This is a genomic window from Leisingera coralii, from assembly GCF_049056525.1.
Classification (GTDB): Bacteria; Pseudomonadota; Alphaproteobacteria; order Rhodobacterales; family Rhodobacteraceae; genus Leisingera; species Leisingera coralii.
On record NZ_JBHUPT010000002.1, the window covers coordinates 55,682 to 164,610 of the forward strand.

Here is a 108,929-nt window from a genome sequence, read left to right on the forward strand (position 1 = left end):
CCCTACCCCGCCTTTCTGATTTGCGACCGCGATAATACGAGGCCCCTCAGGGCGGGAATAATCAGACACGTGCCACTCCCCTTATTTTCAGGATTACTGCTTCTTGTTCTGTCAAACTTCTAACCGGTTCCGCATCGAACCGCCATCGCTGCCGCGCGTTATCCACTTCTTTTTTCCAGCTTTCCCCCTTGGGAAAGAGCGCTGTCCCGCCGACAGCCAGGTGCCGCTCGGCGAATTCCAACAGAAGGGACAGATCCGCCAGCGCCCGCGCCGACAGAACCCCGGCATTCTGCGGATCGGCCTGCTCAATACGCTTGGAGATCACCGAAACACTGGCGCCGCACTCTCGTGCCGCGGTGCGCAGGAACGCAGATTTGCGCTGATCGCTTTCAATCAGGGTGATTTTCATGTCCGGGGCTTCGTCGGCCGCCAGGATCGCTATGATCAACCCAGGAAAGCCCCCGCCGCTGCCGATGTCCACCCAGTGATCAGGGATGTCGGTGCAGCGGAAAACCTGGACAGAATCCGCGATGTGCCGGGTCCAAAGCAGCGGCAGGCTAGACTTTGACACCAGGTTGATCTTGGGGTTCCACTTCAGAATGACCTGCTCGAAGATCTCCAGCCGCTTCAATGTTTCACGTGAAACATTGAGGTTTTCCAGAATATGCTTCTCGTTCATGCAAATTTGTCCTGCCGTGCCTGATCCCGGCGCAACCGTGCGAGCAGCAAAGCCAGCGCAGCCGGCGTCATGCCATCAATCCGAGCCGCCTGCGCCAGAGTTTCCGGACGCGCACGGGACAGCTTCTGCTGCAATTCCTTCGAAAGGCCTTCAATCCCATCGTAAGCAAAACCAGCAGGAATCACATATCCCTCATCCCGCTTCATTGCGGAGATTTCCCGCTCCTGCCGCGCAATGTAATTTGCATAAAGCGCATCGCGCTCAACCTGCCGACGGATGTCCGTTTCAACACCGGCCAGCTCCGGCATCAAGGGCACGACGTCCTCGAACACGACATCGGGGAAGGCAAGAATATCCAGTCCCGTCCGCCGGTTGCCATCCTGGTTCACCCGGATACCGGCTTCAGATACCTGTTTTGGGGTGAAACTCTGGGAGTCCAGCACAGACCGGGCTTGGTCCAAGCGTTCGCTTTTCGCCAGAAACGCCGCCTTCCGCTCCTCACCCGCGCAGCCGATTTCGATGGCCAGCGGCGTCAGGCGCTGGTCTGCGTTGTCGGCACGCAATGAAAGCCGGAATTCCGCTCGCGACGTAAACATCCGGTAAGGTTCCGCGACACCATTTGTCGTCAAGTCATCGATCATCACGCCGATGTAACTGTTAGAGCGACTGAAACTGACCGGCTCCTCCCCCAGACAAGCCCGCGCCGCGTTCAGGCCGGCAACCATTCCCTGGGCCGCTGCCTCCTCGTAGCCAGTAGTGCCATTGATCTGGCCGGCGAGATACAGGCCTGGAACGTCCTTGAGCTTCAGTTCAAGTGTCAGAGCCCTGGGGTCGACATAGTCGTACTCAATGGCATATCCCGGCTGCAGGATGACAGCCTGCTCAAGCCCGCGGATCGAATGCACATAGGCTTCCTGCACATCCTGCGGCAGGCTGGTGGAGATGCCATTAGGATAGACGGTGTGATCCGTTACGCCCTCAGGCTCCAGGAAGATCTGATGCGATTCCTTGTCGGCAAAACGGACGATCTTATCTTCGATCGACGGGCAGTAACGCGGCCCGACTCCTTCGATATGCCCGCCGTACATCGCTGACCGTTCCAGATTTTTCTGGATGATCTCATGGGTTTGTGCGTTGGTGTGGGTGATACCGCAGGACACCTGCTTTGCGCTTACAGATTTTGTCAGGAAGGAAAAGAAGACAGGATCTTCGTCGCCTGGCTGAGCATCCAGAATATCCCAGTTGATGGTCCGCCCATCCAGCCGCGGTGGCGTTCCGGTCTTCAGCCGGCCCAGCGGCAGTTCGAAACTATCGAGCCGCTCCGCCAGTTTGACCGACGGCTTGTCGCCCATTCGACCGCCGGGCTTGGAAACGTCGCCGATATGAATGACCCCGCGCAGGAAGGTTCCTGATGTCAGGATGACCGACTTGCTTGGGATTTCGCTGCCATCGGCCAGAATCACACCGGCAACGGCCTGCCCGTCCATGACAAAATCGGTGACCTCGCCTTCGACGATATCCAAATTTTCCTGGGCTTCCGTCAGCCGCAGCATCTCGCGCCGGTAGATTGCCCTATCCGATTGCGCCCGCGGGCCCTGCACTGCGGGGCCCTTGCGGCGGTTCAGCAAACGGAACTGAATGCCGGCGAGGTCAGCAACGCGGCCCATAACACCGTCGAGCGCGTCAATCTCCCGGACAAGGTGGCCCTTGCCAAGCCCGCCAATTGCCGGGTTGCAGGACATTACGCCAATGCCATTGCGGTCCAGCGTCACCAAAGCGGTCCGGACGCCCATCCGGGCCGCGGCATGGGCGGCCTCGGTGCCGGCGTGGCCGCCGCCGACAACAATCACATCATATGCTGAATGTTTCACGTGAAACACTCCTTCATTTCCCCAGGCAGAAACTTGAGAAAATCTCATCCAGGAGATTTTCCACTCCGATCCGCCCCACCAGCATTTCCAGTGCTCGAATGGCCGAGCGCATTTCCTCGGCCGCTATATCATAGAATTCCGGGCCGCGCTGCAGGATTTCCTGCGCATCAGCCAGACTGGCCAGCGCCGACAGCATTGCATCACGGTGCCGTGCGCGCGTTGCAATGCCCGCTTGAGCCGAGCGAGTCTGCAAGACCTTCGAGACATGATCAACCAGCCGGTCAATCCCCTGCCCCGACCGGCCGGAAATGGCATTTCCGGCATCATCGCGCAAATCCGCCTTGGGAAGCAGCCTGATATCACCCTGCTGCATCTCAACATCCAGGACATCACCCTCTTCCGCCAGGAAAACGCGCAGATCCGCATCTTCGGCCCGTTTCCGCGCCAAGGCAATTCCGATCCCTTCGACATGATCATCCGTATCGCGCAAGCCGGCGGTGTCGAGCAGCGTGACAGGCAAGCCGGCCAGATCCATGCGGACTTCGATGATGTCGCGGGTGGTGCCGGCGTACTCGGACGTGATCGCCGCTTCCCGGCCGGCCAGCGCGTTCAGCAGCGTAGACTTGCCGACATTCGGAGCACCGACAATTGCCACCTCAAACCCGCTGCGGATCCGTTCGGCTATCCTGACACCGGCGGTCTCTTTTTCAAGGCCGGCCTGAACATCCGCCAGCAAGGCTGAAACCTCTGGGGTAACGTCGACCGGCACTTCCTCGTCGGCGAAGTCGATGGTCACTTCGATCAGGGACGCTGCGCGGATCAGCTTCGCCCGCCAGGTTTCCGCCAATTGCCCCAGCCCGCCGGCGAGAATAACTTGTGCCTGCTTGCGCTGCGCTTCTGTCTCAGCATCGATCAGATCGGCAAGACCCTCGACCTGGGCCAAGTCCAGATTGCCGTTCTCCAGCGCCCGGCGGGTGAATTCACCGGGTTCAGCCATTCGCAGCCCGTCGATTCGGCCAAGCGAGTCAAGCACGGCAGCGACAACAGCCGTGCTGCCATGTGTTTGGAATTCAACGGTATTTTCGCCAGTAAAGCTGTTCGGCGCAGTAAAGGTCAGGACCAGCGCCTCATCCAGGCGTTCGCCTGATTCGTCCTGGAGGATTCGCAGGCTGGTGCCCCGCGCCGGCAAGTCCCCGCCGCAAAGCTGCGCGCCGGCGGCAAGTGCCAATGGGCCGGAGACGCGGATCACCGCAACCCCGGCCTTCCCTTGGGCGGAGGCCAGCGCAAAGATCGTGTCCATGGGGTGGCCTTTCTCTCTCGCCGGCCCGGGTCAGGTGTTCATCGAGTCGAAGAACTCGGAGTTGGTCTTGGTTTGCTTGAGCTTGGACAGCAGGAACTCGATCGCATCGGTGGTGCCCATCGGGTTCAGGATCCGGCGCAGCACAAAGGTCTTGGCCAGATCACCCTTATCGACCAGCAGGTCTTCTTTCCGGGTGCCGGACTTGAGGATGTCGATGGCGGGGAACACGCGCTTGTCGGCGATCTTGCGGTCCAGCACGATTTCCGAGTTACCGGTGCCTTTGAATTCTTCAAAGATCACCTCGTCCATCCGGCTGCCAGTGTCGATCAGCGCGGTGGCGATGATGGTGAGCGAGCCGCCTTCTTCGATGTTCCGGGCCGCACCAAAGAAGCGTTTCGGCCGCTGCAGGGCGTTTGCGTCGACACCGCCGGTCAGGACCTTGCCCGAGGACGGCACAACAGTGTTGAACGCCCTACCAAGTCTTGTGATCGAATCGAGAAGAATCACAACATCTCGTTTATGTTCCACCAGCCGCTTGGCTTTTTCGATGACCATTTCGGAAACTGCAACGTGGCGGGTCGCCGGCTCGTCGAAGGTGGAGGAGACAACCTCGCCCTTCACCGAGCGCTGCATGTCCGTCACCTCTTCCGGGCGTTCGTCGATCAGCAGAACGATCAGGTAGCATTCCGGATGGTTCTTCTCGATCGAATGCGCGATGTTCTGCAGGATCACCGTCTTACCAGTCCGCGGCGGCGCCACGATCAGCGAACGCTGGCCCTTGCCGATCGGGGCAACCAGGTCGATCACCCGGGCGGAACGGTCCTTGATGGTCGGATCCTCGATCTCCATCTTCAGGCGCTCATCCGGGTAGAGCGGCGTCAGGTTGTCAAAGGCAATCTTGTGGCGGGCCTTTTCCGGGTCTTCGAAGTTGATCATGGTGACGTTGGTCAGCGCAAAGTAGCGCTCCGTCTCCAGCGGCGCCTTGATCTGGCCTTCCACCGTGTCGCCGGTGCGCAGGGAGTACTGGCGGATCATGTCCGGCGAGACATAGATATCGTCCGGGCCGGGCAGATAGTTTGCCTCGGGCGAGCGCAGGAAGCCAAAGCCGTCCTGCAGCACTTCCAGCACCCCGTCACCGCCAATGTCCCAGCCTTCATCCGCACGTTCCCGCAGGATCTGGAACATCATCTCGCCCTTGCGCATGGTCGAGGCGTTTTCGATCTCCAGCTCCTCGGCCATCGCCAGCAGCGCTTTGGGGCTTTTCGCCTTGAGATCGGACAGGTTCAGGGATTGCACGGTCATATAGATACGGCCTCTACTCCCCGCTTCGCCGGGGGTCGGTCACACGACAGGTTTGGAAAACACGGAATGCCCGGACGGGCCCGTTGGAAGCCATACATAGGGACTCGTTTCAGGTGAGTCAAACGCCGGCTGCAAGCGTTCAGGCGCTGCCGGGCCTGTTTCTGCGCCTCTGCGCTAGAATTTGAAGATGACGGAAACCACAATCACCAGCATCAGCACCGTGGGCACCTCGTTCATCAGCCTGAACTGCCGGCCTGTCAGCCTGTTCCGCCCTTCTTTGAAATCGCGGTAGCGGAACAGCAGCCAATGATGGAACCAGGTCATGGCAATCACCGACACCCCCTTGGTCCAGGGCCAGACATAGCTCCAGTCGACGATTCCTGGCGTCAGCACGATAAACAGCCCTGCGGCCCAGGACACATACATGGCAGGCCGCATGATGATCCTCAGGAGCTTCTCTTCCATGGTGAGGAAGATCGGGATTGCTTCCTGTACATTCTCAGCGTGCTCCACGTGATACACGAACAGACGGGGGAGATAGAAAAGACCGGCCATCCAGCTGAGCACCGCCATGATGTGCAGCGACTTGGCATATGGGTAGAGCGTGAACATCACGTCGCTCAGGTCCATGGGCAGTTCTCCCGGGTCAGATCTGATCACCCTAATAATTAAATGAATATTAGAAGGATGATGTTTTTGTAGTGTGCGTGGATTCCGGTGGATAAGTGAATCCTCCCCCGCTTATCCCCAGCAGGGATAAGATTCCAGCTTGGATGGGACAGGAGTCCTGGTTTCCTCGCCGGCGCCAGAAAAATAAGGCGTGTTAAGGATCTCTTTACTTTCCCGTGCTTGGGGATAACAGCGGGATGATCCGGGGAGAGCCGGCATATCCACGGATTCAAAGTTATCCTGACTCACAAAGGACGACTCAGCGGGCTGAATCCCGGGATTTGCGTCAACCCCTGGAGTCTTTACTTGAGCGCGGAAAACCATACAAAACGTCCTGAAACCGTCTGCTTCTTTCCCACGGGGTTTTCCACATGACTGCCCACATAGTGCTGGCTTCTGGTTCCGAAATCCGGGCGCATCTGCTGCGCCAGGCCGGGATCGAATTCGAAACGGATGTGCCGCGTCTGGATGAGCAGGCGATCAAGGCCGCGCTGCTGGCAGAGGAAGCGCCGCCGCGGGACATCGCCGATGCGCTGGCAGAGGCCAAGGCGCGCAAGATCAGCAGCAAACATCCGGGACGTCTGGTGATAGGATGTGATCAGGTACTTGATTTTGAAGGAAAAATTCTTTCCAAGCCGGCAAGTGAAGAGGTCGCGCTGGCCCAGCTGAAGGAGATGCGGGGCAAGCGGCATATGCTGTTGTCGGCAGCCGTGATCTATCGGGATGGTGAGCCGGTCTGGCGTCATGTCGGGCAGGTCAGGCTGGTGATGCGCAAATGCTCTGACGCCTATCTGGAGGACTATGTTGCACGGAATTGGGACAGCATCCGCCATGCTGTGGGAGCGTACAAGCTGGAAGAAGAAGGCGTGCGGCTGTTCGCCTCCATCGAGGGCAGTTACTTTAATGTCTTGGGATTGCCGCTGATGGAGCTTATCAGTTACCTGGGACTGCAAGGGGTAATCGAGCAATGACAGAAGCAAAAATCCCGCTCGCCGGCGTGATCGGCTGTCCGGTTGCGCATTCCAAATCCCCGCAACTGCATGGCCACTGGCTGAAATCGCACGGCATCGCCGGGCATTATGTCCCGATGCACGTGGAGCCCGAGGACCTGGCGGAGACCATCCGGACGATGCCGAAAATGGGGTTCGTCGGCGCCAATGTCACCATTCCGCACAAAGAGGCGGTGATGGAGATTGCCGACAAGGTCACCGACCGGGCCAAACTGATCGGCGCGGCAAACACCCTGATTTTCCGCCAGGACAGGACGATCCTGGCCGACAATACTGACGGCTACGGCTTTATCACCAATCTGCACCAGGGCGCACCTGACTGGGATCCGCAGTCCGGTCCGGCCGTTGTGCTTGGGGCCGGCGGCGCCTGCCGTGCAGTGGTTGCCTCGCTGATGGAGGCCGGCGTGCCGGAGATCCTGCTGAGCAACCGCACCCGTGAACGGGCAGATCAGCTGCAGAAGGATTTTGGCAGCCGGATCCGGGTTGTGGATTGGGTTCAGGCCGGCAACGCGATCGAGGAAGGCAAGCTGATCGTGAACACCACCTCGCTGGGCATGGTTGGCAAGCCGCGCCTGCGGGTGCCGCTGGACGGTCTGCAATCCAATGCCGTGGTGACCGACCTGATATATGCGCCCCTTAAGACGGATCTGCTGCAAACGGCGGAGGAAGCCGGCTGCACCGTGGTCGACGGGCTGGGCATGCTGCTGCATCAGGCGGTGCCCGGGTTCGAGCGCTGGTTCGGCCACCGGCCCGAGGTGGATGCCGCGACACGGGCGGCGGCGCTGAGATGAGCTTCAACCTCGGCCTCACCGGCTCCATCGGCATGGGCAAGAGCACGACGGCAAAGCTGTTTGCCGATCAGGGCTGCGCGGTTTGGGACGCGGATGCGGCCGTTCACCGGCTGTATGGCAGGGGTGGGGCCGCCGTTCAGCCGATGGCAGCCGCATTTCCGGATGCCATCGAGGACGGAGAAGTTTGCCGGGCTGCGCTGAAACGGATCATCGGTGCAAATCCGCAGGCCTTGAGGCAGATCGAAGCAATCGTGCATCCGCTTGTCGCCCTGGACCGGGCTGCGTTCCGGGCGCAAGAGCAGAGCGACATCCTGGTCTTTGACATCCCCCTCTTGTTTGAAACCGGCGGCAACGCGGAAATGGATGCCGTGGCCTGCGTCACGGTAGATGCAAAGACCCAGCAGGAGCGGGTTCTTGACCGCGGAACAATGACGCTTGAGCAGTTCCGGCATATCCTGCAAAAACAGATGCCGATTGAGGAGAAGATGGCCCGCGCCGATTATGTGATCGAGACGGACACGCTCGAACATGCCGAGGCGCAGGTGGCAGAGATCCTCGCAGATATCAGGAGCAAACTAAGCCATGCGTGAAATCGTTCTTGATACCGAAACCACCGGGTTTGATCCGTTCTCCGGCGACCGGATTGTCGAGATCGGTGCGGTGGAGCTGTATAATCACATGCCCACTGGCAAAACGTTCCACGAGTATATCAACCCGGAACGCTCGATGCCGGCTGAGGCGTTTTCGGTCCACGGCATCGGCCCCGACCTGCTGGAGCCGCCGCAAAACCCCGAACCCGGCGCGGTGACGCTGCGGGACAAACCGGTCTTTGCCAAGATCGGGCAGAAATTCCTCGATTTCGTGCAGGACTCCATTCTGGTCATCCACAACGCCAGCTTCGACATGAAGTTCCTGAATGCGGAACTGGACTGGATGGGCCTGCCGAAACTGCCAATGGACCAGGCGCTCGATACGCTGGCGATGGCCCGCAAGCGGTTCCCGGGCTCGCCGGCAACGCTGGATGCGCTGTGCCGCCGTTTCAGCATCGACAACACCAACCGGACCCTGCACGGCGCGCTGCTCGACTCCGAAATCCTGGCGGATGTCTATCTGGAGCTGATCGGCGGGCGGCAGCCGGACTTCGGCTTGTCTGCCCAATCTTCCTCCAGCTCGGCGCAGGTCGAGGATGACTGGCGCCCGCTGCCGCGCTCAACTCCCCTGCCCGCACGGATCACCGCAGAGGAATTGGCCGCGCATGAGGCGTTTGTGGCCAAGCTGGGTGATGAGGCCTTGTGGAAGGCGTCCTGATCGCGGGCAAGGCGCCAAAAGAATAACGCCGCTGAAACCCAGCGGCGTTTTTTTGTCTCGAAAGTTTGAACCTTACTGCGGCGTTGCAGCGGCCGCAGCCTCTTGCTGGCGGCGGGCCAGCTCGTTGCGGTAGATCGCGACAAAGTCGATGTTGTCCAGGTTCAGCGGCGGGAAGCCGCCGTCGCGGGTCACGTCGGACACGATACGGCGCAGGAACGGGAAGGTCATGCGCGGGCATTCGATCAGCAGGAACGGGTGCAGCTGGTCTTCCGGCACACCGACGATGTTGAACACGCCGACATATTCCAGCTCCAGCACGAACAGGACGTTGCCGCTTTCCTTGTTCTTGGACTCGACGGTCAGCTTGGTGACAACCTCGTACTGGTTCTCAGCCGAACGCTTTTTCGCATCCAGGTTCACCTGCACGCTGACGTCGGGCTGAACCTCGCCGCCGGTGCCTTTCTGCGCCATCACGTTTTCGAACGACATGTCGCGGATGAACTGGCCCAGAATGTTCATCTGGACTTGCGGCTGCTGCTGGGCTTCGCCGTTTTCGGCCATGTAGATACTCCTGAAAATATGCTTTGGACCGTGCTTACCAGCTTGGTCCGGGTTCCTCAACGGGGACCGTCAACCCAGCCGGAGGGACCGCCGCGCCGGTCTGCCGGTGTCACATCTTCGTAATCGCCATCGATGATGTCGTCGGGCCGGCCGGCCGCTCCGGGATAGTGGCGGCCCTGCATGCTGCCGGGGCCCATCTGGAACTGCGCCACTGTGACACGGGCGCGCAGGTAGCGGTAAACCGCCAGCCGCACCGGCGGCATCAGCAGCGCAAAGCCGACGGCATCGGTGAAGAAGCCCGGGGTTAAAAGCAGGGCGCCGGCCACCAGGATCATGGCGCCATGGGCCAAAGGCTCTGCCGGATCAGACAGTTGCTGGAACGAGGATCTCAGCTGCCCCATCGCCATGCGGCCCTGGGTTTTCACCAGCCAGGTGCCCAGCACCGCGGTCAGAACCACAATGGCCAGGGTCGGCCACAGGCCGATGGCGCCGCCAACTTGAATAAACAAAGCGATTTCAACGATGGGAACCATCAGAAAGGCCAGCAAGAGATACATCGGGGGTTTCCTTGAGATCATACACCCGGGCGGTAGACTTGCTCCCGCCCGTCACCTACATAAGACGTGACCGCTTTGGTTTCAAACAAAGCACGAACGCCTAGCATGAGGTATCCATGGAGTCGCCTGTGATTCAGCTTTTGGTTCTGGCCGGTATTGCTGTGTTTCTGATCCTGCGCTTGAAAAGCGTGCTCGGAACGCGCGAAGGCTTTGAAAAGCCGCCGCTGCCGCAATCCGAAGCCCGGGGCCGCCGCCCGGATCTGGAGGTGATCGAGGGCGGCCCGGACCGCGACATCACCGATTATGTGGCGGAAGGCAGCCAGCAGGCGCAGGCGCTGGCGGCAATGAAACGGGCCGAGCCCTCCTTCCAGGTGCAGGAATTCGTGCAGGGCGCGCGCGGTGCCTATGAGATGATCCTGATGGGCTTTGAGCATGGCAACCTGGACGATATCCAGCCGTTCCTGGCGGAGGATGTCTTTGACAGCTTCGTGGATGCCGTCGCGCAGCGCGAGGATAAGGGCTACAAGATTGAGGCCGACTTCATCGGCGTGCGGGAAACCACCCTGGTTGACGCGCAGTTCGAACCGCAGAGCGGCCGCGCCGAAATCACCATGCGCTTTGTCGCCGAGATGACCTCGGTGGTCCGCGACCGCGGCGGCGATATCGTCGAGGGCGACCCCAAGGCGATCAAACGTCAAAAAGACACTTGGGTCTTTGCCCGCAACATGGGCAGCGACGACCCCAACTGGCAGCTGGTTGCGACGGACGCATGATTGCGGCGCTTCGGGGGGCACTTGGGGCGGCTGCAATTGCAGGTGCCGCGATGACCGCCTCCGGGGCGCAATCAGAGACCGTGTCCAGTATCCTGGACTTTGAACAGCTCGATGGTTGGGCAGAGGATGACCACGCCCAGGCGCTGCAGGTGTTTCTGGGAACTTGCAAGGATCTGAAGGACCCCGACTGGGCCGCCCTGTGCAAGGCCGCCCAGTCGCAGCCGCCGGACGGGGCCCGGGCGTTTTTTGAGCTGTTTTTCCGCCCGGTGCTGATCGAGGACGGCAACCCTGCCCTGTTCACCGGCTATTTCGAGCCGGAACTGAACGGCTCCCGCTACCCGACCAGCCGCTTCCGCTATCCGGTTTACAAGATGCCGCCCGAGGCGCGCCGCACCGGTCTGTGGCTGCCGCGCCGCGATATCCTGACCGGCGATGTGATGCAGGGCCGCGGGCTGGAAATCGCTTGGGTGGATGACCCGGTGGAGCTGTTCTTTCTGCAGATCCAGGGTTCCGGCCGGATCCGCCTGCCGGATGGCTCCACGATCCGCGTCGGCTATGGCGGCGCCAACGGCCACCCCTATAAATCCATCGGCAAGGAACTGGTGCGCCGCGGCGTCTACAACGCCCATCAGGTCAGCGCCCAGGTGATCAAATCCTGGGTCCGGCGCAACCCCGTGGATGGCAAGGAACTGCTGTTTCACAACCCGTCTTATGTCTTCTTCCGAGAGGTGCGGAAGGTTGCGGCCTCCAAGGGCCCGCTTGGCGCCATGAACCGCTCGGTCACGCCAATGCGCACCATTGCCGCCGATCCCGCCTATACCCCGCTGGGGGCGCCGGTCTGGGTGGAAAAGGACGGCCATATGCCACTGCGCCGGCTGATGGTGGCGCAGGACACCGGCTCCGCCATCAAGGGCGCGCAGCGGGCCGACATCTTTGTCGGCACCGGCGACGAGGCCGGCGAGGCCGCCGGCACGATGAAAGACCCGGGCCGGATGGTGGTGCTGCTGCCGATCCAGCGGGCCTATGCGATGCTGCCGGAAGACCTTTGAATGACACGGCGGAAATTGACAGGCGACGAGATCGACCTCTGGCACAAGGTCGTAAAGCACACGGAGCGTTTGCACCCGGGTGCCCATTCGTCGCCGCCTGCCCCGCCGATGCCGAAACCCAAGCCGGTCAAGCAGCCAGAGCCGCGCCTGGACCCGTTTGAGGTCGGCAGCCGGGCCAAACCCAAGCCGGTGAAGCATGACCTGAAGCCTTCGATTGCCCGCAGCCTGGCCAGCGATCCGCTGCAGATGGACGAGAAGGCCTTCCGCCGTATGAAGCGCGGCAAGCTGAAGCCGGAAGGCAAGCTGGACCTGCACGGGATGCGCATCGACACCGCGCACCCTGCCCTCACCCGGTTCATCCTGTCGGCGCAGGCCTCCGGCAAACGGCTGGTGCTGGTGGTGACCGGCAAGGGCAAGGACCGCGACGAGCCGGGCCCGATGCCGGTGCCGCGCGGGGTGCTGCGCCACAAGGTGCCGCAATGGCTGGCGCTGCCTCCCCTGGCGCAGGCGGTACTGCAGATCACGCCGGCACACGTCAGCCACGGCGGCGCGGGCGCCTATTACGTTTACCTGCGGCGCAACCGCTGAGGGCTGGCCCGTTACCTGTTGTCCGCAGGCCTGCCCGACAGCGCGACCTTGATGGCATTCTCCCGAATGACGATCTGACCTGGCAGAATGCTCCGCAAACGCTCCGGGTCGTCGGCAAACGTGTCCGCGGTTTGCCGCGCACCGTTCAGCAGGGCCAGCAGCGCCGGCGAGGTGGCGGTTACAAAATGCTGTGACTCCGCCTCGTCGGCAAAGGCGGTGGTGTCGATGATTTCGACCGGCAGGCTGCTGAGCTCTTCGATGTTTTCAAGGTTGCCGAGCCGCTCGCGTCCTTCCAGCCCGCGCAGGCGCTGGGACAGCGTCAGGACGTTGTCCTTGCGCGAGACAAAGATCAGGAACGGTTGCGGCACCTGTTTGAACCGGCGCATCTGGGTCTTGAACACATCGATGTCCAGATCCGGCGACATCAGCACCACGCCGCCCAGGTTCCGGGATGTCCACCCAGGGGTCTGGATTTCGATCTGGCGCAGCGTCTCCATCGCGAGCAGCCCGCCCATCGAATGGGCCACCACAACCACCCGGCCAGCGCCGGACGCGCGCAGTCTGCGCAGCAGCTGCTCCAGCCCGTCGCGGGCGAACAGCACGCTGTCACCATCATAGGCATAGCCCAGCGGCCGCCCCTTGCTGGGCCAGGAATAGATGACCGTCGCGCCGGGGACGTCAATGTCATGGGTCAGCTGAGCCGCCCGGAATGCGGTCTCGGCCTGGGTGGAGTTGAAGCCGTGCACAAACACGGTGACATCGCGTTCCTTCGGCGGGAACTTTGCCAGCTCCTGACGCAATCGGGCGCCAAAGGCGGCTTCACTTTCGAATTTCTTCCGGCCCGCCATGGTAAATTCGGTGACGGGATCCGGGTTCCTGTAGCCGAATTTCAAGGACCCTGGCGTGTGTTCCGGCGGAATCGAAACGGTGAGTTCAAGCAGGCTGAATCCTTCCGCCCGCTCGCCGCCAAAGGTGCCATCCGGCAGCTGATCGCGGTTGGTGGCGGCGAACACGGTCTTGGGGGTGCCCACGTGCAGGGCTGCGGGAACAGTGGGAGAATAGGATCTGTCGGTACAGGCTGCCAGAATAACCAGCATCACACCGCAGATCAGGCGCAGCCCTTGCATCTCGTCCCACCTCAATGAACTGACGGCAGGCTACTGCACCTGCCGCCAATGTCCAGCGTCTGCAATCCGCACTGGCGGTTTACAGCACGTAACGGCTGAGATCGGATGAGCGGCCAAGCTCGCCCAGGTTCTTCGCGACAAAGGCTGCGTCCACGGTCACCGCCTCCCCCGAACGGTCCGGCGCGGTAAAGGACAGCTCCTCGAACACCCGCTCCATCACAGTGTAAAGCCGCCGGGCGCCGATGTTTTCCACAGTCTGGTTCACTTCGGCCGCAATCTTGGCCAGAGCCGCGATCCCGTCTTCGGTAAAGGTGACCTCAACCTCTTCGGTGCCCATCAGCGCAGTGTACTGCCGCGTCAGCGCGTTGTCGGTCTCGGTCAGGATGCGCACAAAGTCCTCTTCCGTCAGCGCCCGCAGGTTCACCCGGATCGGCAGACGGCCCTGAAGTTCAGGCAGCAGGTCCGACGGCTTGGCGATGTGGAAGGCGCCGGAGGCGATGAACAGGATATGGTCGGTCTTGACGGGCCCGTGCTTGGTGCTGACGGTGGTGCCTTCGATCAGCGGCAGCAGGTCGCGCTGCACACCCTCGCGGCTGACATCACCGCCGCGGGTTTCCTGCCGCGCACAAACCTTGTCGATCTCATCGAGGAAGACGATGCCGTTCTGCTCCACCGACTCCAGGGCGGTGCGGGTGACGGTTTCATCATCCAGCAGCTTGTCGGCCTCTTCGCCGATCAGCACCTCGTAGCTTTCGGCGACGGTCATCTTCTTGCGGGTGGTGCGCCCGCCCATCGCCTTGCCGAACAGATCGCCGAGGTTCAGCATGCCCATGTTGCCGCCGGGCTGGCCGGGGATCTCGAACATGCCCATCGGGCTGGAGGTGTCGGCCACGTCCAGCTCGATCACGGTATCGTCCAGCTCCCCCGCCTTCAGCTTCTTGCGGAACATCTCGCGGGTGGCTTCGCGGGCATCACTGCCGGCGATGGCTTCCACAACCCGGTTCTCCGCCGCCTTGTGGGCGTTGGCCTTCACGTCCTCGCGCATGTACTCGCGGGTCTGGGCAATGGCGCTGTCGACCAGATCGCGGATGATCTGCTCCACGTCCCGGCCGACATAGCCGACCTCGGTGAATTTGGTGGCTTCGACCTTGATGAAGGGCGCGCGCGCGAGCTTGGCCAGGCGGCGGGAGATCTCGGTCTTGCCGACGCCGGTGGGGCCGATCATCAGGATGTTCTTGGGATACACCTCATCGCGCAGATCGTCGTCCAGCTGCTTGCGCCGCCAGCGGCTGCGCAGGGCAACGGCCACGGCGCGCTTGGCCTCTTTCTGGCCGATGATGAAACGGTCCAGCTCCGAGACGATTTCGCGGGGGGTCAGATCGGTCATGTCAGTCCTTTCCCGGGGGCAAAACTTTTGAGAAAAGTTTTGCTAAGAATTTTGCTTAAAATTCTTAGCCGCCGATGGTTTCGACGGTCAGGTTTCCATTTGTGTAGACACAGATATCGGCGGCGATGGCCATGGCGTCCCGCGCCACGTCTTCAGCGGATCTGCCGCTGTCCATCATGCCGCGGGCGGCTGCCAGGGCGAAATTGCCGCCCGAGCCGATGGCCGCCACATCATGTTCCGGTTCCAGCACGTCGCCGGCGCCGGTGATCACGAACATGTCCCTGCCGTCGGTGACGATCAGCATCGCCTCCAGCTTCTGCAGGTATTTGTCGGTGCGCCAGTCCTTGGCCAGCTCGACACTGGCCCGCGCCAGCTGGCCGGGGGTGGCTTCCAGCTTGGCTTCCAGCCGTTCCAGCAGGGTAAAGGCGTCAGCGGTCGATCCGGCAAAGCCCGCCACCACGTCAAACCCGCCGGGCGACAGGCGGCGCACTTTGCGGGCGGTGCCCTTGATCACGGTCTGCCCCAGCGAAACCTGGCCGTCGCCGGCAATAACCACCTGGCCGCCCTTCTTGACACCGATGATAGTGGTGCCGTGCCAGCCAGGAAATTTATCGTCTGCCATGTAAGTCTCCGTTTGGTTGCCCCCTATATGGAACCATCCCCCCGCCGGCACAAGAGAGCGGTCGAGATCGGCGGTGCTCCCGGTCCTGTGCCGCTGTTCGCTGCTATGCAGAAATTGCAGATCGGGGCTGTCGAACCGGCAATTGCGGGACTCGGCACCGCATCCTAAATGAGGCTCACAACCGGCACAGGGTCGGCTGTTTCTCAGAAGGATATGCGCAAATGACGACCGCAAACATCCATGCGCCGCTCGGAGCAGTCACCGTTCTCCGTATGGTCGACGCAATGGCCAACGTCAAAAACACCATCGTGGAATGGTATGAAGCCCGCGAAACCCGCAAGGTTCTGGCGCAGCTGACCGATGCCCAGCTGGCAGATATCGGCCTGGACCGTTCCGACATCGCCAAGTTCTGATCCCCGATGACCAGAACCCTTGAATGAGCCGCCCTGTTACGGGCGGCTTTGTTCATTCCGGGGGGCTGGTTTTGTATTTGCCGGCCTGATCCGGCAGCCAGGCTTCGATTGCGGCTGTGGCCACCACATGGCGGGAGCCGGCGCCGTCATCTTCCACGTCCAAACCGCCCTTGACGGCGCGCACGCTGGCGCGGCCGCGCGGCAGGTCCCGTGCCACCAGATCGCAATCCACCGCCTCCGGCTGCTGCACGCCGATGGTCACCTCCACCCGCATTTCGCTGTGATCGATCCCCAGCTTGGAAAACAGCGTGATCGACGAATGATGCAGGGCGTCCTGCACCGCGCGGCGGGCGGCCTTGGTGTAGTCCTGGCCATAAAGGTCGTTGCCGGTGCCCATTTCCAGGATGATGCGCTTTTCGCTCATTTTATGGCCTCCATATCAAAGGACACGATCACCGCTGCATTGGCGATCACCGTGCGCCCGCCGTGGGGCTTTTCAATGTCGAGCCCGCCTTCAACGACGCGGATGCTGGGCCGGCCGTAGGGGAAAATCTCCAGCAGCGCGTCCTTGTCCACCGCCTCCGGTCTCTGAACCCCGATCTCGGCATCAATGATCATGTCTTCTTTTGAGAAATCAAACAGTTCCGCCATGTTGACGGAATTGTGCCACAGCGCGTCCCTGATCGCGCGGCGGGCGGCTTCGGTGTAGTCTTCGCGCCTGAGCGATGTGCCCATGCCGAATTCCACCAGGACCCGTGTCTTGGCCATGTCGCCTCCTGTACCTGTTCCGGGAGGGACCCTTGCAGGGCGGCCGGGCAAAGGAAAGAGCCAGTTTGGCGCCTGCCGCTACACCAGAGCCCGTTAAACAAAAAAAGGGCTGTCCCCGCGGGGACAGCCCTCTGAAATCCGGAAGCCGGATCAGGCTCAGATCGACTCTTCGATCCAGCTCTGCAGTGCGGCCTTGGGGGCAGCGCCGGCACGGTTCGAGACCACCTGGCCGTCCTTGAAGATGAACAGCGCCGGGATGCCGCGCACGCCCATGGCGGCGGCGGAGTTCGGGTTGCTGTCAACGTCGACCTTGGCAATTTTCACCTTGCCGCCGAGTTCCGCGGCCAGCTCTTCCAGAGCCGGGCCAATCTGTTTGCAGGGACCGCACCACTCTGCCCAGAAATCCACCACAACGGGGATATCGGAGTTCTTGACTTCGGCGTCAAAAGTGGCGTCGGTGACGGCTACGGTGGACATATGCATGTCTCCATGAGTGTGTGGCAACTGGAGTCGGAACCTAGGTACGGCTTAACCGATCGTCAAGGTTCCAACTGCCGCTTCAATGCCGCAGTCACGAGGTCGTGCGGCAGCGGCATCAGGGTGGCAGTACGGGTCCAGAGCAGCGCGGTTTCGATGGTGCGGCCCGGATAGATCAGAGCCAGCGCATGGGCATAGGCCCCCATCTGCCGCAGCAGGCCCTCGGGGCATTGTTCAGGCGCTGCCGGCACGGTGGCGTTGGATTTGAAATCCACCGCCAGGACCTTCTCCGGGGTGATGCTCAGCCGGTCGATGACGCCATGCAGGCGGGCGCCGTTCAGGTCAGCGGTGACAGGAACCTCGGCCAGCGTATCCGGATGAAACACATCCGCCAGGGCGGCATTTTGCAGAACCGCGGAGGCTTCACCCAGCAGTTCTGCACAATCGCCGCCCCCTTGCAGCAGGTTCTGTGCCAGCTGCGGCCAGTCTGATTCCGGCCGGCCCGGCAGGTGCTCCAGCAGCAGGTGCAGCCGGCTGCCCCGGGCCTTGGCGGCCTCTTCGTCGAGACCCTGATCGCCGGGCAATGCCTTCGCTCCACCCAGATCAGAAGGACTGAGCGCCGGCGCCGGCGCTTCATAGGGTTTGGCCGGGCGGGTGAAGACCTCCGGCAGTTCATGTTTCGCAACTTCATGTGCTTCAGGCACGACCAGCGGCAGGCCGTCCCAATCGCCATGCTGCAGCCTCAGGCCGGTGCCGCCCTCTGCGTCGAATTCCACTGCGCCGCCGTCGCGCATGGCGCGCTCCGCCAGCCGGTACCAGCTGTCGCCCTGCTCGCCCACCTCGCCGGCGGCAGCGACAATCAGCCATTTTTCCGCCCGGGTCAGAGCCACATACAACAGCCGCAGCCGTTCGTTCTGCAGTTTCTCCTGCGCGGCTTCACGGGCCGTCAGCATCGCGGGCGGCATCTGGTCCTTGGGCAGTTTCCAGACCGGAGTACCATCTGCCAGCATGATTTCCGCATCCCGCGGTGCCTGCCGTTTGGCAGTGTCCGGCAGGATCACGATCGGCGCTTCCAGCCCCTTGGAGCCATGCACCGACATCACCCGGATCATGTTGCCGGCCGCCCCCATCTGGCGTTTGATCTCCAGATCATCGGTCTGCATCCAGACTAGGAAACCGGTGAGGCTGGGCACATCGGTGCGCTCATAAGCTAGGGCCTGCGACAGCAGCGCGTTGATGCCGTCCTCTGCCTCCGGCCCCAGCCTGCCCAGCAGTTTCTGGCGGCCGCGGTGGCGGGTCAGGATGCGTTCGATCAGGTCATAGGGGCGAAGAAAATCGGCATTGGCGCGCAGGTCATCCAGCACCGCCATGGTTTCGGGAAATTCCCCTGCCCGCTCGCGCAAAGCCGACCACAGGTACATCGCCTCCCGCCGGTGCGCGAGGTCAAACAGAGCCTGCTCAGTCCAGCCGAACAGCGGCGATTTCAGCGCTTCCGCCAGTGACAGCGAGTCTTCCGGCAGCGCCAGGAACCGCAGCAGTGCCGCGATATCCTTGACCGCCAGTTCAGCGCCTACCTTGAGCCGGTCGGCGCCGGCGATGGGCAGCTCGGCCTTCTTGCAGGCGCGGATGATCTCCGAGAACAGATCGGAGCGGCGCTGCACCAGGATCAGGAAGTCGCCGGCCTGCACCGGGCGGCGCTGAAAGGTGCCGCGCTCCGGGCCGTCTTCGGGGATGGTGACGCCGGTTTCGATCATCTGCTTGATCGAACGCGCGATGCGTTCGGCCAGGATCACCGTGTGATGGCGGCTGCTGGGGCGGTCGACGGGGCTGGTCCAGTCCGGGTCCTCGTCATCCTCGACCTTGCCGACCACCGGCCACAGGTCCACCCGGCCCGGCAGGTCGGACTTGAAGGCTCGGTGCAGCGCCTCCTTGCGGAAACCTGCTCGCGGGCTGTCGCGGAACACCAGATCCACCAGTTTCAGAATCGCGGCGGAGGAACGGAAGGAGAAATCAAGCGAAGCATCCTGCAGCCCTGCCCCGGTTTCCGCCAGCCGGTTGCCGAACTCCTGCTGCATCCGGTCGAACGCATCCGGGTCGGCGCCCTGGAAGGAATAGATCGACTGCTTCTTGTCGCCGACCACAAAGATGGTGCGCTCCACGTCCGAGCGCGCGCCCTCGCCGGCGGTGAATTCCTGCGCCAGCTTCTCGATCACGTCCCATTGCACCGGGCTGGTGTCCTGCGCCTCGTCCACCAGAATGTGGTCGATGCCGCCGTCCAGCCGGTAGAGCACCCAAGAAGCAACGCTCGGATCGTTCAGCAGCTGGCGGGCCTTCAGGATCAGGTCGTCAAAGTCGAGCCAGCCGCGCAGCTGCTTGCGGCGCTCGTATTCCGGCAGGAAGGCGGCAGCAAAGCGGTGCAGGTCGTGGCTCTTGCGGGCGGCCGTGAGGGCGAGGCGTTTGGCGCGCGCATCCTCGACCCGCCGCATCAGCGGTTCCAGCTGATCCATCAGGGACAGGTGGGATTCGCGCAGTTTCTTGGTTGGGAACTTGTCTATTTTGGCGGTGAACGGTTCCTTGGCGCTGGCGCCGGTCAGAAAGACGCTTTCGAGTGTGTCCAGATCGGCGAGCGTGGGCTTGGTGATGCCGGCGAGCTTGGCCGCTGCCCTCTGATCGGTTGTACCGCCCTGCCCCAGCATGCCGCGGGTGCGCTGCAGCAGCTCTTCCTCGCCGCCCAGGAAAACCAACGCCTCCAGCGCGGCCTCGTCAAAGCCTTCGGGCAGGCCGAACAGGTCCAGCAGCCCGTTCCAGTCCAGCGGCTCGCCGAAATCGGCGCGGCGCTGGCAGATGGCAGACGTGAGCGTTTCGAAATCGCTGTCGCTGACATGGCGCGCCAGAGCATCGACCAGCGGCACCTCGGTGCCTTGGGCAAGATCCTCCATGATTTCCGCCCGCAGCAATTGGCCCGCGCGGTCGTCCATCTCGGAAAACTGCGGGCTGACGCCGGCCTCCAGCGGGAAGCGGCGCAGCAGCGAGGAACAGAAGGAGTGGATGGTCTGGATCTTCAGCCCGCCCGGCGTCTCGATCGCGCGGGCAAACAGGGTGCGCGCCTTGGCCAGATCGCCGGCTGCGGTGTTGACCTCCCCCAGCTCGGTCAGTGCTGCGATCAGCGCCGGATCGCCCAGCATCGCCCATTCGCCAAGCCGTTTGAACAGCCGGTTCTGCATCTCGCTGGCGGCGGCCTTGGTGTAGGTGAGGCACAGGATATGTTGTGGCTGCACGCCCTTCAGCAGCAGCCGCGCCACCCTGTCGGTCAGCACCTTGGTCTTGCCGGAGCCCGCGTTGGCCGCCAGCCATGTGGAGGCATCGGGACGGGCCGCGCGGAACTGCGCCTCGGAGGCGGCGTCGCGGATGGTCATGCCAGATCCTCCGGCTGCGGTTCGGCGCTGCGGTCCCATTCGCCGTAGCGCGCGAGGTGGTCATAATCGCCGGCGATGTCGTCGCGGTGCACCATGCGTCGGCTGGAATAGCCTTGGTTAGGCTCGAAATAGGCTCCGATCAGCGTGCGCAGCTCATCCCAGACCTTGGCGGGAGGCTCATCCTCCAGCGGTGCGCGCACTTCGTTCAGTTTACTGCCCAATCCTATGAACAGCGCACGCGCCACTTCCGCCGGACCGAGGTCGTCAAAGGCGCCTTCCTCGGCCATGGCGGCCTCTATCAGCAGCTGTTTTTCAAATTTCTTCTGCTGTGCCTCGCTGGGTGGTGTGCCGGTCTTGTAGTCGTAGAGATGCAGAAAGCCGCGGTCGTCCATGTCGATCCGGTCGGCGCGGCAGGCGATGGTGAAATCCAGCGGATCCAGCCGGGCGCTGCCCTTGGCCTCAAAAGCAACCGGCCTGGCGCGGGCTTGGCGCTCCTGCTCGGCCAGGATGAAATCGCCGGCAATCTTGCGGATGCGGCTGTGCCACAGGATGCGGGCGACGGGCCAAGGCACATGAGTCTCCAGTAGGTCTCGCGTCTTGCCGATCAGCTGCTCCGCCGTCAGCAGGGACGGGTCGGCCTGGGCGTCCTTGATGAAGTGCTCGAACACCTCATGCACAACAATGCCGCGCAGCAGGGCGTCGGGCTCTTGCACCAGCGGGTTGAGCGGTTTTAGCCGCAGCACATGTTTCGCGTAAATCGCATAAGGATCGCGGATCAGCCGCGGAATTTCGGTGATCGTAAGCCGCCGCGGGCGGGCCGCCACCGGCGGGCAGGGGGACGGGCGGGGATATTGCGAAATCGGCGTCGGCTCCTCCAGCGCCTCCGCCCAGCCGAGCCATTGGCGGCCTTTGGCCCGCATGGTGTCAAGTGCCGTGCGACCGCCCTGTTCCGGCAGGCCGGATAGCAGGTTGGTCAGCCGGTTCAGCCAGCGCGAGGGCACGGTGTCGGCCTCTTCCGAGCGTTCGGCGCGGGTCAGCCACACCTCGGGCGCAGCAATTGCCTGCTGGAAGTCATGTGCCGACAGGCCGATGCGGCGTTCAGGCAGCAAGAGCCCCGCCTGGTTGCGCAGCTGGCGGTTCAGCCAGGGATCGGGGCTGGCGGCCTCGGGCCAGCTTCCTTCGTTGAGGCCGCCAAGGATCACCAGATCGGCACCCTGCACACGCGCCTCCAGTGTGCCCCAGATCATGATCGAGCCATAAGGCGCATCGCGGTCACGGACCTCACCCTGGCTCAGCAGAGCGCCCAGCAGGTCGGCGAAGTCACGGGCGGTCATGTCGCCGCCATAAGGCGCCTCCTCCTCCAGGTTTTCGATGCAGGCGAGGGCGGCCTGGCCGGCCTTCTTGTCCCAAAGGGTACCTGAGCCATCGGCTTGGCTGCCCGCAGCAATGCGTTCGGCCAGGTCGCGCAGACGCTGGACCCAGTCCGTCAGGGGCAGGGTACCGGCAATCTCCTGGTCCGCGAAACAGGCTGATAGCCAGCCGGTCCAGCCCGGTGTCAGCTCACGGCCCTTTTCAAAGGCGGCAAAGGCGGCGGCATCCGGGAACGGGGGGCCGTTTCGGCGGAGCGACAATTCCAGCTCGCGGGTCTGGCGCAGGTGGTTGCCGCGGTCCGCGCCGTCATGGGTCAGCGGGTGTTTCAGCAAGGTCAGCAGTCTGTCGCAGGCCAGCGGTTTGCAGAACAGCCCCGCCACGTGCCGCAGAAACCGGCCCGGCGGCGACAGCTGCAACGGCTGGCCGGCCGAGTCATCTGGCAGGATGTCCCAGCGGTCCAGCGCGGCGGAGACCTGGCGGGTCAGCATCCGGTCCGGGGTGATCAGCGCCGCGGTCTGCCCGTCCTCTGCCGCCTGCCGCAGGCGCAGCGCGATGGCCAGCGCCTCGGCGCGGGGGCTCGGGGCCTCGACCAGGGTGACGTTTTCGGTGGCTTTGTCCAAACCGGTCAGCAGCGGGCCTTCGCTCATCCAGGCGTCGGTGACCGGGGCAGGGCGCAAGGCCAGCGAGACCAGCCGGTTGCGCTCGGGCGAGACCGGCGGGGTCTCTGTCCAGGGCTGCACGTCGCAAGGCGCAAGCTCCAGATCCTTCATCAGCTTGTAGAACCGGTACTGCGGGTGATCCTCCGAGATCAGCGGATCGTCCAGCCCAGCCCAGACATGCTCCGGCTGGTCAAAGTCGAACCCGGGCAGCACCACAGCCCCTTGCGGCAGCCGCGCGATGGCCTCCATCAGCATCAGCGTGGTCCCGCGTGAGCCGGTGGAGCCGGCCAGGATCACCGGATGCTGCGGGGGAGTGTGTTGCCATTGTTCAATCAGGTTCAGCACCACCTGCCGCTGCCTGGCCTGGGCATCCATCGCGCCCTCATGCAGGCCGGTGAACTCGTCCGCGATGCCGATGAAGGCCTGCGCCCGGGCCCAGTGGCCGGACATGTCGGAGACATCAAGCCCGCGGATCGTATCGGTGCTGACACCTTCGCCCTGCATCTCGTCGATCAGCGCCGCCAGGCTGTCGGACAGGTCATAGAGCGAGGCGCGCGAGGCGAGATCGGGCTGGGCGTCCAGCAGTTTCGCAATCAGCTGCGACAGCTCCAGCCGGCGCCGCAAAGGGGGCAGGGCGGGCGGCAGGCCGTCCAGCGTGGCGCGCTGGGCCAAGTCGGTCAGCAGCAGCATCCGCGGCAGCAGCATGGCCGGGCCGGCATCAAACAGGCTGCGCACCCGGCGCGCCATGCGGGAGGTGTTGACGATCAGCTCCGCCCTGGCCAGCGCCTCAGGCGGCAGGCCCTGGCTGCGGTTGCGCAGGCCCTCGACCAGCGCACGGGGGAAATCGGCGCCGCAGGGAACGGCAAACAGGCGCGGTTTGGCGGATGGTTCAAACATCATCTGCGGCAATCAGGTCCTCGGCCAATGTGATCCCCTCGGGATGGCCCACATCGCACCAGCGGCCGGGATATTCCAGCGCAAACAGCCGGTCCGCTGCGGCCATCTGGTTCCAAAGCACGTTCAGGGAGAAAACCTTGTCTTCAACCTGGTGCAGCCCCTCCGTTTTCAGGATTTGCACCCCGCCATAGACCAGATCGCCGCCGCGGCTGATGCGCCCTTCGGCGTCCATCGAGAAATCTCCGCCGCCGGTGCGGCCAACGGCCCGGTCCAGCGGCACACAAACCAGCAGCGCATCCATCCGCTCCGGATCCCAGGCTTCTTGCGCCAGCTGCAGCGGGTTCGGGCCTTTCCAGATGGCATCGGTGTTCATGGTGAAAACCGGGCTGTCCCCCAGCAGCGGCAGGGCATGGCGCAGCCCGCCGCCGGTGTCGAGAATGTCCGGCGTCTCAAGGCTCAGGAGCACGTTTTCAGGCTCTAATAAGGCCTTCAGCGGCTCTGGCTTGTAATGCAGGTTGGCCGCAATGCGGGCCGGGCCTGCTTCGCGCACGAGCTCCAGGGCATGGGCGATCAGCGGCCGGCCTGCCACCTCGATCATCGGTTTCGGCTTGTCGCGGGTCAGCTCCCGCATCCGGGTGCCAAAGCCGGCGGCAAACAGCATGACGGCATCGGGGGAGCGCTGCATCAGGGCCTCAGCTTGTCCAGATTTTCCGGGGTGGGGGCCGGCAGGCTCTCGTGCAGCAAAGCTGCCACCCGGGCGAGCGCCGGGTGCTCCAGCCCGCGGATGAAATGGTCCCAGACCCGCGGGATCAGATCCACGTAATGGGGTTTGCCGTAATCCATGCTGAGCCGGGCAAAGACGCCGAGAATACGCAGGTTCCGCTGCACGCCGAGCACGGTATAGGCGGTGCGGAAGCCGGACTCAGCGGTGCCGGAAGCCGCAATATAGCGGTCTATCATCTGCATTTCGATGCCGGCGGGCACGTCGCGGCGGGCGTCCTCCAGCAGCGACACCAGATCATAGGCCGGGTGGCCGGCGCGGGCGTCCTGGAAATCCAGCAGGCCAACGCGGGCGACGCCCTCGCGGTCCGGCAGCCACAGCAGGTTCTCGGCATGGTAGTCGCGCTGGACCAGCACCGGATCTCCCTTGACGGTTTCGCGCAGGATGTCCTCGAACATGTCCTCAAACCGGGCTTGCAGATCCGCATCCTGGCTGCCGAGGATGCCGGCGCGGTACTTTGACAGCGCCAGTCCGGACATCTCCGCCATCATCCGCGGGCCATAGGGCTCCAGATCCGGCATCGGCGCCTGGTGCAGCGTAACCAGCGCATCGGTCGCCGCTTCATAAAGCTCCTTTTCGAGTGCTGGTTCGCGCAGGATGACCCGCGCATAAAGATCGTCGCCCAGATCCTCAAGCAGCAGGAAGCCGTGTTCGATGTCCTGCGCCAGGATCTCCGGGGCGCTGAGGCCCTGGTCCCGCAAGTAGCCGGCGACGCGGATGAACGGGCGGACATCCTCGCCCTTCTCCGGCGGGGCGTCCATCAGCACCACGGTTTCGCCATCGGCCCCGGTCAGCCGCTCATAGCGGCGGTTGGAGGCGTCGCCGGCCAGCGGGCCGCGCTGCCAGCCGGCATAAGGTGTTGCGGACAGGAAGGTTTCGCAAAGTGTCTTGCGGTCGGTCATGCGCAGATGCGCTCCATCAGGGGCTGCCATTTCGGATCGCTCCAGCGGAGCGTCAGATGGCGGCGGTCTTCATGTTCGGGGTCCAGCGCCAGCGTCAGGTGCAGCGCGTGGGGAGGTGTCAGCTCAGCCAGCCGGTCGGGCCATTCAACCAGGCAGATCGCGGAGTCGAACGCTTCGGTCAGGCCCAGCTCCTCCAGTTCATCCAGCGAGGACAGCCGGTAGAGATCGGTGTGCCACAGCTCGCCGGCGGGCACATCATAGGTCTGCACCAGCGTGAACGTGGGGGAGGGTACATCCTCCGGCACCTCCATCAGCGACTGGATCAGGTGGCGGGCAAAATGAGTCTTGCCGGCACCGATCACCCCCTCCAGCAGCAGGCAATCGCCGGGGCGCAGGGCCCCGGCGATTTCTGCGGCCAAGCGGGCCGTTTCATCCGGTGAGTTCAGCGTGCAGGCCGCGGTATGCGTGGTCATGGCGGTACAATGCCGCCGCCGCCGGACTGCTGCAAGCGGGTTTCCCTGCTCAGCCCTGGGTGATGGCGGGGAAACGCTCCTGGCCTGCCGGCAGGGCGGCGGTTTCAGGCGGGCGGAAGCTGACCATGGTGGCGCCGTTCTGGATTGCGGACACCTTGCAGACCAGCGGGGTGCCATCGCGCAGCTGGACGCGGGACCACCAGGCCTCCCGCCCTTCGTAGCCGGCGACAAAGTCGCGGATCTCTCCCCAGACCGGGGTCGGGGCGCTGGTGTTCTGCCAGACCCGGCTGGCGTCCATGATCGAGACCTTGGCAAAGCTCGCCTCAGGATCCATCTGCCACAGGCTGCCATAGGCGGTGTTGGAGAAGGTCATGGTGCCGTCGCTGGCAAAGACCGCGATCGCCTCGTCCATCTGGTCCAGGATCGACTGGCCCATTTCCAGCTCCGAGCGGAACTGGCGGGTGAGAGTCACCTCGGCGGTGATGTCCTCGAACAGGAAGGCGATGGCGCCATCGGGATGCGGGCGCCCGGACACCTTGTAGACGGAACCCGATGGCAGCGACCAGGTTTCCTGGTACCGGCCTTCGGCGGCGGCTTCCAGCAGGTCGGCCATCTGGTGGCGCCAGCTGGAGTAGCTTTTGGGTTCCGGCATCATCCGCTGATCGCGCAGGCGGTCAAAGAAGGTTAGCAGGTTGGGCCGCGAGCTGAGGAAATTGGCGGGCAGGGCGGTGAGGTCGATCAGCACCGGGTTGAACAGCACCAGCTGGCGGTTGCGGTCAAAGATCGCGAGCCCGATCGACAGCTGGGCAAAGGTCTTGGCCAGGGTCTGGACAAAGTTGCGCTGCGCCACTTCCGCATCTACCACCGCGTTCACGTCGACCGCGTGGCACAGCCAGCCAGCCTCGGTTTCGGTGGTCGAGACGTTGTACCACAGCTTCTTGTTGCTTTCCGGCAGCGGGATGGAGATCCGCTCCGGCTTGCCGCTGGTCATCGGGTCGTGGAGATCGGTGAACAGTGGGTCGGCAAAATCCGCGTTCCGGCCGCGGATCTTCTGGCTGAGATTGTCATAGGCGAGGTTCGACCAGGTGACATTGCCCTCCTCCGATTGCAGCCAGACCGGGTACGGCGCCTGGTGCACGGCGGCGCGCAGGGTGGTCAGCTCCTGGTCGAGGGATTTGTTCTGCTCTTCCAGGGTGCTGCGGCGCAGCTGCACCCGGGTCACCCCGTCGATCCATTCGCAATGCGCCTCGCGGCTTTCGGCGGCGGCAGTGCCGGACAGGACCAGCGGGCCGACATCCTTGAGGAAGCCCGGCGATTGCGGCAGGCCCGGGTAGCTGCGGGCGAGCTGGTCGCGCAGCATGCTCCAGTCGAAATTCTCTGCCTGGTCGCCAATGAACTTGCGCGCGCCGGAGGACCAGCCGATCAGGCTGTTGTCGTCAAACAGGAACACCGCATCGGTGCGGCCGTCGGCGGCCAGCAGGTCGTGCTCCATGCCGCGGCGGCGGGGCGCGGGCGACAGCCACCAGACTGCGGCAGCAGCCGTTGCAGCGCACAGCGCCACCAGTACAAACCATTCGATCGAAGCGAAGTTCTGCATTTCGTCCTGCCCGTTCAGCTCTCGTTTACCCGCATGGTTCGTCAATAATGGTTAAATGAAGTTTAATTGGTTGCCCAAAAGTGAATAGTTAAATTTCTAAAGGTATATTTTTCCCGATGACAGGGCCGCCGTCCTCCATCGCGTCGATTTTTTCGCGTGGCCAGGCCACCTCGACAATGGCGCCGCGCCGTTCGCTGTAGGGGCTGAGGGTCTGGAACGGGTCCGACCCATTGGCGAATCTCAGCTGGGCGCCGGTGCGCTGCAGCAGGGTCTTGGCAATGAACAGGCCCAGCCCCATGCCCTCATACTCCGGCCGTTGCTTCAATTCGCTCTCGCCGCGGCGGCGGCGCACGAAGGGGTCGCCGATCCGGCCCAGCAGCTGCGGCGGGAAGCCCTGCCCGTCATCGCAGATCCGCAGGATGATCCGGTCGTCGTTCCAGGCGGCATCAATCCAGACGGTAGACTGGGCAAAATCGACGGCGTTCTGCACCAGGTTGCGCAGCCCGTGGATGATTTCAGGCTTGCGCAGCACGGTCGGTTGCTGGAAATCGCCGCCTTCCAGCGGTTCCTCATGATAGATGACCGTCTTGCCCCGGTTCATATGCGGCTCCGCGGCCTCGGTCACCAGGGTTGAGAACGGGGCCTGTCGCAGATGCAGGTCGTCCTTGCCGGCCCGGCCCATGCTGCGCAGAATGTCGCGGCAGCGGTCGGCCTGTTCACGGATCAGTGCGGCGTCCTCGCGCAGGTCGGGGCGGTCGTCCAGTTCCTCGATCAGCTCGGCACTGGCAAGCTTGATGGTGGCCAGGGGTGTGCCCAGCTCATGCGCGGCAGCGGCCACCACGCCGCCCAGGTCGGTCAGCTTCTGCTCGCGCGAGAGCGCCAGCTGGGTGGCGCTCAGCGCGTCGGACATCGAACGCATCTCGTTGCTGACGCGGAAGGAATAGGCGCCGATGAACAGGATGGCGATGACGATGGCGATCCAGTTGCCGAAGATGAACACGTCGGGGATGCGCAGGATAAAGCCCAGTTCGGTGCGCAGCGGCAGATGAAACTCCGCCATCAGGGTGACCAGGATGATGGCGGTGGCACCGATGATCAGGGTGGAGCGCAGCCCCATCACCGCGGCAGAAATCGTCACCGGCCCCAGCACCAGCAGCGCAAAGGGGTTGTTCAGCCCGCCGGTCAGATACAGCAGGAAGGACAGCTGCAGCAGGTCGAACAGCACCATCAGGAAGTTCTCGAACTCGGTCAGGCGCTTGTTTTCCGGGAAGGCGAAGATGGCGATCAGGTTGCCCGCCGCCGAAATGCCGATCGCCAGGTAGCACAGGCCCAGCTCCAGCTGCAGGTTGAAACGGTACTGCGCCACCGCAATGGCGGTGATCTGCCCGGCAATCGCCACCCAGCGCAGCAGGATCAGGGTCCGCAGCCGGATCCAGTGGCTGTGTTCATGGCTGCCCGCCAGCCTGAAGATGCGATCGCTCATTTGGTCCGCTGCTCCCGCAGATGTGACGCCGTGCGCCAGTTGCATCGGCTGTATTTCTTGATAGGTCTGGCGCCGCAAACGATCAACAACCCTTCCCTGACGAAAAGTGTGATCTCATGACCCGCGTTTATGCTCTTCTTGCTGCCGCTTTTGTTGCTGCCCTGGTGGGCAGCGCCTGGTTCCTGACGCGCGGGGGCAGCGGGGGCGACAAATTCGCACAGTGCCGCAGCAGCCAGATCGCCGGCGGGGCGGACACCATCGGCGGGGCATTTGAACTGGTCAACGCCAAGGGCGAAACCGTTACCGACAAGGACGTGATCACCGAGCCGTCGATCGTCTATTTCGGCTATACCTTCTGCCCCGATGTCTGCCCGATGGATTCGGCCCGCAACGCCGATGCCGTCGACGTTCTGGCCGAGCGCGGCATCAGCGTGACGCCGGTGTTCATTTCCATCGACCCGGACCGCGATACCCCTGAAGCGGTTGGCGATTTTGCCGCAAACCTGCATGAGAAGATGATCGGGCTGACCGGCTCTCTGGAGCAGGTGAAGGCCGCCAGCAAGGCCTACAAGACCTATTTCAAGAAGAACGAAGGCGATGAGGACTACTACCTGGTCGACCATTCCACCTTCTCCTACCTGGTGCTGCCTGAGGAAGGTTTCGTGGAATTCTTCCGGCGTGATGAAACCGCAGAGCAGATGGCCGACAAGGCCGCTTGTTTCATCGAAAAAATCTGAAGCAGGATAGCTGTTTGACCTTTCCCCTTGCCCGGACATATTCTTGCGTGAACTGAAATACTTCGCGGAGGACCGGGCATGGCCGAAACTGCTCTGCAGGACATTGGACCCGATAAATCGCTGCTGCTGGTCGATGACGACGAGCCGTTCCTGCGGCGTCTGGCCAAGGCAATGGAGAAACGCGGCTTCGAGGTGGAAACCGCAGGCTCCGTCGCCGCCGGCAGCGCCATCGCAACCGCCCGCCCGCCGGCCTATGCAGTGGTCGATCTGCGGCTGGAAGACGGCAATGGCCTGGATGTGGTCGAGGTGCTGCGCGAAAAACGCCCCGACAGCCGGGTGGTGGTGCTGACCGGCTATGGCGCCATTGCCACGGCGGTGGCCGCGGTCAAGATCGGTGCGACGGACTACCTTTCCAAGCCGGCCGATGCCACCGACATCATGAATGCGCTCCTGGCCACCGAGGATGAGCTGCCGCCGCCGCCGGACAACCCGATGAGCGCCGACCGGGTGCGCTGGGAGCATATCCAGCGGATCTACGAGCTGTGCGACCGCAACGTGTCGGAGACTGCCCGGCGGCTGAACATGCACCGCCGCACGCTGCAGCGGATTCTGGCCAAGCGCAGCCCGCGCTGAGCCTTACAGCTGCTCCATCAATTCCGCATGGCGGTGCAAAAACGCCATGCGGGTTTCCACCGGCGGCCGCAGCACGATGTGCAGGCCGTCCACAGTCTCCGGTTTCGGGCGGCCAAAGAACCGGCTGGCCTCCTGCTCAGAAAACCCTGCGATCTGCACCGCCTCCATCCAGGCGCTGACCCTGTCGGCGCGTTTGATCTGCGCCTTCACAGTCTTGGGCAGGGCTGCGGGCAGCCCGAACCGCAGATGAATGGCGGCCGTCAGCCGCTGGTCCAGATCGCCGTAACCCGGACCCACCGCGGCTTTGACCGGTGAGATCATGTCGCCGATCACATATTCCGGCGCATCGTGCAGCAGCGCTGCCAGCCGCCATTTGACCGGCGCCTTGGGGTTCATGCGGGCAAAGATGTCTTCGACCAGCAGTGAATGCTCCGCCACCGAATAGGCAAAATCCCCCCGCGTCTGACCGTTCCAGCGTGCCACAAAGGCCAGCCCGTGGGCGATGTCCTCGATTTCGATGTCCACCGGGGTCGGATCCAGCAGATCCAGGCGGCGGCCGGAGAGCATGCGCTGCCAGGCGCGGACGGGTTTGGCGGGCATGGAAGGTGTCCTGTCGCTGAATTCGCCCCTTTGACTACCTGTTGAGTGGCAATCGGGCAATGCTTTGAACTTGCTGATGTTCACGGTCCGGACACGGGCGAAAACCGGGTATTTACGGGCTGTGAATTTGAAACCGGCCCATTCAGACCCAATATTATAAGGGTATAAGGGGCACCGCCCCCTCACGCGGCAAACCCCTTTCGTGACGTGACACAGAATGGAAAGGAGTTTGTCATGTTCAAACGTCTGCTTGGTGTTTCTCTGCTTTTCGGCATGGCCGCGACTGCGCCGCCTGCCCTGGCTGCCAGCTGCGGCGACCGCGAGGCGATGACCGAGAAGCTGGCAAGCGGGTATTCCGAACGGCTGACCGCCGGCGGATTGCAGAAAGGCCGCACCGAGGCCACTGTGATCGAGGTCTGGGCGTCGGATGAAACCGGAACCTTCACTGTTCTGGTCACACATGCAAACGGGATCAGCTGCGTTGTCGCAACCGGGTCCTCGTTCTTCCATCTCCCGGAAAAAGCGCCGGATACGGGCACGCCAAGCTGAATTGGACAGCTTGACAGGCTACCCCCTACAGCCTGACCGACCACAAAATGCCAGAGCCTTTGGCTCCGGTTGCGGGTATCTTCGTTGAATATCAACAATTGCAGTGTTAGGCCCTGCAGCAAGTGTACACGTAACCGGAATGGAGCAGACTATGGCCGGGGATTATATCGTCAAAGACATCGCACTGGCCGGCTTTGGCCGCAAGGAGCTGGACATCGCCGAAACCGAAATGCCGGGGCTGATGGCCCTGCGCGAGGAATACGGCGAAAGCAAACCGCTGAAGGGCGCGCGCATTGTCGGCTCGCTGCACATGACCATCCAGACCGCGGTTCTGATCGAAACGCTGGTGGCGCTGGGCGCCGAGGTGCGCTGGGCGTCCTGCAACATCTTCTCGACCCAGGACCATGCCGCTGCAGCAATTGCCGAAGCCGGGATCCCGGTCTTTGCGATCAAGGGCCAGACGCTGGAAGAGCATTGGGACTACCTGGATAAATCCTTCCTGTTCGAAGAAGGCCCGAACCTGATTCTCGACGATGGCGGCGATGCCACCCTGTATGTGCTGCTGGGCGCGCGTGCCGAAGCGGGCGAGGACATCATCCCGGTGCCGCAGTCCGAGGAAGAGGCCGTCATCAAGGCCCAGATCATGAAGCGCATGGAGGCCTCCCCGGGCTGGTTCACCAAGACCCGCGAAGCGATCCTGGGCGTGTCCGAGGAAACCACCACCGGCGTCCACCGCCTGTACGATTTGCAGAAGAACGGCCAGCTGCCGTTCCCGGCGATCAACGTCAACGACTCGGTCACCAAGTCGAAGTTCGACAACAAGTACGGCTGCAAGGAATCGCTGGTCGACGGCATCCGCCGCGCCACCGACACCATGATGGCCGGCAAGGTTGCCGTGGTCTGCGGTTATGGCGATGTGGGCAAAGGTTCCGCTGCTTCCCTGCGCGGCGCTGGCGCCCGTGTGAAAGTCACCGAGGCCGACCCGATCTGCGCCCTGCAGGCCGCAATGGACGGTTTCGAAGTGGTGCTGCTGGAGGATGTCGTGTCTTCCGCCGATATCTTCATTACCACCACCGGCAACAAGGACGTGATCCGCATCGAGCACATGCGCGAGATGAAGGACATGGCGATTGTCGGCAACATCGGCCACTTCGACAACGAAATCCAGGTCGCCAGCCTGCGCAACCACAAGTGGACCAACATCAAGGAACAGGTGGACATGATCGAGATGCCCTCGGGCAACCGTATCATCCTGCTGTCCGAAGGCCGCCTGCTGAACCTCGGCAATGCCACCGGTCATCCGTCCTTTGTGATGTCGGCCTCCTTCACCAACCAGGTGCTGGCCCAGATCGAGCTGTGGACCCGCGGCGGCAACTACGAGAACCAGGTCTACATCCTGCCCAAGCATCTGGACGAGAAGGTTGCCCGCCTGCACCTCGGCCGTATCGGCGTCAAGCTGACCCAGCTCAGCGCCGAGCAGGCCGCCTATATCGGCGTCAAGCCGGAGGGCCCGTTCAAGCCGGAGCACTACCGCTACTAAGCTGGTAAGGTTCGAAAATCAGCGCCGCTGGAGTGATCCGGCGGCGCTTTTCTTTGCGGGCCAGCCAGTCAGCCCTGGCCCGGCATGTGGTCGCCTCGGCCTTCGGGCGTCAGGTCGAACAGGTTCCACATTGGCCACAACGCATCGATATGGCGCGGTTGCCAGGGGCTTGGCTCAAAGAACATCTCAGACCCCCAGAAATGCCGGATGCCATCCGCCGTCTTTCTGAAGACATGCAGCATCGGCAACTGCGCGCCTCTGTCGTTTTCAGCCAGATAGTCCCGCTGGTAACTGGTGCCCCCGGCAGAATAGAGCTGCAGTTCCTGCCAGCCTTTGGCAGCTTGAAGCGCGGCCAGCCGTTCTGGCGAGGATTGCGCGACAACGGCAAAGCCCATGCGCGCCTGCACATGGGAGACCTGGCCGCGCATGCCATCCAGAAAGGCGGAGCACATCGGACAGGCTGCTTTGGCGTCCGGTTCGTACATCAGCGAGTAGATGGCAAGGGTGCCGTGTCCGTTGAACAGCTCCTGCATGGAGACTGAAGAGCCGCTGGTGCTGCGAAACCCGTAATTCTCTGCAACCACCCCGCCTGCAGGCAGGGCCCGGCGCAGGGCGGCAACTTCTTCGGTCTGAGCCCGCAGCGCCAGTTCGGCTTGCAGCAGGTTATTGCGGGCCGCACGGTACGCGGGGTTTTCGTTGGGGAGGCTGACAGGCATAGCGAGCCTTTCCTGATTGGCGTGGGATTAACTTAACCATTTTGTTAAATACCGGGATCGTTTGTCAAGAGCGCCGATCCGCCGGCTGCCTGCCCACCCCAAAAGGGTTGGCGGTTCCCATTTTACTCGCATTTTCCGGGTTATTGTTTTGCGGAATCGTGAGGGCAGCCGTTATACAGGAGTCACCGGCCAGGACGGCCAGGAACCAGATTTTCATACGCGTGTGGTGGATTGGAGCACGCGGGGTGGAAGGGAAGGTCCTGTTTGTCCGCAGGTCCTTCCCTTTTTCATTTCAGACCCGTGTCAGCTCAAAACAGGGTCAGCACCAGACCGGCCGCCGCGCAGGCCAGCGTCGCATAGCCGCCATCGATCAGCGTCAGCTTCACCGGCCGCATTCCATACATGTTGTTCAGCGCAATCCAGGGGCTGATGAAGAACAGGCCGATGCCGGCGCCGCCGATCAGCCCGGCGCCCAGGGATTCGATCCCGGACAGGCTGAACACATGGCGCATCATGCCCGCCACGATCAGCTGCAGGACAAAGGCCATCGCAAAGATCATCGGGCTTTGGCCGCCTTTCGGCTTGCCGGTCTCGTCGCATTCAACACCGGAGGCCTCGACCCAGGGCTTGGCCAGGGCGCCGTAATAAGCTGCCCCCAGCACAAACGCTGCCGCTGCTGCCGCAATCACACTCAGAAATTCCATGATGCTTCCCTCAATGGTTTCAGCCACTTGAGAGCAGAGTGGCAGATCAGCTTGGATCTGTCTCCCCCAGCGCGCAGACGGCGGCCCATTCCGCATCGCTCACCGGCTGCACCGACAGGCGGGAGTTTTTCACCAGCACCATCTCTTCCAGCCGCGGATCGGCTTTGATCTGATCCAGGCTCACCGGCTTGGCAAAGGCGCGCACCGCCTTGATGTCGACGCACTCCCAGCGGTCGTCCTCGGTGGTGCTGTCGGGATGCGCCTCGGCGCAGACCTCGACGATGCCGACCACGGATTTTTCCTTCTGCGAGTGATAGAAGAAGCCGCGGTCGCCAATGCTCATTTCGCGCATGAAATTGCGCGCCTGGTAATTGCGCACGCCGTCCCACTCCTCGCCCGCGTCACCCTTGGAGACCTGGTCATCCCAGCTCCAGGTGGAGGGTTCGGATTTGAACAGCCAGTAGCGCATCAGCCGATGACTTTCTTCCAGGTGATCAGTTCGACAGCTTCAAAGAGGCCGGCCTTGTTGTAAGGATCGTTGGCCGCCCATGCCTCGCCGGCTGCCATGTCTTCGACGTCCAGAATAACCAGAGAGCCGGCCATATTGCCATCCTGATCCAGCAGCGGGCCCGCCTGCGCCACGGCGCCAGTGTCGTTGATATAGGCCAGATGGGCGTCGCGGTTGTCCAGACGGGTCTGCAAATGGCCGGGTTTGTCGCGGGCGATCAATGCGATGAGCATTTTATTCCTCTTTTAACGGTCTTTTAAGTAAAAGAGCCGCCGCCTCGGCAATGGTCAAGCGCTGATCGAGCAAATTGGTTACCGTCTGCGTGATCGGCATATCCAGCTGCATCTTCCGGGCTTGTTCCGCCACCGCATGCGCCGTTGCGGCGCCCTCGACCGTGATACTGGAATCAAAGGCTTCGCCGCGCCCGATCGACAGGCCCAGCCGGTAGTTGCGGGACAGGTCGGAGGTGCAGGTCAGCGCCAGATCGCCAAACCCCGACAGCCCCGCCATCGTCTCGGCCTTGGCGCCGCAGGCAAGCGCCATACGCTGCATCTCGGCATAGCCGCGGGTCATCAGCGCGGCGCGGGCGCTGTCGCCCAGCCCGGCGCCAATCACCGCACCGCAGGCAATCGCCATCACGTTCTTCAGCGCCCCGCCCAGCTCGGCGCCGATGGTGTCGGTGGTGCGGTAGAGGCGCAGGTTGGCGGTGGTCAGCTGCTGCTGCAGCGCCTTGCCCAGCTCCGCGTCGCCGCAGGCCAGCGTCAGCGCGGTCGGCAGGCCGCGGGCAATATCCGCCGCAAAGCTCGGGCCCGTCAGCAGCGCCGCCGGGGCGCCTGGGAGGACCTCCTGCATGACCGCGACCGGGCCAAGCCCGGTGTGCAGCTCAATACCCTTGCAGCAGGCGACCAGGGTTTTCCCGGCCAGATGCGCCTGGTGGTCCAGCAGGGCGCTGCGCAGCTTCTGCATGGGCACCGCCAGCAGCAGGACCTCAGAGCGGCAGGCCTGCGCAATATCAGCAGTGGCGGTGAGGGGTTCAGGCAGATCGACACCGGGCAGGCGGGCCTCGTTGCGGCGGCTGTCCTGCATCGCTTTGGCCTGCTCCGCATTACGCGCCCACAGTGTCACCGGCCCGTTGCCGGCCAGAGAAATCGCCAGGGCAGTGCCAAAGGCGCCGGATCCCAGAACCGAAACGCTCATGCCTTGGCTCCCTTGCGGCCCGATCCGATCAGCGCCGGGCTGCTTTGGTCCAGCGGCCAGCGGGGACGGGCGGTCAGGTCCAGACCATCGCGTGCACCCGCTTTGAAGCGCTCCAGCCCGGCATAGGCAATCATCGCGGCATTGTCGGTGCACAGGCGCAGCGGCGGTGCGGTAAAGGCGGCGCCGGCCTCGGCGCAAACAGTCTCTAATGCGGCACGAATGGCGGTATTTGCCGCGACGCCGCCGGCGACGGCGACGGTTGGCGCCGCGGGCTGTTCCTCCAGGTACAGGCGGATGGCGCGGCGAGTCTTTTCTGCCAGGGTATCCACGACGGCGGCCTGGAACCCGGCACACAGATCGGCCCGGTCCTGGCGGGTCAGGCCGCCTTTCTCCGCTGCGATTTGATCACGCATCCGCATCAGCGCGGTCTTCAGCCCGGAAAACGACAGGTTGCAGTCCGGCCGGTCCAGCAGGGGCCGCGGAAAGCGGAACCGCTTGGGATCGCCGTTTTCGGCCTCTGCCTGCACCGAGGGGCCGCCGGGCTGCGGCAGTCCCAGCAGGCGCGCGGTCTTGTCAAAGGCCTCGCCGGGGGCGTCGTCGATGGTGCCGCCCAGACGGGTGAAATCTTCCGTCCCGCGCACCAGCAGGTACTGGCAATGGCCGCCGGAGACCAGCAGCATCAGGTAGGGATAGGCAATCCCGTCGGTCAGCCGCGGGGTCAGCGCATGGCCTGCCAGATGGTTCACCCCAATCAGCGGCAGGCCTGTCGCGGCGGCGATCCCCTTGGCGCACATGACGCCCGACATCACCCCGCCGATCAGCCCCGGGCCGGCAGTCACGGCGACGGCATCCATGTCTTGCAGGGTCAGGTCGGCCTCTGCCAGCGCATCGCGCACGCAGATGTCAAGCTTCTCGGCATGGGCGCGCGCCGCGATCTCCGGCACCACGCCGCCAAAGGCGCTGTGCAGCTCGGTCTGGCCGAAGACGACCGAGGAGAGAACCTCGGGCTGCGCGCCCTCTGCCTGCCGCACCACCGCGGCGGCGGTGTCGTCACAGCTGCTTTCCAGCCCCAGAATGGTCAGGGTCTTTGTCATGGCCTTACCGTTGCATCGAATTGCCGCCGGGGCTACCACCTATGAGGCCTGCAAACAATCCCGGGAGCCCCGCGATGGTGCCTTTGCTGATGACACGCCCGCTGGCGGCGGCAGAGCGGTTCGTGGCCGGCCTGCCCGAAGCGGCGCGTGCCGGGTTGCGGGTGATCTATGCGCCGCTGATGGAAATCCGGCCTGCGCAGGCTCCGGTAGATCTGGACCATGTGAAAGCGGTAATCTTCACTTCCGCCAACGGGGTCGAGGCCGCTTCACGTGAAACCGCCGCGCGCCTCCCCGCCTATTGCGTGGGGGAACGCACCGCCCAAGCCGCGGCTGAGGCGGGCTGGCAGGCGTCCTGCCTGGGCCATTGCGCCGACGAACTGGTCGCGGCGCTGCTCAGCCAGCGTCCGGAGGCGCCGCTGCTGCATCTGCGCGGCGGCCATGCACGGGGTGAGATTGCAGAGCGGCTCACCAGCGGAGGTATCCCCTGCCAGGAGCAAATCCTGTATGATCAGGTGCTTCTGCCGCTGACCGATGAGGCCAAGATGGCGCTTGCTGCGCAAACTGATGTGATCGTGCCGCTTTTCTCTCCCAGAACTGCGCGTCATTTTGCCAATCTGTGCGGGGATGCCTCGCATTTGCATCTGATTGCCCTCAGCCCGGCGGTGGCAGAGCCGCTGAAAGGCTTGAATTGCAAGACGTTGCGGGTCAGTAAGACGCCGGACGCTGCGGCATTGGCAGCTGCTGTCCTTGATGCCGCAGCGCAGCTGTCGCCGCTTGAGGGGAACAGGCACGCAGAGTAGTGTCCAGCGTGTTCGCAGGAATGTATTTTAGGAATCGAGGGGGAGGCCGGCGTGGCTGACAAGAAAACTCCGGAAGACGTGACCGAGCCTGGCCCCGGTGAAATCAACCCGGCTGACGAAACCACGGAAGCGTCTGAGCAGGATGTGACCGCGGGTCGTACAGCGGATCGTACAGAAGAGGCGGTTGACACGCCGGCGGACGAAGATTCCCTGCTTTCCGAGACCGAGACCGAGACCGAGACCGAGACCGAGACCGAGACCGAGACCGAGACCGAGACCGAGACCGAGACCGAAATTGTGTCGCCCTTCGAACGGGAAACCTCGCAAGAAGACACTCCGGCTGAGCCTGCGGAACCTGCCACCACGGCTGAGGCGCCGCCGCGCGAAATCGAGCGGGTGGTGGAAAAACGCGGCGGCTTCGGCGCTGCCCTGCTGGGTGGTGTGGTGGCTGCCGGGATCGGCTTTGTGGCCGGACAGAGCGGCTGGCTCAACTCTGTACTGCCGCAATCGCTGAAAGGCAGCAGCGCGGATCTGACGGCGCTGGAAACCAGCCAGGCGGAGATGCAGGCGGCGCTTGCCGCGCTGAAGCAGCAGGTTGAGGACAACCGCGCCCCGGACCTTGCACCGCTCTCCGAACGCACCGACGCTCTGGCCGCAGACATCGAAACACTGAAACAGGCGCAGAACACCCAGGCCCCGGATGAGGCGCTGCGCGCGGACCTGGAGGCCCTAGCCGGCCGGGTGTCTGCCTTGGAAACCCGCCCGCTGGAAGGCGCCTCGCCCGAGGCGGTTGCGGCCTTCGAGGCGGAGCTGGGCAAGCTGCAGGAAAGCCTCGCGGCGCAGCGGGCTGAGATTGATCAGAAGCTGGCCGAGGCACAGGAAATGGAGACGGCCAGCGCCGAAGCCGCCCGCATCGCCAGCGCCCAGACCCAGCTGGCGCAGCTGCGGTCCGCCCTGGACAGCGGCAACAGCTATGCCTCCAACGTTGAGCAGCTTGAGCTGCTGGGTGTTGAGGTCCCGGCAGACCTCTCCGGGCCGGCGGAAACCGGCGTCGCCACGCTGACAGCTTTGCGCGACGGCTTTGCCCCGGCCGCCCGCGAGGCGTTGTCAGCTGCGCGGGAAGAAACAAAAGGCAGCGGCAGCCTGCTGGATTATGTGAACCGCCACCTTGGAGCCCGGTCCGTTGCGCCGCGCGACGGTGATGACCCGGATGCCATCCTGTCCCGGGCCGAGGCCGCCGTGGCCGCAGGCCGCATCGAGGAGGCGCTGGCCGAACTCTCCGCGCTGCCGGAAACTGCCCGCGCTGCCCTGACCGGCTGGGAAGCGGCGGCAAACGCGCGGGTGGCAGCGGTGAACGCTGCCGCTGATCTGGCCCAAAGCCTGCAAGCCAAATAAGGAAGCCGCCATGCTCTGGTCGTTGTTGAAGATCCTCGTATTTGTCGCGATTGTCGCGCTTCTGGCATTTGGCGCGGGCCTGTTGATGGAAACTGCAGGCGGGGTGCAGATCACCGTCGCCGGCACCGAATACACCCTCAGCGCGCTGCAATCGGTGATCGCGCTGGGCGTGCTTGTGGTTGCGGTCTGGCTGTTTCTCAAGCTGCTGTCGCTGCTGGTGGCCACCCTGCGCTTCCTGAACGGGGATGAAACCGCCCTGTCGCGCTATTGGGACAAGGGGCGCGAGCGCAAGGGCTACCGGGCGCTGTCGGAGGGCCTGATGGCGCTGGCCTCGGGCGAGGGGCGGCTGGCCCTGGCCAAGGCGGCGCGGGCGGAGAAATACCTGCAGAACCCCGAGCTGACCGACCTGCTGGTGGCGCAGGCCGCGGAAATGAGCGGCGACACCCACAAGGCCGCGGATGCCTACAAACGGCTGCTGTCGAACCAGCAGACCCGGTTTGTCGGCGTGCGCGGGATCATGAAGCAGAAGCTGTCCCAGGGCGACACCGACACCGCCCGCCAGCTGGCCGAGAAGGCGCTGGCGCTGCGTCCCAAGCATGAGGAGGTGCAGGACACTCTGTTGCGGCTGCAGGCCCAGGCCGAGGATTGGGCCGGTGCCCGCAAGACGCTGTCGACCAAGCTCAAGACCGGCACCCTGCCGCGCGATGTCTACAAACGCCGCGATGCGGTTCTGGCGCTGTCGGCCTCCAAGGGTGTCATCGACGAAAACGCCACGATCGAGCAGCGCGAGCAGGCGATCGAGGCGAACCGCCTGTCGCCCGACCTGGTGCCCGCAGCGGCGATGGCAGCCCGCGCTTATCTTGCCAAGGGCAAGAAGCGCCCGGCGGTCCGGCTGCTGAAAAAGACCTGGCAGAGCCAGCCGCACCCTGACCTGGCCCATGCCTTTGCCGAGGTCGAGCCGGACGAAAGCGCCGCCGAGCGCGTCGCGCGTTTCGACCAGCTGGCCCGGCTCAACCCGCATGACGATGAAACCCGCCTGGTAATGGCGGAGCTGAACATCGTTGCCGAGGACTTCCCCGAAGCCCGCCGCTGGCTGAGCGACCTGACGGAGCGGGCCCCGGATGCGCGGGCGCTGACGCTGATGGCGGCGATCGAGCGTGGCGAAGGCGCGGATGACAAGGTGGTGCAGGGCTGGCTGGCCAAGGCGCTGACGGCTCCGCGCGGGCCGCAGTGGGTCTGCACCAACTGCAACCATATCCATGCGGAATGGGAACCGGTCTGCGAGCATTGCACCAGCTTTGACACCCTGTCCTGGAAGCGTCCGGAAACGCCGGAAGTGGCCAGCCATGCTGCGGCCCACATGCTGCCGCTGATCACCGGCATGCTGGAAGACAAGAAAGCCGCAGCAGCAGAAGAGGCTGACTTCGAGGAAACCGGGCAGGATCCGGAACCGGAGCAGCAGGATGCGGTCAAAGAGCCGAACTGACATCCGGTGAAAGTTATGAACGGCGGGGGCCTCCCTGCCGTTCAGCACGCTTTGTGAAAAAGGCGAGGCTGCCTTTCGGACAGAATTCCGGGACAGGAAGGTGCCCGTTATCAGTGTCTATACAGGGGGAATGGTGCCCAGGAGAGGACTCGAACCTCCACGTCCATACGGACACTAGCACCTGAAGCTAGCGCGTCTACCAATTCCGCCACCTGGGCAGGTGTCGTAAGGAGGGCGTATAAGATGGTTCGCGGGGGCCGTCAAATGGAAAACGGCAGGACGGCTGGCAACGCTCTGGGGTGCTGCCTGGAGCCGGCTACCGCTGTACTGTAAAACTCATCTTGCCCGCGACATATGTCAGAAACCTGGTCCAGGCTTGATCCGCCTCCGCGCTCCAGTCCGGCCCGAGCGTGTCGGACAGGGCGCCGGTGAAACTGGCGATGAACCCCTTGAAATGGGCATCCGACACCTCCCGCTGGCGGTGCTTTTCGCCCTGCTTCTCCAGGATTTCGTCCAGCCGCGCGGAATCGTCCAGCGCTTCGGCAATATGGTCAGGGCGGCCAGAAGCTTCTCCTCCTGCTGGGCCATGTCCTTGGAAAACAGGGGCCGGACGTCAGGGCAGGCGGCAAAGAACTTGGCGTAGAAGGCGGCCGCAAAGGCATCCAGATCCATCCGCTCGCTTTCGAAACTTTGCCGGACCAGGGACTTTTCTTGCGCGCTGACCATTTGAACTGACCTCTTGAACAATTGCCGAAACCGGAGTTTCGGATACACCAATCTGCCTTAACCGGATTGGGTTGAAGGCGGAGTTAACCAAATAAGGCGATTCCGCGGAAGCTGTTAACACGGCTTGCGTATTCAGCCGTCAATGTGGCCGTAATCCCACGTTTTGCGCCTTGTTTGACGCCCCTTGCGGCGCTAAGGCATAGGGGCAGCTAAGTTCAGGAGCCAAAAGATGTCCAAACTGGTCACGATCTATGGCGGATCCGGTTTCGTGGGCCGCTACATTGCGCGGCGCATGGCCAAGGAAGGCTGGCGGGTGCGGGTGGCGGTGCGCCGTCCCAATGAAGCCATGCATGTGAAACCCTATGGTGTTCCGGGCCAGGTGGAGCCGGTATTCTGCAACATCCGCGATGACATGTCCGTGGCCGCGGTGATGCAGGGTGCGGATGCGGTGGTGAACTGCGTGGGCGTCCTGAACGAGCTGGGCAAGAACACGTTTGGCGCCGTTCACGCCGAAGGCGCGGGCCGCATCGCCCGCATCGCGTCGCAGGAGGGCGTTGCCAGCCTGGTGCATATCTCGGCGATTGGCGCTGATGCGGATGCCGCCAGCGAATACTCCCGCACCAAGGCCGCGGGCGAAGCCGCCGTGCTGCAGCATTTCCCGGGTGCCGTGATCCTGCGCCCCTCGGTGATCTTCGGGGCCGAGGACGGGTTCTTCAACCGCTTTGCCGGCATGACCCGCCTGTCGCCGGCGCTGGCGATTGCCAGCGGCGCCACCCGGTTCCAGCCGGTGTTTGTCGACGATGTGGCCAAGGCCGCCGTCAAGGGCGCAACCGGCGCGGCAGAGGGCGGCATCTATGAGCTGGGCGGCCCCGAGGCCAAGACATTCCGGGAACTGATGGAGCAGATGCTGGGGGTGATCCACCGCCGCCGCCTGATCCTGTCGCTGCCGCGCCCGGCTGCCTGGCTGGTGGCCTTTGGCTTTGACATGCTGCAGGCGGCCAGCTTCCAGCTGATCGAAAACAAGATGCTGACCCGCGACCAGCTGCGCAGCCTGAAATCGGACAACGTGGTGTCCGAGGGCGCCAAGGGCTTTGCCGATCTGGGTATCAGCCCGGTCAGCCTGGAGGCGGTTCTGCCGGACTACCTGTGGAAGTTCCGCCCCTCCGGCCAGTACGACGAGATGACCAACTCGGCCCGCAATCTGCGCAACGGCACCTGATTGTTGCTGCGGGCCAAGGATTTGAAAACGCGGGGATGTCCCCGCGTTTTTCGTTTCCGGCTCAGCTGCTGTAGGCGATGGCGAGCAGGATGCTCCCCAGGATCACCCGGTAGATCACGTAAGGCGTGAAGCTGACAGAGCGCAGCAGCCGCATCATCAGGCTGAGTGCGGCCAGCGCCGACAGCAGGGCAAGCACTGCGGCGATCCCCGCATCGCGTATCAGGGCGGTGTTTGCTTCCAGCGCCACCTCGGTGCCCAGGAGCACGCCCGAAGCGATGATGGTGGGGATCGACATCAGCATGGCGATGCGGGCGCCGTCCTCGCGGGTGTAGCCCAGATGGCGCGCACCGGTGATGGTGATGCCGGAGCGTGAGGTGCCCGGGATCAGCGCCAGCATCTGCCACAGCCCCATGATCAGCGCATCGCGCAGGCCCCAGTCGCCGGCCTGTTTCACCTCGGCGCCTTTCTGGTCGGCCCAGTACAGCACCAGCCCGAAGCCGAGCATGGTCCAGCCGATCACCGCCATCGACCGCAGCGCGTCGCTGAGGCCGGTGAAATGCAGCACTGCGCCGAACAGAACCGTGGGGATGGTGGCGATGATCAGCCCCATGGCGAGCTGGGATCCCGGCGTGTCCGTGCGGCCGGTGAGAGCGCGGGGCAGGCCGATGAGGCCCTCACGCACGTCGCTCCAGAAATAGATCATGACTGCGGCCAGGGTGCCCACGTGCACGGCGACGTCGATCACCTGTCCCTGATCATTCAGCCCGGTCAGCCCGGGCAGCAGAATCAGGTGGCCGGAGGAGGAGATGGGCAGGAATTCGGTAATGCCCTGGATCAGCGCAACCAGGATCAGCTGGAAAAGCGGCATGCTGAAAACGTCCTTTGCTGGCCGCGATCGGGCCGTAAACTGTCGTGACTCTGTATAAATCCCGCCTCCGGATTGGGAAGCGCATATTAAGGTCCGGTACGGACCTAAAATTTCTGTACATTTCCGACGAACACGGTATCAGAAGTTAAGAGCTGGCAAAATAGGTCAGCAAAGTTGACATAAAGCGTGCCAGTACCTGTAAAGGTGCCCTCGCAGCCAGACAAACGATGGAGTCCAGCCCGTGGCCAAGCAACCGATGCTGAAATTTGTGCAGATCGAACGCGACATGCCGGAAAAGCGTGCCGCCAGTGTACGCAAGGAAGACTTCAATGAGATTTACGCGGAGTACGCTGCGGCCAAGGCCGAGGAACAGGCCAGCCGTTGCAGCCAGTGCGGTGTGCCGTACTGCCAGAGCCACTGCCCGCTGCACAACAACATCCCCGACTGGCTGCGCCTGACCGCCACCGGCCGCCTGGAAGAGGCCTATGCCACCTCGCAGGCCACCAACACCTTCCCGGAGATCTGCGGCCGCATCTGCCCGCAGGACCGCCTGTGCGAAGGCAACTGCGTGATCGAGCAGTCGGGCCACGGCACCGTGACCATCGGCTCGGTCGAGAAATACATCACTGACACCGCCTGGGAAAAAGGCTGGGTGAAACCCGCGGCACCGCTGGCAGAGCGCAGCGAGAGCGTTGGCATCATCGGCGCCGGCCCCGGCGGCCTGGCGGCGGCGGACATGCTGCGCAAGGCCGGTATCCAGGTCACCGTTTACGACCGTTATGACCGCGCGGGCGGGCTGCTGATGTACGGCATCCCCAGCTTCAAGCTGGAAAAGGACGTGGTTGAGCGCCGCAACAAGCTGCTGGCCGACGGCGGTGTGACGTTCAAGCTGAACTGCAACGTGGGCGAGGACATCTCGTTCGAGGACATCCGCGCCAAACATGATGCAGTGATCATTGCCACCGGCGTCTATAAATCGCGCGATCTGGCGATGCCGGGCAGCGGTTCGGAAGGGATCGTCAAGGCGATCGACTTCCTGTGCGCCTCGAACAAGAAGAGCTTTGGCGATGCGGTTGAAGAGTTCGACAACGGCGACCTGAATGCCGAGGGCAAGAAGGTCGTCGTGATCGGCGGCGGTGATACTGCGATGGACTGCGTGCGGACCTCGATCCGCCAGGGGGCGACCTCGGTCAAATGCCTTTACCGCCGCGACCGCGCCAACATGCCGGGTTCGCAGCGTGAAACCCAGAACGCCGAGGAAGAAGGCGTGATCTTTGAATGGCTGTCGGCACCCAAGGGCTTCACCGATGACGGTGGCAAAGTTGCGGGAGTGATGGTGCAGAAGATGCGCCTGGGCCAGCCGGATGCTTCGGGCCGCCAGGCGCCGGAAGTGATCGAAGGCGCGGACTACGTCGAGGAGGCGGACTTGGTGATCAAGGCGCTGGGCTTTGAGCCGGAAGAGCTGCCCGCCCTGTGGAACCAGCCGGAGCTGCCGGTGACCCGCTGGGGCACCATCAAGGCCGCGTTCCAGACCGGCGCCACCGAGCTGGACGGCGTCTATGCGGTGGGCGACATCGTGCGCGGCGCGTCGCTGGTGGTTTGGGCGATCAAGGACGGCCGCGACTGCGCCGAAGCGATCATCGAGAAGTTCAACAGCAAGGCCGCGGTGGCCGCGGAATAACCCGGCACCCCCTGTACACCGCCTGTGCACCCCCTGTGCACCGGCGGGCATCAGCAGAGCAGCGCCAAGGTCAGCCTTGCTGACCCAGCCAGCAAAAGGACAATGGACATGAGCGAATTGCAGGGACAGTGCATGTGCGGCGCCGTGAGCGTCACCGCGACGCCGGTTCAGGCGTCCGTGACTGCCTGCCATTGCGACATGTGCCAGCGCTGGGCCAGCGGCCCCTACCTGAGCTTTCAGGCCGCCACTGGCTATGCCGCATTGGGTCCGGTTCAGACCTATCGGTCCTCGGACTGGGCGGAGCGGGCCTTCTGCAGCCAGTGCGGCTCGGCGCTGTGGTACCGGATGACCGCAGGAGAACATAAGGGCCAGACGCAAATGTCGGCTGGCCTGTTTGAAAACGCAGGCGGCAATGAACTGCGCCTGGAACTTTACATCGACAAGAAGCCAGCGGGCTACGCCTTCAGCAGCAGCTGCCGGAAACTGACCGGCGATGATGTGATCGAGATGTTTGCCCCCGCCGTAGAAGGAAACAGCCAATGACCAAATATGATGCCGATTGGGTGCGCGCCGAGGAAGCCAAGCGCAAGTGGATGGCTGAAAACGGTCTCTATTCCGAGGAGGAAGAGCATTCGTCCTGCGGTGTGGGGCTGGTGGTCTCAGTTGACGGCAAGAAGAGCCGCAAGGTGGTTGAGGCCGGCATCGACGCGCTGAAGGCGATCTGGCACCGCGGCGCGGTGGATGCCGACGGCAAGACCGGCGATGGCGCGGGCATCCATGTGCAGATCCCGGTGCCGTTCTTCTATGACCAGATCCGCCGCACCGGCCACGAGCCGCGCCAGGATGAGCTGATGGCGGTCGGCCAGGTGTTCCTGCCGCGCACCGATTTCGGCGCCCAGGAGCGCTGCCGGACCATCGTGGAAACCGAAGTGCTGCGAATGGGCTATTCCATCTATGGCTGGCGCCATGTGCCGGTGGATGTGTCCTGCCTGGGGGAAAAGGCCAATGCCACCCGCCCGGAGATCGAGCAGATCCTGATCTCCAACTCCAAGGGCGTGGATGAGGAAACCTTTGAGCGCGAGCTCTATGTGATCCGCCGCCGGATCGAGAAGGCGGCCAATGCGGCGGGGATCTCGGGCCTGTATATCGCGTCGCTGTCCTGCCGCTCGATCATCTACAAGGGCATGATGCTGGCGGAGCAGGTGGCGGTGTTCTACCCGGACCTGATGGATGAGCGGTTCGAGAGCGCATTCGCGATCTATCACCAGCGCTATTCCACCAACACCTTCCCGCAGTGGTGGCTGGCGCAGCCGTTCCGGATGCTGGCCCATAACGGCGAGATCAACACGCTGAAGGGCAACCTGAACTGGATGAAGAGCCATGAGATCCGCATGGCGTCTGCGACTTTTGGCGACTATGCCGAGGACATCAAGCCGATCGTGCCGGGCGGCGCCTCCGACTCCGCGGCACTGGACGGGGTGTTCGAGGTTCTGGTGCGCGCCGGCCGTTCGGCGCCGATGGCGAAAACCATGCTGGTGCCGGAAAGCTGGTCCAAGCAGGCGGTGGAGCTGCCGCAGGCCTGGCGCGACATGTATTCCTACTGCAACTCGGTGATGGAGCCCTGGGACGGCCCTGCCGCGCTGGCGATGACCGACGGCCGCTGGGTCTGCGCGGGCCTGGACCGCAACGGCCTGCGACCGATGCGCTATGTGGTGACCGGCGACGGGCTGGTGATCGCGGGCTCCGAGGCCGGCATGGTGCCGGTCGATGAGGCCACCGTGGTCGAGAAGGGCGCGCTGGGCCCGGGCCAGATGCTGGCCGTCGACATGGAAAAGGGCAAGCTGTTCCACGACACCGAGATCAAGGACAAGCTGGCCCGCGCGCTGCCGTTCGGCGACTGGGTCAAGCGGATCAACGATCTGGATGCCACCCTGGCCAGCGTCAGCGAGCAGCCGCTGTTCAGCGGCGAGGAGCTGCGCCGCCGTCAGGTTGCGGCCGGCTATTCGATCGAGGAGCTGGAGCAGATCCTGGCGCCGATGGCCGAGGACGCCAAGGAATCGCTGGCCTCGATGGGCGATGACACGCCCTCGGCGGTGCTGTCCAAGATGTACCGCCCGCTGAGCCACTTCTTCCGCCAGAACTTCAGCCAGGTGACCAACCCGCCGATCGACTCGCTTCGCGAATACCGGGTGATGTCGCTGAAGACCCGCTTCGGCAACCTCAAGAACGTGCTGGACGAGGACAGCTCCCAGACCGAGATCATCGTGCTGGAAAGCCCCTTTGTCGGCAACGCCCAGTGGGACAAGCTGGTGGAGCAGTTCAACGCGCCGCTGGCCGAGATCGACTGTACCTTTGCACCGGGCCGCGGTTCCCTGAGCGCGGCGCTGGAGCGGATCCGGGCCGAGGCCGAAGAGGCGGTGCGCTCGGGCGCGGGCCATATCGTGCTGACCGACCAGTATTCGGACGCCAGCAAGGTGGCGATGCCGATGATCCTGGCGACCTCTGCCGTGCACTCGCATCTGACCCGCAAGGGGCTGCGCACCTTCTGCTCGCTGAACGTGCGCTCTGCCGAATGTATTGACCCGCATTACTTCGCGGTGCTGATCGGCTGCGGCGCCACCGTGGTGAACGCCTATCTGGCCGAGGATTCGCTGGCCGACCGCATCGAGCGCGGCCTGCTGGACGGCACCCTGACCGAAAACGTCGCCCGCTACCGCGAGGCCATCGACCAGGGTCTGCTGAAGATCATGGCCAAGATGGGGATCTCGGTGGTGTCTTCCTACCGCGGCGGCCTGAACTTTGAGGCTGTGGGTCTGTCCCGTGCCATGTGCGCCGAGTATTTCCCGGGCATGACCTCGCGCATCTCCGGCATCGGTGTGACCGGCATCCAGACCAAGCTGGAGGAAATCCACGCCAAGGCCTGGAAAGCGCCCGAGGGCGTGCTGCCGATCGGCGGTTTCTACAAGGCGCGCAAGTCGGGCGAGACACACGCCTGGGAAGCGACCTCGATGCATATGATGCAGATGGCGTGCAACCGCGCCTCTTACGAGCTGTGGAAGCAGTATTCGGCGAAGATGCAGAGCAATCCGCCGATCCACCTGCGCGATCTGCTGCAGATCAAGCCGCTGGGCAAGCCGGTCCCGCTGGAGGAAGTGGAGAGCATCACCGCGATCCGCAAGCGGTTCGTGACCCCGGGCATGTCCCTGGGCGCGCTGAGCCCCGAGGCGCACAAGACCCTGAACGTGGCGATGAACCGCATCGGCGCCAAGTCCGACTCCGGCGAGGGCGGCGAGGATCCGGCACACTTCGTGCCGGAGCCGAACGGCGACAACCCGTCCGCCAAGATCAAGCAGGTGGCGTCGGGCCGCTTTGGCGTGACCGCGGAATACCTGAACCAGTGCGAAGAGCTGGAAATCAAGGTGGCCCAGGGCGCCAAGCCGGGTGAGGGCGGCCAGCTGCCGGGCATGAAGGTCACCGACCTGATCGCCCGCCTGCGCCACTCCACCAAGGGCGTGACCCTGATCTCGCCGCCGCCGCACCACGACATCTACTCGATCGAGGACCTGGCGCAGCTGATCTACGACCTCAAGCAAATCAACCCGCGCTGCAAGGTGACGGTGAAGCTGGTGGCGTCTTCGGGCGTTGGCACCATTGCGGCCGGCGTGGCCAAGGCAAAGGCCGACATCATCCTGATCTCGGGCCACAACGGCGGCACCGGGGCGTCTCCGGCGACCTCGATCAAATACGCGGGCCTGCCGTGGGAGATGGGCCTGACGGAAGCGCATCAGGTGCTGGCGATGAACAACCTGCGCGAGCGGGTGACGCTGCGCACCGACGGCGGTCTGCGGACCGGCCGGGATATCGTGATGGCAGCGATGCTGGGCGCCGAGGAATACGGCATCGGCACCGCGGCGCTGATCGCGATGGGCTGCATCATGGTGCGCCAGTGCCAGTCCAACACCTGCCCGGTGGGGGTCTGCACCCAGGACGAATCCTTGCGCGCCAAGTTCACCGGCAACGCCGACAAGGTGGTGAACCTGATCACCTTCTACGCCCAGGAAGTGCGGGAGATCCTCGCCTCCATCGGTGCCCGTTCGCTGGATGAGGTGATCGGCCGGGCCGACCTGCTGGCGCAGGTGTCCCGCGGCTCCGCGCATCTGGACGACCTGGACCTGAACCCGCTGCTGATCACCGTCGATGGCTCCGCCAGCATCGTCTACAACCGTGACAAGGAGCGCAACGCGGTGCCGGACACCTTGGATGCGGAGATCGTGCGCGACGCCGCCCGCTTCCTGCAGGACGGTGAGAAGATGCAGCTGTCCTATGCGATCCAGAACACCCACCGCACCGTGGGCACCCGCACCTCCAGCCACATCGTGCGCAACTTCGGCATGCGGAACTCGTTCCAGCCGGATCACCTGACGGTGAAGCTGCAGGGCTCTGCCGGCCAGGCGCTGGGCGCCTTTGCGGCCCCGGGGCTGAAGCTGGAAGTGTCGGGCGACGCCAACGACTATGTCGGCAAGGGCCTGTCGGGCGGCACCATCGTGGTGCGCCCGCCGCAGGTGAGCCCGCTGGTGGCCTCGGAAAACACCATCATCGGCAACACCGTCCTGTACGGCGCGACCGACGGCTACCTGTTTGCTGCGGGGCGCGCGGGCGAGCGCTTTGCGGTCCGCAACTCCGGCGCCAAGGTGGTGATCGAGGGCTGCGGCTCCAACGGCTGTGAATACATGACCGGCGGCGTTGCGGTGATCCTCGGCTCGATCGGCGCCAACTTCGGCGCCGGCATGACCGGCGGCATGGCCTATCTCTATGACCCTGAGGGCAAGGCCGCGACCCTGATGAACATGGAATCGCTGGTCACCTGCCCGGTCACCGTGGCGCATTGGGAAGCAGAGCTGAAAAGCCTGATCGAACGCCACCAGCAGGAAACCGGCAGCCGCAAGGCCGCGGAGATCCTGCAGCATTGGGATATCGAGAAGGCCAGCTTCCTGCAGGTCTGCCCGAAGGAGATGCTCGACAAGCTGGCGCATCCGGTGATGCAGGAGCAGGCTGCGGTTCCGGCGGAATAAGCCGGGCCAGAGACTGAGATCAAACCCCGCAGGCGCAGGCTTGCGGGGTTTTTCTTGCCCGCGGGCCGCGTCCTGCCGGGCCCGGGTCTTCTTCTGGCTGAAAATATCCCGGGGTGAATTGAGCCGCAGGCTCAAGAGGGGCAGCGCCCCTTCCCCTGTTCCCGGAAAATCCCAACCGGCGGATTACGGCAGCAGGGCAACTGACCCTTTGTGAATGCCCCTCTGCCGTCCTATAGAGGGACATGGCCAAGGCAGTTGCAAAGAAGAAGAAACCCAAGAGCAGCAAGAAGACGGCGAAGCGGCAGATTCAGCCGCTGCGCTGGCTGCGGCGCTGGATCTTGCGCGCGGTGCTTGCGGTTGCGGCGGTCTTTCTGTTCCTCATCCTGCTGTTTTCGGTGGTGAATCCGCCGGTCACCCATACCATCTGGGCCGAGCAGCGGCGGCTGGGCGAGGTCGACCGGATGTGGGTGCCGCTGGAGGAGATGGCGCCGGTGCTGGCGCGTTCCGTCGTGGCGGCGGAGGATGCGCAGTTCTGCCGTCATTGGGGCTTTGATGCCCGCGCCATTCAGGCCGCGATCGAGGCAGGCGGCAGCCGCGGCGGCTCGACCATCTCGCAGCAGGTGGTGAAGAACGTGTTCCTGTGGCAGGGCCGCAGCTGGCCGCGCAAGGTGCTGGAGACGCTGCTGACCCCGGTGGTGGAAATTGTCTGGAGCAAGCGGCGGATCCTGGAGGTCTATCTGAACGTCGCCGAGATGGACGAGGGCGTGTTCGGGGCCGAGGCCGCGGCGCGCAAGTATTTCGGCGTCGGCCCGGATGAGCTGAGCGCCCGCCAGGCGGCTTTGATCGCCGCGGTGCTGCCCAATCCCAAGGAGCGCTCCGCCCGCCGCCCCAGCGGTTTCGTGCAGCGCCGGGCGGGGCAGATCATGGACGGGGCGGCCACCATTCGCGCAGACGGGCGGGTGGATTGTTTCGAGGATTGAATCTTTCTCCCGGCCAAGGCATTGCTGGGTATCCGTAGTAACGTTTCTGGAGATCCCCTGTAGCCATGGCGCGCCTGTACCACGTTCCCCTGTCCCCCTTTTGCCGCAAGGTGCGGCTGTCGCTGGCGGAGAAGAAGATCGAGGTTGAGCTGGTCGAGGAGCGCTATTGGGAGCAGGATCCCGATTTCCTGCGCCGCAACCCGGCGGCCAAGGTGCCGGTGATCCGGCTGGATGGCCAGATGATGGCCGAAAGCGCGGCGATCTGCGAATACCTGGAGGACACCAGGCCGGAGCCGCCCTTGATGCCCAAAGACGCCGCGGGCCGCTATGAGGTGCGCCGGCTGGTGAGCTGGTTTGACGACAAGTTCCACCACGAGGTGACCTCCAAGCTGCTGTATGAGCGGGTGAACAAGAAAATCACCGGCGAGGGCTATCCGGACAGCCGCAACGTCAAGGCCGGCGCCAAGGCGATCAAATACCACCTGGATTACATGGCCTGGCTGCTGGACCACCGGCGCTGGCTGGCCGGAGACATGATGACGCTGGCGGATTTTGCCGCGGCCGCGCATCTGTCGTCGCTGGACTACATCTCGGATGTGGACTGGAACCGGTCGGCGGTGGTCAAGGACTGGTATGCCAAGATCAAGTCGCGGCCTGCGTTCCGCTCGATCCTGGCCGATCAGGTGCCGGGCTTCCGGCCGCCGCCGCATTACACTGACCTGGATTTCTGATATCAACGGGGTTAGGGGGCTGTCTGCCCCCTCTTGAGCCTGCGGCTCAATTCACCCCCGAGGATATTTTCAGCCAGATGAAAGACGGATCCGGCATCAAGCAAAGACTGGTCGCTCAGGCGCTGGCGGAGGGGTTTGTCTCCTGCCGGGTCTGCCGCCCGTGGGATGTGCCGGAGGTGCCTGGACGGCTGCAGGCCTTTCTGGATGCGGGTTATCACGGGCAGATGGGCTGGATGGCGGAGCGCACCCATTGGCGGGGGGATCCGGCGCAGCTGTGGCCCGAGGCGCGGTCGGTGATCATGCTGGCGGAGAGCTATACGCCTGATGAGGACCCGATGGCGGTGGTGGGGCAGGCGGACCGCGGCGCGGTCTCGGTCTATGCGCGCAACAAGGACTACCACGACCTGGTGAAGAAGCGGCTGAAACGGCTGGCGCGCTGGCTGATTGCGGAGGCCGGCGAGGGTTGCGAGGTGAAGGTCTTTGTCGACACCGCACCGGTGCCGGAGAAGGCTCTGGGGCAGGCGGCGGGGCTGGGCTGGCAGGGCAAGCACAGCAACCTGGTGAGCCGGGATTGGGGCAATTGGGCCTTTTTAGGCTCTGTTTTCACCACGCTGAACCTGCCTGCGGATGAGGCGGAGCGGGACCGCTGCGGGTCCTGCCGGGCCTGTCTGGACAGCTGCCCGACCGATGCCTTTCCAGCGCCCTACCAGGTCGATGCGCGGCGCTGCATCTCCTATCTGACCATCGAGCACAAAGGGCCGGTGGAGGAGGAACTGCGGGAGAAGATGGGCAACCGGATCTATGGCTGCGACGATTGCCTGGCGGCCTGCCCGTGGAACAAGTTTGCGGTAGCGGCCAGCGACATGCGCTATGCCGCGCGCGAGGAGCTGAAGGCGCCGCGGCTGGTAGAACTGGCGGCGCTGGATGATGCGGCGTTCCGGGCGATGTTCTCCGGCTCGCCGATCAAGCGGATCGGGCGGGACCGGTTTGTGCGCAATGTGCTCTATGCCATTGGCAATTCCGGCCTGGTGGACCTGCGGGAAGTGGCGCGCGGGCTGGCGGAGGATCCGGATCCGGCGGTGGCCGATGCGGCGCGCTGGGCGGTTCAAAGGCTTTCGTGACGCAAACAGGATGGACGGGCCGCAAATAGGCGTTACACCCGGTCCGGCGAACAGAATTTGAGAGGGCTGGGCATGGCGCTGTTGCTGGGAGTGGACACGGGCGGAACCTATACCGATGCGGTGCTGATCCGCGACGAGAAGGAGGTGATCGCCTCGGCCAAGTCGCTGACCACGAGGCAGGATCTGGCGATTGGCGTTGGCGGCGCGATCCGGGCGGTGCTGGAGCAGTCCGGAGTGAAGCCGGAGGACGTGTCGCTGGCCGCGTTGTCGACCACGCTGGCGACCAATGCGCTGGTCGAGGGACAGGGCGGCCGGGTGGCGCTGATCTACATCGGCTTTAAGGAGGACGATCTGGACCGGCACGGGCTGAAGGATGCGCTGAAGGGCGATCCGGCACTGGTGCTGGCGGGCGGCCATACCCATGCGGGCAGCGAGGCGGCGCCCCTGGATGTGGAGTCGCTGGAGATGTTTCTGCGCACCGAGGGGCAGGGGGTGACGGGTTTTGCCGTGGCCGGTGTCTTTGCCACCCGGAACCCGGCGCATGAGATGGAGGCCGCGCGGATCATTCATGAGCTGACCAGTGCGCCGGTGACCTGTTCGCACCAGCTGTCGGCCAAGCTGAACGGGCCCAAGCGGGCGGTGACGGCAGTGCTGAACGCGCGTCTGATCGGGATGATCGACCGGCTGATCGGCCGGGCGCAGGACACGCTGCGCGACCTTGGCATCGAGGCGCCGATGATGGTGGTGCGCGGCGACGGGGCGTTGATGAGCGGCGAACAGGCGCGTGAGCGGCCGATCGAAACCATTCTGTCGGGACCGGCGGCCTCGATCGTGGGGGCGCGCTGGATGACCGGTGTGGAGCATGCGCTGGTCAGTGATATCGGTGGCACCACCACCGATGTGGCGCTGATCCGGGACGGCAAGCCGGCGATTGACCCGGCCGGTGCCCGGGTCGGTGAGTTCCGCACCATGGTCGAGGCGGTGGCGATGCGCACCACCGGCCTGGGCGGCGACAGCCAGGTGCATCTGAACACCAGCGGCCTGGCCGGCGGGCTGACCCTGGGGCCGCGGCGGGTGGTGCCGGTCTCGCTGATTGCCACGGATGCGCCGGAGGTGGTGCACGCGGCGCTGGACGAACAGCTGCGCAATACAACGGTGGGCGAGTTTGACGGCCGGTTCGTCCGCGCGGTGCCGGGGGTGCCGGTGGCGGGGCTCAGCGAGCGCGAGGCCGGGCTGCTGGCGCGGATCGGGATGCAGGTGCACCCGCTGGGAAGCATTCTGCGGACCCGGATGGAGCACGGCTCGCTGAACCGGCTGGTCGACCGCGGGCTGGTGCAGGTGTCGGGGGTGACACCTTCGGATGCGAGTCATGTGCTGGGCCGGGTCGATGCCTGGGATGGGCAAGCGGCGGAGAAGGCGCTGACCCTCTTTGCCCGCCGCCGGGTGGGCAGCGGCGACATGGCGGCGAAGGATGCGGAAACGATGGCGCAGATGATCATCGATCAGCTGACCGAACAGACCGCTTTGACCCTCTTGGAGTCCGCGTTTGCGGAAGAGGCCGAGAGCTTTGGCCTGCCGGAAAGGGAACTGGCGCGGCATGTGCTGCTGCAGAAGGGGCTTGCCCGGCACCGCGGTCTGCTGGCGCTGGATGCCTCGATGAATGTGGATGTGGTGGGGCTGGGCGCCTCTGCCCCCGGCTATTATCCGGCGGTGGGGGAGCGGCTGCGCTGCAACATGATCCTGCCGGAACACGCAGGCGTGGCCAATGCCATTGGCGCGGTTGTGGGCCGGGTCACCATGCGGCGCAGCGGCACCGTGACGTCCCCGGCGGAGGGCAAGTACCGGGTGCATCTGGAGAGCGGCCCGGTGGATTTCCCGGCCTCCGATGCAGCGCTGGCGGCGCTGGAGACGGCCTTGGCCGAGGAGGCGCGCGGCGCGGCGGAGGATGCCGGTGCCGAGGATATTCACGTGCATGTGGAGCGGGATATCCGCACCGCGCAGGTGGAATCGCGGGAGGTGTTCGTCGAGGGCACGCTGACGGTGGAGGCCAGCGGCCGGCCGCGGGTGGCGCACGCCTAGGTGTCCTGGGCTGTAAAGCGGGTTTTCCGGGAAAACCCGCTGCCTCCGGCGGGGATATTTTTGGCCAGAAGAAGCACGGATGCTGGCTGCAGATCTGGCGTTTGAAAAGCCCCGCCGGTGTTCGGCGGGGCTGAAAGCGCTTTGTCAGAGCCTATTCTGCGGCGGCGCCGCGTTTGGGCAGCACCCAGTCGGGGCGCGGGAAATGGCAGGTGTAACCATTGGGCAGCCGCTGCAGATAGTCCTGATGCTCCGGCTCCGCTTCCCAGAAATCGCCCGCGGGCTCGACCTCGGTCACCACCTTGCCGGGCCAGATGCCGGAGGCATCGACGTCGGCGATGGTGTCCTCGGCCACCGCTTTCTGGGCGTCGTCCACGTAGTAGATCGCGGAGCGGTAGCTCATGCCGATGTCATTGCCCTGGCGGTTCAGGGTGGTCGGGTCATGGATCTGGAAGAAGAACTCCAAGAGCTCCCGGTAGGAGATGACGGCGGGGTCGAAGATGATCTCGATCCCTTCGGCATGGGTGCCGTGGTTCTTGTAGGTGGCGTTGGGCACGTCGCCGCCGGTATAGCCGACGCGGGTGCTGATGACGCCGGGGCGCTTGCGGATCAGTTCCTGCATGCCCCAGAAACAGCCGCCTGCCAGGACGGCGCGTTCGGTGGTGCTCATTTCACGACCTCCACTTGGTTGATGTAGGCGCCATAGCCCTCGGCCTCCATGTCGTCCAGGTGGACGAACCGCAGGGAGGCGGAGTTGATGCAGTAGCGCAGGCCGCCGCGGTCCATCGGGCCGTCCGGGAAGACATGGCCCAGGTGGCTGTCGCCATGGGTGGAGCGGACCTCGGTGCGGATCATGCCGAGGCTGCGGTCCTCCAGTTCCTGGATATGGGCGGATTCGATCGGCTTGGTGAAACTGGGCCAGCCGCAGCCCGACTCATACTTGTCGGAGGAGGCAAACAGCGGCTCGCCCGAGACGATGTCGACATAGATGCCCGGCTCCTTGTTATAAAGCAGCTTGCCGGTGCCGGGGCGTTCGGTGCCCGCGTTCTGGGTCACATAGAACTCTTCCTCGGAGAGGGCGGCAATGGCGTCCGGGTTCTTGAAGTATTTGGTCATGGTGTCCTCCCGCCTGTTCGCGTTTGGTGCAGAACATGGGGTCTGGATGGGCAAATGCAAAGCCCTGTTACAGGCGGCTCGCAAAGCCGTGTGCTGCAGAGGGCGGGTGCGGGGGCTGGCGCGGTCAGGCAGCGAAGGCGCCGGCCAGGTCGCCGGGCAGGTCGAACTCCCGCAGCACCCGGGCGCGGGCGTCTGCCGACATCTTGCGGGCGGTCTTCTCGACGATGCGCTGCACCTTGTCGGCCGGATGCTTGGCGGCGAAGGGGGCGAAATACCACTTGAGGAAGACAAAGCAGATGATGTCCTCCAGCGCCTGCACCTGATCGTCGCGCTTGATGCCCTCCTTGCGCAGCATCCTGGCGGCGGCCTCCGTATCTTCGGCGCCATAGCCTGCGTCCTGCATCAGGGAGGTGACCACATCGGCGTGATGCACAGCCTCGGCCTTGCGCCAGGCGAGATAGCCGGCCCGGCCTTCGGGGAAGGCATCGCGGGCGAGCTTCCAGCGTTCCACATGCTGGCCGCGGGCGGCGATCTGCAGCACCTCGGAGGCGTCCGGGAACAGGCGTTCCTGCTCCTGGCTCATCCGCTGGCCATAGAGCAGCGCGGCGGGCTGGCCGTCTTCCAGAGTGGGGTCCAAAGCGTTGGCGGCGTCGATCGCCTCCAGCACCTGGGTCAGTTGCGCGCTCATGCTGCGTCCTCCTGTTGGGGTCTTGAGGGTCAGGTTAAGCCGTAAGCGCGAGGGGTTGCAACGGGCCGCGGGTGCCGGGCCCAAGGGGCATGGACGGGCGTCAGCCCGGCTTTGCCGCGCGGGAGAGTTCCTTTTTGCGCCGGCCGGCCTGGCGGGCAAGCTGGACGGCCAGAATGCCGCCGGTGACGATGGCGACGCCCAGCAGGTCGAGCGGGCCCAGTTTTTCACCGAGCAGCACGCTGGCGATGGCCACGCCGAACACCGGGTTCAGGAAGTGGAAGGTGGCGGCGCGCACCGGGCCGATGCGGTTCAGCAGCAGCACCCAGATGAAGGTGGCCATCAGCCCCGGCACGATGGTGGTATAGGTGAAGGCCAGCGCCAGCGGCCAGGTGGGGTGCACGAAAATCTCCTCGGTCAGCGGCGCGGCCACGAACAGGATGGCGGAGCCGACCAGCATCTGCAGCCCCACAACCATCATGAAATTGCCGCCTGAGGTGGCGCCGCGCAGGGCGAGGGTGGCGGCGGTGAGGGCCAGCACGCCAATGACGCAGAGGCCAACGCCCAGGAGGTCGACGCCGGCGCTGAGGCGGGTGCCCATGATCAGCGCGACGCCCAGGATGCCCGCCGCCAGCCCGGCATAGCCCAGCGGCCGCAGCCGCTCGCCGAACAGGGCCCAGCCCGCCAGCGCCACCAGCAGCGGCATGGTGGAGGCGATGATGGCCGCCAAAGACGCCTCGATCCATTGCATGGCGACGAAGTTCAGGCCGAGGTAGAGCGCATTCTGGCAGATGCCGAAAATGACCGTGGCCCGCCACTGGCCCGGCGTCAGCCGCCAAGTCTGCCCCATGGCCCGGGCAATGGCCACACCGATCAGGCCGGAGATCAGGAAGCGGACCGCCAGCGAGAACAGCGGCGAGGCGTCCTGGACAATGATCCGGGCCGAGGTGAAGGCGGAGGACCACATCAGGGCAAAGGCCAGCCCCATGGCAATAGCGCGCGCATCCATCGTGAGTTCCTTTCTCCCGCGGCGGACCTTCGGGGAAATGCGGCAAGAGATCAAGCGGCGCGGCGCCGGGATCAGCTGAGCCGCGCCATCAGAAGCTGCCAGCTGGCAGCGCCGAAGGCGGCGGCAAACAGGGCTTCGAACCCGCGGCGCAGGCGGAGGTAGATGCGGCTGGCGGTGCTGCTGGAGAACAGCAGCGCGTAGCCGTGGAAGATCAGGGTGCTTTGCACCGCGATGGCGGCGATCACCACCAGCAAGGCCGAAGGTTCCGTGCCGGGCGGGATGCCGATGGCGTAGAGCGCGCCGAAGAACAGAATGGCCTTGGGGTTGGTCAGATGAAGCGCCAGCCCCTTGGCATAGGCGGCGCGCAGCGACGGTGCGGCCGAGGGGCGCAGTTCCGGGGCGCCGGAGCGCAGTGCGGAGCGGACCGAGCGCAGGGCCAGATACATCAGGTAGACCGCAGCGAGATAGCGGACCACTTCGAACATCCAGGCATTGGCCAGCATCACGGCCCCGAGGCCGAAGGCGGCGGAGACAGACCAGATCAGCGAGCCGCTGCTGACTCCGGCGGCCAGTGCCAGCCCGGCGGCGCGGCCGCGCTGCATGGAGGTGCCGGCAATGGTCAGCGTTGCAGGTCCGGGGCTGGCGCCGGCCAGCAGTGCAGCACCCAGGATCAGAAGCAGATTGACGTTTTCCATGCTGCGGCTCCCTTGCGGTTTGGTGGCAGGGTGCGCCTCTGGACGGGCGTTTGAAATCAGGAACACTGCGGCGGCGGACGAACCGTCAGCCGGAGCGGGCGGCCGATGCAAAAGAAAAGGGCCGCCCGCGGGGGCAGCCCTGAAACCGTCCGGAAGTTGTCCGGGATCAGCCGTTAACGCTGTCTTTCAGCGCTTTGGCGATGGTCATCTTGACCACCTTGTCGGCTTCCTTGGTGAATTTCTCACCGGTGGCCGGGTTGCGCACTTCGCGCTCGGGGCGCTCACGGCAGTAGATCTTGCCGACGCCCGGCAGGGTCACGGCACCGCCGCCCGACACTTCGCGGGTGATCAGCGAGCAGACCGCTTCCAGCGCAGAACCTGCAGTTTTCTTGTCACTGCCCATTTCCTCGGCCAGTGCGGCTACAAGCTGGGTTTTGGTCATCGGTTTGGACATTCTTCGTCTCCTTAAAGCTGCCCGAACTGTGGGGCCTCATCGCGAGACATTATCGTTATGTTGTATGGTAACACAACTTCTTGTGTGCCCGACATAAGGGAAAACAGGCATTTTTTCCCGGAAAACAGCGAAAATCAGCCTTACAGGAAGGCGGTTTCGTCGAACGAGCGCAATTTCCGGCTGTGCAACCGCTCCAGAGGCATGCCGCGCAAACGCTCCATTGCTCTTATGCCGATTTGCAGGTGGCGTGCAACCTGGGTCCGGTAAAAGTCCGACGCCATGCCCGGCAGCTTCAGCTCGCCGTGCAGCGGCTTGTCGGAGACGCAGAGCAGCGTGCCGTAGGGCACCCGGAAGCGGTAGCCGTTGGCGGCGATGGTGGCGCTTTCCATGTCCAGCGCGATGGCGCGGGACTGGGACAGGCGCTGCACCGGGCCGGACTGGTCCCTGAGTTCCCAGTTGCGGTTGTCGATGGTGGCGACAGTGCCGGTGCGCATGATCCGCTTGAGGTCGAAGCCCTCGTATTCGGTGATCTCCGCCACCGCTTCCTCCAGCGCGACCTGGATTTCCGCCAGCGCCGGGATCGGCGTCCAGATCGGGAGGTCGTCGTCCAGCACGTGATCCTCGCGCAGGTAGCCGTGGGCGAGGACGAAGTCCCCCAGCGCCTGGGTGTTCCGCAGCCCCGCGCAATGGCCGACCATCAGCCAGGCATGCGGGCGCAGCACCGCGATGTGGTCGGTGGCGGTCTTGGCGTTGGAGGGGCCGACACCGATGTTGACCAGGGTGACGCCGTTCCCGTCTTCCCGCTTCAGGTGGTAGGTGGGCATCTGCGGCAGCTTGGCGATTTCCGGGATTTCTCCCGAAGGATCGGTGATCTCGTGATCGCCGGTGCTGACAAAGCTGGTGTAGCCGGAGGCGGGGTCCGCCAGCTGGGCGCGGGCGTAGGCCTCGAACTCGGCCACGTAGAACTGGTAGTTGGTGAACAGCACGTGGTTCTGGAAGTGCTCGGCGCTGGTGGCGGTGTAATGGCTGAGCCGGGCCAGGGAGTAGTCGATGCGCTGGGCGGTGAACAGCGACAGCGGGCCGGTGCCGTTGGCGGGCTGATGGGTGCCGTTGACGATGTCGTCATTGGTGGTCGACAGGTCCGGCACGTCGAAGACGTCGCGCAGGGTGAACCCGGCGGCGCCGTCCTGGGGCACCGTCAGATCCAGGCGCGAGGCGACCGCAAAATGCACCGGGATCGGGGTGTCCGACACCCCGATGATCACCGGCTGGCCGTGGTTGCGGATCAGCAGGCCGATCTGCTGGATCAGGTAATTGCGGAACAGGTCCGGCCGCGTCACCGTGGTGGCATAAGTGCCGGGCGCGGAGACATGGCCGAAGCTGAGGCGGCTGTCCACCTGGGCGAAGGTCAGGGTGGAGAAGCGGATTTCCGGGTAATAGGCCCGGATGCGCTGGTTGTCCGGCGCGCCGTCGGCCATCGCCCGGGAGAATTCCTCGCAGATGAAGCCGGTGGCCTGCCGGTAGAGCAGTTCCAGCCGGTCGACGGCCTCTGTCGCGTCGTTGAAGCTTTCGGTCGGCGGGTGGCCGGGGTGTTTTGTTGTTATCATTGCGCGGGCTCGATCACCGGGATTTTCTGGAAAGTGCGGACGTCGACAAGGCCAAGGTCGGAGATCCTGAGTTCCGGGATCACCACCAGCGCCAGCAGCGAATGCTGCATATAGGCATTGTTGAGGCTGCAGCCGCAGGCCTGCATCGCCTCCATCATCACCTGCGCCTTGGCGGCGACCTCGGTGGCCGGGCTGTCGGACATCAGGCCGGCAATCGGCAGCTCGACCAGCGCCAGCTCGTGCCCGTCCTTGTAGAGCGTGATGCCGCCGCCGACCTGCGCCAGCCGGTTGGCCGCCAGCGCCATCTGCTCACGGTCGGTGCCGACCACGATCATATGGTGGCTGTCATGCGCGACGGTGGAGGCCATCGCCATCTTGCCGCTGTAGCCGAAGCCGGAAACAAAGGCATTGGTGACGCCGCCGGTGGCGCGGTGGCGCTCGACCAGGGCGATCTGGCAGACCTCACTGGTGCCCTGGACCAGCCCGTCCACCACCGGCAGTTCCGCCTGCAGTGCCTTGGTCGGGGCCTGGTTTTCGACCACGCCGATCACATTGGCGGTGACTGCATTGGCGCCCTCGGGGGCGGCGAGTTCGAAGTCTTTTGCGGTCAGCTCATGACCCAGGTGCACGGTGCCGCGGGCGCTGGCGGGCCAGTCGTAATGCGGGCATTCTACCTTGATAGAGCCTGATTCCGCCACGATCTGCCCGCGGGCAACGACCACTTCGATGGGCAGTTCGCGCAAGTCCGAGGTCAGGATCACATCGGCGCGGCGGCCGGGGGTGATGGAGCCGATCTCGCGTTCCAGCCCGAAATGGGTGGCGGTGTTGATCGTCGCCATCTGCAGCGCGATCACCGGGTCGCAGCCGCAGGCAATCGCATGGCGCACCACCCGGTTCATGTGGCCGTCATTGACCAGCGTGCCGGAGTGGCAGTCATCGGTGCACAGAATGAAGTTGCGCGGATCCAGGCCCTTTTCGGTGACGGCAGTGATCTGGCTTTCGACGTCATACCAGGCAGAGCCCAGCCGCATCATCGACCGCATCCCCTGGCGCACCCGGGCGATGGCGTCGGCCTCGCAGGTGCCCTCGTGGTCATCCGCCGGGCCGCCGGCCACATAAGCCGCGAAATCCGGGCCCAGATCGGGGGAGGCGTAATGGCCGCCCACGGTCTTGCCCGCGCGCTGGGTGGCGGCGATTTCGGCCAGCATCTTGGGGTCGGCATTGGCGACGCCGGGGAAGTTCATCATCTCCCCCAGGCCGATGATGCCCGGCCAGTTCATTGCCTCTGCCACATCCTCGGCGGAGATTTCATAGCCGGTGGTCTCCAACCCCGGTGCAGAGGGCGCGCAGCTGGGCATCTGGGTGAAGATGTTGACCGGCTGCATCAGCGCCTCGTCATGCATATAGCGCACGCCGTCCAGACCAAGCACATTGGCGATCTCATGCGGGTCGGTGAACATCGAGGTGGTGCCATGCGGGATTACCGCGCGGGCGAACTCCGCAGGCGTCAGCATGCCGGACTCAATATGCATGTGGGCGTCGCACAGGCCGGGGATCATGTAGCGGCCGTTTGCCTCGATGATCTGGGTGTCCGGCCCGGTGCAATAGGAGGCATCCGGCCCGACATAGGCGATGCGCCCGGCCTTGATCGCAATATCATGGCCCGGCAGCTGCTCGCGGGTGTGGACATTGACCCAGATGCCCTGGCGGATCACCGTATCGGCCGGCGCGCGGCCTGCGGCTACTTCGATCAATTGCGGGGCGGTGTCGGGCCAGCTCGGGAAAATATTATCTGACATAATCCAATTGTTCCGATTGCGGGCGGGAAGGCAAGCGGATTGCTTGCATTGCCATCAAAGCTTCATGCAGGAGGTGGAAAGGCGCCGAAGGCTGACGCATTTGGCATTGCCGCAGGGCGGCGGCTGGGGAAGACTGCGGGCATGGATTATGAACAGACAGACGCGGACAGTTTCGGCCGCTCCCTGCGCGGGATCGGTCTTAATCTTCTGGTGCGGGATGTTCCGGCTGAGGTTGCCTTTTTAGAGACTGTTTTTGCCATGAAAGGCCATCAGGTGAGCAAGGATTTTGCCATTGTCACCTATGGCGGGCAGGTGTTTCAGCTGCACAGGGACGGCACCTATGCGGAAAACCCGCTGCTGGGTCTGCTGCCGGAAAACCCGCCGCGCGGGGCCGGGATAGAGATCCGCCTTTACGACACCGATCCGGATGAGGCTGTGGCCCGGGCGGAAGCCGCGGGGTTCACCATTCTTCAGCCGCCAACGGACAAGCCGCACGGCCTGCGCGAGGCCTATATCCTGTGTGAAAACGGCTATGCCTGGGTGCCCAGCCACCCCAAGGGGTAAGCGGCAGGAATTCCTCCCCTTTCGCCTTGACGACAGCCGGTCCATGCTGCGCTGAACTGTTTGGATGCCGCGAGGGACCGCTGATGCACGCCATTGCCGACACAAATGCGCTGGTCGAGGAGGGGGTTCTGACCCCGGACCAGGCCCGCATCCTCGAGACGCGCTCGCGCGAGGTGATGGTGTCGCTGGCGGTGAATGCGATCCTGTGCTTCGGGATCATCGCCGCCACTGCCGGGTTCATCTTCTGGCTGGCCGATCCGCTGGCGGTGGCTGTCACGGGCATCCTGATGCTGGGCGGCGGGCTGGCGGTTCTGGCGCGCGGCGGCGAGATGCTGCGCATGTTCGGCAACTCCGCCACACTGATCGGCGCGGGGATGCTGATGGGCGGCGCCGGGATCGAGCTGGTGGACAAATACGAGGACATCGCCGGCTGGGTGATGCTGCCCGCCGGCGCGCTGGTGGCGCTGATCTGCACCTGGCGCTGGCGGCACGGGGCCTGGTCCGCGGGGTTTGTGCTGGGCGCGATCCTGCTGATGGGGCTGGCGATGCATCTGGCAGGGATCGAATTGCTGCTGCAGCAATACGGCATCGGCTCACCGCTGCGGAATCTGGCGCTGCTCTACTATGCCGGGGCGCTGGCGCTGGCCGGCTGGCAGGTGGACGTGCGTTTTGTCACCGCGCTGGCGATTGCGCCTTTTGCGCAGATGCTGGAGACCGGCACCAGCTATTTCCACGCGGCCTATGTGTTCTATTCGCCGGAATCCACGCTGACGATCCTGCAGATGGTGCTGCTGATCGTGCTCTGTGTCTGGGGTGCGGCCCGGCTGGCAGATCGCGACGCCCGGCACCTGCGCATCCTGGCGGTTTTGGGGTTTGTAGTCGCCAACCTCTGCGCGCTGGTCGGCTCTCTGTGGGGGGACGTGGTGGGTGAAACCGTCTGGGGACCGGGCCGGTACAGCGACGGTTATGAGGACTGGGAGAGCTACTCCGCCGCGCGCGACGCCTTCCGCGACAGTGCGCTGTTCATCTCCGAAGGCGTGTATTCGGTGCTTTGGGCGGCGGTGCTGGCGGCGGTGATTTTCTGGGCGGCGCAGCGGCACCAGCGCGGGCTGTTCAACGCGGCGCTGACCTTTGCCGCGATCCACGCCTATACGCAGATGTTCGAATCCTTCGCGGATGAGCCGCTGGCCTATGTGATCGGCGGTCTGGCGGCGATCCCGCTGGCCTGGGGGCTGTGGCAGCTGAACCAGTGGATGGCGGCCAGACAGGTCTGAGCTTCAGTGGCGGTGGGCGGAATCGCCCACCCTACGTAGTGTGGGCAATTTGCCCACCGCTGCGCAAAGTTCTGGGCGTTACACCAAACTCTGCCTTGAAGGCCCGGGTCAGCGCGCTGGGGTCGTCATAGCCGCAGCGCAGGGCAATCTCCGAGACGCTCAAAATAGTCTCTAACACCAGCTTTCTGGCCTGTATCAGCCGCAGCCGCCGGTAGACGGCCTGTGGCGTCGCCCCCAGTTCGGCCTTCATCCGGGCCTCCAGATCCTTCTGGCTGCGACCTGCTTTCCTGGCCACGGCAGCAATCGGCAAGGGCGCTTCCAAGTTGGCCTGCATCACCGCAACCGCACGGGCCACGGATTTGCCGCGCACCAGGATCGGGTCCTGGGTCTCGGTTGCTTCCGGCGCCATGAACAGTGTCGCCACCTCCAGCCGCAGCGCTGCCCCGTGCTGCTCACCGATCAGTTCCATCATGGTGTCAAAGGCCGCCAGCGCGCCGGTGCAGGTGATGCGGTCTCCGTCCCACACCTGGCGGGCGCGTTCCGTCTGAACCTCGGGGAAAGCCTCGGTGAAACGGCTCAATTCCTCCCAGTGGATGGTGGCGCGCTTGCCGTCCAGCAGACCGGCCTGCGCCAGAAGCCAGGCGCCTGTGTCAAATCCCGCCAGCACCTTGAAGCGCCGCGCGGCGGACTTCAGCGCCCGGGCGGTGGTCACGGTGGCATGGCGCAGGAAGTCATAGGACGGCATCGCGATCAGCAGATCGCCGCTGCAATCACCCAGCTTCCCATGCGCCCGCACCTCCATCCCCGAGGAGGACACCGCCGGTTTGCCATCCAGCGTCAGGAACCGCCAGGCATAGACCTGCCGCCCGGCGAAAGTGTTGGCGGCGCGCAGCGGCTCCACCGTGTTGGCGAGGCAATGGGCCGAAAACGCGTCAAACAGCAGCACATCCAATTGCTGCACTGCAGCGGTATCTTTTGTCCAGCTTCGCATGATTCTGTCTATCTCTGCATGATGGGTGCCGGCAAGCGGCGTAATCTGATCAGCAACAGATTTGCCGAAGGAAGACCGCCATGCAGTTCGGGATGACCGAAGAACAGTCGATGATCGTTGAGACCACCCGCGCCTTTGTGGAAAAGGAGCTCTATCCGCATGAGGCGGAGATCGAACGCACCGGCCATCTGGACATGGATGTGATCCGCGATGTGCAGAAAAAGGCGATGGAAGCGGGTCTTTATGCCGCCAACATGCCCGAGGAAGTGGGCGGTGCCGGCCTCGATACCCTGACCTGGCTGATGTACGAAAAGGAACTGGGCCGCGCCAACTATGCGCTGCACTGGACCGGCGTGGCGCGGCCGTCGAACATCCTGCTGGCGGGCACCGAGGAACAGAAGGAGAAATACCTGTTCCCCTGCATGAAGGGCGAGAAATGGGATTGCCTGGCGATGACCGAGCCGGATGCGGGTTCTGATCTGCGCGGCATGAAGGCGACCGCGCGCAAGGACGGTGACGACTGGATCCTGAACGGCACCAAGCATTTCATCAGCCACGCGGACATTGCCGATTTTGCCATCTGCTTCATGGCGACCGGGGTCGAGGACACACCGCGCGGGCCGAAGAAGAAGATCACCGCCTTCTTTGTCGACAAGGGCACGCCGGGTTTCGAAGTGCGTGACGGCTACGGCAACGTCAGCCACCGCGGCTACACCAACGCGGTGCTGGAATTCGACGACTGCCGCCTGCCCTCCTCGGCCATTCTGGGCGAGGTCGACAAGGGGTTCGAGGTTGCCAACACCTGGCTGGGCGCCACCCGCCTGCAAGTGGCCGCCACCTGCCTGGGCCGCGCAGAGCGCGCGCTGCAGCACTCGATCGAATACGCCGCCGAGCGCAAACAGTTCGGCCAGCAGATCGGCAAGTTCCAGGGCATCTCCTTCAAGCTGGCCGACATGGCGCTGGAGCTGAAGGCGGCGAACCTCTTGACCTGGGAAGCCGGCTGGAAGTTCGACCAGGGCACCGTCACCGAGAGCGACATGTCGATGGCCAAGCTGAAGGCCACCGAGATGCTGGCCTTTGTCGCGGACGAGGCGATCCAGATCCACGGCGGCATGGGCCTGATGGACGAGCTGCCGCTGGAGCGCATCTGGCGCGACGCGCGGGTGGAGCGTATCTGGGAAGGCACCAGTGAAATCCAGCGGCACATCATCAGCCGCGAGATGCTGCGCGCCGTCGGAGGCTGATCCATGACCCAGACCGGGAAACCAATTGTTACCATTACCTACTGCACCGGCTGCAACTGGCTGCTGCGGGCGGGCTGGATGGCGCAGGAGCTGCTGCAGACTTTCCAGGACCAATTGGGCGGGGTGACACTGGTTCCCGGAGATTTGGGCGGGATCTTTGAGATCCATGTTGACAAGGAGCTGGTCTGGGAACGCAAACGGGACGGCGGCTTTCCGGATGTGAAAGAGCTGAAGACCCGCGTGCGAGACCGGATTGACCCGGACCGGGATCTGGGCCATCTCGACCGGCCGGCACCTTGAAACCCAGCAGTTTTTTCGCCTTCGGCGAGGAGTGAGCAGCGTCCCGGAATTGGTCCGGGGGACCAATTCAGCTGGGAACGGGCGGAGCCCAAATTGACACATGAACCAAGCCTGCGGCAATTTGGGCTCCGCCCGTTCAGGGCTAAAACTGTCCCCCGGACAGTTTTCAAGACGCCCTTCACTCCCCGCCGGAGGCTCCCGAACTCTCAACCAGCGGAACCGCCAGAAAATGACACGCGACCTTTCCCGCCTTTTCCGTCCCAAATCCATAGCTGTGATCGGCGGTGGCTCATGGTGCCGCCTGGTGATCGAGCAGTGCCAGAAGATGGGGTTTGAGGGCACCATCTGGCCCGTCCACCCCAAGGCCGGCGAGGTCGCGGGCCTGCCTGCCTTCAAGGACGTGGACAGCCTGCCCGAGGCACCGGATGCGGCCTTCATCGGGGTGAACCGCTTTGTCACCATCGAGGTGGTGCGGGTGCTGTCGGCGCGCGGTGCCGGCGGGGCGGTGTGTTTTGCCTCCGGTTTCCTTGAGGCTGCTGCAGAGGACGCTGAAGGCGCAGATCTGCAGGCGCAATTGCTGGAGGCAGCAGGCGATATGCCCTTCCTCGGCCCCAACTGCTATGGCTTCATTAACTATCTGGACGGCGCGCTGCTGTGGCCGGACCAGCATGGCGGAGCGCGGGCGGAAAAAGGCGTGGCGTTGGTCACCCAAAGCTCCAACATTGCGATCAACCTGACCATGCAGAAACGCGGCCTGCCGGTGGCATATGTGGTGACCGCGGGCAACCAGGCGCAGTCGGGCATTGCCGCGATTGGCGAGGCGCTGCTGGAGGACGACCGCGTCACCGCGCTGGGCCTGCATATCGAGGGCTTTGGCGATCTGCGCGCATTTGAGGCACTGGCAGCGCGGGCCCGCGAACTGGGCAAGCCGGTCATTGCGCTGAAGGTCGGCAAATCGGCCGAGGCCCAGGCCGCAACTGTTTCTCATACCGCCTCGCTTGCAGGCGGCGACGCGGGGGCCGGGGCTTTGCTCTCGCGCCTTGGCATTCCGCGTCTTGATGACCTGCCGTCCTTCCTGGAGACGCTGAAGCTGTTGCATGTGACGGGGCGTTTGCCCTCGAACCGCATCGCAAGCATCAGCTGCTCCGGAGGGGAGGCAAGCCTGGCTGCGGATACAGGCCACACGCGGGGGGTGGAGTTCCCGCCCTTGAATGCGCGCCAGAAGACGGATCTGCGGGAGGCGCTGGGTCCGATGGTGGCGCTGGCCAATCCGCTCGACTACCACACTTATATCTGGCGCGATGCCGAGGCGATGACCCGGGCGTTTGCGGCGATGATGGACCCGCAGCTGGCGATGACCATGCTGATCGTCGATTTCCCGCGCGGTGACCGCTGCGATGCGTCGGACTGGGAATGCGCGATCCAGGCCGCGATCGGCTCGCACGAGCGGACCGGGGCCAACGTCGGTCTGGTGGCGACGTTGCCCGAATTGCTGCCGGAGGATGTGGCGGCCCGGCTGATGGAAGCGGGGGTGGTTCCATTTGCCGGCCTCAGCGAGGCCATCGCCGCCTGCGAGGCCGCCAGCCTGCCGCTGCCGGACCTGCCGGTACCGCTGTTGCTGCCGACACCAGCCGTGGACCCCGACCTGGTGCCGGAGGCCGAGGCTAAGTGGCAATTGGCAAGTTACGGTCTGCGCGTTCCGCGCTCCAAGCGGGCGGCCTCGGCCACCAATGCCCGCGCGGTGGCGGTGGATGTCGGCTTCCCGGTCGTGCTGAAGGGCGAGGGCGTAGCTCACAAGACCGAGGCAGGCGCCGTGGCTTTGAACCTGAACTCTGGACAGGAGGTGAGCGATGCCGCCTTCAACATGCCGGCCTCGCGTTTCCTGGTCGAGGAGATGGTCACCGGCGCGGTCGCAGAGCTGCTGATCGGCGTGGTCAAGGATCCGGCGCATGGCTTTGTCATGACCCTGGCGGCGGGCGGTACCCTGACCGAGCTGATGCAGGACAGCGCCTCCTTCCTGCTGCCGGCTTCGGATGCGGAAATCAAAACCGCACTGAAGTCCCTGCGCATGGCGAAGCTGCTGGATGGCTACCGCGGCGCCCCTGCTGCGGACCGCGAGGCGATCCTGCGCGCCATCCGCGCGGTGGAAGCCTATGTGATGGAAAACGCGCTGGGGCTGGAAGAGATCGAGATCAACCCGCTGCTCTGCACGCCTTCGGATGCGGTGGCGGCGGATGCGCTGATGCGCCGGAAATACTGAGGCTTCGGCCTGGACAAGGAACGGCATGACCCATGCCAGGAGGAGACAACATGAGTGAAAACCCAGAGAACAGCCCTGTGAAAACCCGCCGCGACGGCGCCATTCTGGAAGTGACGCTGGACCGGCCCAAGGCCAACGCCATCGACCTTCAGACCAGCCGGGTGATGGGAGAGGTCTTCCGTGACTTCCGCGATGATCCGGAACTGCGGGTGGCGATCCTGACCGGCGGCGGCGGGAAGTTCTTTTGCCCGGGCTGGGACCTGAAGGCGGCCGCTGACGGCGATGCGGTGGATGGCGACTATGGCGTGGGCGGCTTTGGCGGGCTGCAGGAGCTGCGTGATATGAACAAGCCGGTGATCGCCGCCGTGAACGGCATCGCCTGCGGCGGTGGTCTGGAGCTGGCGCTGTCGGCGGACATGATCATCGCCGCCGATCACGCGACCTTTGCGCTGCCGGAGATCCGCTCCGGCACGGTGGCGGACGCGGCCAGCGTGAAGCTGCCCAAGCGCATCCCCTATCACATCGCCATGGAGCTGCTGCTGACCGGGCGCTGGTTCGATGCCGAAGAGGCCAACCGCTGGGGGCTGGTGAATGAGATCGTGGCGGCGGATCAGCTGATGGACCGCGCCTGGGAACTGGCTCGGCTGCTCGCGTCCGGCCCACCGCTGGTCTACGCGGCGATCAAGGAGATCGTGCGCGATGCCGAGGACAGCAAGTTCCAGGACGCGATGAACCGGATCACCCGCCGGCAGCTGCAGACGGTGGATGTTCTCTACGGCTCCGAGGACAACCTGGAAGGCGCCCGCGCCTTTGCCGAGAAACGCGATCCGGTCTGGAAGGGGCGCTGACGCAGCGCGCCGTCAGGCGGGCTGCCGGGCCCAAGGCTGCGGGTGGCATCGAAGATGCCGCCCAAAGGCGCGGGAGCTCCCGCCTGCTCCGGAACATCTGAAGATGTGCCTGCACAGTTGGGCCGGGCGCCGCGCGTTGCGCGGCGTTTGGGCTCCGCCCGTTCGAACCCCGAAGGATCCCCCGGATACTTCCCTGTCCGGTTCTTACTGCTGAGAAGCTCTTGAGGAGCAGGTTTGCTCCTCAAGCAGCCAGTCCCAGTGTGTGTCTGTTCTTTCCGCCTCAAGGGGCTGCGCCCATGCTGCCGCATGGCGGCCTTTGGCCGTCCTTGACCCGGAAAGATCAGAGGGGGCCTTGGTCCTTCTGGAACACGGCAATCAGGGCGGTGTCGTCCTTGTGCGCACCGGCCGCCCGGGAGCCGTAGATCCGCACCTCGGGCAGGGTGAGGTTCTTGATCCATTGCCCGCGCAGCAGTCGGCCGAAAGCCTCGGCAAAGCCTGCTTTTTCGTAGAACCTGGCATTCACCGACAGGGCAAACCAGGCATCGGGCGCGGCCACCCGCAGCAGGGCAGGCAGGACTTCGGGGCCGAGGTGGCCGTGGGTGAAGGTGCCGGAGGAGACCACGCCGCGGTAGGAGCCGCGCGGCACCGGGATGCCTTCCAGCAGGTCGGCTTCGATCACGTCGCGGTAGGCGTCCTTGCGCAGGGCTTCGGCCAGCATGGCGGCGCTGATGTCGGTGGCGTCTATGGGGCCAATGCCAAGCGCCTGAAGCGCCTGGCCGCAAAGGCCGGTGCCTGCGCCCACGTCCAGCACCGGGCCGGATCCCCCGGCACCGGCAAAGGCCTTGGCAGTCAATCCGGGCAGGAGATAGTCCTGCCCGGCGGCGAAATCCTGATCGTACGTGCTGGCCCAGTCCCCGTACAGCCGTTTGGAATCGGCAGCTGTGTGCAGGGCGTAGGCGTCTGAAAGTCCCGGTTTCCGATTATCCATGGCGGCCATGAAAAGGCGGCCGGGGATTCGAATCAACCCTTGCGCCCCGGGCGCGGCCAACGCATCTAGGAGCCATGAGGAAAACGCTGCTTTGTCTTGGATTTGGCTATACCGCCCGGGCGCTTGCACCGCGCCTGCTGGCTGACGGATGGCGGGTCATCGGCACCTCGCGGGAGCCTGTCGAGGCTGACGGGGTGGAGATGATCACCTGGCCCGGCCAAGAGGTGCCGCTGGACGGGGTGACACATATCCTGAACTCGATCGGCCCCAATGCAGAGGGCGACCCGGTACTGGCGGCGATGGGCGGCAGGATCGCCAAGGCCCAAGGCCTGGAATGGGTGGGGTATCTGTCGACCACCGCCGTTTACGGCCACCACGACGGGGCCTGGGTGGATGAGGACTCGCCTGTTACCCCATCGAGCCAGCGCGGCGACTGGCGGGCCTTGGCGGAGGCGCAATGGCAGGCGGTCCCTGGACTGCCGCTGCATATTTTCCGGCTGGCCGGCATCTATGGCCCTGGCCGCGGCCCCTTTGCCAAACTGATGGCGGGCAAGGCGCGGCGGATCATCAAGCCGGGGCAGGTGTTCTCGCGTATCCATGTCGAGGACATTGCTCAGGTGCTGGCGGCCTCCATCGCGCAGCCCCGCCCGGGGGCAATCTACAACGTCTGCGATGACGACCCGGCCCCGCCGCAGGATGTGCTGGGCCATGCCGCCGAGCTGCTGGGGCTGCCGGTGCCGGCGGAGGTGCCCTTTGACGAAGCCGGCATGACCCCGATGGCGCGCAGTTTCTATGGCGAGAACAAACGCGTCCGCAACCGCCGCATCAAGGATGAGCTGGGGGTGGAGCTGCTTTACCCGACCTACCGCGAAGGACTGCGTGCGGTGCTGGAGGCCGAGGACATGGAGAGCTTTGTGCCGCCGGCCGAGCCGCCGGGAGTGTGAAATTTGTTAGCCGGGACGCTTGCGGCCCGGCCTGCGCCTGCCTGCCCGTCAAACCGCAAGTTTGCCTGTGGAAAAACGGACAGGCGCATTCGCGCCCGCCCAGACAGGCTCTGGCCTAGAGTTGGGGTAAGTTAGGCCCGCTTCTCGCCAATCGTCGCCACGCCCAGCACGTCCAGCACCTTGGCTTCGATCTGCGGCGCGTTCATGGCTGCGATCTCGTACATGTCTGCCGGGCTGGCCTGGTCGATGAAGGTGTCGGGCAGCACCATGGAGCGGTACTTGAGGCCGCTGTCGAACACACCTTCTTCGGCCAGCAGCTGCGCCACGTGGGAGCCGAAGCCGCCCACCGCCCCTTCCTCGATGGTGATCAGCGCCTCGTGGTCCGCGGCCAGCTGCAGGATCAGGTCGCGGTCCAGCGGCTTGGCAAAGCGGGCGTCGGCAATGGTCGGGGTGATGCCCTTGGCCGCGAGCGATTCTGCGGCCTTTTTGACCTCGCCCAAACGGGTGCCAAAGGACAGCAGTGCCACGCGCTTGCCCTGCTGGATCATCCGGCCCTTGCCGATTTCCAGCACCTCCGGGGTGTCGGGCATCTCGACGCCTTCGCCCTCGCCACGCGGGTAGCGGAAGGCGATGGGACCGTCGTCATGGGCGGCGGCGGTGGCGACCATATGGACCAGCTCGGCCTCGTCGGCGGCGGCCATCACCACCATGCCGGGCAGGTTGGCCATGAACCCGATATCGAAACTGCCGGCGTGGGTTGCACCGTCAGCACCGACCAGCCCGGCGCGGTCGATGGCAAAGCGCACCGGCAGGCGCTGGATCGCCACGTCATGCACCACCTGGTCATAGCCGCGCTGCAGAAATGTGGAATACATCGCGCAAAACGGCTTCATGCCGCCGGCCGCCAGCGCCGCGGCAAATGTGACGCCGTGCTGTTCGGCAATGCCGACGTCGAAGCAGCGCGAAGGATAGCGTTCGGCCATCAGGCTGAGGCCGGTGCCATCGGGCATCGCCGCGGTGACGGTGCAGATCTTGTCGTCCTTGGCAGCGTGCTTCACCAGCTCATTGCCGAAGACAGAGGTGTAGGAGGGCGCGTTGGAGGGCGCCTTTTTCTGCTCGCCGGTCACCATGTCGAACTTGGCAGTGGCGTGGCCCTTGTCGCGGGCGCGCTCGGCGGGGCCGTAGCCCTTGCCCTTCTTGGTCAGCACATGGATCAGGATCGGGCCGGTGGCGCGGGCCTTGACCGTGCGCAGCACCGGCAGCAGCTGGTCCATGTCATGGCCGTCGATGGGGCCGAGGTAGGAGAACCCAAGTGCTTCGAACATGGTGCCGCCGACCGCCATGCCCTTGAGCATGTCCTTGGCGCGTTTGGCGCCCTCGCGGAAGGGTTCCGGCAGCAGCGAGACCGCGCCCTTTGCGGCGGCTTTCAATTCCTGGAACGGCTCGCCCGCGTAAAGGCGGGAGAGGTAGGAGGACAGCGCCCCCACCGGCGGGGCGATCGACATTTCGTTGTCGTTCAGGATCACGAACAGCCGCTTGCCCAGGTGGCCTGCGTTGTTCATCGCCTCAAAGGCCATGCCGGCCGACATCGAGCCGTCGCCGATCACCGCGATGGCGTCGCCGTTGCCCTCGGGGATCACGCCGCCGAGGTCGCGCGCCACGGCAAAGCCAAGTGCTGCGCTGATCGAGGTGGAGCTGTGGGCGGCGCCGAACGGGTCATAAGGCGACTCGGAGCGTTTGGTGAAACCGCTGAGGCCATCCTTCATCCGCAGGGTGCGGATGCGGTCGCGGCGGCCGGTGAGGATCTTGTGCGGGTAGCACTGGTGGGAGACGTCCCAGATCACCTTGTCCCGTGGGGTGTCGAATACCGCGTGCAGGGCGGTGGTCAGTTCCACCACGCCGAGGCCCGCGCCGAGGTGGCCGCCGGTGACGGAAACCGCGGAAATCGTTTCCTGCCGCAGCTCGTGGGCCACCTGCACCAGCTGGGCATCCGTCAGCCCCTTCAGATCCGCGGGGCGCGTGATCTGGTCCAGAAGCGGGGTCTTGGGCCGGTCGGGCATGGTGTCTCCTTGGGCTGCGCCGGGCAGGGTGCGGGGCGTGGCGCGCGGGGTTAGCTGTCGCGCGCAATAACGAAACGCGCGGCTTCCTTCAAGGTTTCAGCCTTAGCGCCATAAGGGGCAAGTGCTGCGCAGGCGTCCTCGCACAGGGCGCTTGCGCGGGCTTTTGCCTCCACCAGCCCCAGCAGCGAGACAAAGGTTGCCTTGCCGGCATCGGCGTCCTTGCGCACGGCCTTGCCGACCTTGGCGGCATCGCCTTCCACATCCAAGATGTCGTCGGCGATCTGGAAGGCAAGGCCAAGGGCGCGTGCGTATTGCCGCAGCGGTGCCGGGTCGTCGCCCGCCAGTACGGCGCCCGCGGTGGCGGACCATTCGATCAGGCAGCCGGTCTTGCGGCCTTGCAGTTTGGTGATCTGCTCCAGCGTCAGCGGCACGTCGGCGGTTTCGGCGGCAATGTCCAGCATCTGGCCCGAGACCATGCCGTCCTTGCCGGAGGACTGCGCCAGGTCGCGGATCAGGGTCAGCGCATGGGGCCCAACCTTGGGCGCTGCCAGCAGCTCAAAGGCGAAGGTTTGCAGGCTGTCGCCCGCCAGAACCGCCATTGCCTCATCCCATTTCCGGTGCACCGTGGGCTGGCCGCGGCGCAGGTCGTCGTCGTCCATGCAGGGCAGGTCGTCATGCACCAATGAGTAGGCGTGGATGCATTCAATGGCGAGCGCGGCCTCGATGGCCGCCTCCGCCGGGACGCCGTGCAGGCGGGCGCTCTCCAGCACCAGGAAGCCGCGCAGCATCTTGCCGCCGGTGATGGCGTAACGCATCGCAGCGTGCAGCTCGTCGCTGCCCGCCAGCCGCATCTCCATATGCGCGGTGATGCGGGCCTGTGCGTCTTTCAGCGCCTCCGAAAAGGGGCGTGTCCGGGTGTCTGCGGCGGCGGTCATGGTTCAGCCGGCGTCCAGCGGCTGGGTGCCCTTGGGGGTGCCGTTGGCGTCCAGGGTGATCGCGGCGACCTTTTCCTCGGCGCGTTTCAGCTCATCCTCGCAGCGTTTCTTCAGCGCCGCGCCGCGTTCGTACAGCGCGATGGAAGCATCCAGCGCCACGTCGCCGCGCTCCAGCTGGTCCACCACGCCTTCCAGCTCACGCATCGCCTGTTCAAAGCTCATCTGGTCTACGGGGGTCTCAGTCATGCCGGTGCCTTCATCAATTCTTCCACATGCGCGCGCGTTGCGGCGGCCAGCGCGTTCAGATCATATCCGCCTTCCAAAGTCGAGACGATACGGCCCTGGCACAGTTCACTTGCAAGTTTGCAGAGTTCGGCGGTGAGCCAGGCGAAATCCGCGGTCGCCCAGTTCAGATTGGCCAGCGGGTCGTCCTGATGGGCGTCAAAGCCTGCGGAGATGATGACCAGCTCAGGCTTGAAAGCCCGCAGGCGGGGGAAGGCCTGGTCCTCATAAGCGGCCTGCATCTCCGCCCGGCCGGAGCCCGGCGCCAGCGGCATGTTGAGGATCTGGCCATGGGCTCCGTCTTCATCCGGGCGGCCGGAGCCGGGCCACAGCGGCATCTGCTGGCTGGTGATCACCAGCGCGCGCGGCTCGTCCCACAGAAGGTCCTGGGTGCCGTTGCCGTGGTGCACGTCGAAATCCACCACCGCGACGCGGCTGAGCCCATGATGGTCCAGCGCGTGTTTGGCGGCCAGGGCCGCATTGCCGAACAGGCAAAAGCCCATTGCAGTGTCTGTTTCCGCGTGATGCCCCGGCGGGCGCACCGCGGCAAAGGCGTTCTGCACCTCGCCGCCCAGCACCATATCGACGCCGCGCACAACCGCACCGGCCGCCCGGAAGGCCGCGTCCAGCGAGCCGGGGGACATGAAGGTGTCGCCGTCGATCTGCGCCCAGCCCTCTTCCGGGGAGGCCTTGCGCAGGTCCGAGAGATAGGAGGCCGGGTGGATGCGCAGGATGTCGTCCTCCGCCGCCATCGGCGCGGTGACCCGTTTCAGGTCCAGCGGCTCCAGCGCGTGCAGGATGTGTTCCAGCCGCGCCACCCGTTCGGGGTGGCCCTCCGGTGTGACGTGATTGAGGCAATCCGCGTGGGTGATCAGGGCGGTGGTCATGGGCGCGTTCCTCCGGCTGCGGGACTTGGCGCGACCCTAGGGGGCGGGGGGCTGTGGCTGCAAGGAAAAACCGGGGGGTGACATGCGTGCACCGGGCGTGCACCCCCTGTGCACCGGTGCGGTGCTGATTGATCAGACTGGAGGGGGCGCTGCCCCCGGCCCTGGCGGAGTGGGACTCTACCCCGTTCGGCCCTGAAACCGTCCTCCCGGACGGTTTCCAAGACGGGCCTCACCCCCCCCGGGATATTTCCGGCCAGAAGAAGAGGCGGGCTCTGTGTTAGTCCGGTGCCAGCATGTAACCCGCGCCGCGCACCGTTTGCAGGTATTGCGGCTGTTTCGGGTTCGGCTCGATCTTGCGGCGCAGGCGGGTGATCTGAACGTCCACCGCGCGTTCCTGCGCCTGGCCGCGGTCGCGGCCCAGGTCCTCGACCAGCTTGGTGCGGGAGACCGGCTCACCGGGCTGGGCCGAGAAGATTTTCATCAGCTGGCTTTCGGTGCCGGTGAGGCGGATCAGCTCATCGCCCTGCCACATCTCGCCGCGCTCGATGTCATAGCGGATGGAGCCCAGATGCAGCACTTTGGGGGCGCTGTCCTGCGTCGTGGTGTCCGGCATCCGCCGCAGGATGGCATTCACCCGCAGCAAGAGCTCCTTGGGCTCGAAGGGTTTGGGCAGGTAGTCGTCCGCGCCGGCCTCCAGCCCCGTAATCCGGTCTTCGGTCTCGCCCTTGGCGGTGAGCAGCAGGATCGGTGTGGCCATGGTCTCGCGCAGCGATTGGGTCAGCGAGATGCCGTCCTCGCCCGGCATCATCACGTCCATGATGATCAGGTCGAAATCCAGCCCCGCCAGCACCCGCCGGGCATGCGCCGCATCGCGCGCCGCGGTGACCAGGAAGCCCGAACGCATCAGGAATTTCTTCAGCAGGCCGCGGATCCGCTCGTCATCGTCCACGATCAGGAGATGGGCGTCATGCATGCTCATGCACCCGTTTCCCGCAGCTTGGCATAGGCGCGGCGCATGTCGGCATCCATCATCGCTTCCAGCACCTTCTTGAAACCCTGCACCGCTTCGGGGCCTGCGTCCTTGTAGGCGGCGCGCATCCGGGCGCGCTGGGCGTCCGACAGGGTGGCCTCCAGCGCCGCGCCCTGTTCCGTCAGGTAGAGGTGGCGCTCGCGCTTATCGAGCTCGCCCACCTTGCTTTCGACCAGGCCGTCGCCGATCAGGGTGCGCAGCACCCGGTTCAGCGACTGTTTGGTCACACCCAGAATGCTGAGCAGGTTGTTCACCGTGGTGCCGGGGGAGCGGTTGATGAAGTGGATCGCCCGGTGGTGCGCCCGGCCATAGGACAGTTCCGCCAGGATGCGGTCCGGATCGGCGGTAAAGCCGCGGTAGGCAAAGAACATCGCCTCGATCCCCTGGCGCAGCTGTTCATCTGTCAGAAACAGCAGGCTCTCGCCGCTGTACCCCTGCCCTGTCCGGCCTTCAGGCATTCGGTGCCCCCTCGTTTGTCTTGCCGGTCAGTTTATGTCAGTGTTGTTGACATTCCAAGGGTGAAGATGTATCGAATCCCAGCTTTGGCGCAATATTGTGTCCGGACCGGTCATAATTTGCGCAATTAATGAAAATCACCGCAGAGTTTCAGGAGGGTGCGGCATGGCAGGTTATGACGACCGCGACGGTGTGATCTGGATGGATGGGGAGCTGGTCGACTGGCGGGATGCCAAGGTGCATATCCTGACCCATGCGATGCATTATGCCTCCTCGGTGTTCGAGGGCGAGCGCGCCTATAACGGCAAGATCTTCAAGAGCCGCGAGCATTCCGAGCGGCTGGTCGCCTCGGCCAAGGCGCTGGACATGCCGATGCCCTACACCGTCGACCAGATCGAGGCGGCCAAGGAAGAGACGCTGAAGGCCTCCGGCCTGCAGGACGCCTATGTGCGGGCGCTGGTGTGGCGCGGCGCGGGCGAGGACATGGGCGTTGCCTCGGCCCGCAACCCGGTGCGCATGGCCATCGCCGTCTGGGGCTGGGGCGCCTACTATGGCGACGCCAAGATGAAGGGTGCCAAGCTCGACATCGCGGAGTGGAAACGCCCGAGCCCGGAAACCATCCCGGTGCACGCCAAGGCGGCGGGCCTCTACATGATCTGCACCATCTCCAAGCACAAGGCGGAGGCCAAGGGCTGCTCGGATGCGCTGTTCATGGATTACCGCGGCTATGTGGCGGAGGCGACCGGCGCCAACGTCTTCTTCGTGAAGGACGGCGAGGTGCATACGCCGCTGCCGGACTGCTTCCTCAACGGGCTGACCCGGCAGACCGTGATCCAGATGCTGAAGGACAAGGGCATCACCGTGCACGAGCGCCACATCAAGCCGGAAGAGATGGAAGGCTTTGAGCAGTGCTGGCTGACCGGCACCGCTGCCGAGGTCACCCCGGTGGGCGAGATCGGCCCCTACAAGTTCGAAGTCGGCACCCTGACCCGCGAGATCGCCGAGGACTACGAGAAGCTGGTCCGCGCCTAAGAACCCGCCAGGACTGAGTGGAAAACCCCCGCCCGCGTGCGGGGGTTTTTCTTTGCGGATGCAGTGCCGGGCCGCATGTCACAGCTTGCAGCGGCTTGACCCATTTTCCTGCACATTTTCAGCCGCTGTGCCATAGTCGGGCATATTGCTGAAAAGTCATTGCAGGGCATGCCGTGCGCCGTTGCCTGCAAAAGAGGAACGGGAACGCGATGGACCTGAGCATTGCCTATGTGAGTTATCTTGAACTGGGCCTGCGGCTGATCTGCGCCGCGGCTGCCGGGGCGCTTCTGGGTCTGGACCGGGAGCTGCGGCACCGCAAGGTGGGCATGCGGACCTACATGATTGTCTCGCTTGGGGCGGCGGGGTTCACGCTGATCACCATGGAAATGTCGATGGAGGCGCTGAGCCTTGAGATGGGGGCTGATCCCACCCGCATCATGCAGGGGCTTGTCGGGGCGATCGGCTTTCTTGGCGCCGGGGCGATCATCCAGGGGGATGAGCGGGTCGGGGGCATGGCGACGGCAGCCAGCCTGTGGGTGGCCGGAGGCGTCGGCATGGCATCGGGGCTTGGGTATTATGTGCACGCGATGCTGCTGGCGCTGGGCGCTGCCGGCATTCTCGCGATGAGCCGGCTGATGAGCAACCGCGGCAGTGAGGACCGGCCGGACATCCATGACTGACGCCGCGCTGGGGTATTGCCGCTAGGCTGCGCCGTTCCTGCGGCCGTGGCGAGGCTTTGCCCGGGCGTTCACATTCCCTTGCAGATCGTCCGGGACCATGGACGGCGGGTGCCAGACGCTTAACATCAAGGCCATGTTGGACCTGCTCAGCGATATCCTCACCCGGCTGTCCCTCAAGGGGACGCTCTATTTCCGCACCTCCTTCACGCCGCCGTTCGGGGTCCAGGTGCCGGATTATCAAAACGTCGCGCGGTTCCACTTTGTTCAGCGCGGCGAGCTGAATGTGCATGTGCCTGCGAGCGGGGAGACGCTGCGGCTGAAGCAGGGCGATCTGGTGCTGATCCCGCATGGCGCGGCGCATATGCTCTTGTGCAACGAGGTGCAGCCGCTGGAGGCACTGCCGCTGGAGCAGGTGCTGCAGGAGGCGGGCTATGACGGCGGCGGGGTGCTGGTCTATGGCGGCGCGGAGGAGGTGCGCGATACCCAGCTGATCTGCGGTCATTTCTCTTTCGCTGCCCTGCCGGGGCGGCGTGGTGCCGGCCATATGCTGATCGACCGGCTGCCGCCCTATATCGTGATCGAGAACTACGGCGAGGCTGCCGGGGCCTGGATCGAGGCGACGCTGCGGATGATCGGTTCCGAGGTGAATGGTGCCCGCATTGGCGGCGACCTGATTGCGCTGAAACTGTCCGAGGTGCTGTTTGCCCAGGCGATCCGCGCCTATTTGGAGCATCAGAGCCCCAGCGGCTCGGCGCTGGCGGGGTTTGCCGATCCGCGCATTTCGCGGGCGCTGACGGCGTTCCACCAGGCGCCTGCCAGGGAGTGGAGCGTTGAAGGCCTGGCGCGGGAGGCCGGCATGTCGCGTACTGCCTTTGCGCAGGAGTTCGCCGCCAAGATGGAGGTGACGCCGATGCAGTACCTGACCAGCTGGCGGATGCAGATCGCCTGTCAGGGGCTGGCGGAGCAGGGGCTGAATGTGGCCGATGCGGCGGAGATTGCCGGCTATGCTTCCGAGGCGGCGTTCTCCCGCGTGTTCCGCAAGCAAGTGGGCATGTCGCCCGCGGCCTACCGGCAGCAGCATGCCGCGGCCTGACTTGCTGAGGCGTCCACCGTTTGAACGATCTGCAAGATTTGGGGGTGGATCTGAAATTCACCGTTCCAGGTGATTGGGCCAATCTGGGGCCAGAGCCGTTACAGCGGCCAAGACACCTCAGTAACAAGGACCTGACCCATGCCCCTGCGATTCGTGACCCGTACCATCCATGCTTATCTCGACTATCCTGTGGCCGCCGCCCTGATGGGGCTGCCGTTTCTGCTGGGACTTGGCGAAAGCAATCCGCTGGCGCTGTGGCTGTCGGTGGCAACCGGCATCGCCGCTTTTGTCCTGACGGTGCTGACCGACCACCACCTCGGCCTGATCCGGGTGCTGCCCTACAAGCTGCATCTGGCCGTTGACCTGATTGTCGGCATCACTTTCCTTGCGGCGCCTTTCCTCTTCGGCTTTGCCGGGCTGGATTCGGCCTTTTATCTGCTGAACGGGGCTGCGGTGGTTGCGGTGATTTCGCTCAGCGCGCCGGAAGAGACCGAGGCAGCGTCCGCCTGACCGTTATTGGCGCAGCAGCCAGTCCACCACTGCCTTGGCCCGGCCCTGTGCGCTGGGCCACAGCACGTAGAACCCCTGATCGCCCAGGCGCGGCGCCTGCCACAGGATCTCCAGCGGCTGGCCGCCCAGGAAAATCCGCGGCACCAGGGCGATGCCCTGGCCATTCACCGCGGCATCCATTGCGAGCGCGGTCTGGTTGAATTGCAGGACCCGTCCCTTGGCCGTGAGCCCCTCCTGCCGCAGCAGCAGGTCCCAGTGCCGGTGTCCGTCCTGGATCAGCGTATGCTGGGCGAGATCAGCCAACTCCAAGGATTCTTCCTGTGTTAGAGCCGAATCCGGTTTGGCCACGGCCACCAGATCCACCAGCGACAGGAGGGCGGAGTTCAAACTGCTCTCCTGCGGTTTGCTGCCCTGGCGGATGGCAATGTCGATGCCGTCGCGCTTGAAATTTGTCAGATTTTCCTCGGCGACCACCCTCAGGTCGATGTCCGGGTGCCGCGCCTCAAATTCCGGCAGCCGCGGCACCAGCCATTTTGAGGCAAAGGAAGGCGGCACCGATAGCGTCACCCGCTGCACTGCCGGGGCCAGCTTGTCGGTAGCTTCGCGGATCAGCGCCAGGGCCTGTTGCACCGGCACATGGTAGCTGCGCCCGGTGTCGGTCAGCGTCAGCCCGCGGGCGTGGCGGTGGAACAGCTTGTGTCCCAGATCCGCCTCCAGCCTGCGCACCTGCTGCGCCACCGCGCCCTGCGTCAGGTGCAGTTCCTCTGCCGCGCGGCCGAAGTTCAGGTGGCGGGCGGCGGCGTCGAACATCCGCAGGGCATTGAGGTTGGGCAGGCGCATGAGGTCTCAGCCAGTAGATTTGCTACAGTCTGGCGCGATGAGACATGATTGGTCAAGCGCGCCCTTCGCCGCCATCTTGGGGGCAAGCAAAGGAGTATGGATATGACCAAGGTTGCTCTCTTCACCGCCGCCGGAAGCGGTATGGGCGCGGATGCTGCCCGCCATCTTCATTCGCAGGGGTATGAGGTTGCGATCCTCTCCTCCTCCGGCAAGGGCGAGGCCCTGGCGCAGGAGCTGGGCGGGGTGGGGCATACAGGCTCCAATCTGGAGCAAAGCGATCTGCAGGCGCTGGTGGACAAGGCGATGGGCCGCTGGGGGCGTATTGATGTGCTGGTCAATTCCGCGGGCCACGGGCCCAAGGGCGATATCCTGGAGATCAGCGACGACGACTGGCATCTGGGGATGGAATATTACCTGATGAACGTGATCCGCCCTTCGCGGCTGGTGGCGCCGATCATGGCGGCGCAGGGCAAGGGGTCGATCATCAACATCTCCACCTTTGCCGTGTTCGAGCCGGATCCGCTGTTCCCGACCTCCGGCGTGTTCCGGGCCGGGCTGGCGAGCTTTACCAAGCTGTTTGCTGACAAGTTTGCGGCCCAGGGCGTGCGGATGAACAACGTGCTGCCGGGCTTTATCGACAGCCTGCCGGAGACTGAGGACCGCAAGGCGCGGATCCCGATGGGACGCTACGGTACCGCGCGCGAGGTGTCTGCGCTGGTGGCCTATCTGGCCTCGGATGATGCGGCCTATACCACCGGGCAGAACATTCGCGTGGACGGTGGTTTGACCCGCGCGATTTGAGCCAGGCTGATTGGGGAGCAGGCTCAACTGTCGGAAAACCCCTTGTTAGAGCCTGTTATCCGCCCTTGGGGTCGATCAGCGGCTTGGCCTTGCCGCGCCGCAGGCCCAGCCGGTGCTCGCGCCAGATCACCAGCACATTGCCGGCAATGACCAGCGCCGCGCCTGCCAGCATCACCAGCGTTGGCCATTCATCGAACCAGACATAACCGATGACGATGGCAAAGATCATCGAGGCGTAATCGTAGGGTGCCAGCATCGAGGCCGGCGCAAAGCGGTAGGAGGAGGTGACCAGGATCTGCGCCACCCCGCCGACCAGCCCGGCGCTGACCAGCAGCGCGGCGGTTTGTGCGTCCGGCATCACCCAGCCGAACGGCGCGGTCAGCAGCGCGAGGCCGGAGGCTGTCAGCGAGAAGTAGAACACGATGGCCGCGGTATGCTCCGACTGCACCATGCGGCGGATGTGGATCTGCACGAAGCCGCGGGCGACGGTGGCGGCGACCACCAGCAGAACGCCCAGCATGGCGCCATCGCCGAGGTCGCCGCCAAGGCGGGGCCAGATCATGATCAGAACGCCCAAGAGGCCGATGGCCACGGCACTGATCCGCACCATGCGGATGGTCTCGCCCAGGAACAGCGCCGCCAGGATCAGGGTGAAGATCGGGGTGGCATAGCCGATGGCAGTGACCTCCGGCAGCGGCAGCAGCGCCAGCCCCATGAAGGTCATCCCCATCGCCGAGGTGCCGACCAGCCCGCGCCACACGTGAAACATCGGCTTTTTGGTGATCAGCCCCTGGCGCAGCTGGCCCCGCGCTGCCAGCCAGACCACGATCACCGGAATCGCAAAGAAGGAGCGGAAGAACACCGCCTCGCCCGCCGGCACGGTCTCGGAGGTGGCCTTGATGATCCCGGACAGCGCCGTGAACAGCGCAATCGCGGTCACCTTCAGCAGGACCGCCAGCACAGGCCGATGCGATGTTAAGGATTCCGCCATGGCGCGACCCTGCGCCCAAGCGCCGCAAAGATCAATGGCTTGATTTCGGCTCGCGGGGGGGCGCAAATGGCGTCGACAGATGAAGGAGCCGCCGATGTATGACGCCAACCACCTGATCCGCCAGCTGCGTGAGTCTTCTGTTGGGCGCGAGGACGATGTTTTTGCCCGGCTTCCCGGTGGCGGCACGGTTACATTCGGTGCGCTGTTTGCCGGGGCGGAGCGGATGGCGTCGGCGCTGGCGGGGCAGGGCGTTCAGCCCGGGGACCGGGTGGCGGTGCAGGTTCAGAAAACCATCCAGGCGATTGAGCTGTACCTGGGCACGGTGATGGCGGGCGGCATCTTTCTGCCGCTCAACACTGCCTATACCGGGCCGGAGGTCGCCTATTTCGTTGGCGACGCAACGCCCCGGGTGGTGGTCTGCGATCCTGCGCGGCTGGAGGAGATCAGCGCGGTCTCCGGCGAGGCCAAGGTGCTGACACTGGATGCGGCGGGGCAGGGCAGCTTGCGGGATCTGGCGGACGGGCAGGGCGGCTTTGATCCGGTGGCCCGGCAGGCGGATGATCTGGCGGCGATCCTTTATACCTCCGGCACCACCGGCCGTTCCAAGGGCGCGATGCTGAGCCATGACAATCTGGCCTCCAACTCGCTTACCCTGCGGGATTACTGGCGGTTCACCAAGGACGACGTGCTGATCCACGCTTTGCCGATCTTCCACACCCACGGGCTGTTTGTGGCGACCAATGTGGCGCTGTTTGCAGGCGCTCAGGTGGTGTTTCTGCCGGGGTTTGATGCCGATGCCATTCTTGAGGCAATGCCCAAGGCCACGGCGCTGATGGGGGTGCCGACCTTTTACACCCGCTTGCTGGCGGATGCGCGGCTGACGCCGGAGCGTGCTGCAAACATGCGCCTGTTCATCTCCGGCTCCGCACCGTTGCTGGTGGACACCCACGAGCAGTGGGAGGCCCGCACCGGCCACCGCATCCTGGAACGCTACGGGATGACCGAAACCAATATGAGCACGTCGAACCCCTATGACGGCGAGCGCCGGGCCGGCACCGTCGGTTTCCCGCTGCCGGGGGTGGAGGCGCGGGTCATCAAGGACGGGGCCGAGGTGCCGGTGGGAGAGATCGGCGTGCTGGAGGTGCGGGGGCCGAATGTGTTCCAGGGCTATTGGCAGATGCCGGAAAAGACGGCGGAGGAATTGCAGGCCGATGGCTGGTTCATCACCGGCGACATGGCGAGGATCGATGCCGACGGCTATGTCACCATTGTCGGGCGCGAGAAGGATCTGATCATCACCGGCGGCTTCAATGTCTACCCCAAGGAGGTGGAAAGCCTGATCGACGACCTGCCCGGCGTGCTGGAAAGCGCGGTGATCGGCGTGCCGCATCCCGACTTCGGCGAGGGTGTGGTGGCCGTGGTGGTGCCGGAGGGCGAGGGCACCAGTGCTGAGGCCATCAAGACGGCTCTGTCCGGGCATTTGGCCAAGTTCAAGCAGCCCAAGGAGATCATCCTGCTGGAGGCCTTGCCGCGCAACACCATGGGCAAGGTGCAGAAAAAAGCCCTGCGCGAAGCATACGCAGGGCTGTTTGCTCAAGCGACATAGGGCGGTGCCTGTCCGCGGGCGGAAGCGAAGCGCCCGCCCATGGGGGCGGACGGGCGCTGCCCGTGCCGCAAGCGGCACAGGCGAATAGGGTCAATGGGTTTACGCGTGCGCTTCTTCCTCGCGCCACTCGCGAACCGCCTGCACCAGAATCTGGAAGGCGGAGTTCAGGAACAGCCCGGCCATGATGCCGGCCACGATCAGGTCGGGCCAACCGGTGGCCGTGCCCCAGACCCCCAAGGCCGCAATCATCACCGCGACATTGCCGATCGCGTCATTGCGCGAGCACAGCCAGACCGAGCGCACATTGGCGTCGCCGTCCTTGTAGCGCACCAGCAGCAGTACCGAGATCAGGTTGGCCGCCAGCGCCATGAAGCCGATCGCCCCCATGATATGGGCCTGCGGCACGCCGACGTAGAACACCTGATAGACGGTGGAGCCGAACACCCAGAGCCCCATCAGCAGGAGGCTGATCCCCTTGCCGAGCGCGGCCAGCGCCCGGGTGCGCAGGGTGGCGCCGATCACTGCCAGCGAGATGCCATAGGTCAGCGCGTCCCCCAGAAAATCCAGCGCGTCCGCCTTCAGCGCCTGGCTGCCGGACAGCTGGCCCGCGCCCATTTCCACCGCGAACATGCCGGCGTTGATGGCGATCACCAGCCAAAGCCTGCGTTTGTAGTCCGCCGATACCCCCTCAAACCGGGCCTCATGATTGCAGCAGCCTGCCATTGCTCTTGTCCTCATTCCTGATTCGAGACCAATGTAGGGCCTCTAGTCACTAGAGCATCAAGAGGTCTCTGAAATGTTTTCCATCGGTCAGCTGTCCAAGGCCACTGGCGTGAAGGTTCCCACCATCCGCTATTACGAGGAGATCGGCCTGCTGCCGGAGCCGGGCCGCAATGCCGGTAACCAGCGCCGCTACGGGCAGGACGGCATGGATGCGCTGGGCTTCATCAAGCACGCCCGCGACCTTGGGTTTTCGCTGGAGGACATCAAGGCGCTGATGGGGCTGGACGGCCACTTGGGGGACGACTGCGCCGAGGCCGACCGGATTGCCCGCAGCCAGTTGCAGAACGTGCGCGCGCGGATTGCCAGGCTGGAGCGCCTGGCCGCGGAGCTGGAGCGGATCAGCCACCTGTGCGACGGCGGCAGTGGCGGCTGCTGCAAGGTGCTGACCGCGCTGGGCGACCATAGCCAATGCGCAAGCGAGCATGATTGAGGGCGCAGGCTGAGAGGATCTGCCCGAACCATATCCGGGCAAACTTCTTTGTTAGAGCCTGATCCCTAGCCGATGCGGCCTTGGTTTTCGCCAATCTGGCCGCGGTGCAGCAGCAGGTGGTCCAGGATCACGCAGGCCATCATTGCCTCGGCCACCGGCACCGCGCGGATGCCGACGCAGGGGTCGTGGCGGCCCTTGGTGATCACCTCGGTGGCGGAGCCGTCCTTGCGGATCGACTTGCGCGGGGTGAGGATCGAGGAGGTCGGCTTGACCGCAAAACGCACCACAACATCCTGCCCGGTGGAGATCCCGCCCAGGATGCCGCCGGCGTGGTTCGACGAATACTCAGGGCCGTTTTCGCCCATGAAAATCTCGTCGGCGTTTTCCGAGCCCTTCAGCCGCGCGGCATTCATGCCTTCGCCGATCTCGACGCCTTTGACCGCGTTGATCGACATCATCGCGGCCGCCAGATCGGTGTCGAGCTTTCCATAAACCGGCGCGCCGATGCCGGCGGGAACGCCGCGCGCCACCACCTCGACCACGGCGCCAACCGAGTCATGCGCCTTGCGCAGGGCCTGCAGATAGTCTTCCCACTCCTGCACTGCGCCTGCATCGGGGATCCAGAAGTCATTCTGCTCGATCGCGTCCCAGTCAAAGCGGCTGCGGTCGATCTCCAGCTCGCCCATTTGGGTCATGTAGCCCTTGATCTCCAGCCCCGGCACCAGCGCCTTGATTGCTTCACGTGCAACACCGCCGGCCGCAACCCGCGCTGCGGTTTCGCGCGCCGAGGAGCGGCCGCCGCCGCGGTAGTCGCGGTTGCCGTATTTCTGGAAATAGGTGATGTCGGCGTGTCCCGGGCGGAAGGTCTGGGAAATCTCGCCGTAGTCCTTGGACCGCTGGTCGGTGTTTTCGATCATCAGCTGGATCGGGGTGCCGGTCGATTTGCCCTCGAACACGCCGGACAGGATCTTCACCGCGTCCGGCTCGTTGCGCTGGGTGGTGTTCTTGTTCTGGCCGGGGCGGCGCTTGTCCAGCCACTGTTGCAGCATTTCCGGCTCCAGCGGCACGTTTGGCGGGCAGCCGTCGACGGTGGCGCCAAGCGCGGGCCCGTGGCTCTCGCCCCAGGTGGTGACGCGGAAGAGGTGTCCAAAGCTGTTCATCGACATGAGGCGCGGTCTCCTTTGGGCCGTGCTTAGCGGGCAGGGGCCTGTCTCTCAAGAGGATTCCTGTGCGGCACACCGGGCAGAGGCGCTGCCCCCGCCGCCTGCGGCGGCTCCCCCGGGATATTTTCAGCCAGAAGAACAGGGGATCCTGGTTCCGGGCGGTCCAGTTTGCCTGAACCGTAGGTCCTGGCCGGAGTTTGGCTTGTGTTTGCTGCGCCTGAGGCATAATGTCCGCGCCACCTCGGGGTGCGCGCGAGCGCTGAGATGACACCCGTTGAACCTGAACCGGATCACACCGGCGGAGGGAAGGTACTGGACAGCCTCCACCCTTGCCCAAAGCCGCAAAGGAGGATGGCATGAAACATCTTGCATTTGCAGCGGGACTGCTCGGCGCCTCGGCAGCCTTTGCCGAAACGCCCGAACTGGTCGTTTACACCTATGACAGCTTTGTCTCCGATTGGGGCCCCGGCCCGGCGGTGGAAGAAGCGTTTGAGGAAGTTTGCGGCTGCGACCTGAAACTGGTCGGCGCGGGCGACGGCGCGGCGCTGCTGGCGCGGGTCAAGCTGGAGGGCGAACGCTCGGACGCCGACGTCGTGCTGGGCCTCGACACCAACCTGACCGCGGCGGCCAAGGAAACCGGCCTGTTTGCCGATCATTCGGTCAGCGCCGACTATGCGCTGCCGGTCGAGTGGAACGACGCGACATTTGTGCCGTATGACTGGGGCTACTTTGCCTTTGTCCATAACGCCGATGCGGCGGCGCCTGCGGATTTCAAGGCGCTGGCTGCCAGCGACAAGAAGATCGTGATCCAGGACCCGCGCTCCTCGACCCCCGGGCTGGGCCTGCTGCTGTGGGTGAAAGCAGCCTATGGCGATGAGGCGCCGGAGATCTGGAAGGGCCTCTCTGACAACGTGGTGACCGTGACCAAGGGCTGGTCCGAGGCTTACGGCATGTTCCTGGAAGGCGAGGCCGACATGGTGCTCTCCTACACCACCTCGCCTGCGTACCACCTGATTGCGGAGGAAGATGCCTCCAAGGCTGCCGCGGCTTTCGACGAAGGCCACTACATGCAGGTGGAGGTTGCCGGCAAGCTGGCGAACACCGATCAGCCGGAGCTGGCGGACCAGTTCCTGGCCTTCATGGTGTCGGACGCGTTCCAGTCGATCATCCCGACCACCAACTGGATGTATCCGGCGGTGACGCCCGAGGGCGGGCTGCCCGAAGGGTTCGGCACTTTGATCGCGCCGGAGAAATCCCTGCTGCTGAGCGAGACCGAAGCCGCTGCAGTACGTGATGCGGCGCTGGGCGAATGGCTGGACGCGCTCAGCCAGTAAGCGCGTTTGCCGGGACCAGCGCGGCTCTGCTTGTCGCCGCGCTGATCCTGGGAACGCTGGGGGCCGTTGCCCTTCGGGCTGAGGCCGGGAGCGGGTTTGCCGCCAGCGACTGGGCCGCGCTGCGGTTCACGCTGACCCAGGCGAGCCTGTCGGCGCTGCTGAGCGTTGGCCTTGCGATCCCGGTCGCCCGCGCACTGGCGCGGCGGCGGTTTCCCGGGCGGCGGCTGCTGGTTGCGCTTTTGGGCGCGCCCTTCATCCTGCCTGTCATTGTTGCCATTCTTGGTTTGCTGGCCGTCTTCGGCCGGGCTGGCTGGCTGAGCCAGGGGCTGACTTTCCTCGGGTTAGAGCCTGTTCAGATCTACGGGCTGCACGGGGTGGTGCTGGCGCATGTCTTCTTCAACCTGCCGCTGGCCACCCGGCTGATCCTGCAGGGCTGGCAGGAGATCCCTGCCGAGCGCTTCCGCCTGGCGGCGCAGCTGGATGCCGGGCCGCTGGCGATGTGGCGGCTGCTGGAAGGGCCGATGCTGCGGCGGGTTGCGCCTGGCGCGCTGGCGGTGGTCTTTGCCATTTGCCTGTCGAGCTTTGCGGTGGCGCTGACTTTGGGCGGCGGTCCCCGGGCAACTACCATAGAACTCGCGATCTATCAGGCGTTCCGGTTTGATTTTGACTTGGGCCGGGCGGCGCTGCTGTCGGGCATGCAACTGGTGCTGACAGGCGCCGCCGCGCTGGTGGCGCTGCGGGTTTCGGCAGGGGAGGGCTTTGGCGCCGGGCTGGACCGCGTGGTGCGGCGCTGGGACGGGCAAAGCGCCTTGGCGCGCGCCTTGGATGGCTTTTGGATTATCACGTCCGCTGCCTTTCTGCTGCTGCCGCTGGCTGCGATCGTGCTGGCCGGGCTGCCGGGGCTCATGGGCTTGAAGGGCACGGTCTGGCTGGCCGCGGGGACTTCCATTCTGGTGGCGGCGCTCAGCACCGTGATCCTGCTGGCGCTGGCCTTGCCGATGGCCGCTGCCGTCGCGGCGGGGCGGAACGGCTTGACCGAGCTGTCGGGCATCCTGGGGCTTGCGGCCTCGCCGCTGGTGATCGGCACCGGGCTGTTCATTCTGATTTACCCGGTTGCCGACCCCTTTGCGCTGGCGCTGCCGGTGACGGCGCTGGTCAATGCGGTGATGGCGCTGCCGTTTGCCATGCGAATCCTGGTGCCCCGCGCGCGCGAGGTGCTGGCGCGTTATGGCCGGCTGTCGCTGTCGCTGGACATGCGGGGCTGGGCTTTTGTCCGCGGGGTCTATTTGCCGCGCATGAGGGCGCAGACGGGATTTGCCGCCGGGCTGGCCGCGGCCCTGTCGATGGGGGATCTGGGGGTGGTGGCGCTGTTTGCCGATCCGGATTTCGCAACCTTGCCGTTGCAGATCTACCGTTTGATGGGGGCCTACCGGATGGAGGCCGCGGCGGCTGCGGCGCTGCTGTTGCTCATGCTCTCGATGGGGGCATTCTGGATCCTGGACCGCGGAGGGCGCTGGCATGCTGAGGCTTGAGACCTGCCGGATCATGAACGGCGATTACGCGGTGGAGGCGGATCTGGAGATCAGCCCCGGCGCCTGCGTGGCGGTGATCGGCCCGTCCGGTGCCGGGAAATCCACGCTGGTGGAGGCAGTTGCCGGTTTTCTGCCGGTCATCCGAGGGCGGATATCGTGGAACGGCTCGGACCTGACGCACAGTCCGCCGGGCAAGCGGCCGGTGGCAATGCTGTTTCAGGACGGCAACCTGTTTCCGCATCTGACCGTGGCGCAGAATGTCGGCCTGGGGCTGCAAGCAAACCTGCGGCTGAGCCAGGCGGAGTGGCGCCAGGTAGAGGCGGCGCTGGAGCGGGTCGGCCTTGGCGGCATGGGCGGCCGCAAGCCTGCGGCGCTGTCGGGCGGTCAGCAAAGCCGGGTGGCCTTGGCGCGGGTGCTGGTGCAGGGGCGCGACATCCTGCTGCTGGATGAACCCTTTGCCGCGCTTGGCCCGGCGCTGAAGGCTGAGATGCTGGACCTGGTGGCGGAGCTTGCCCGCGAAAACGGGGCGACAGTGCTGATGGTCAGCCATGACCCGAATGACGCCCGCCGGATTGCGGACCAGGTTGTGCTGGTGGCGGAGGGCAAGGCGTATCCGCCGCAGCAGACAGCGGAGTTGCTGGACAACCCGCCGCCTGCCTTGAAGGCGTATTTGGGGTGAACCCTGGCCGGGTCGCTTGCGGCCCGGCCTGCGCCTGCCTGCCCCCGGCAGGCGCATTCGCGCCAGCCCCGGCAGGCGCAGGCCTCTGATTTACGCGGCCAGCGCCGCTTCCCGTGTTTTGGTGATCATCAGTGCGGCATTGGCGGCCTCGCGCCCCTTCTCCACGAAATGCGCGCGGTAGATGGCGTTATGATGCTCGGTCTCCTGATACTGATGCGGGGTCAGCGAAACTGAAAGCACCGGCACTCCGGTGTCCATGCCGGCGCGCATCAGACCGTCGACCACCGCCTGGGCCACAAAGTCATGCCGGTAGATACCGCCATCCACCACAAAGGCGGCGCAGGCCACTGCAGCGTATTTTCCGGTCTTGGCAAGCTCCTGCGCCAGAAGCGGCATCTCGAAGGCGCCGGGCACATCGAACACATCGACCTGGTCCGCCGGGATCAGCTGCAGGAAGCCTTCCAGCGCCCGGTCCACGATATCAGCGTGCCATTGCGCCTTGATGAAGGCATAGCGGGTGTGTGTCATGTCGTAATCTCCTTGTGTGTCTGACACGTCACCCAAGGCGATCACGAACAGACGGGCGCACGTCATCCGTGGCTCGTCTGCACGTTCTCTTCCATCCGGACTGTGACCGTCGGCTCTGGAATCGCACCAGATCTGCTGACACTTCTTTGTTGGCTCCACAGCTTGGTCCGAAAACCGGTTCCCGTTCGTGCTGAACTTGAACCAATGGCGTTCATCACTCACTTCGGGCTGTGGACGCGTCAAACGCAGAAGCCGCTCGCGGGCTTACAGGTCTTGCCTGCTTACCGCCGGTGGGGAATTCCGCCCCGCCCTGAGAACGAAATGGACCTTGCCAACAGGTGCCGGGATTTTCAAGAGTTGCTGTGAAGGAGACCGCCCATGCATCCCAATCCGGTTTTCCACGATGCCGATACCGCGCAGAACCTCGGTTTTGCCCGGGAGCGGGCCTTTGGCGTGCTGGCCGTTTCCACCGAAGGCGCACCGCTGATCAGCCATGTGCCGTTCCTGATTTCCGAAGACGGGATATGGGCAGACCTGCATCTGGTGCGCTCCAATCCCATCGTGCGGGCACTGAAGGAAGTGCGGCAGGCCAAGCTCGCGGTGACCGGGCCTGACGGCTATGTCTCGCCGGACTGGTACGGGGTGCCGGATCAGGTACCGACCTGGAATTATGTCGCGGTGCATCTGACCGGCGAGCTGGAGCTGCGCCCGGACGCGGAATTGCGTGGGTTGCTGGACCGTCAGGCGGCCTTTTACGAGGCGCGGCTGGCGCCGAAACCGCCCTGGACCACGGGCAAGATGGATGCGGAGGCACTGGCCCGGATGATGCGGATGATCGTGCCCGCCCGGATGCGGATCACGGGCGTCGATGGCACCTGGAAGCTGAGCCAGAACAAACCGGAGGCCGCACGCGACGCGGCAGCAGAGATGATTGCCGGCGGGATCGGTGCGGAGCTGGAGGAACTGGCGGCGCTAATGCGCCGGGTCCCGGCCAAGTCTTAACGTGTGATTGCGCGCGGCCACAGGCGCGCAGAGCGGCAAATGCCCCTTCCCCTCAGCCCGGCTTTCAGTACGCTGCGGCAAAACACCGGAGGATTTCCCATGAAGCTCACTTATTCCCAAGCATCCCCCTTTGCCCGCAAGGTCGTCGTGCTGCTGCATGAAACCGGGCAGGCGGAGGATGTCGAAATCCAGGATGTCACAACCACGCCCTTGAAGCCCAGCCCGGACGTGAAGGCCAGCAACCCGCTCGCCAAGATCCCGGCGCTGGAGCGCAATGACGGGCCGGCGCTGTATGACAGCCGGGTGATCTGCGCCTATCTGGATGAGCGGGCAGGCGGCAAGCTGTACGGCCGCGGCTGGGACAGCAAGGTGCTGGAGGCAACCGCGGACGGGATCATGGATGCGGCGGTGCTGATGTCCTATGAAAAGCGGCTGCGCCCCGAGGAAAAACAGTGGGACGGCTGGCTGGACGCGCAGCGGGATAAGGTGCTGGGCGGCTGCGCGGCGCTGAATGCGCGCTGGATGAGCCATCTGCGGGGGCCGCTGGATATCGGCCAGATCGCGGTGGCCTGCGCGCTGGCCTATGTGGACTTCCGCCACCCGGACACGAACTGGCGCCAGGGCAACGAGGCGCTTGCGGAGTGGTTCACCGAGTTCGAATCGCGTCCCGCAATGCAGGCGACAAAACCGCCCGCGGCCTGAGCGCTGACCCTTGAAACATGCATGTGCCGCACAGATATGGGTGCGGCACTGTCACACAGGCGTGACAGAATTGCCGTCTGCGGCTTTCTGCGCGCCCATGACCGCTGGACGAACGGCTTTCTCCCCGCTAGACACGCGCCAGAGTCACTGCGAGCGATCGCGGTGCATGCGCATGTTTGCCCTAAACGGGCGCTGGAATTGGAGAAAACCTCGTGTCCCACGCAGAAGACCACGAAGGAACCCGGAGAGATTTCCTCTACTACGCCACTGCCGGCGCCGGGGCAGTGACTGCGGGTGCCGCCGTATGGCCCCTGGTCAACCAGATGAACCCCTCCGCCGACGTTAAAGCGCTGTCCTCGATCCTGGTCGATGTCAGCGGCGTGGAAGTTGGCACGCAGATTTCGGTCATGTTCCTGGGCAAGCCGGTGTTCATCCGCCGCCGCACCCAGGAAGAGATCGACGCCGCCCGTGCCGTGGAGCTGTCCGAGCTGATCGACCCGCGGTCGGAAAACCCGAACAAGCCGGGCACCGACGCGGCTGACGTCAACCGCACCATGGACGAAGCCGGCGAATGGCTGGTGATGATGGGTGTTTGCACCCATCTGGGCTGTGTGCCGCTGGGCGACGGTGCCGGCGAATTCAACGGCTGGTTCTGCCCCTGCCACGGCTCGCACTACGACACCGCAGGCCGCATCCGCAAAGGCCCGGCGCCGGAGAACCTGCACGTGCCGGTGGCTGAGTTCACCGACGCCAACACCATCAAGCTGGGATAAGGAAACGCGCTCATGTCCGGTATTCCGCACGACCATTACGAGCCGAAGACAGGCGCAGAGAAGTGGCTGCACAGCCGCCTGCCCATCGTCGGCCTGATCTATGACACCATCATGATCCCCACCCCCAAGAACCTGAACTGGTGGTGGATCTGGGGCATCGTCCTGGCGTTCTGCCTGGCGCTGCAGATCGTCACCGGCATCGTCCTGGTGATGCATTACACCCCGCACGTTGACATGGCCTTTGCCAGCGTCGAGCACATCATGCGCAACGTGAACGGCGGCCACATGCTGCGCTACCTTCACATGAACGGCGCCTCGCTGTTCTTCGTTGCCGTCTACATCCACATCTTCCGCGGCCTGTACTACGGCTCCTACAAGGCGCCCCGCGAGATCACCTGGATTGTCGGCATGCTGATCTACCTGCTGATGATGGGCACCGCCTTCATGGGCTACGTGCTGCCGTGGGGCCAGATGTCCTTCTGGGGCGCGACCGTGATCACCGGCCTGTTCGGCGCGATCCCGTTCATCGGCGAAGCGATCCAGACCTGGCTGCTGGGCGGACCGGCGGTGGACAACGCTACCCTGAACCGCTTCTTCTCGCTGCACTACCTGCTGCCCTTCGTGATCGCAGCGCTGGTGATCGTGCACATCTGGGCCTTCCACACCACCGGCAACAACAACCCCACCGGTGTTGACGTCCGCAAGGGCTCCAAGGCCGAAGCCGAGAAAGACACCCTGCCGTTCTGGCCGTACTTCGTGATCAAGGACTTCCTGGGCCTGGCCGTTGTGCTGGTGATTTTCTGGGCGATCGTCGGCTTCATGCCGAACTACCTGGGCCACCCGGACAACTACATCGAAGCCAACCCGCTGGTGACCCCGGCGCACATCGTTCCGGAATGGTACTTCCTGCCGTTCTACGCGATCCTGCGTGCCTTCACCTCGGAAGTCTGGGTCGTGCAGTTCGCCTCCTTCATCACCGGCGGCATCGTGGATGCGAAGTTCTTTGGCGTGATCGCCATGTTCGGCGCGATCCTGGCGATGGCCCTGGCGCCCTGGCTGGACACCTCGCGCGTCCGTTCGGGCCGCTACCGCCCGATGTTCAAGTGGTGGTTCGCGCTGCTGGTGATCGACTTCTTCGCCCTGATGTGGCTGGGCGCGATGCCGGCGGAAGAGCCCTATGCATCGTTCTCGCTGATCGCATCGGCCTATTGGTTCGGCTACTTCTTCGTGATCCTGCCGCTGCTGGGCGTGATCGAGAAGCCGCTGCCGCAACCGGCGACCATCGAAGAGGATTTCGAGGCTCACTATGTCAAGAAGTCTTCCGCTGAAGCCACTCCTGCCGAGTAAGAAGAAGGAACACCTAGCAATGTTCAAGAAACTGGCAACCGGTGCCGCCTTCGCTCTGGCCCTGATCCCTGCTGCGTCTTTCGCAGCAGGCGGGGCAGGCCACATCGAAGACTACGACTTCTCCTTCGAGGGTCCGTTCGGCACCTATGACCGCAACCAGCTGCAGCGCGGCCTGCAGGTCTACACCGAAGTCTGCGCAGCCTGCCACGGGCTGAAGCTGGTTCCGATCCGCACCCTGTCCGACGAGGGCGGGCCGCAGATGCCCGAAGACCAGGTGCGGGCCTACGCAGCTGACAACTTCAGCGTCTATGATCCGGCACTGGATGAAGACCGCCCGGCCAAGCCGGTCGACAACTTCCCGGAGAACAACAACGCTGGCGCCCCGGACCTCAGCATGATGGCCAAGGCGCGCGCGGGCTTCCACGGCCCCTACGGCCTGGGCCTGAACCAGCTGTTCAAGGGCATGGGCGGTGCCGAATACATCGCCTCGCTGCTGGCGGGCTACACCGGCGAGACCAAAGAGGAAGCCGGCACCACCTTCTATGAAAACACCGCCTTCCCGGGCGGCTGGATCTCGATGGCGCCGCCGCTGTCGGATGAGCAGGTGGAATTTGCCGATGGCCACGCCAACGACGTGGAAGCCATGTCGCAGGACGTCGCGGCCTTCCTGATGTGGACTGCCGAGCCCAAGATGATGGCGCGCAAGCAGGCCGGTTTTGTCGGCGTGCTGTTCCTGACCGTTCTGTCGGTGCTGCTGTACCTGACCAACAAGAAGCTGTGGGCGCCGCACAAGGGCAAAGAGTGATCCCTGGCGGATCGCTGACAGAGTGAAACAGGAACCCCCGCAGGCGTGGCTTGCGGGGGTTCTTCCTTTCTGAGGGGAAGGGGGCGCTGCCCCCCTGCGCGCGGCGCGCGCATTCACCCCGGGGTATTGGGGACCAGAAAGAAACAGGTCCGGATCATGCCAGCGGGCTGACCGTCAGATGCGGGAGCCCGTTTGAAGTCTTCTGCGGCGAGCGGTCTTCGGCATTGATGACTGCGGACACCCGGTGGCGCCAGGACGAGAAGCTTTCGAATTGGACCACATCCACGGGCGTATCGAACTGCAGGGTGATCCGCCGGTGGCCGCTGCTGCCGCAAGCGGCGAGCCCGTGGACATAGCCCGTGAACGGCTGTCCCAGGTAGCGGCCTTCGACCCGCATCCCGACCTGAAGCTCTGGCGTGTTGGAAGCGCGTGCAGAGAGGGTGTTCCAGTCGCGGAAGCCGTAATACCGGGCGATCCGCTCCAAAGCGGTGCTGTGGCTGATGGGGTGGCCCTGGGCCTTGGAATGATTGCGCAGCAGCCGCGCTTCGGTCTTGAGCTGTTGAACGGATGGAAGGGCAGAGGAAGTCTGCATGGATTGACCTTTCGCAAAAGGGTGCAAATGCCGTGGCAGACAGGGCTCGCGTTGCTGTCCGGGCGTGCACCCAGGCGTCAGGATAAACCTTTTCCGGATTTCACCATGGCCAGAGGCCGCGAGCGGCAGGTATCCGGGACCGTTGCAAGGTCATAGCGTGGCCAGTGCCGGGGTGCAAATCTTCAAAGAACGGGCTGCCGGGGCAGTTGCGCCTGCGCCACTCCTCTCGCGCTGGAACTTTCGCGCCTCGCGTCTTGCCCGGGACACGCTTGACGGACCGGAAGGCCGCGGCGCACCCTTTAGGAGTTGTATCTTTGTGAGTGGGAGGAGTTGCAATGTCCGGTCAATCGAATGCAGAGATCCTGCGCGAGGCCATGGGCCGCTGGAATGCCTGCAAAGCGGGGGATCTGGCTATGTGGGACGATTACACCAGCGAGGACATGTGCCTGCGTTCGCTGGCGGAGGGGGGCCACGGCCTGGATTTCAGTGCGGCGCGCAACGGGCGCGAAGAACTGCGAAGCTATCTGTCCGAATTGACCAGCGCCTTCGAAATGGAGCATTGGACGCTGGAGGAAACGGTTTCAGAAGGCGACCGGGTGGTGGGGCTTGGCACCACTGCCTGGACCTGCAAGGCCACTGGCAAGCGCGTGGAGACGCCTATCGCCGTGGTGTGCCGGTTCCGGGACGGGCGCATCTGCGAACTGCATGAGTTCTATGACACGGCGTCGGTGGCAGCCGCTGCCTGCTGAAACGAGCAGGGCGTTGCTCAGGCCGTCAGCTGGCTGCCGTCGATGCCGGTGATGGCTGCGGAGACAATCCGGCCTTCTTCCTGCGGCGAGGAGAACACCACCTCTGTGAACTGCTCCGTCCGGCCCATGTGCGGGTTTTCCATCAGGATACGGTGGGTCTTGCCAATCTGCTTTGCCAGGTGGCGTTCGACCTGGGCATCGCCAGCTGCGCGCAGGCGGGCGGCGCGGTCCTTGATCACGTTGCCGTTCACCTGGTTCGGGATCTTCGCCGCCGGGGTGCCCTCGCGCTTGGAATAGGGGAAGACGTGCAGCCAGGTTAGATCGCAGTCGGTGACCAGTTTCAGAGAGTTCTCGAAATGGGCGTCAGACTCGGTTGGGAAGCCTGCGATGATGTCGGCGCCGAAGGTCATTTCCGGGCGCAGCTTGCGGGCCTCCTCGCAGAAGGCGATGGCATCGTCGCGCAGGTGGCGCCGGGCCATGCGTTTCAGGATCAAATCGTCGCCGTGCTGCAGCGACAGGTGCAGATGCGGCATCAGCCGCGGTTCGGTAGCGATCGCCTGCATCAGGTTCTCGTCCGCCTCGATCGAATCGATCGAGGAGATGCGCAGGCGCGGCAGGTCCGGCGCCAGCTTGAGGATCCGCATCACCAGATCGCCCAGACGCGGCTGGGCGGGCAGATCGGCACCCCAGGAGGTGAGGTCCACCCCGGTCAGAACCACCTCGTTGTAGCCCTTGTCCACCAGCCGCTTGATCTGGTCGATCACCACGCCTGCGGGCACCGAGCGGGAGTTGCCGCGGCCGTAGGGAATGATGCAGAAGGTGCAGCGGTGGTCGCAGCCGTTCTGGACCTGCACGTAGGCACGGGAGCGGGTGCCGAAACCGTCGATAAGATGGCCTGCGGTCTCGGTCACCGACATGATGTCGTCGACCTGGACTTTTTCCGTGGTGCCGATGAAATCCGGGCCCTTGGCGATTTGCTGCCAGGTTTCCGGCTGCATCTTCTCGGTATTGCCGATGACGCGGGTGACCTCCTCCATCGCGGCGAAGGTTTCCGGCTCCGTCTGGGCGGCACAGCCGGTGACGATGATCGGCGCTTCGGGGTTCTCCCGGCGCAGCTTGCGGATCTCCTGGCGCGCCTTGCGCACGGCCTCCGCCGTCACCGCGCAGGTGTTGACCACCACGGCGTTCTCCAGGCCCGCCTGCTGGCTCAGCTCCTTCATCGCCTCGGTCTCATAGGCGTTCAGGCGGCAGCCAAGGGTCGTGAACTTGGGCACGGTCATGCCAGCGACTCCAGGAATTCACGGGTGAAGGTGCCGTCGAACACATGCATGGTCGGGCCGGTCATCCAGACGCCGTCCTCGGCCCAGTCGATCCACAGGGTACCGCCGTCCAGATCCACCTGCACCTTGCGGCCCGTCAGCCCGCGCCGGGCGGCGGCAACGGCGGTGGCGCAGGAGGAAGAGCCGGAGGCCAGTGTCACGCCCACACCGCGCTCCCAGACGCGCATGCGGATGCGGTCGGGGCCGGTCACCTGCGCGACCTGCACATTGGTGCGCTGGGGGTAGAGCGGGTGGTGCTCGTAGCGGTGGCCGAATTCCTCCAGCGGAATGACCTCTGCGTCCTCGACAAAGAAGGTGCAATGGGGGTTGCCCATGCCGGTGGCAGTGGGGCCGCCTTCGATCGGCAGCTCCAGCGTGTCCGCTTCCTCGGCCAGCGGAATGTCCTGCCAGTCGAGCTGCGGCGCGCCCATGTTGACGGAGGTGAGGCCATTGCCGGCATCGCGGGCATAGAGGTCGCCGCGGTCGGTGGTCAGGTGCAGCTCCGCTTTGCCGGTTTCCAGGATCAGATGGCGGGCAACGCAGCGGGTGGCATTGCCGCAGGCGCCGGAGGTGGAGCCATCGGCATTGTAGAAGGTCAGATGCGCATCCCCCGGGCCGTTTGAAATCACCGTCAGCTGGTCGAAGCCGACGCCGAACTGGCGGTGGGCGATTCCCTTGGCCATTGCCGGAGTGATGGCAATGTCCTGCGCGCGCGCGTCGACAACGACGAAGTCGTTGCCCAGCCCGTGCATCTTCATGAAGGGGAGTGCGGTATCTGCGGAGGTGCTCATGGCGGGCATATAGACCCGGCGCAAAGATGAATCCAGCCTTCGGTGAGAAAAGTTGAAAAAAGGGGTTGACCCCCCGCGCTACTCCCCCTAGATACGCCGCCTATCGGGACAGCAAGACACACGCTGCCAAGCAGTTCCGAAGCGAAATAAGTGCTTGAACCTTCTGGAAAAAACACTTAGACCGCGACGAAGAAGTGGGCCGTTAGCTCAGTTGGTAGAGCAACTGACTTTTAATCAGTGGGTCGCAGGTTCGAATCCTGCACGGCTCACCACTTCCTCCAAAAAAATCAATTACCTACCAGCTTGGTAGGACAAGTCTTCGGGACTGACACGGTTTTTGGTGCAAAAACGGTGCAAATCTCCCCAAATTCCCCTATCCTTGACAATAACCAACATTGCCAACGGAGTGGCGAGCTTGGCGTCCGTTCAAAGAGTGCAAAGTGCGAAAGGTATTCGTTGGCGAGCCCAGGTTCGCCGCAAGGGTTATGAGCAGCAGTCGGCATACTTCGATCGCAAAAGCGATGCTGAAGCTTGGGCCAGGCAGATCGAAGCGGGAATCGACGCCGGTAAGAAACCGATTGGATCTGAAGCCAAAAAGCACACATTGGCTGACGCCATAGATCGCTATGTACTCGAGGTTCTACCCGACAAGAAGTCGGCCAAGGACCAGACGCAGCAACTGTCAGTTTGGAAGTCACTCATTGGCAACTTGAAGCTATCTGAGGTCACGACTGACCGGCTCCTGAAGGCAAGGACCTCTATATCGGAGCATCGTGGCAGACGCGGAGGGAACGTTTCAAACGCGACTGTGAACCGCTACTGGGCGGCCCTCCACCATGTACTTGAGATCACAGTTCGGGAGTACGGATGGCTGGAGCAAAACCCGATGAAGCGGGTCAAGAAGCTGAAGGAACCTCAAGGAAGAGTAAGGTTCTTGAACGCAGCCGAGCGAGAAGCCCTTCTTTCCGCTTGCTCCAAGAGCGAAAACCAGTTCCTCGAAACCATCGTTCTGATTGCGATTACCACGGGGTTGCGCAGGCGGGAAATTCTGGAGCTAGATTGGGATCGGGTGAACCTGGAAACCGGGCAAGTCATCATAGAAGAGACAAAGAACGGCACACGGCGATCTACGCATCTACTTGTGCCTATCTTGGATAGGCTAAAACAGCTCTACAAACAGAAAGAAGCAAACTCGGGTCTCGTGTTTCCTGGCCGTAGCGGCCTGCGTCCAATTGACATTAAGTCCGCTTGGTACCGCGCGGTTGAAGAAGCTGGTCTAGAGGATTTCCGTTTCCATGACCTCAGGCATACCGCAGCGAGCTACATTGCGATGGATGGGGGCTCAGTGCCTGAAATTGCAGCCGTCCTTGGGCACAAGTCGTTTCAGATGGCATCCAGGTACGCGCACCTGAGTGACGACCACACCAAGACTATTCTCGAGAAGACTATGAAGGGTGTGTTGGGCGATGAATAGCGAGATCCAATGGTCACTCGACATGACCGATAGCGACTATGTTGAAGCCACGGAAAAATACTTCCAACGAAACTTCATCGACCTTCACACAGCGTGCTGCCTGGTAGCAAAGGTGAATCCGGCACTTAAGGAGGAGCCCGTTGGTAAGGGGTATATGCAGTGGGATACTCAGCCTGAGCCAGAGGTTTACGACTACACTAGGCGCCCGTTTCTTGTAGCATTGAGGGCGTTGAGGGGAGAAATCCCGGAACATCCGCTCCACCCAGCGCAGCCTTTACCATTAGAGGTGAAGGATGCTCGTGATATTATGATGAGTACGCGGACCTTCGTGACGTGGGCATTGAAGAAGTGGCCCGATACCACAGGATACTTGCAGAAAGCCGAAGACTACTACGCGAAGAAAAAAGCTAAGTCTTCGACGGGGTTCCTTAGTACCAAGAAGTCACCAGCAGAAATGAAGTGGGCCGCGATCAAAGCAGAGTTTGAGAAACTGTTGGCAGATTGCGGCCCAGCGGCTGCAAAGATGAGCACCCGTGAGTTGGCAGACGACTTAGCGAAACGATTAGTCGGTAAGCAACACGCTGCTAAAGCTGAAACGCTTCGAAAGCGAATCGCTAAATGGCGTGGTTAGCTTGGGTCTTTGGGGCATCAAACGTCGCTAATAAATACCCAGCCAGACGTTCTTAAAATATTGTAAAATAATGTTTTTTATCTTGGTGGGTTTGTTTACAGCACCAAAATACCCACAAAAAATTGGGGCATCGAGTTTTCAAGGAGGATAGTTCGATGCTCAAGAAAGACAAACCGCAGACCAGCGCACTGAAATCACCCTCTCACTATGATCACGGAACAGCACTGAACGAAAACGCACCTGCGTCGGAGCGCAAACTCGTGACTGTCAAGCAGATGCTGACGTTGAAAAAATATGGGTGGGCAACCGAGAGTTTTCTGCGCCACGCGATCTTTCAAGCGGAGGACCGTCTCGGTACGGGTGGCGCAGTTGTCCCTGGCAACGGGCTTGCACCCGCCATATTGCGCATATGGGCGCACGCGTCATTGCCCGATCAAGTATCGGTAAGTCTCGCAAGGACATTTACGCTCACGCGCTGCGCAGTGTCACTGAACTGATTTCCGACATTAGAGAAGCGGTATCGACAAGGAGCGATTTGATCTCCCGCAACGCCTACCGTCAGACGACGATTTGAGAAGAATGGGTGAGTTGCTTATGGAGCAGGCGCGCATTCGGAAGTTCGAGCGGCTGGAACGTTTGTTTCTTCGAAGTGTCGCGCCGAAGTACAAGCGTTTTCGGGCGGACCGGGCGAAGGCCTCGCGTTGGTACAGTTCAACGCCCACAAAGCCTTCTGACATTTTCTGGCAAGAGCTTGATCTTGTTGTGCTTGCGTCGTTGCAAGTCGCAAACGAATTGCTTGAGTACTACCGGACACGTGCCAAAGGCGATCTACCGGAGGCCGGACAGTTGGGAACGCTGCGTAATCTGCATAGGGCGCAAGTACTGGTTGATGAGGCTACAGATTTCTCGCGTGTGCAGATCGCAAGCATGCGTGAGATTGCCCATCCAATTGCAGGTTCCTTCTTCCTCTGTGGCGATATGAATCAACGGCTGACATATTGGGGATTGAAGTCAAATGAAGCACTGGATTGGGTGGCGAGCGGTATTGATCGTAAGTCGATCACCGTGTCGTATAGACAAAGCCAACGCCTAGTTGATCTAGCAAAAGATGTAGCGTCTCTAGGTGGATCTCAAACAGAAGACATCATTCTGCCGGACCGCTTAGACACCGAGGGTTTGGCACCCGTTTGGCAGGACGGTCTCAGCGATCATGCTCAAGTCTCGGACTGGCTGACGAGCCGCATCAACGAAATTGACCGAATGCTGAATCGGACCACCACAATTGCAGTGCTCGTGAACGAAGAGGCGGATGTAGAAGGTGATGGCTGCTGTTTCCGCCAGGCCGATGGCGGCCAGTGCCATGTAATAAACCAGATAGGAGCTGAACCCGGCCGCTGCCCGCAACAGCTGCAGCGGGATGGAGCCCAGCTTCAGCGGCCACAGCGTGCCTTCGTACCAGGCGATGGCGGCCACGATCGGCAGGGCGAAGAGGCCGCGCCAGAACACGATCTGATGAACGGCAAAGCCGCCGCTGAGGCTCTTGATGATCACGTCCTGGATCGGGAACAGGGTGGTGGCCAGAAGCAGGAAGAGAATACCCGCGAGGGGCCGCGAATCGGGCGCCTCCAGTGCCTGGCTTACCTTTGGGGCAAACCCCGGTGCGTCTGTGTTTGTTACAGCCATGCGCGTCTCCTGTGTTGGGGGAGCAAGCTGCCGCAACGGGCCTGCGCATCTGGCGGAACTGCGACAAGGGCGTCGCTGGCAAGCGCATGGGTTAGGAAATTCAACTCATTAGGAGCTGCAAGCAGGGTTTACAGGCTCATTGTTTGGGGGTCTGACTAGGTGGAAGGCCATACCAAAAGGATTTTCAAATGGGTGAGGTTCTGTTTGCACTGCCGGAGGCGCCGGTGATTCCTGTCGCCGGGGAGGCCGCGGGCTATCCGGCTGGGCGGGTGTTTTGCGTCGGGCGCAATTATGCGGCCCATGCCGCTGAAATGGGCAACGAAGTGGACCGGGAGGCGCCCTTCTACTTCACCAAGGCGGCGGCCAATGCGGTGCTGTCAGGTGCGGAGGTGCCCTACCCGCCGGGCACGGAGAACTTCCATTATGAAATGGAGCTGGCCGTGGCCATCGGGGCACCGGTGTTCCGGGCGGCGCCGGAGGACGCCCGGGATGCGGTCTTTGGCTATGGCTGTGCGCTGGACATGACCCGGCGTGATCTGCAGATCCGCGAGCGGCAGAAGCAGCGGCCGTGGGATCTGGGCAAGGACCTGGAGAACGGCACGGTCCTGGCACCGCTGACCCGGGCGGCGGACTGGGGCGGCCCGGCAAAGCAGCGGATCTGGCTGGAAGTGAACGGGGAGACCCGGCAGGACGCCACGCTGGATGAGATGATCTGGTCCGTGGAGGAGATCATCTGCCATCTGTCAGGGTTCTACCACTTGCGGCCCGGGGATCTGATTCTGACCGGCACGCCTGCCGGGGTCGGCCCGGTGCAGAGCGGCGACCGGATGCGCGGCGGGATTAACGGGCTGGTGCCGGTGGAGCTGGCCCTGACTGCAGCGGAATGACGCAAGGCTGGGGAGCGAACGAATATTGTTGCTTTGCGGCGGTTTCAATATGTATCAATTTGAATGTGATTGCGGAGGCTTCGTAACATATCAAGCGGAGAATCTGCCTGAGGTAAAAGCCGGCAGGCGGATTTCATGAGTAAAAAATGCATAATCTGCTGTTGATGGTTACAAACGCACCTAATAGCAGGGAGGCAGCCGGTTCGATAAACGAACCTTTTGCAGGGCTCTGACGGCAGAAACGGAAAGATAATCGCTGGATTCCGCAGCAAAGTTGCGAAGGCGGGTATCCGGCAAGGGATGAGGTCAAAGGGAGGACGATATGACCACTCGGAGAAAGCTACTGGGCGCCGTTGGCGCGGCGGCTGTTGCAGCATTCTGCGCGGCACCGGCATTTGCGCAGGAGGTGACGCTGAAATTGCACCAGTTCCTGCCGGCGCAGGCCAATGTGCCGAAACTGATCCTGGATGTCTGGGCGGACAACGTCGAGGAATCCTCGGGCGGGCGCATCAAGATCGACCGTTTCCCGTCGATGCAGCTGGGCGGCAAGCCGCCGGAGCTGATGGACCAGGCCATTGACGGCGTCGCTGACATCGTCTGGACCGTGGTGGGCTATACCCCGGGCCGCTACCCCTCGACCGAGGTGTTTGAGCTGCCGTTCATGATGACCAACGCACGCGCCGTGTCGCATGCGTATTGGGAAATGTTCGACAAGCACATGAAGGACACCGAATTCAAGGATGTGAAGATCCTGGGCACCTGGGTGCATGGGCCGGGCATGATCCACACCGCCGATCCGGTGGAGACTCCGGAAGACCTGGAAGGCATGAAGATCCGCGGCGGCGGCCGTTCGGTCAACGCGCTGCTGACCGAACTGGGCGCGACCCCGGTGGGCATGCCGGTTCCGGCGATCCCGGAAGGCCTGTCCAAGGGCGTGATCGACGGCACCACCATTCCGTGGGAAGTGACCGCGGCGCTGAAGGTTCCGGAGCTGGTGGAGAACCACACCGAGTTCACCGGCAAGGCACTCTATACCCTCACCTTCGTTCTGGCGATGAACAAGGAGAAGTACGAGAGCCTGCCGGATGACCTGAAGAAGGCCATCGACGACAACTCCGGCCTGGAGTTCTCGGTCTTTGCCGGCGGCACCCAGGCGGATTCGGACGGCCCCTCGCGCGAGATGGCGCTGGACCTGGGCAACAACGTCATCACCCTTGATGAAGGCCAGACCGCCATCTGGCGCGAGCGTGCGCAGCCGATCTATGACCAGTGGATCGCTGACATGAAGGAAAAGGGCATCGACGGTGCCGCGCTGATCGAGGAAGCCAGCGCGCTGATCGAGAAATACACGCCGCAGTACCAGTAAGGCGTTTGAATTGATAAAGGTAAGGGGCCGCGCGGCATTGGCACTGCGGCCCTTTGCATACCGGAACAAGGCAACTGAACCATGCACAAGCTCATGATGCGGCTGGCCAAATCAATGGCCTACCTGGGCGGTGCGGTCCTCACACTTCTGATCATTTTGACATGTGTTTCTATCGCTGGGCGCTTGCTCAACGGTTTCTTCCATGGCGATTTGATGGAGCGGATTGCACCAGGGTTTTCGAAATGGATGACGAGCTGGGTCGGGCCGGTGAACGGCGACTTTGAACTGGTCGAGGCCGGTGTGGCCTTTGCCATCTTCGCCTTCCTGCCATTGTGCCAGATCACGGCGGGCCATGCCTCGGTCGATGTGGTGGCCAATGCGTTTCCGCGCGGCGTGAAACGGTTTCTGCGGATGGTGACCGAAGTGGTCTTTGCTGCGGTGCTGGTGCTGATCGCTTGGCGGCTGGGAGCAGGGCTTGCAGGCAAGTATGCCAATGGCGAGACCTCCTTCCTGCTCGAGTTTCCGATCTGGTGGGCCTACGCCATCAGCCTGGTGGCAGCGGTCGTGGCCGCCACTGTGGGTATTTACATGGGTGCAATCCGCACCATCGAATTCTTTACCGGCCGGATCCTGATCTGGGACGGCGTGGAGGGTGAACAGTGACGGCTCTTGAAATTGGCATCGCCTCCTTCCCGGTTCTGATGCTGCTGATCTTTCTGCGGGTTCCGATTGGGCTTTCGATGTTTCTGGTCGGCCTTGGCGGGCTGATCTGGGTGACAGATGGCACGCAGGTCGCGTTCGGGCGGCTGAAAAGCGAAACATATACCACCTTTTCCTCCTATTCGCTGACCATTGTGCCGATGTTCCTGCTGATGGGCCATTTTGCGACGCTGGGCGGCATGTCCACAGCGCTGTTCAAGGCGGCCGAAGGGTTCCTGGGCCACCGCAAGGGCGGCGTTGCCATGGCAGCGATTGGCGCCTGTGCCGGCTTTGGCGCGATCTGCGGCTCGTCGCTGGCGACCGCGGCCACCATGGGCCGGGTCGCGCTGCCGGAGCTGAAGCAATACGGCTATGCCGGCGGGTTTTCGACCGCGACGCTGGCGGCGGGCGGCACGCTGGGCATCCTGATCCCGCCCTCGGTCGTGCTGGTGATCTATGCGATCCTGACCGAACAGAATATCGCCAAGCTGTTCCTGTCGGCCTTCATTCCCGGCCTGCTGGCGGCGCTGGGCTATGTGATCGCGATCTCCATCTATGTGCGGCTGTTTCCGGAAAGCGCGGGCACCCGTCCGCCGGTTCCGATGCGCGACCGCTTTGCCGCGCTGTTCCATGTCTGGCCGGTGCTGCTGGTGTTCGGCTTGGTTGTCGGCGGTATCTACCTGGGCTGGTTCACCCCGACCGAAGGCGCGGCCGTGGGGGCCTTTGGCACCGGCTTCATTGCCTGGACCAATGGCGGGCTGAACCGCGAGACGCTGGCGGACAGTTTTCTGGTGACGGCGCGGTCTACCGCGATGATCTTCTTCATCGTGCTGGGCGCTGGCTTCTACAACGGCTTCCTGGCGCTGACCAAGGTGCCGCAGGAACTGGCCGATTTCGTCGTGAGCCAGGGCCTGAGCCCCTGGATGGTGCTGGCGCTGATCCTTGCGTTCTATCTGGTGTTCGGCTGCCTGATGGACTCGCTCTCGATGATCCTGCTGACCATCCCGATCTTCTTCCCGGTGATCTCTGCCATGGACTTTGGTCTGCTGTCCTTGCCTGCGATGCAGGCGGACGCGGCGATGGAGGTGCTGAAGGCAGGCGTGCCAGAGGGGATGGGAGCAGAAATGCTAGCCTCGATACAGGATGCCATTGCCACAGGTGCTGAACTGACCCGTGAGCAGATGAAGGAACTGGGCATCCGCGTCACCGAAGGCCGTGTGAACCGGATCGAGGCGGAATATGTCGCCATCTGGTTCGGCGTGCTGGTGCTGATCGTGGTGGAAGTTGGCCTGATCACCCCGCCGGTGGGCATGAACCTGTTCATCATCAACGCGATGGACCGCAAGACCAAGATGATCGACACCTACAAGGCAGTCATGTTCTTTGTCGCATCCGACCTGATCCGGGTGGTCATCCTGGTGGCCTTCCCGATCATCACGCTGTTGCCGCTGATGCTGATGCAGTAACGGCCTGCCCTCTCCCGCCCCGCGCGGGGGAGGGCCTGCCGCTAGCCGGTGCAGGATATGGAAATATTTTGTGACACCGGCCCGGATTGACCTGAATCACCTTTCGGGGTTCCGCTGGTCCTGTCCGACACCACGCACAAGGGGAGACCCGCCATGCAAATCAACCGCAGCAAAGCCGCCGCATCCAAGGTCAAGGCGCTGGCCACCGAGGTTTCCGGGCTGCAGGGGCCTTGTGTGGGCTGCAGAAACTGCGTTGGGCTGTGCGAGGCGCTGATTGACGCGCTTGTGCTGCCGGATCTGATCCTGTCCCGCAAACGCGGCGGTTCGTGACGCAGCGGCTCTGGCTGCCTTTGCCGTTTGATACCGCAGTCCAGCGCCGGTAGGATGCGCCTGCAGAAATATGCGGGGCGGCAGAAGATGGCAGGGCAAGACACATTCGTTCATGAAATCCGCGTGGGCTGGGGCGATTGCGACCCGGCGCGGATTGCCTATACCGGGCGGCTGCCTGCCTTTGCCTTGGAAGCGATCGACGCCTGGTGGGAGCATCACCTGGACGGTGACGGCTGGTATCAGATGGAACTGGACCGCGGCACCGGCACACCGTTTGTGCATATGAGCATCGACTTCCGGTCCCCTGTCACGCCCCGCCACCGGCTGATGTGCGAAGTTTGGCCGGCTGCCTTGGGCAGCAAGTCGGTGACTTTCCGGGTCAATGCGCGGCAAAACGGGGAGCTGTGTTTCGAGGGCAAATTTGTCTGCGTTTTCATTGCACCTGAAACCTTCACCGCCAAACCGGCACCCGAGGACTACCGGGCGGTGATCGAGGCGCAGCTGCGGCCCGAGTAAGGCTGATCAGCGCAGCCAGCCATCAGAGAACGCCACCCCGGTTACACCTGCAAACCGCGCCACCCGGTCCAGCTCTGCCTCCAGCCGTCTGGTGCGGGCCGCG

General features: G+C 64.0%; 111 protein-coding genes, 2 tRNA genes and 2 riboswitches (2 of these 115 running past the window's edge). Of the genes, 56 read left to right on the top strand and 57 right to left on the bottom strand.

Going from position 1 to position 108,929, the window contains the following annotated elements; all coding sequences use genetic code 11:
• From ACFMBG_RS00730 to ACFMBG_RS00755, 6 genes are all read right to left on the bottom strand, one after another.
• On the bottom strand, positions 1 to 69 hold the 5' portion of the coding sequence (locus ACFMBG_RS00730) for a ParA family protein (RefSeq protein ID WP_421052821.1). The gene continues 741 nt to the left of window position 1, outside the view; the window shows 69 of its 810 coding nt (coding positions 1-69); the start codon lies at positions 67 to 69; its stop codon lies off the left edge, out of view.
• Positions 62 to 679: a 16S rRNA (guanine(527)-N(7))-methyltransferase RsmG gene (gene rsmG / locus ACFMBG_RS00735; protein ID WP_421052822.1), complete on the bottom strand. Its 618-nt coding sequence runs from the start codon at positions 677 to 679 to the stop codon at positions 62 to 64. Before rsmG ends, ACFMBG_RS00730 begins: the two co-directional genes overlap by 8 nt.
• A complete protein-coding gene (gene mnmG / locus ACFMBG_RS00740; RefSeq protein WP_421052823.1) occupies positions 676 to 2,550 on the bottom strand; it encodes a tRNA uridine-5-carboxymethylaminomethyl(34) synthesis enzyme MnmG in 1,875 nt (624 codons plus the stop codon). Before mnmG ends, rsmG begins: the two co-directional genes overlap by 4 nt.
• 13 nt (positions 2,551 to 2,563) lie before the next feature.
• Entirely contained in the window at positions 2,564 to 3,850 is a 1,287-nt protein-coding gene (gene mnmE, locus ACFMBG_RS00745; protein ID WP_421052824.1) for a tRNA uridine-5-carboxymethylaminomethyl(34) synthesis GTPase MnmE, read from the bottom strand.
• Positions 3,851 to 3,880: 30 nt separating this feature from the next.
• A complete protein-coding gene (rho, locus tag ACFMBG_RS00750; RefSeq protein WP_421052825.1) occupies positions 3,881 to 5,152 on the bottom strand; it encodes a transcription termination factor Rho in 1,272 nt (423 codons plus the stop codon).
• 174 nt (positions 5,153 to 5,326) lie between these two features.
• Positions 5,327 to 5,782 carry a CopD family protein gene (locus ACFMBG_RS00755; protein ID WP_421052826.1) on the bottom strand — a complete coding sequence of 152 codons (456 nt, stop codon included), beginning with the start codon at positions 5,780 to 5,782 and terminating at the stop codon, positions 5,327 to 5,329.
• Positions 5,783 to 6,192: 410 nt separating this feature from the next.
• On the opposite strand from ACFMBG_RS00755, the gene ACFMBG_RS00760 reads away from it, so the two are divergent.
• From ACFMBG_RS00760 to dnaQ, 4 genes are read left to right on the top strand one after another with little or no spacing between them, the layout of a single operon-like run.
• Positions 6,193 to 6,792, top strand: a complete 600-nt coding sequence (locus ACFMBG_RS00760) for a Maf family protein (protein WP_421052827.1) — start codon at positions 6,193 to 6,195, stop codon at positions 6,790 to 6,792.
• Entirely contained in the window at positions 6,789 to 7,622 is an 834-nt protein-coding gene (locus ACFMBG_RS00765) for a shikimate dehydrogenase (RefSeq protein ID WP_421052828.1), read from the top strand. Before ACFMBG_RS00760 ends, ACFMBG_RS00765 begins: the two co-directional genes overlap by 4 nt.
• On the top strand, positions 7,619 to 8,212 hold the full coding sequence (coaE, locus tag ACFMBG_RS00770) for a dephospho-CoA kinase (RefSeq protein WP_421052829.1): 594 nt from the start codon (positions 7,619 to 7,621) through the stop codon (positions 8,210 to 8,212). Before ACFMBG_RS00765 ends, coaE begins: the two co-directional genes overlap by 4 nt.
• Positions 8,205 to 8,930 carry a DNA polymerase III subunit epsilon gene (dnaQ, locus tag ACFMBG_RS00775; protein ID WP_421052830.1) on the top strand — a complete coding sequence of 242 codons (726 nt, stop codon included), beginning with the start codon at positions 8,205 to 8,207 and terminating at the stop codon, positions 8,928 to 8,930. Before coaE ends, dnaQ begins: the two co-directional genes overlap by 8 nt.
• 72 nt (positions 8,931 to 9,002) lie before the next feature.
• On the opposite strand, the gene secB is transcribed toward dnaQ, so the two are convergent.
• Both secB and ACFMBG_RS00785 read right to left on the bottom strand, forming a co-directional pair.
• The gene (gene secB / locus ACFMBG_RS00780; protein ID WP_421052831.1) at positions 9,003 to 9,491 is read right to left on the bottom strand and encodes a protein-export chaperone SecB; all 489 of its coding nucleotides are present in this window, start codon (positions 9,489 to 9,491) and stop codon (positions 9,003 to 9,005) included.
• A 56-nt stretch (positions 9,492 to 9,547) separates the two neighbouring features.
• Entirely contained in the window at positions 9,548 to 10,048 is a 501-nt protein-coding gene (locus ACFMBG_RS00785; protein WP_421052832.1) for an FxsA family protein, read from the bottom strand.
• A 116-nt stretch (positions 10,049 to 10,164) separates the two neighbouring features.
• Here ACFMBG_RS00785 and ACFMBG_RS00790 point away from each other — a divergent pair, with 116 nt between their 5' ends.
• The 3 genes from ACFMBG_RS00790 to ACFMBG_RS00800 are packed head-to-tail and all read left to right on the top strand — an operon-like array spanning position 10,165 to position 12,458.
• Positions 10,165 to 10,821: a Tim44/TimA family putative adaptor protein gene (locus tag ACFMBG_RS00790; protein WP_421052833.1), complete on the top strand. Its 657-nt coding sequence runs from the start codon at positions 10,165 to 10,167 to the stop codon at positions 10,819 to 10,821.
• Positions 10,818 to 11,870 (top strand): murein transglycosylase A, encoded by a 1,053-nt coding sequence (mltA, locus tag ACFMBG_RS00795; protein ID WP_421052834.1) that lies wholly within the window; start codon positions 10,818 to 10,820, stop codon positions 11,868 to 11,870. The genes ACFMBG_RS00790 and mltA overlap by 4 nt, the downstream gene beginning before the upstream one ends.
• Positions 11,871 to 12,458: a Smr/MutS family protein gene (locus ACFMBG_RS00800; protein WP_421052835.1), complete on the top strand. Its 588-nt coding sequence runs from the start codon at positions 11,871 to 11,873 to the stop codon at positions 12,456 to 12,458.
• An 11-nt stretch (positions 12,459 to 12,469) separates the two neighbouring features.
• Here ACFMBG_RS00800 and ACFMBG_RS00805 read toward each other — a convergent pair whose 3' ends face one another.
• The 3 genes from ACFMBG_RS00805 to hslV form a co-directional block, all read right to left on the bottom strand.
• Positions 12,470 to 13,585, bottom strand: coding sequence for an alpha/beta hydrolase (locus tag ACFMBG_RS00805; protein ID WP_421052836.1), 1,116 nt, complete (start codon positions 13,583 to 13,585; stop codon positions 12,470 to 12,472).
• Positions 13,586 to 13,664: 79 nt separating this feature from the next.
• Positions 13,665 to 14,972, bottom strand: a complete 1,308-nt coding sequence (hslU, locus tag ACFMBG_RS00810) for an ATP-dependent protease ATPase subunit HslU (protein ID WP_421052837.1) — start codon at positions 14,970 to 14,972, stop codon at positions 13,665 to 13,667.
• A 64-nt stretch (positions 14,973 to 15,036) separates the two neighbouring features.
• Positions 15,037 to 15,594 (bottom strand): ATP-dependent protease subunit HslV, encoded by a 558-nt coding sequence (gene hslV / locus ACFMBG_RS00815; RefSeq protein WP_421052838.1) that lies wholly within the window; start codon positions 15,592 to 15,594, stop codon positions 15,037 to 15,039.
• Positions 15,595 to 15,815: 221 nt separating this feature from the next.
• Here hslV and ACFMBG_RS00820 point away from each other — a divergent pair, with 221 nt between their 5' ends.
• A complete protein-coding gene (locus ACFMBG_RS00820) occupies positions 15,816 to 16,007 on the top strand; it encodes a DUF1127 domain-containing protein (protein WP_421052839.1) in 192 nt (63 codons plus the stop codon).
• Between the two features lie 52 nt (positions 16,008 to 16,059).
• Here ACFMBG_RS00820 and ACFMBG_RS00825 read toward each other — a convergent pair whose 3' ends face one another.
• From ACFMBG_RS00825 to regB, 10 genes are all read right to left on the bottom strand, one after another.
• Complete coding sequence (locus ACFMBG_RS00825; protein WP_421052840.1) at positions 16,060 to 16,431, bottom strand: Lin0512 family protein; 372 nt, start codon at positions 16,429 to 16,431, stop codon at positions 16,060 to 16,062.
• Positions 16,428 to 16,775 (bottom strand): Lin0512 family protein, encoded by a 348-nt coding sequence (locus ACFMBG_RS00830; RefSeq protein ID WP_421052841.1) that lies wholly within the window; start codon positions 16,773 to 16,775, stop codon positions 16,428 to 16,430. Before ACFMBG_RS00830 ends, ACFMBG_RS00825 begins: the two co-directional genes overlap by 4 nt.
• A 156-nt stretch (positions 16,776 to 16,931) precedes the next feature.
• On the bottom strand, positions 16,932 to 17,252 hold the full coding sequence (trxA, locus tag ACFMBG_RS00835; RefSeq protein ID WP_421052842.1) for a thioredoxin: 321 nt from the start codon (positions 17,250 to 17,252) through the stop codon (positions 16,932 to 16,934).
• Positions 17,253 to 17,314: 62 nt separating this feature from the next.
• Positions 17,315 to 20,668, bottom strand: coding sequence for a double-strand break repair helicase AddA (gene addA, locus ACFMBG_RS00840; RefSeq protein ID WP_421052843.1), 3,354 nt, complete (start codon positions 20,666 to 20,668; stop codon positions 17,315 to 17,317).
• On the bottom strand, positions 20,665 to 23,598 hold the full coding sequence (addB, locus tag ACFMBG_RS00845) for a double-strand break repair protein AddB (protein WP_421052844.1): 2,934 nt from the start codon (positions 23,596 to 23,598) through the stop codon (positions 20,665 to 20,667). The genes addA and addB overlap by 4 nt, the downstream gene beginning before the upstream one ends.
• Positions 23,588 to 24,280: a nucleotidyltransferase family protein gene (locus ACFMBG_RS00850; RefSeq protein ID WP_421052845.1), complete on the bottom strand. Its 693-nt coding sequence runs from the start codon at positions 24,278 to 24,280 to the stop codon at positions 23,588 to 23,590. Before ACFMBG_RS00850 ends, addB begins: the two co-directional genes overlap by 11 nt.
• A complete protein-coding gene (locus tag ACFMBG_RS00855) occupies positions 24,280 to 25,278 on the bottom strand; it encodes an aminoglycoside phosphotransferase family protein (protein ID WP_421053072.1) in 999 nt (332 codons plus the stop codon). Before ACFMBG_RS00855 ends, ACFMBG_RS00850 begins: the two co-directional genes overlap by 1 nt.
• Positions 25,275 to 25,751, bottom strand: a complete 477-nt coding sequence (gene tsaE, locus ACFMBG_RS00860; protein WP_421052846.1) for a tRNA (adenosine(37)-N6)-threonylcarbamoyltransferase complex ATPase subunit type 1 TsaE — start codon at positions 25,749 to 25,751, stop codon at positions 25,275 to 25,277. Before tsaE ends, ACFMBG_RS00855 begins: the two co-directional genes overlap by 4 nt.
• A 49-nt stretch (positions 25,752 to 25,800) precedes the next feature.
• On the bottom strand, positions 25,801 to 27,348 hold the full coding sequence (locus tag ACFMBG_RS00865) for a PAS-domain containing protein (RefSeq protein WP_421052847.1): 1,548 nt from the start codon (positions 27,346 to 27,348) through the stop codon (positions 25,801 to 25,803).
• 88 nt (positions 27,349 to 27,436) lie between these two features.
• Positions 27,437 to 28,831 (bottom strand): sensor histidine kinase RegB, encoded by a 1,395-nt coding sequence (gene regB / locus ACFMBG_RS00870; protein ID WP_421052848.1) that lies wholly within the window; start codon positions 28,829 to 28,831, stop codon positions 27,437 to 27,439.
• A gap of 116 nt (positions 28,832 to 28,947) precedes the next feature.
• On the opposite strand from regB, the gene ACFMBG_RS00875 reads away from it, so the two are divergent.
• Both ACFMBG_RS00875 and ACFMBG_RS00880 read left to right on the top strand, forming a co-directional pair.
• Entirely contained in the window at positions 28,948 to 29,568 is a 621-nt protein-coding gene (locus tag ACFMBG_RS00875; protein WP_421052849.1) for an SCO family protein, read from the top strand.
• Positions 29,569 to 29,646: 78 nt separating this feature from the next.
• The gene (locus ACFMBG_RS00880; RefSeq protein ID WP_027235894.1) at positions 29,647 to 30,201 is read left to right on the top strand and encodes an ActR/PrrA/RegA family redox response regulator transcription factor; all 555 of its coding nucleotides are present in this window, start codon (positions 29,647 to 29,649) and stop codon (positions 30,199 to 30,201) included.
• Positions 30,202 to 30,204: 3 nt separating this feature from the next.
• Here ACFMBG_RS00880 and ACFMBG_RS00885 read toward each other — a convergent pair whose 3' ends face one another.
• Positions 30,205 to 30,801, bottom strand: coding sequence for an HD domain-containing protein (locus ACFMBG_RS00885; RefSeq protein ID WP_421052850.1), 597 nt, complete (start codon positions 30,799 to 30,801; stop codon positions 30,205 to 30,207).
• Positions 30,802 to 31,035: 234 nt separating this feature from the next.
• Here ACFMBG_RS00885 and ACFMBG_RS00890 point away from each other — a divergent pair, with 234 nt between their 5' ends.
• Positions 31,036 to 31,350: a hypothetical protein gene (locus ACFMBG_RS00890; protein WP_421052851.1), complete on the top strand. Its 315-nt coding sequence runs from the start codon at positions 31,036 to 31,038 to the stop codon at positions 31,348 to 31,350.
• A 151-nt stretch (positions 31,351 to 31,501) separates the two neighbouring features.
• A complete protein-coding gene (gene ahcY, locus ACFMBG_RS00895) occupies positions 31,502 to 32,890 on the top strand; it encodes an adenosylhomocysteinase (protein WP_421052852.1) in 1,389 nt (462 codons plus the stop codon).
• Between the two features lie 68 nt (positions 32,891 to 32,958).
• Here ahcY and ACFMBG_RS00900 read toward each other — a convergent pair whose 3' ends face one another.
• The 6 genes from ACFMBG_RS00900 to tsaD form a co-directional block, all read right to left on the bottom strand.
• On the bottom strand, positions 32,959 to 33,606 hold the full coding sequence (locus ACFMBG_RS00900; RefSeq protein ID WP_421052853.1) for a DUF899 family protein: 648 nt from the start codon (positions 33,604 to 33,606) through the stop codon (positions 32,959 to 32,961).
• A 308-nt stretch (positions 33,607 to 33,914) separates the two neighbouring features.
• Positions 33,915 to 34,310, bottom strand: a complete 396-nt coding sequence (locus tag ACFMBG_RS00905) for a DUF1761 domain-containing protein (protein WP_421052854.1) — start codon at positions 34,308 to 34,310, stop codon at positions 33,915 to 33,917.
• A 46-nt stretch (positions 34,311 to 34,356) separates the two neighbouring features.
• The gene (locus ACFMBG_RS00910; protein WP_421052855.1) at positions 34,357 to 34,779 is read right to left on the bottom strand and encodes an EVE domain-containing protein; all 423 of its coding nucleotides are present in this window, start codon (positions 34,777 to 34,779) and stop codon (positions 34,357 to 34,359) included.
• Complete coding sequence (locus tag ACFMBG_RS00915; RefSeq protein WP_019295350.1) at positions 34,779 to 35,051, bottom strand: YciI family protein; 273 nt, start codon at positions 35,049 to 35,051, stop codon at positions 34,779 to 34,781. The genes ACFMBG_RS00910 and ACFMBG_RS00915 overlap by 1 nt, the downstream gene beginning before the upstream one ends.
• A gap of 1 nt (position 35,052) precedes the next feature.
• The gene (locus tag ACFMBG_RS00920) at positions 35,053 to 36,015 is read right to left on the bottom strand and encodes an NAD(P)H-dependent glycerol-3-phosphate dehydrogenase (RefSeq protein WP_421052856.1); all 963 of its coding nucleotides are present in this window, start codon (positions 36,013 to 36,015) and stop codon (positions 35,053 to 35,055) included.
• Positions 36,012 to 37,109, bottom strand: a complete 1,098-nt coding sequence (gene tsaD, locus ACFMBG_RS00925) for a tRNA (adenosine(37)-N6)-threonylcarbamoyltransferase complex transferase subunit TsaD (RefSeq protein WP_421052857.1) — start codon at positions 37,107 to 37,109, stop codon at positions 36,012 to 36,014. The genes ACFMBG_RS00920 and tsaD overlap by 4 nt, the downstream gene beginning before the upstream one ends.
• Before the next feature lie 89 nt (positions 37,110 to 37,198).
• Between tsaD and ACFMBG_RS00930 the strand changes: the two genes are divergently transcribed.
• The 3 genes from ACFMBG_RS00930 to ACFMBG_RS00940 are packed head-to-tail and all read left to right on the top strand — an operon-like array spanning position 37,199 to position 40,790.
• Positions 37,199 to 37,909, top strand: coding sequence for a uroporphyrinogen-III synthase (locus tag ACFMBG_RS00930; RefSeq protein WP_421053073.1), 711 nt, complete (start codon positions 37,199 to 37,201; stop codon positions 37,907 to 37,909).
• A 51-nt stretch (positions 37,910 to 37,960) separates the two neighbouring features.
• The gene (locus ACFMBG_RS00935; RefSeq protein WP_421052858.1) at positions 37,961 to 39,304 is read left to right on the top strand and encodes a COG4223 family protein; all 1,344 of its coding nucleotides are present in this window, start codon (positions 37,961 to 37,963) and stop codon (positions 39,302 to 39,304) included.
• A 10-nt stretch (positions 39,305 to 39,314) separates the two neighbouring features.
• A complete protein-coding gene (locus tag ACFMBG_RS00940; protein WP_421052859.1) occupies positions 39,315 to 40,790 on the top strand; it encodes a heme biosynthesis protein HemY in 1,476 nt (491 codons plus the stop codon).
• Positions 40,791 to 40,921: 131 nt separating this feature from the next.
• Here the strand turns inward: ACFMBG_RS00940 and ACFMBG_RS00945 are convergent.
• Both ACFMBG_RS00945 and ACFMBG_RS00950 read right to left on the bottom strand, forming a co-directional pair.
• Positions 40,922 to 41,008: transfer RNA gene (locus tag ACFMBG_RS00945), tRNA-Leu, on the bottom strand.
• A 98-nt stretch (positions 41,009 to 41,106) separates the two neighbouring features.
• The gene (locus ACFMBG_RS00950) at positions 41,107 to 41,337 is read right to left on the bottom strand and encodes a globin (protein WP_421053074.1); all 231 of its coding nucleotides are present in this window, start codon (positions 41,335 to 41,337) and stop codon (positions 41,107 to 41,109) included.
• Positions 41,338 to 41,745: 408 nt separating this feature from the next.
• On the opposite strand from ACFMBG_RS00950, the gene ACFMBG_RS00955 reads away from it, so the two are divergent.
• Complete coding sequence (locus ACFMBG_RS00955; protein WP_421052860.1) at positions 41,746 to 42,735, top strand: complex I NDUFA9 subunit family protein; 990 nt, start codon at positions 41,746 to 41,748, stop codon at positions 42,733 to 42,735.
• 61 nt (positions 42,736 to 42,796) lie between these two features.
• Here the strand turns inward: ACFMBG_RS00955 and ACFMBG_RS00960 are convergent, their stop codons facing one another.
• Positions 42,797 to 43,603, bottom strand: coding sequence for an undecaprenyl-diphosphate phosphatase (locus ACFMBG_RS00960; RefSeq protein WP_421052861.1), 807 nt, complete (start codon positions 43,601 to 43,603; stop codon positions 42,797 to 42,799).
• A 241-nt stretch (positions 43,604 to 43,844) separates the two neighbouring features.
• Between ACFMBG_RS00960 and ACFMBG_RS00965 the strand changes: the two genes are divergently transcribed.
• From ACFMBG_RS00965 to ACFMBG_RS00995, 7 genes are all read left to right on the top strand, one after another.
• The gene (locus ACFMBG_RS00965; protein WP_421052862.1) at positions 43,845 to 45,284 is read left to right on the top strand and encodes an NAD(P)-dependent oxidoreductase; all 1,440 of its coding nucleotides are present in this window, start codon (positions 43,845 to 43,847) and stop codon (positions 45,282 to 45,284) included.
• Positions 45,285 to 45,392: 108 nt separating this feature from the next.
• Positions 45,393 to 45,827 carry a GFA family protein gene (locus ACFMBG_RS00970; RefSeq protein WP_421052863.1) on the top strand — a complete coding sequence of 145 codons (435 nt, stop codon included), beginning with the start codon at positions 45,393 to 45,395 and terminating at the stop codon, positions 45,825 to 45,827.
• Entirely contained in the window at positions 45,824 to 50,356 is a 4,533-nt protein-coding gene (gltB, locus tag ACFMBG_RS00975; RefSeq protein ID WP_421052864.1) for a glutamate synthase large subunit, read from the top strand. The genes ACFMBG_RS00970 and gltB overlap by 4 nt, the downstream gene beginning before the upstream one ends.
• Positions 50,357 to 50,598: 242 nt before the next feature.
• Complete coding sequence (gene mtgA, locus ACFMBG_RS00980) at positions 50,599 to 51,336, top strand: monofunctional biosynthetic peptidoglycan transglycosylase (protein WP_421052865.1); 738 nt, start codon at positions 50,599 to 50,601, stop codon at positions 51,334 to 51,336.
• Between the two features lie 65 nt (positions 51,337 to 51,401).
• Positions 51,402 to 52,067, top strand: a complete 666-nt coding sequence (gene fzlA / locus ACFMBG_RS00985) for an FtsZ-binding protein FzlA (protein ID WP_421052866.1) — start codon at positions 51,402 to 51,404, stop codon at positions 52,065 to 52,067.
• A gap of 77 nt (positions 52,068 to 52,144) precedes the next feature.
• Positions 52,145 to 53,188: a tRNA epoxyqueuosine(34) reductase QueG gene (gene queG, locus ACFMBG_RS00990; RefSeq protein ID WP_421052867.1), complete on the top strand. Its 1,044-nt coding sequence runs from the start codon at positions 52,145 to 52,147 to the stop codon at positions 53,186 to 53,188.
• Between the two features lie 72 nt (positions 53,189 to 53,260).
• Positions 53,261 to 55,267: a hydantoinase/oxoprolinase N-terminal domain-containing protein gene (locus ACFMBG_RS00995; protein ID WP_421052868.1), complete on the top strand. Its 2,007-nt coding sequence runs from the start codon at positions 53,261 to 53,263 to the stop codon at positions 55,265 to 55,267.
• Between the two features lie 151 nt (positions 55,268 to 55,418).
• Here ACFMBG_RS00995 and msrA read toward each other — a convergent pair whose 3' ends face one another.
• The 8 genes from msrA to ade form a co-directional block, all read right to left on the bottom strand.
• On the bottom strand, positions 55,419 to 55,934 hold the full coding sequence (gene msrA / locus ACFMBG_RS01000; RefSeq protein ID WP_421052869.1) for a peptide-methionine (S)-S-oxide reductase MsrA: 516 nt from the start codon (positions 55,932 to 55,934) through the stop codon (positions 55,419 to 55,421).
• Complete coding sequence (gene msrB, locus ACFMBG_RS01005) at positions 55,931 to 56,380, bottom strand: peptide-methionine (R)-S-oxide reductase MsrB (protein WP_421052870.1); 450 nt, start codon at positions 56,378 to 56,380, stop codon at positions 55,931 to 55,933. Before msrB ends, msrA begins: the two co-directional genes overlap by 4 nt.
• Before the next feature lie 124 nt (positions 56,381 to 56,504).
• A complete protein-coding gene (locus ACFMBG_RS01010) occupies positions 56,505 to 57,068 on the bottom strand; it encodes a DUF4202 domain-containing protein (protein WP_421052871.1) in 564 nt (187 codons plus the stop codon).
• Between the two features lie 100 nt (positions 57,069 to 57,168).
• Complete coding sequence (locus tag ACFMBG_RS01015; RefSeq protein ID WP_421052872.1) at positions 57,169 to 58,074, bottom strand: DMT family transporter; 906 nt, start codon at positions 58,072 to 58,074, stop codon at positions 57,169 to 57,171.
• Positions 58,075 to 58,145: 71 nt separating this feature from the next.
• Positions 58,146 to 58,769: a LysE family translocator gene (locus ACFMBG_RS01020; protein ID WP_421052873.1), complete on the bottom strand. Its 624-nt coding sequence runs from the start codon at positions 58,767 to 58,769 to the stop codon at positions 58,146 to 58,148.
• A gap of 166 nt (positions 58,770 to 58,935) precedes the next feature.
• Positions 58,936 to 59,223 (bottom strand): HU family DNA-binding protein, encoded by a 288-nt coding sequence (locus ACFMBG_RS01025; RefSeq protein ID WP_008553440.1) that lies wholly within the window; start codon positions 59,221 to 59,223, stop codon positions 58,936 to 58,938.
• 140 nt (positions 59,224 to 59,363) lie between these two features.
• Positions 59,364 to 60,830, bottom strand: coding sequence for an AMP nucleosidase (locus tag ACFMBG_RS01030; RefSeq protein WP_421052874.1), 1,467 nt, complete (start codon positions 60,828 to 60,830; stop codon positions 59,364 to 59,366).
• Positions 60,827 to 62,629, bottom strand: a complete 1,803-nt coding sequence (gene ade / locus ACFMBG_RS01035) for an adenine deaminase (protein WP_421052875.1) — start codon at positions 62,627 to 62,629, stop codon at positions 60,827 to 60,829. The genes ACFMBG_RS01030 and ade overlap by 4 nt, the downstream gene beginning before the upstream one ends.
• Before the next feature lie 141 nt (positions 62,630 to 62,770).
• Between ade and ACFMBG_RS01040 the strand changes: the two genes are divergently transcribed.
• Entirely contained in the window at positions 62,771 to 63,193 is a 423-nt protein-coding gene (locus ACFMBG_RS01040) for a VOC family protein (protein ID WP_421052876.1), read from the top strand.
• A gap of 83 nt (positions 63,194 to 63,276) precedes the next feature.
• Positions 63,277 to 64,467, top strand: coding sequence for a hypothetical protein (locus ACFMBG_RS01045; protein ID WP_421052877.1), 1,191 nt, complete (start codon positions 63,277 to 63,279; stop codon positions 64,465 to 64,467).
• 31 nt (positions 64,468 to 64,498) lie between these two features.
• On the opposite strand, the gene ACFMBG_RS01050 is transcribed toward ACFMBG_RS01045, so the two are convergent.
• Positions 64,499 to 65,458, bottom strand: a complete 960-nt coding sequence (locus ACFMBG_RS01050; protein ID WP_421052878.1) for a GlxA family transcriptional regulator — start codon at positions 65,456 to 65,458, stop codon at positions 64,499 to 64,501.
• Positions 65,459 to 65,538: 80 nt separating this feature from the next.
• On the opposite strand from ACFMBG_RS01050, the gene ACFMBG_RS01055 reads away from it, so the two are divergent.
• The 4 genes from ACFMBG_RS01055 (at position 65,539) to ACFMBG_RS01070 (ending at position 70,110) form a co-directional block, all read left to right on the top strand.
• On the top strand, positions 65,539 to 66,702 hold the full coding sequence (locus tag ACFMBG_RS01055; protein WP_421052879.1) for an acyl-CoA dehydrogenase family protein: 1,164 nt from the start codon (positions 65,539 to 65,541) through the stop codon (positions 66,700 to 66,702).
• Positions 66,703 to 66,705: 3 nt separating this feature from the next.
• Positions 66,706 to 67,002, top strand: coding sequence for an Rdx family protein (locus tag ACFMBG_RS01060; protein WP_421052880.1), 297 nt, complete (start codon positions 66,706 to 66,708; stop codon positions 67,000 to 67,002).
• Between the two features lie 229 nt (positions 67,003 to 67,231).
• On the top strand, positions 67,232 to 69,262 hold the full coding sequence (locus tag ACFMBG_RS01065) for an acetate--CoA ligase family protein (RefSeq protein ID WP_421052881.1): 2,031 nt from the start codon (positions 67,232 to 67,234) through the stop codon (positions 69,260 to 69,262).
• 50 nt (positions 69,263 to 69,312) lie between these two features.
• Positions 69,313 to 70,110 (top strand): carnitinyl-CoA dehydratase, encoded by a 798-nt coding sequence (locus ACFMBG_RS01070; RefSeq protein WP_421052882.1) that lies wholly within the window; start codon positions 69,313 to 69,315, stop codon positions 70,108 to 70,110.
• A 340-nt stretch (positions 70,111 to 70,450) separates the two neighbouring features.
• Here the strand turns inward: ACFMBG_RS01070 and ACFMBG_RS01075 are convergent, their stop codons facing one another.
• Entirely contained in the window at positions 70,451 to 71,098 is a 648-nt protein-coding gene (locus ACFMBG_RS01075) for a class I SAM-dependent DNA methyltransferase (protein ID WP_421052883.1), read from the bottom strand.
• Positions 71,099 to 71,172: 74 nt separating this feature from the next.
• On the opposite strand from ACFMBG_RS01075, the gene ACFMBG_RS01080 reads away from it, so the two are divergent.
• Positions 71,173 to 72,042, top strand: coding sequence for an SDR family oxidoreductase (locus ACFMBG_RS01080; protein WP_421052884.1), 870 nt, complete (start codon positions 71,173 to 71,175; stop codon positions 72,040 to 72,042).
• 131 nt (positions 72,043 to 72,173) lie between these two features.
• Here ACFMBG_RS01080 and dxs read toward each other — a convergent pair whose 3' ends face one another.
• The 6 genes from dxs to ACFMBG_RS01110 form a co-directional block, all read right to left on the bottom strand.
• Positions 72,174 to 74,102, bottom strand: coding sequence for a 1-deoxy-D-xylulose-5-phosphate synthase (dxs, locus tag ACFMBG_RS01085; protein WP_421052885.1), 1,929 nt, complete (start codon positions 74,100 to 74,102; stop codon positions 72,174 to 72,176).
• Positions 74,103 to 74,152: 50 nt separating this feature from the next.
• Positions 74,153 to 75,037 (bottom strand): polyprenyl synthetase family protein, encoded by an 885-nt coding sequence (locus ACFMBG_RS01090; protein WP_421052886.1) that lies wholly within the window; start codon positions 75,035 to 75,037, stop codon positions 74,153 to 74,155.
• A gap of 3 nt (positions 75,038 to 75,040) precedes the next feature.
• Positions 75,041 to 75,283 carry an exodeoxyribonuclease VII small subunit gene (locus tag ACFMBG_RS01095; RefSeq protein WP_019297546.1) on the bottom strand — a complete coding sequence of 81 codons (243 nt, stop codon included), beginning with the start codon at positions 75,281 to 75,283 and terminating at the stop codon, positions 75,041 to 75,043.
• Positions 75,280 to 76,206: a histone deacetylase family protein gene (locus tag ACFMBG_RS01100; protein WP_421052887.1), complete on the bottom strand. Its 927-nt coding sequence runs from the start codon at positions 76,204 to 76,206 to the stop codon at positions 75,280 to 75,282. Before ACFMBG_RS01100 ends, ACFMBG_RS01095 begins: the two co-directional genes overlap by 4 nt.
• A gap of 277 nt (positions 76,207 to 76,483) precedes the next feature.
• Positions 76,484 to 77,185 (bottom strand): response regulator, encoded by a 702-nt coding sequence (locus ACFMBG_RS01105; protein WP_421052888.1) that lies wholly within the window; start codon positions 77,183 to 77,185, stop codon positions 76,484 to 76,486.
• The gene (locus tag ACFMBG_RS01110) at positions 77,182 to 77,694 is read right to left on the bottom strand and encodes a MarR family winged helix-turn-helix transcriptional regulator (RefSeq protein ID WP_008554519.1); all 513 of its coding nucleotides are present in this window, start codon (positions 77,692 to 77,694) and stop codon (positions 77,182 to 77,184) included. The genes ACFMBG_RS01105 and ACFMBG_RS01110 overlap by 4 nt, the downstream gene beginning before the upstream one ends.
• A gap of 163 nt (positions 77,695 to 77,857) precedes the next feature.
• On the opposite strand from ACFMBG_RS01110, the gene ACFMBG_RS01115 reads away from it, so the two are divergent.
• The 4 genes from ACFMBG_RS01115 to ACFMBG_RS01130 all read left to right on the top strand — a co-directional run bounded on the left by ACFMBG_RS01115 (position 77,858) and on the right by ACFMBG_RS01130 (position 81,007).
• Positions 77,858 to 78,724, top strand: coding sequence for a branched-chain amino acid aminotransferase (locus ACFMBG_RS01115; protein ID WP_421052889.1), 867 nt, complete (start codon positions 77,858 to 77,860; stop codon positions 78,722 to 78,724).
• Positions 78,725 to 78,933: 209 nt separating this feature from the next.
• Positions 78,934 to 79,404, top strand: a complete 471-nt coding sequence (locus tag ACFMBG_RS01120) for an MgtC/SapB family protein (protein ID WP_421052890.1) — start codon at positions 78,934 to 78,936, stop codon at positions 79,402 to 79,404.
• A 133-nt stretch (positions 79,405 to 79,537) separates the two neighbouring features.
• On the top strand, positions 79,538 to 80,497 hold the full coding sequence (locus ACFMBG_RS01125) for an AraC family transcriptional regulator (RefSeq protein WP_421052891.1): 960 nt from the start codon (positions 79,538 to 79,540) through the stop codon (positions 80,495 to 80,497).
• A gap of 138 nt (positions 80,498 to 80,635) precedes the next feature.
• Complete coding sequence (locus ACFMBG_RS01130) at positions 80,636 to 81,007, top strand: SPW repeat domain-containing protein (RefSeq protein WP_421052892.1); 372 nt, start codon at positions 80,636 to 80,638, stop codon at positions 81,005 to 81,007.
• A 3-nt stretch (positions 81,008 to 81,010) separates the two neighbouring features.
• On the opposite strand, the gene ACFMBG_RS01135 is transcribed toward ACFMBG_RS01130, so the two are convergent.
• The gene (locus ACFMBG_RS01135) at positions 81,011 to 81,847 is read right to left on the bottom strand and encodes a LysR substrate-binding domain-containing protein (protein ID WP_421052893.1); all 837 of its coding nucleotides are present in this window, start codon (positions 81,845 to 81,847) and stop codon (positions 81,011 to 81,013) included.
• 96 nt (positions 81,848 to 81,943) lie between these two features.
• On the opposite strand from ACFMBG_RS01135, the gene ACFMBG_RS01140 reads away from it, so the two are divergent.
• Complete coding sequence (locus ACFMBG_RS01140) at positions 81,944 to 82,648, top strand: SDR family oxidoreductase (RefSeq protein WP_421052894.1); 705 nt, start codon at positions 81,944 to 81,946, stop codon at positions 82,646 to 82,648.
• Positions 82,649 to 82,703: 55 nt separating this feature from the next.
• Here ACFMBG_RS01140 and ACFMBG_RS01145 read toward each other — a convergent pair whose 3' ends face one another.
• On the bottom strand, positions 82,704 to 83,639 hold the full coding sequence (locus tag ACFMBG_RS01145; protein ID WP_421052895.1) for a DMT family transporter: 936 nt from the start codon (positions 83,637 to 83,639) through the stop codon (positions 82,704 to 82,706).
• A gap of 94 nt (positions 83,640 to 83,733) precedes the next feature.
• Between ACFMBG_RS01145 and ACFMBG_RS01150 the strand changes: the two genes are divergently transcribed.
• A complete protein-coding gene (locus tag ACFMBG_RS01150; protein ID WP_421052896.1) occupies positions 83,734 to 85,245 on the top strand; it encodes a malonate--CoA ligase in 1,512 nt (503 codons plus the stop codon).
• Positions 85,246 to 85,344: 99 nt separating this feature from the next.
• Here ACFMBG_RS01150 and ACFMBG_RS01155 read toward each other — a convergent pair whose 3' ends face one another.
• Positions 85,345 to 85,968: a cation efflux transmembrane domain-containing protein gene (locus ACFMBG_RS01155; RefSeq protein ID WP_421052897.1), complete on the bottom strand. Its 624-nt coding sequence runs from the start codon at positions 85,966 to 85,968 to the stop codon at positions 85,345 to 85,347.
• A gap of 73 nt (positions 85,969 to 86,041) precedes the next feature.
• On the opposite strand from ACFMBG_RS01155, the gene ACFMBG_RS01160 reads away from it, so the two are divergent.
• Positions 86,042 to 86,458 (top strand): MerR family transcriptional regulator, encoded by a 417-nt coding sequence (locus ACFMBG_RS01160; RefSeq protein WP_421052898.1) that lies wholly within the window; start codon positions 86,042 to 86,044, stop codon positions 86,456 to 86,458.
• A gap of 65 nt (positions 86,459 to 86,523) precedes the next feature.
• On the opposite strand, the gene aroC is transcribed toward ACFMBG_RS01160, so the two are convergent.
• A complete protein-coding gene (gene aroC / locus ACFMBG_RS01165; RefSeq protein WP_421052899.1) occupies positions 86,524 to 87,624 on the bottom strand; it encodes a chorismate synthase in 1,101 nt (366 codons plus the stop codon).
• Positions 87,625 to 87,853: 229 nt separating this feature from the next.
• A riboswitch (TPP riboswitch) is annotated at positions 87,854 to 87,945 on the top strand.
• Between the two features lie 32 nt (positions 87,946 to 87,977).
• Between aroC and thiB the strand changes: the two genes are divergently transcribed.
• The 3 genes from thiB to ACFMBG_RS01180 are packed head-to-tail and all read left to right on the top strand — an operon-like array spanning position 87,978 to position 91,166.
• Positions 87,978 to 88,955, top strand: coding sequence for a thiamine ABC transporter substrate binding subunit (gene thiB / locus ACFMBG_RS01170; protein ID WP_421052900.1), 978 nt, complete (start codon positions 87,978 to 87,980; stop codon positions 88,953 to 88,955).
• On the top strand, positions 88,931 to 90,487 hold the full coding sequence (locus tag ACFMBG_RS01175; RefSeq protein WP_421052901.1) for a thiamine/thiamine pyrophosphate ABC transporter permease ThiP: 1,557 nt from the start codon (positions 88,931 to 88,933) through the stop codon (positions 90,485 to 90,487). The genes thiB and ACFMBG_RS01175 overlap by 25 nt, the downstream gene beginning before the upstream one ends.
• Positions 90,474 to 91,166: a thiamine ABC transporter ATP-binding protein gene (locus tag ACFMBG_RS01180; RefSeq protein ID WP_421052902.1), complete on the top strand. Its 693-nt coding sequence runs from the start codon at positions 90,474 to 90,476 to the stop codon at positions 91,164 to 91,166. Before ACFMBG_RS01175 ends, ACFMBG_RS01180 begins: the two co-directional genes overlap by 14 nt.
• A gap of 90 nt (positions 91,167 to 91,256) precedes the next feature.
• On the opposite strand, the gene ACFMBG_RS01185 is transcribed toward ACFMBG_RS01180, so the two are convergent.
• Positions 91,257 to 91,694 (bottom strand): 6,7-dimethyl-8-ribityllumazine synthase, encoded by a 438-nt coding sequence (locus ACFMBG_RS01185; protein ID WP_421052903.1) that lies wholly within the window; start codon positions 91,692 to 91,694, stop codon positions 91,257 to 91,259.
• Between the two features lie 79 nt (positions 91,695 to 91,773).
• Positions 91,774 to 92,016: riboswitch (FMN riboswitch) on the bottom strand.
• A gap of 56 nt (positions 92,017 to 92,072) precedes the next feature.
• On the opposite strand from ACFMBG_RS01185, the gene ACFMBG_RS01190 reads away from it, so the two are divergent.
• From ACFMBG_RS01190 to ACFMBG_RS01210, 5 genes are all read left to right on the top strand, one after another.
• On the top strand, positions 92,073 to 92,696 hold the full coding sequence (locus ACFMBG_RS01190; protein ID WP_421052904.1) for an FMN-binding negative transcriptional regulator: 624 nt from the start codon (positions 92,073 to 92,075) through the stop codon (positions 92,694 to 92,696).
• 99 nt (positions 92,697 to 92,795) lie between these two features.
• Complete coding sequence (locus ACFMBG_RS01195; RefSeq protein ID WP_421052905.1) at positions 92,796 to 93,398, top strand: glutathione S-transferase; 603 nt, start codon at positions 92,796 to 92,798, stop codon at positions 93,396 to 93,398.
• A gap of 212 nt (positions 93,399 to 93,610) precedes the next feature.
• Positions 93,611 to 94,171, top strand: a complete 561-nt coding sequence (gene petA, locus ACFMBG_RS01200) for a ubiquinol-cytochrome c reductase iron-sulfur subunit (protein ID WP_421052906.1) — start codon at positions 93,611 to 93,613, stop codon at positions 94,169 to 94,171.
• A 12-nt stretch (positions 94,172 to 94,183) separates the two neighbouring features.
• Positions 94,184 to 95,518: a cytochrome b gene (gene petB, locus ACFMBG_RS01205; RefSeq protein ID WP_421052907.1), complete on the top strand. Its 1,335-nt coding sequence runs from the start codon at positions 94,184 to 94,186 to the stop codon at positions 95,516 to 95,518.
• 19 nt (positions 95,519 to 95,537) lie between these two features.
• Positions 95,538 to 96,323 (top strand): cytochrome c1, encoded by a 786-nt coding sequence (locus ACFMBG_RS01210; protein WP_421052908.1) that lies wholly within the window; start codon positions 95,538 to 95,540, stop codon positions 96,321 to 96,323.
• 154 nt (positions 96,324 to 96,477) lie between these two features.
• Here ACFMBG_RS01210 and ACFMBG_RS01215 read toward each other — a convergent pair whose 3' ends face one another.
• Positions 96,478 to 96,915, bottom strand: coding sequence for a glyoxalase superfamily protein (locus ACFMBG_RS01215; protein ID WP_421052909.1), 438 nt, complete (start codon positions 96,913 to 96,915; stop codon positions 96,478 to 96,480).
• Between the two features lie 335 nt (positions 96,916 to 97,250).
• Between ACFMBG_RS01215 and ACFMBG_RS01220 the strand changes: the two genes are divergently transcribed.
• Positions 97,251 to 97,664, top strand: coding sequence for a nuclear transport factor 2 family protein (locus tag ACFMBG_RS01220; protein ID WP_421052910.1), 414 nt, complete (start codon positions 97,251 to 97,253; stop codon positions 97,662 to 97,664).
• Between the two features lie 17 nt (positions 97,665 to 97,681).
• Here ACFMBG_RS01220 and mtaB read toward each other — a convergent pair whose 3' ends face one another.
• Both mtaB and dapF read right to left on the bottom strand, forming a co-directional pair.
• Entirely contained in the window at positions 97,682 to 98,944 is a 1,263-nt protein-coding gene (mtaB, locus tag ACFMBG_RS01225; RefSeq protein ID WP_421052911.1) for a tRNA (N(6)-L-threonylcarbamoyladenosine(37)-C(2))-methylthiotransferase MtaB, read from the bottom strand.
• Entirely contained in the window at positions 98,941 to 99,783 is an 843-nt protein-coding gene (dapF, locus tag ACFMBG_RS01230) for a diaminopimelate epimerase (protein ID WP_421052912.1), read from the bottom strand. Before dapF ends, mtaB begins: the two co-directional genes overlap by 4 nt.
• 187 nt (positions 99,784 to 99,970) lie before the next feature.
• On the opposite strand from dapF, the gene ACFMBG_RS01235 reads away from it, so the two are divergent.
• The 4 genes from ACFMBG_RS01235 to ACFMBG_RS01250 all read left to right on the top strand — a co-directional run bounded on the left by ACFMBG_RS01235 (position 99,971) and on the right by ACFMBG_RS01250 (position 102,376).
• Positions 99,971 to 100,046: transfer RNA gene (locus tag ACFMBG_RS01235), tRNA-Lys, on the top strand.
• A gap of 143 nt (positions 100,047 to 100,189) precedes the next feature.
• The gene (locus ACFMBG_RS01240; protein WP_421052913.1) at positions 100,190 to 101,248 is read left to right on the top strand and encodes a tyrosine-type recombinase/integrase; all 1,059 of its coding nucleotides are present in this window, start codon (positions 100,190 to 100,192) and stop codon (positions 101,246 to 101,248) included.
• Positions 101,249 to 101,270: 22 nt separating this feature from the next.
• Entirely contained in the window at positions 101,271 to 101,879 is a 609-nt protein-coding gene (locus tag ACFMBG_RS01245; RefSeq protein WP_421052914.1) for a hypothetical protein, read from the top strand.
• A gap of 155 nt (positions 101,880 to 102,034) precedes the next feature.
• The gene (locus ACFMBG_RS01250; protein WP_421052915.1) at positions 102,035 to 102,376 is read left to right on the top strand and encodes a hypothetical protein; all 342 of its coding nucleotides are present in this window, start codon (positions 102,035 to 102,037) and stop codon (positions 102,374 to 102,376) included.
• Positions 102,377 to 103,040: 664 nt separating this feature from the next.
• On the opposite strand, the gene ACFMBG_RS01255 is transcribed toward ACFMBG_RS01250, so the two are convergent.
• On the bottom strand, positions 103,041 to 103,562 hold the full coding sequence (locus ACFMBG_RS01255; protein ID WP_421052916.1) for a hypothetical protein: 522 nt from the start codon (positions 103,560 to 103,562) through the stop codon (positions 103,041 to 103,043).
• A 188-nt stretch (positions 103,563 to 103,750) separates the two neighbouring features.
• Between ACFMBG_RS01255 and ACFMBG_RS01260 the strand changes: the two genes are divergently transcribed.
• The 6 genes from ACFMBG_RS01260 (at position 103,751) to ACFMBG_RS01285 (ending at position 108,826) form a co-directional block, all read left to right on the top strand.
• Entirely contained in the window at positions 103,751 to 104,449 is a 699-nt protein-coding gene (locus ACFMBG_RS01260) for a fumarylacetoacetate hydrolase family protein (RefSeq protein ID WP_421052917.1), read from the top strand.
• A gap of 322 nt (positions 104,450 to 104,771) precedes the next feature.
• Positions 104,772 to 105,815 carry a TRAP transporter substrate-binding protein gene (locus ACFMBG_RS01265; protein WP_421052918.1) on the top strand — a complete coding sequence of 348 codons (1,044 nt, stop codon included), beginning with the start codon at positions 104,772 to 104,774 and terminating at the stop codon, positions 105,813 to 105,815.
• 81 nt (positions 105,816 to 105,896) lie between these two features.
• Entirely contained in the window at positions 105,897 to 106,478 is a 582-nt protein-coding gene (locus ACFMBG_RS01270; protein ID WP_421052919.1) for a TRAP transporter small permease, read from the top strand.
• On the top strand, positions 106,475 to 107,980 hold the full coding sequence (locus tag ACFMBG_RS01275) for a TRAP transporter large permease (RefSeq protein WP_421052920.1): 1,506 nt from the start codon (positions 106,475 to 106,477) through the stop codon (positions 107,978 to 107,980). The genes ACFMBG_RS01270 and ACFMBG_RS01275 overlap by 4 nt, the downstream gene beginning before the upstream one ends.
• 153 nt (positions 107,981 to 108,133) lie before the next feature.
• Positions 108,134 to 108,310: a hypothetical protein gene (locus ACFMBG_RS01280; RefSeq protein WP_421052921.1), complete on the top strand. Its 177-nt coding sequence runs from the start codon at positions 108,134 to 108,136 to the stop codon at positions 108,308 to 108,310.
• Positions 108,311 to 108,397: 87 nt separating this feature from the next.
• Positions 108,398 to 108,826, top strand: a complete 429-nt coding sequence (locus ACFMBG_RS01285) for an acyl-CoA thioesterase (protein ID WP_421052922.1) — start codon at positions 108,398 to 108,400, stop codon at positions 108,824 to 108,826.
• A gap of 6 nt (positions 108,827 to 108,832) precedes the next feature.
• On the opposite strand, the gene ACFMBG_RS01290 is transcribed toward ACFMBG_RS01285, so the two are convergent.
• Positions 108,833 to 108,929: the final stretch of a winged helix-turn-helix domain-containing protein gene (locus ACFMBG_RS01290; protein ID WP_421052923.1), read on the bottom strand. Its footprint extends 1,106 nt past the window's final position; the window shows 97 of its 1,203 coding nt (coding positions 1,107-1,203); its start codon lies beyond the right edge, outside the window; the stop codon is at positions 108,833 to 108,835.

Excerpts from the sequence above, each read along its gene's own strand:
- rsmG (WP_421052822.1), bottom strand. The coding sequence starts at position 679 with ATGAACGAGAAGCATATTCTGGAAAACCTCAATGTTTCACGTGAAACA.
- mnmE (WP_421052824.1), bottom strand. The coding sequence starts at position 3,850 with ATGGACACGATCTTTGCGCTGGCCTCCGCCCAAGGGAAGGCCGGGGTT.
- rho (WP_421052825.1), bottom strand. The coding sequence starts at position 5,152 with ATGACCGTGCAATCCCTGAACCTGTCCGATCTCAAGGCGAAAAGCCCC.
- ACFMBG_RS00755 (WP_421052826.1), bottom strand. The coding sequence starts at position 5,782 with ATGGACCTGAGCGACGTGATGTTCACGCTCTACCCATATGCCAAGTCG.
- ACFMBG_RS00760 (WP_421052827.1), top strand. The coding sequence starts at position 6,193 with ATGACTGCCCACATAGTGCTGGCTTCTGGTTCCGAAATCCGGGCGCAT.
- ACFMBG_RS00765 (WP_421052828.1), top strand. The coding sequence starts at position 6,789 with ATGACAGAAGCAAAAATCCCGCTCGCCGGCGTGATCGGCTGTCCGGTT.
- coaE (WP_421052829.1), top strand. The coding sequence starts at position 7,619 with ATGAGCTTCAACCTCGGCCTCACCGGCTCCATCGGCATGGGCAAGAGC.
- dnaQ (WP_421052830.1), top strand. The coding sequence starts at position 8,205 with ATGCGTGAAATCGTTCTTGATACCGAAACCACCGGGTTTGATCCGTTC.
- secB (WP_421052831.1), bottom strand. The coding sequence starts at position 9,491 with ATGGCCGAAAACGGCGAAGCCCAGCAGCAGCCGCAAGTCCAGATGAAC.
- ACFMBG_RS00785 (WP_421052832.1), bottom strand. The coding sequence starts at position 10,048 with ATGTATCTCTTGCTGGCCTTTCTGATGGTTCCCATCGTTGAAATCGCT.
- ACFMBG_RS00790 (WP_421052833.1), top strand. The coding sequence starts at position 10,165 with ATGGAGTCGCCTGTGATTCAGCTTTTGGTTCTGGCCGGTATTGCTGTG.
- mltA (WP_421052834.1), top strand. The coding sequence starts at position 10,818 with ATGATTGCGGCGCTTCGGGGGGCACTTGGGGCGGCTGCAATTGCAGGT.
- ACFMBG_RS00800 (WP_421052835.1), top strand. The coding sequence starts at position 11,871 with ATGACACGGCGGAAATTGACAGGCGACGAGATCGACCTCTGGCACAAG.
- ACFMBG_RS00805 (WP_421052836.1), bottom strand. The coding sequence starts at position 13,585 with ATGCAAGGGCTGCGCCTGATCTGCGGTGTGATGCTGGTTATTCTGGCA.
- hslU (WP_421052837.1), bottom strand. The coding sequence starts at position 14,972 with ATGACCGATCTGACCCCCCGCGAAATCGTCTCGGAGCTGGACCGTTTC.
- hslV (WP_421052838.1), bottom strand. The coding sequence starts at position 15,594 with ATGGCAGACGATAAATTTCCTGGCTGGCACGGCACCACTATCATCGGT.
- ACFMBG_RS00820 (WP_421052839.1), top strand. The coding sequence starts at position 15,816 with ATGACGACCGCAAACATCCATGCGCCGCTCGGAGCAGTCACCGTTCTC.
- ACFMBG_RS00825 (WP_421052840.1), bottom strand. The coding sequence starts at position 16,431 with ATGAGCGAAAAGCGCATCATCCTGGAAATGGGCACCGGCAACGACCTT.
- ACFMBG_RS00830 (WP_421052841.1), bottom strand. The coding sequence starts at position 16,775 with ATGGCCAAGACACGGGTCCTGGTGGAATTCGGCATGGGCACATCGCTC.
- trxA (WP_421052842.1), bottom strand. The coding sequence starts at position 17,252 with ATGTCCACCGTAGCCGTCACCGACGCCACTTTTGACGCCGAAGTCAAG.
- addA (WP_421052843.1), bottom strand. The coding sequence starts at position 20,668 with ATGACCATCCGCGACGCCGCCTCCGAGGCGCAGTTCCGCGCGGCCCGT.
- addB (WP_421052844.1), bottom strand. The coding sequence starts at position 23,598 with ATGATGTTTGAACCATCCGCCAAACCGCGCCTGTTTGCCGTTCCCTGC.
- ACFMBG_RS00850 (WP_421052845.1), bottom strand. The coding sequence starts at position 24,280 with ATGCAGCGCTCCCCCGATGCCGTCATGCTGTTTGCCGCCGGCTTTGGC.
- ACFMBG_RS00855 (WP_421053072.1), bottom strand. The coding sequence starts at position 25,278 with ATGACCGACCGCAAGACACTTTGCGAAACCTTCCTGTCCGCAACACCT.
- tsaE (WP_421052846.1), bottom strand. The coding sequence starts at position 25,751 with ATGACCACGCATACCGCGGCCTGCACGCTGAACTCACCGGATGAAACG.
- ACFMBG_RS00865 (WP_421052847.1), bottom strand. The coding sequence starts at position 27,348 with ATGCAGAACTTCGCTTCGATCGAATGGTTTGTACTGGTGGCGCTGTGC.
- regB (WP_421052848.1), bottom strand. The coding sequence starts at position 28,831 with ATGAGCGATCGCATCTTCAGGCTGGCGGGCAGCCATGAACACAGCCAC.
- ACFMBG_RS00875 (WP_421052849.1), top strand. The coding sequence starts at position 28,948 with ATGACCCGCGTTTATGCTCTTCTTGCTGCCGCTTTTGTTGCTGCCCTG.
- ACFMBG_RS00880 (WP_027235894.1), top strand. The coding sequence starts at position 29,647 with ATGGCCGAAACTGCTCTGCAGGACATTGGACCCGATAAATCGCTGCTG.
- ACFMBG_RS00885 (WP_421052850.1), bottom strand. The coding sequence starts at position 30,801 with ATGCCCGCCAAACCCGTCCGCGCCTGGCAGCGCATGCTCTCCGGCCGC.
- ACFMBG_RS00890 (WP_421052851.1), top strand. The coding sequence starts at position 31,036 with ATGTTCAAACGTCTGCTTGGTGTTTCTCTGCTTTTCGGCATGGCCGCG.
- ahcY (WP_421052852.1), top strand. The coding sequence starts at position 31,502 with ATGGCCGGGGATTATATCGTCAAAGACATCGCACTGGCCGGCTTTGGC.
- ACFMBG_RS00900 (WP_421052853.1), bottom strand. The coding sequence starts at position 33,606 with ATGCCTGTCAGCCTCCCCAACGAAAACCCCGCGTACCGTGCGGCCCGC.
- ACFMBG_RS00905 (WP_421052854.1), bottom strand. The coding sequence starts at position 34,310 with ATGGAATTTCTGAGTGTGATTGCGGCAGCAGCGGCAGCGTTTGTGCTG.
- ACFMBG_RS00910 (WP_421052855.1), bottom strand. The coding sequence starts at position 34,779 with ATGCGCTACTGGCTGTTCAAATCCGAACCCTCCACCTGGAGCTGGGAT.
- ACFMBG_RS00915 (WP_019295350.1), bottom strand. The coding sequence starts at position 35,051 with ATGCTCATCGCATTGATCGCCCGCGACAAACCCGGCCATTTGCAGACC.
- ACFMBG_RS00920 (WP_421052856.1), bottom strand. The coding sequence starts at position 36,015 with ATGAGCGTTTCGGTTCTGGGATCCGGCGCCTTTGGCACTGCCCTGGCG.
- tsaD (WP_421052857.1), bottom strand. The coding sequence starts at position 37,109 with ATGACAAAGACCCTGACCATTCTGGGGCTGGAAAGCAGCTGTGACGAC.
- ACFMBG_RS00930 (WP_421053073.1), top strand. The coding sequence starts at position 37,199 with ATGACACGCCCGCTGGCGGCGGCAGAGCGGTTCGTGGCCGGCCTGCCC.
- ACFMBG_RS00940 (WP_421052859.1), top strand. The coding sequence starts at position 39,315 with ATGCTCTGGTCGTTGTTGAAGATCCTCGTATTTGTCGCGATTGTCGCG.
- ACFMBG_RS00955 (WP_421052860.1), top strand. The coding sequence starts at position 41,746 with ATGTCCAAACTGGTCACGATCTATGGCGGATCCGGTTTCGTGGGCCGC.
- ACFMBG_RS00960 (WP_421052861.1), bottom strand. The coding sequence starts at position 43,603 with ATGCCGCTTTTCCAGCTGATCCTGGTTGCGCTGATCCAGGGCATTACC.
- ACFMBG_RS00970 (WP_421052863.1), top strand. The coding sequence starts at position 45,393 with ATGAGCGAATTGCAGGGACAGTGCATGTGCGGCGCCGTGAGCGTCACC.
- gltB (WP_421052864.1), top strand. The coding sequence starts at position 45,824 with ATGACCAAATATGATGCCGATTGGGTGCGCGCCGAGGAAGCCAAGCGC.
- mtgA (WP_421052865.1), top strand. The coding sequence starts at position 50,599 with ATGGCCAAGGCAGTTGCAAAGAAGAAGAAACCCAAGAGCAGCAAGAAG.
- fzlA (WP_421052866.1), top strand. The coding sequence starts at position 51,402 with ATGGCGCGCCTGTACCACGTTCCCCTGTCCCCCTTTTGCCGCAAGGTG.
- queG (WP_421052867.1), top strand. The coding sequence starts at position 52,145 with ATGAAAGACGGATCCGGCATCAAGCAAAGACTGGTCGCTCAGGCGCTG.
- ACFMBG_RS00995 (WP_421052868.1), top strand. The coding sequence starts at position 53,261 with ATGGCGCTGTTGCTGGGAGTGGACACGGGCGGAACCTATACCGATGCG.
- msrA (WP_421052869.1), bottom strand. The coding sequence starts at position 55,934 with ATGAGCACCACCGAACGCGCCGTCCTGGCAGGCGGCTGTTTCTGGGGC.
- msrB (WP_421052870.1), bottom strand. The coding sequence starts at position 56,380 with ATGACCAAATACTTCAAGAACCCGGACGCCATTGCCGCCCTCTCCGAG.
- ACFMBG_RS01010 (WP_421052871.1), bottom strand. The coding sequence starts at position 57,068 with ATGAGCGCGCAACTGACCCAGGTGCTGGAGGCGATCGACGCCGCCAAC.
- ACFMBG_RS01015 (WP_421052872.1), bottom strand. The coding sequence starts at position 58,074 with ATGGATGCGCGCGCTATTGCCATGGGGCTGGCCTTTGCCCTGATGTGG.
- ACFMBG_RS01020 (WP_421052873.1), bottom strand. The coding sequence starts at position 58,769 with ATGGAAAACGTCAATCTGCTTCTGATCCTGGGTGCTGCACTGCTGGCC.
- ACFMBG_RS01025 (WP_008553440.1), bottom strand. The coding sequence starts at position 59,223 with ATGTCCAAACCGATGACCAAAACCCAGCTTGTAGCCGCACTGGCCGAG.
- ACFMBG_RS01030 (WP_421052874.1), bottom strand. The coding sequence starts at position 60,830 with ATGATAACAACAAAACACCCCGGCCACCCGCCGACCGAAAGCTTCAAC.
- ade (WP_421052875.1), bottom strand. The coding sequence starts at position 62,629 with ATGTCAGATAATATTTTCCCGAGCTGGCCCGACACCGCCCCGCAATTG.
- ACFMBG_RS01040 (WP_421052876.1), top strand. The coding sequence starts at position 62,771 with ATGGATTATGAACAGACAGACGCGGACAGTTTCGGCCGCTCCCTGCGC.
- ACFMBG_RS01045 (WP_421052877.1), top strand. The coding sequence starts at position 63,277 with ATGCACGCCATTGCCGACACAAATGCGCTGGTCGAGGAGGGGGTTCTG.
- ACFMBG_RS01050 (WP_421052878.1), bottom strand. The coding sequence starts at position 65,458 with ATGCGAAGCTGGACAAAAGATACCGCTGCAGTGCAGCAATTGGATGTG.
- ACFMBG_RS01055 (WP_421052879.1), top strand. The coding sequence starts at position 65,539 with ATGCAGTTCGGGATGACCGAAGAACAGTCGATGATCGTTGAGACCACC.
- ACFMBG_RS01060 (WP_421052880.1), top strand. The coding sequence starts at position 66,706 with ATGACCCAGACCGGGAAACCAATTGTTACCATTACCTACTGCACCGGC.
- ACFMBG_RS01065 (WP_421052881.1), top strand. The coding sequence starts at position 67,232 with ATGACACGCGACCTTTCCCGCCTTTTCCGTCCCAAATCCATAGCTGTG.
- ACFMBG_RS01070 (WP_421052882.1), top strand. The coding sequence starts at position 69,313 with ATGAGTGAAAACCCAGAGAACAGCCCTGTGAAAACCCGCCGCGACGGC.
- ACFMBG_RS01075 (WP_421052883.1), bottom strand. The coding sequence starts at position 71,098 with ATGGATAATCGGAAACCGGGACTTTCAGACGCCTACGCCCTGCACACA.
- ACFMBG_RS01080 (WP_421052884.1), top strand. The coding sequence starts at position 71,173 with ATGAGGAAAACGCTGCTTTGTCTTGGATTTGGCTATACCGCCCGGGCG.
- dxs (WP_421052885.1), bottom strand. The coding sequence starts at position 74,102 with ATGCCCGACCGGCCCAAGACCCCGCTTCTGGACCAGATCACGCGCCCC.
- ACFMBG_RS01090 (WP_421052886.1), bottom strand. The coding sequence starts at position 75,037 with ATGACCGCCGCCGCAGACACCCGGACACGCCCCTTTTCGGAGGCGCTG.
- ACFMBG_RS01095 (WP_019297546.1), bottom strand. The coding sequence starts at position 75,283 with ATGACTGAGACCCCCGTAGACCAGATGAGCTTTGAACAGGCGATGCGT.
- ACFMBG_RS01100 (WP_421052887.1), bottom strand. The coding sequence starts at position 76,206 with ATGACCACCGCCCTGATCACCCACGCGGATTGCCTCAATCACGTCACA.
- ACFMBG_RS01105 (WP_421052888.1), bottom strand. The coding sequence starts at position 77,185 with ATGAGCATGCATGACGCCCATCTCCTGATCGTGGACGATGACGAGCGG.
- ACFMBG_RS01110 (WP_008554519.1), bottom strand. The coding sequence starts at position 77,694 with ATGCCTGAAGGCCGGACAGGGCAGGGGTACAGCGGCGAGAGCCTGCTG.
- ACFMBG_RS01115 (WP_421052889.1), top strand. The coding sequence starts at position 77,858 with ATGGCAGGTTATGACGACCGCGACGGTGTGATCTGGATGGATGGGGAG.
- ACFMBG_RS01120 (WP_421052890.1), top strand. The coding sequence starts at position 78,934 with ATGGACCTGAGCATTGCCTATGTGAGTTATCTTGAACTGGGCCTGCGG.
- ACFMBG_RS01125 (WP_421052891.1), top strand. The coding sequence starts at position 79,538 with ATGTTGGACCTGCTCAGCGATATCCTCACCCGGCTGTCCCTCAAGGGG.
- ACFMBG_RS01130 (WP_421052892.1), top strand. The coding sequence starts at position 80,636 with ATGCCCCTGCGATTCGTGACCCGTACCATCCATGCTTATCTCGACTAT.
- ACFMBG_RS01135 (WP_421052893.1), bottom strand. The coding sequence starts at position 81,847 with ATGCGCCTGCCCAACCTCAATGCCCTGCGGATGTTCGACGCCGCCGCC.
- ACFMBG_RS01140 (WP_421052894.1), top strand. The coding sequence starts at position 81,944 with ATGGATATGACCAAGGTTGCTCTCTTCACCGCCGCCGGAAGCGGTATG.
- ACFMBG_RS01145 (WP_421052895.1), bottom strand. The coding sequence starts at position 83,639 with ATGGCGGAATCCTTAACATCGCATCGGCCTGTGCTGGCGGTCCTGCTG.
- ACFMBG_RS01150 (WP_421052896.1), top strand. The coding sequence starts at position 83,734 with ATGTATGACGCCAACCACCTGATCCGCCAGCTGCGTGAGTCTTCTGTT.
- ACFMBG_RS01155 (WP_421052897.1), bottom strand. The coding sequence starts at position 85,968 with ATGGCAGGCTGCTGCAATCATGAGGCCCGGTTTGAGGGGGTATCGGCG.
- ACFMBG_RS01160 (WP_421052898.1), top strand. The coding sequence starts at position 86,042 with ATGTTTTCCATCGGTCAGCTGTCCAAGGCCACTGGCGTGAAGGTTCCC.
- aroC (WP_421052899.1), bottom strand. The coding sequence starts at position 87,624 with ATGTCGATGAACAGCTTTGGACACCTCTTCCGCGTCACCACCTGGGGC.
- thiB (WP_421052900.1), top strand. The coding sequence starts at position 87,978 with ATGAAACATCTTGCATTTGCAGCGGGACTGCTCGGCGCCTCGGCAGCC.
- ACFMBG_RS01175 (WP_421052901.1), top strand. The coding sequence starts at position 88,931 with ATGGCTGGACGCGCTCAGCCAGTAAGCGCGTTTGCCGGGACCAGCGCG.
- ACFMBG_RS01180 (WP_421052902.1), top strand. The coding sequence starts at position 90,474 with ATGCTGAGGCTTGAGACCTGCCGGATCATGAACGGCGATTACGCGGTG.
- ACFMBG_RS01185 (WP_421052903.1), bottom strand. The coding sequence starts at position 91,694 with ATGACACACACCCGCTATGCCTTCATCAAGGCGCAATGGCACGCTGAT.
- ACFMBG_RS01190 (WP_421052904.1), top strand. The coding sequence starts at position 92,073 with ATGCATCCCAATCCGGTTTTCCACGATGCCGATACCGCGCAGAACCTC.
- ACFMBG_RS01195 (WP_421052905.1), top strand. The coding sequence starts at position 92,796 with ATGAAGCTCACTTATTCCCAAGCATCCCCCTTTGCCCGCAAGGTCGTC.
- petB (WP_421052907.1), top strand. The coding sequence starts at position 94,184 with ATGTCCGGTATTCCGCACGACCATTACGAGCCGAAGACAGGCGCAGAG.
- ACFMBG_RS01210 (WP_421052908.1), top strand. The coding sequence starts at position 95,538 with ATGTTCAAGAAACTGGCAACCGGTGCCGCCTTCGCTCTGGCCCTGATC.
- ACFMBG_RS01215 (WP_421052909.1), bottom strand. The coding sequence starts at position 96,915 with ATGCAGACTTCCTCTGCCCTTCCATCCGTTCAACAGCTCAAGACCGAA.
- ACFMBG_RS01220 (WP_421052910.1), top strand. The coding sequence starts at position 97,251 with ATGTCCGGTCAATCGAATGCAGAGATCCTGCGCGAGGCCATGGGCCGC.
- mtaB (WP_421052911.1), bottom strand. The coding sequence starts at position 98,944 with ATGACCGTGCCCAAGTTCACGACCCTTGGCTGCCGCCTGAACGCCTAT.
- dapF (WP_421052912.1), bottom strand. The coding sequence starts at position 99,783 with ATGCCCGCCATGAGCACCTCCGCAGATACCGCACTCCCCTTCATGAAG.
- ACFMBG_RS01245 (WP_421052914.1), top strand. The coding sequence starts at position 101,271 with ATGACCGATAGCGACTATGTTGAAGCCACGGAAAAATACTTCCAACGA.
- ACFMBG_RS01250 (WP_421052915.1), top strand. The coding sequence starts at position 102,035 with ATGCTCAAGAAAGACAAACCGCAGACCAGCGCACTGAAATCACCCTCT.
- ACFMBG_RS01255 (WP_421052916.1), bottom strand. The coding sequence starts at position 103,562 with ATGGCTGTAACAAACACAGACGCACCGGGGTTTGCCCCAAAGGTAAGC.
- ACFMBG_RS01260 (WP_421052917.1), top strand. The coding sequence starts at position 103,751 with ATGGGTGAGGTTCTGTTTGCACTGCCGGAGGCGCCGGTGATTCCTGTC.
- ACFMBG_RS01265 (WP_421052918.1), top strand. The coding sequence starts at position 104,772 with ATGACCACTCGGAGAAAGCTACTGGGCGCCGTTGGCGCGGCGGCTGTT.
- ACFMBG_RS01270 (WP_421052919.1), top strand. The coding sequence starts at position 105,897 with ATGCACAAGCTCATGATGCGGCTGGCCAAATCAATGGCCTACCTGGGC.
- ACFMBG_RS01280 (WP_421052921.1), top strand. The coding sequence starts at position 108,134 with ATGCAAATCAACCGCAGCAAAGCCGCCGCATCCAAGGTCAAGGCGCTG.
- ACFMBG_RS01285 (WP_421052922.1), top strand. The coding sequence starts at position 108,398 with ATGGCAGGGCAAGACACATTCGTTCATGAAATCCGCGTGGGCTGGGGC.